Source organism: Nocardiopsis flavescens (assembly GCF_900141985.1).
Classification (GTDB): Bacteria; Actinomycetota; Actinomycetes; order Streptosporangiales; family Streptosporangiaceae; genus Nocardiopsis; species Nocardiopsis flavescens.
On the sequence record NZ_FQZK01000006.1, the window covers coordinates 1 to 115,343 of the forward strand.

A 115,343-nucleotide genomic window follows, 5' to 3' on the forward strand; every position below is an offset into this window, starting at 1 on the left:
CCGCCTCCACGACCTCGCCCGACAAGGCGTCACCCACACCGCACTCACCCACGCCCTCACCGGCTGGGAACACACCACCCGCCCCTACGCCGCACTCAACGCACGCCTCACCACCCCCGACACCCTCCACGCCTGGAACACCCACAACCTCCACCACACACCGGTCGAACCCGCAGCCGACCAGCACGCACCCGACCACCCCACAACATTCACCCTCGACACACACGGCAAAGCCACCCACACCTGCCCCCACCACCCCACACTCCGCAACACCCCCGGCGGCACCTGCACCATCTGCGGCCACCCCTGCCGCACCCACCCCGACCACACCCCACCACCCACCAAACCCGCAACACCCCACCCCACCCGCACCCTCGACCGCCTCCTCGGCCCACCCCGCCCCGACACCCGCTTCACCACCCCCAAATGCGACAACGAACACTGCAACCCCGACCCCCACTCACCCCGCTACCGCACCATCCTCCGCCGCACACCCGACGACCGCACCATCACCGCCACCCCCTGCCCCACCTGCGGAGACAGGAGGGGCCGCGCAGCGCTCACACGCGTCCCCGCGGAGCCCTCCCCGTCAGCCTCAAGCGCGACAGGTCGAATGAATTAGCCTTCACGGCAACAAAAAAGACGAGACGAGGCCACTCGCCCCTCATGCGGGGAGCAGTCGGAGCTGGCCCGGTACTTCATCTCGAACGTGGGACCATCCCCGCGTGCGCGGGGAGCAGGGCGGGCGGGGTCGCGTCCAGCAGGATCGCGAGGGTCCATCCCCGCATGCGCGGGGAGCAGGAGCCCGTGGACAGGACCGGCTCCCGCCGTACGGCCCGGCGGGAGCCGATTCCTATCGACCCCGAAGCCGACGGAAACCGCCCTCTCGCTCTCGCCAGCATGATCCGGGCATGCAGTCAGTTACCCGTCGCCATCTCAGGCGGCTTCAGCGCGGCTGACGACGCCTTCGCCGGCAGTGGCGACCGGGATATCGTCATCGTCGGCCGTAGCGTCGCGGACTCCGCCACTTCTTCCGACATGGCACACCGGCTGTCCACCATCGTCAGCAAAATCAATAGATAGGAACCTCTGTGATCGTCGCCCCCCTTCGGCTTGAACATATCGGCGAGGTTCGGCGGCTCATGGAACTCGGTGCGCCCTACCTCCACGCGCGCACCCTTTCCGATTACTGGCTTTACGCCACGCTGTTCTCCTCGACCTGCCCTCTCGCCATCGACGACGACGGAACCGTCATCGGAGCGGTCATGGCGTTCCGAAGCCAGGACGATCCCGCTGACGTCTATGTCCAGGACGTCATCACGCATCCGCGACACCGCCGCCGGGGTGTCACGCGAGCCCTCCTGCAAAGCGTGCGCTCCCAAGCACGGTCGTGGGGCTGCCAGCGTCTCTATCTCACCTCCGAACCCGACAACGAAACGGCACACGCCGCCTGGGAGTCCCTCGGCTTCGTGAACGTGGCCGGTGATCACCACATCAACGGAGTCTCCGTCGTCACCGATTTCAAAGGCCCGGGCCGTAGCCGCGCCGTGTACGAATCGCCGCTGAGTTGAATCTCGCCGGGCAAGGGCCAGCGGGGGGAGTCCTGCTGGGCGTCGAAGCGTGCACTATCGCGCCTCCGCCCAAAAGGGGGCCGTGGCGGGGCCCACCGGGGCTTTTCCCCGTACCCGGGCACCGGTAGGGCGGGCCCCGGTGCTCCGCGTGGTCACGGGCCGCCCGGCGACGATGTCGATCGCCGCGGTGCGCCGCTACCGCCCAGGTCGCGCGCCTCGGATGCTGTTCCGCACCCGCCCGGGGGGTACCGCGACCGTGACCTGAGCGCCTTCCTGAACGGCGTCCACCGGCCCTCGGACGCGCCGGTGATCCTGGCGTGGGATGCCCCGGCCGCCCACCGCGGCGTGTGGACGCGCGCGGCGGCCGAGGCCCCGGAGTGGCCGGAGGTGGAGTACCGGCGAGCCGCGCAATGCCGAGCCCGGGGAGGCCGCCAAGCCGGTGTGGGAGGACCCGCGGCTGCTCCCGTCGAACACGATCCCCTATCCGGCAGCCGGCGTGCGGGCCTGGCTGGACGGCGCCGGGTTCGCCCCGCACGGATGGTGACCCCTCACGCCGAGGTCGGGCGCACCAGGGCGTCGTAGGTGTCGGTGGTGCGCTCCAGGTCGACACCGAGGCCGCGGGCCCAGGCGTCGAGTTCGGCCTGAGCCGCCCGGCCGTCGCGGTCGTCGTCGACCACCAGCTCCAGTTCCAGGAACACGCCGGCGTCCTCGACGTCGTCGACGCACACTCCGATCGGGCCCGCGGTGCCGGTGCGGCGGGTCTTGGCGATGCGCACACTGGGGACGTGGCCCAGGGCGGTGAGGACGCCGTGCATCGAGCCGCGGTCGGCGACGGCCGTCTCGTGTTCGACGCACTCCATGGCGTTGGCCAGCGGCGTCTTCGTCGTGACGACGTGTCGGCCGTCCTGGGTGCGCAGGCGGGCGAAGGTGAAGCCGACCTTGCCCTGGGAGGGGTCCCAGCCGGAGGGGGCGTAGGCCTGGTCGTCCTGGCGGGAGGGGTCGCCCAGGGCCACCCCTGCGGCCTTGAGCGCGAGCAGCAGCCCTTCCAGGTCGCCCACCCGGTACTTCGTCTCGATCTCCCGCATCATGCGCCCCTGCCGTCTCGGTTGCACCGTCGGGGCGAGCGTAGCGAGGACGGGACCGGCCGGGAGGGGGATCAAGGCAACGGCCCTCCCCGCGCCCCGACCGGCTTCCCACGTCCTGTCCCTACGCTCCCCACGCGCGGGGCACCGACCGGAGGGGCGACCGCACATTCGGCCGGGCCCTGTGGGCACAGGGCCGAAGCGGCTCGGCGCCGGCCCTCCCGGGAGGGGACCGCTCCGGGACGGCCGGGGCTCCACCGGCGGGCCCGCCGTGCCCGGTGAACACCGGGCAGGCGAGACCTGCTCCTCGGACCTGCGGGGGGCCGCGGCCTAGGACGTCCGGCCGCGTTCGGCGGCTTCCCGTGCGCGGTGCCGTGCGTACCCTCCCCGCGTGACGCGGTAGAGCACGTTGGGGCGCAGGGGCCCCTCGGGGGCCTCGGGGTCGTCGAAGTCCCCGCCGGGGTCGCGGGTCATGCCGATGCGGGCCATGACGGCCTGCGAGCGGTGGTTGGCCGCCGTGGTGACGGCCAGGACCTCCGCCAGGCCCAGCGCGCCGAACCCGTGGTCCAGGGCGGCCCGCGCCGCCTCGGTGGCGTACCCGCGCCCCCAGGCGTGCCGGGCGAGCCGCCATCCGGCCTCCACCCCGGAGAAGGGGAGGTGCTCCTCCACCCGGTCCAGCCCCGCGAAGCCGACGAACTCCCCCGTCGCGCGGACCTCGACCGCCCACCAGCCGTGGCCGCGCCGGTCGAAGTCGCGCAGGAAGCGCGCGACGGAGGCGTCGCTCTGCTCCCGGGTCAGGGGAGGCCCCAGGTGCTCGCGGACGCGGGGGTCGGCGTTCATCTCAGCCCAGGGTCCGAGGTCGGAGTCGCGCCAGCGGCGCAGGACGAGGCGTTCGGTGCGGATCTCAGTCACGGGGTCCAGTCAAGGGGAGGGCCCGCGGGCCCGGCAACCGCGCCCCGCCCGCGAACCGGGAGGAGGCGTCGGGTGCAGGGCCCGGCCGGAGAGGGCCGACCGCCCCTCCCCGGTGGCGGGCCCGGCCCGGACCCCGGACGCCGGCAGGCGCACCGGCGCCCGGCCTACTCGTCGTCCTCCTCCTCGTGGTGGTCGAGGTTGGAGGTGCCGCGCCGCCAGTACCCGTCCACCTCGCAGGTGGTGTTGCGGACGAACCCGCGCTCCTTGAGCAGGCGGCGGATCGGCTTGAGCGAGGTCGCCTCCCCGGCCGCGTACACCATCCCCTCTCCCCCGGGCAGCTCCAGGTCCCGGAACGCCTCCAGCAGCAGGTCGGTGGTCCCGGCCTCGGCGGCGCCGCGGTGCAGCCAGGTGATCCGCGCGCCCTCGGGCGCCTCGATCTCCTGCTCCTCGGCGGCGTCCACCACCTCGAAGAACGCGAACACGCGGGCGTCGGCGGGCAGCTCCTCCACGTAGCGGGCGGCGGCGGGCAGCGCCGTCTCGTCCACCATCAGCACGTGGTAGTCGAACTCCCCGGTGATCCAGGCGGTCCCGCGCGGGCCCAGCACGCCCAGCCGGTCGCCGGGCCGGGCGGCCTGCGCCCAGCGCCCGGCGGGGCCGTGGTCGTGGGAGACGAAGTCGACGGTCAGGCGCTCGGCGTCCAGGGCGCGCACGGTGTAGTCGCGAAAGACCACCCCCGGGGCGCGGAAGTTGAGGCAGCGGTCGTCCTCCACCACGGGCAGGACGTGTCCGCCGTCCCCGTTGGGGAACCACAGCTTGACGTGGTCGGCGAAGTTGTCGCTGCGCATCCCCTCCAGGTCGGGGCCGGACAGGTGGACGCGGATCATGCGCGGGGTGACGCGCTCGACCTCGGCGACCTCCAGCACGCGCGGGCGCAGCGGGTACATCCGGACGCGGCGCTCGTGGGCCGGGGTGGTCGGGGTGGTCATGGTCGTACTCCTAGCGGTCGGGCTCCGTTACGGGACGGAGGGGTCTTGGGGCCGGGCGGTCCGCACCCGGCCGGTGCGCAGGCCCGCGCAGGTCAGGGCGACCAGGGCGGCGCCGGCGACGGTGAGGGCCCCGCCCGCCATGAGGGCGCCCGCGGCGCCGACGAGGGGGGCGAGTGCGCCCAGGGTGAGGGCTCCGGTGCTGTCGCCGACGGTGGCCTGGGCGGTCCACACGGCGTTGACGCGCCCGCGCAGCCGGTCGGGGGTGTGCGACTGCAGCAGCGCGTAGCGCAGGATCTCCTCCACGACCTGGCCGAATCCGAGCAGGACGAGGAAGGCGAACGCGAGCGGCGCCCAGGGGGAGGCCCCCAGGGCCAGCACGGCGGCCCCGCACAGCGCGACGGCCGCCAGCAGCAGACCGCCGGTGCGGTGGGCGCGTCCGGCCCAGCCGCTGGTCAGCGAGCCGATCAGCGCTCCCAGGGCGGGCGCGGTGTACAGCAGGCCCACCAGGGCCTCTCCCCCGCCCAGGACCTTGTCGGTGAACTCGGGGACGAGCACGGCCGGGGTGGCGAAGAGCATCTGCACGAGGCCGAGCAGCAGCAGCGGGCCCACCACGCGGTGGCGGAGGGCGAACCGTGCCCCCTCGCGCAGGTCGGCCGCCGCCGAGGGGCGCGGCCCGGTCGCGGCGGGCGCGTCCAGGCGGGGCAGCCGCCACACCAGGGCGGTGGTGACCAGGGACAGGGCGGCGGTGACGGCGTAGTTGGCGCCGATCCCCCAGGCGGCGATCAGCACGCCGCCCAGGGCCGGGGCGAGCACCGAGCCGAGTTCGGCGTTCAGGGCCAGCAGGGCCCCGGCGGCGGGCAGCCGGTCGGGGGCGACGAACCCGGGGGCGGCGGCCTGGAGGGCGACGGCGCTGAAGGACCCGAACAGGCCGTTGCCGACGGCCGCGGCGTAGATCACCCACAGCCAGGGGGTCTCGGGGAGCAGGGTGTTGGCGGCCAGGGCGCCGAAGCCCAGGACGGCGGAGGCGCGGCCGATGACGATGAGGCGGCGCCGGTCCCCCCGGTCGGCGAGCAGGCCGCCGATGAGCGTCCCCGCCAGGACGCTGACGGCCGTGGCGGCGTGCACGGTGGCCACCATCAGGGAGGATCCGGTGAGCTGGTACACCTGGAGCGGCAGGGCGACGGCGGCGAAGCCCAGGCCGAACACGGAGACGAGCCGGGCGGTGAAGACGATCCTGAATTCACGGCTCTGGCGCAGGGGGCCGGTGTCGACCATCAGCCGGGAGAGCTTCACGGGTTCCTTCGCGGGTTCGTCGGGCGGCGGTGCGGTGCGCGGGCGGCGGGGGTCCGGGGGACGGGGCCCCCGCCGCGTCCGCGGCGGTCAGGCCGTGGCCTCCCGCAGGCTGCGGGGGCGCAGGTCGGTCCAGTGCGTGTCGACGTACTCCAGGGACTCGTCCCTGGTGGCGGGGCCGTACACGGTGGTCCAGCCCGCGGGGACCGGGGCGAACTCCGGCCACAGGGAGTGCTGGTCCTCGTCGTTGACCACCACGAGGTAGGTGCCGTCGGGGTCGTCGAACGGGTTGGTCATGGCCTTGTTCCCTTCGGGTGCGGTGGTGTGCCGGGGCGGGTCACAGGTCCTGGAGGACGGCCTCGACCTGGTCGAGGACGTCGTCGGCCTGTCCGTAGGTGCGGGAGAAGCTGTAGCGCAGCGGGAAGACCCGGTCCTCGCGGGCGGCGGGCAGGGTGGCCCACAGCTCGTTGCCCAGGAGCTCCTCGGTGACGGGGTCGGCCTCCAGGGTCACGTCGGTCTCGTAGAAGACGACGTCGGCGTCGTTGAGCACGTCGATCTCCTCCAGGGAGTACCAGGCGGCGAACTCGTCGCCGGCGGGCTCCACGGCCGAGGTGAGGCCGGCCCCGAGGCTGTCGAGCGTGTAGGCGCCCCAGGCGTTGGAGTTGACGACGGCGAGCTGTCCCTCGACCGCGAAGACGACCGCGAAGGTGGTGTCCTCCAGCTGCTCGGCGTAGGTCCGGGCGATCTCCGCGGAGCGCTCCTCGAACGCGGCCTTGTCCTGCGCGGCGCGTTCGCCGTCGCCGACGACGCCGGCGAGTTCGAGCGACATCTCGCGGAGCCCGTCGCCGGCGCCCTCGAAGTCGAACAGGACGGTGGGGGCGATCTCCTCCAGGTCGGCCTTGTGGGCCTCGAAGTCGGCGTGGCTCTGCTCGCGGACGCCGCCGATGATGAGGTCGGGCTCGGCGGTGGCGACGGCCTCCAGGTTGATGGTGAGGTCGGTGGCCTGGACGACGGGGACCTGTTCGAGGATGCCGAGCTGCTCCTCGGTGTACAGGCCCGGACCGGGCTCGATGGCGCCGGCGGGGGCGATCCCGGCTTCGAGCAGGACCTCGTTGCCGAACTCCAGGGCGACGACGGACCGGGGCTCGGCGGGGATCTCGACGGGCCCGTAGTCGGTCTCGACGGTGACGGTCTCACCCGTGGCCGCGGCGTCGTCGGTGTCCTCTGCGGCTCCGCCGCTCCCGCAGGCGGTGAGGGCCGTGAGGAGGGCGAGGCCGGCGGCGGTCAGGGCTCCGCCGCGCAGGTGGGTGGTCCGGTGTGTCACTGTGGTGGCTTCCTGTGCGTGGTGGGTGTGGGGGAAGGGGGCGGGCCGGGGTGCGGGCGGCCCGACGCACCCGGGGCACCCGATCGGGATAAGGATAGCCTAACCTAATCTTCTGCGGGTGCCGAGGGTGGCTTTGCGGCGCGCGGACCCTCATCCGCCCCGGTGGGGGCGGGCGGGGCGCAGGGCCGCGTCCAGGACCGGGCCGATGACGGCGAGCGCCGCCGGTCCGGTGAGGTCGTTGTGGTGGTGGTCCACGGGGGTCTCGACGATCCGGCCGTCCACGTGGTCCTTCCACAGCTCGGCCGTGATCCCGGAGGCGGGGTCGCGCCCGGCGGTGGCCGTGAAGAAGTGCACATCGCCCCGGAAGACCCGGTAGCGGGGGTCCCGCGCGACCTCGGTGGTGTACATGCGGGCCCGCACGACGCGGTCGATGGTGGCGGCGTCGAAGTCGGCCCACACGCCGTCGCTCTCGCGCAGGAACTCCACCACGTCGGCGCGCCGGTAGGGCGCGGTCAGCCGCTCGGGCAGGTCGCGCCGGCCGCTGGCGAGCAGGAACTCCAGCGCCTCCTGCTCCGCCTCGGCCGCGTCCATGGGGCCGCCGGCGGCCCGGACCGGCGCGGCGTCCATGGGGTAGGTGTCCAGCAGGGCCAGGAACGCGACCTCCTCGCCCTCCTCCTGGAGGCGGGTGGCCAGGGCGTGGGCGATCTGCCCGCCGAAGGACCAGCCCAGCAGGTGGTAGGGCCCGTCGGGCTGGACGGCGCGGATGCGGCGCAGGTAGAGGTCGGCCAGGCCGTCCAGGTCCGGCGGCACCTCCTCGCCGCGCAGGCCCGGGAACTGGAGCCCGACGAGGGGCCGCTCCCGGTCCAGGTGCGGGGCCAGCCCGGCGTACCCCCAGGAGAAGCCGCTGGCGGGGTGCAGGCAGAACAGGGGCCGCCGGCGCCCGCCCTCGCGCAGGCGCAGGACGGTGGCGAGCAGGTCCTCCCGGCGCGGCGCCTCCAGGTAGTCGCGCAGGCGGGCCACGGTGGGGGCGGCGATGAGGTCCCCGGCGCGCAGCCGCTGCCCGGTGCGCTTGCGGATGCGGCCCACCAGCCGCATGGCCAGCAGGGAGTGTCCGCCCAGGTCGAAGAAGTCGTCGTCCACGCCCACCCCGGGCACGCCCAGGACGGCGGCGAAGTCGGCGCACAGGGCGCGGTCGGCGTCGTCGCGGGGCGGGCGCCCGGCGGGGCCGCGGTCGGCCGGGGCGGGCAGGGCGGCGCGGTCGAGCTTGCCGTTGACGGTGAGCGGGAGCCGGTCCAGGGCGACCAGGGCGGAGGGCACCAGGGCGTCGGGCAGGACCGACCGCAGGTCGCGGCGGACGGCGTCGGTGTCCGGGTTTTCGCCCGCGGGAACGAGGTAGCCGACGAGCCGCTTCGCGCCGGGGGCGTCCTCGCGGACCACCACGGCGGCCTGCGCCACCGCGGGGTGGTCCTCCAGGGCGGCGACGACCTCGGCGGGCTCGATGCGCACGCCGCGGATCTTGACCTGGTCGTCGGCCCGGCCCAGGTAGTCGATGAGGCCGTCGGCGGTCCACCGCACCAGGTCGCCGGTGCGGTACATGCGCGCCCCGGGCCCGGCGTGGGGGTCGGCGACGAACCGCTCGGCGGTCAGGTCCGGGCGCCCGGCGTAGCCGCGGGCCAGGCCCACGCCCGTCACGTACAGCTCTCCCGGGACGCCGGCCCCGACGGGGCGCAGCGCGGTATCCAGGACGTGCACGTCGGTGCCGGAGATGGGCCGTCCGACGGTGGGGGCGTCGCTGTCGGCGGTGCCGCCCCCCAGGGTGTTGATGGTGTACTCGGTCGGCCCGTACAGGTTGTAGCCGAGCACGCCGGGGGTGTCGCGCAGCGTGTCCCAGACGGTGGTACCCACGGCCTCCCCGCCGAGCAGGACCAGCGGGGGCCGGTGGCGGCCGGGGTCGAGCAGCCCGTCCTCCAGCAGCTGGCCGCAGTAGGAGGGGGTGACGTTGACGACGTCGACGGCGTGCTCGGCGCAGTAGGCGACCAGGCCCGCGGAGTCGCGGCGCAGCTCCTCGTCCATGAGGTGCACCTCGTGGCCGTCGATCAGCCACAGCAGCTCCTCCCAGGACATGTCGAAGGAGAACGAGACGGTGTGGGCCACCCGCAGCACCCGGCCGCCCTGTTCGGCCACCACCGGGCCGAAGATCTCGGCGCGGTGGTTGACCAGCATGTTCACCAGTCCCAGGTAGGGGATCTGCACGCCCTTGGGGCGGCCGGTGGAGCCGGAGGTGTAGATGACGTACGCCAGGTGGCCGGGCCGGTGCGCGAACCGGGGCGCGGGCTCGTCGGAGGCGGCCAGGGCGGCGAGGGTGTCCGGGTGGTCCAGCAGCAGCCGGTGCCCGCCGGGGCCTTCCGGCAGGCCGGCGGCGGCCCCGGCGGTGGTGACGGTGACGGCGGGACCGGCGTCGTCGAGCATGCGGCCCAGGCGCTCGGCGGGGTGCTCCAGGTCCAGGGGGACGTAGGCCGCGCCGAGCTTGAGCACGGCGAAGAGGACGGCCACCCAGTCCGCGGAGCGGGGCAGGGCGATGGCGACCCGCGTCTCGGGGCGGACCCCGTGTTCGGCGAGCAGCCGGGCCAGGCGCTCGGCGCGCCCGTCCAGCTCGGCGAAGGTGAGCGTCTCGTCCCGGGTGACCAGGGCGGTGCGCCCGGGGTGGCGCAGGGCGGTCTCCTCGAACAGCTCGGCCAGGGTGGACCCGGGCAGGTCGCGCTCGCGGCCCCGTCCGGGGGCGAGGGCGGCGCGCTCCCCGGCCTCGGTGAGCGGGCGCAGGGCGCCCACGGGGGCGCCGGGGGCGGCGGTGATCTGCTCCAGCAGCCGCACCACCCGGTCGAACAGGGCCCGCGCGGCCCCGGCCGTGACCGCGTCGGTGCGGTAGGCCAGGCTGAGCCGGAACTCCTCGCCGGGCTGGGCGACGAAGGTGAGCGGGTAGTGGGTGGCGTCGGAGCCGGTCACCGACTCCAGGCCGGTGGCCTCGCGGACCCGCCGGTAGCCCTCGTCGTCGCGGGGGATGTTGCGCTGCACGTAGAGGGTGTCGAACAGGCGGCGCCCGCCCACCGCGGCCTGGACGTCGGCCAGGCCGACGTGGTGGTGGGGCAGCAGCTCGGCCTGCTCCCCCTGGACGCGGACCAGGAGGTCGCGGACGGTCTCGGCGGGGTTCAGCCGGACCCGCACCGGGATGGTGTTGAAGAAGACGCCGATGATGGAGTCCACGCCGTCGATCTCGGGCGGGCGGCCGGCGACGGTGCTGCCGAACACGATGTCGTCGCGGCCGGTGTGGGAGCGCAGGGCCAGCCCCCAGGCGGCCAGGAGCACGGTGTTGACGGTGACGCCGAGTTCGCGGGCCAGCCCCGACACGCGCCCGACCAGGGCGGGGGCGAGCACGCCGTCGACGGTGCGGGGCATCAGGGTGGCGTCGCCGCCCTCGCCGGGGCTGACCAGGGTGCCCTCGTCCACCCCGTCCAGGGCGGCGCGCCAGGCGGCCAGGGAGCGGTCCCGGTCCTGGCGGGACAGCCACACCAGGTAGTCGCGGTAGGGGCGGGGCTCGGGCAGCCCGCCCGGGTCGCCGCCGCGCAGGTACAGCTCCATCAGCTCGGCGTTGTACAGCTCGCCGGACCAGCCGTCCATGACGATGTGGTGGAAGGTGAGGACCAGGACGTCGCGGTCGGGGCCCAGGCGCACCAGGACGTGCCGGACCAGGGGCGGCCGGGACAGGTCGAAGCGGCGTTCGCGCTGGGCGACGCGCACCAGGTCGAACCGGCGCCGGGCCTCCCCCTCGGGCAGGCCGGACAGGTCGACCTCCTGCCAGGCGGCGGCGACCGACCGGGGGATGAACTGGACGGGGCGCTCCACACCCTCGTGCAGGAACCCGGCGCGCAGCGCGGGGTGGCGGTCCAGGACCGCCTGGGCGGCGGCCCGCAGGGCCGCGGCGTCCACGCGGCGGCCGAACTCGAAGACGTTCTGGACGGTGTACACGTCCAGGGGCTGCTCGTCCTTGACGGAGTGGAACAGCAGCCCCTCCTGGAGCGTGGCCAGGGGGAGCACGTCCTGGATGTCGCCGGGGGCCCCGGGGGTGGTGGACATGGCGCCCTCTCCTTGCTGGGTGGGTGGGGTGGGTCGGGGGCTCACGCGTCGCCCTCCCGGAGCCGGTGGAGCGCGTCGGCGCCCTCGGCGTCGAGCAGGCCGGCGAAGGGGTCCTCCCCGTCGCGCACGGGGTCCGGCTCGGGGGCGGCGGGCACCGCGCGGGCGGCGAGCCGCTCGGGGGTGCGGTGGTCGAAGACGTCGCGGACGGTGAACTCCAGCCCGGCGCCGCGGGCGCGGGAGACCAGGCGGATGGCGGTGATGCTGTCGCCGCCCAGGGCAAAGAAGTCGGTGTCGGCGCCGACCCGGTCCAGGCCCAGGACGTCGGCGACGGCCGCGCACAGGGTCTCCTCCCCGGAGGTGCGCGGCGGGCGGCCCCCTCCCCCGGCGGGGACGGCGGGGCCGGGGTCGGGCAGGGCCCGGCGGTCGAGCTTGCCGTTGGCGTTGAGGGGGAGCGCGTCCAGGAGCAGGACCGCGGCGGGGACCATGGCGGCGGGCAGGACGCGGGCCAGCGCACCGCGCAGGGCGGCGGGGTCGGGGTCCGCTCCGGCGGCGGGGACGGCGTAGGCGGTGACGCGGGGGGCTCCGCCGGGGCCGGCGGCCACGGTGGCGGCGGCGGAGGCGACCCCGTCCAGGCGGGCCAGGGCGGCCTCGATCTCGCCGGGCTCGACGCGCACGCCGTTGATCTTGACCTGGTCGTCGGTACGGCCGAGGTGGACGACGGTGCCGTCGGGCAGGCGCCGGGCGAGGTCGCCGGTGCGGTAGAGGCGCCCGCCGTCGCCGAAGGGGTCGGCGACGAACCGCTCGGCGGTCAGGCCGGGGCGGCCCAGGTAGCCGCGGGCCAGCTGGACGCCGCCCAGGTACAGCTCTCCGGGCACGCCGGGGGGCGCGGGGCGCAGCCAGGGGTCCAGGACGTGCAGGACGGTGTTGTGGACGGGGGCGCCGATGGGCACGGTCGCGCCGCAGGCGTCGGGGCCGGCGGTGTGGGAGGTGACGTCGATGGCGGCCTCGGTGGGGCCGTAGAGGTTCTCCAGCCCCGCCCCGGGCAGGACCCGGCCGAAGTCGCGCGCCAGGTCGGCGGGCAGGCCCTCGCCGCTGGCGATGACCAGGCGCAGGTCGCGGGCGCGGGCGGCGGCGGGTTCGGCCAGGAAGGGCCGCAGCAGGGACGGCACGAAGTGGCAGACGGTGACGCCGCGGTCGGCGAACAGGTCCGCGAGCAGGGCGGGGTCGCGGTGGCCGCCGGGCGGCACGGTGACGATGGCCGCGCCTGCCGCCAGGGGCCAGAAGAACTCCCACACGGCGACGTCGAAGCCGATCGGGGTCTTCTGCGCGACGCGGTCGGCGGGGGTGAGCCGGTACCGGTCCTGGGTCCACTCCAGGCGGTTGGCCAGGGCGCGGTGGGTGACGCCGACGCCCTTGGGGCGACCGGTGGAGCCGGAGGTGAAGACGGTGTAGGCGAGGCCGTCCGGGTGGGGGTCGGCCCAGGGCAGCGGGTCGGCGGCGGCCAGGCGCTCCCGTGTCGCCGCCGCGTCCACCTCCACCACCGGAATGCGGCCGCCCGTGGCGCCGGCGGGCCCGGGGTCCCCGGGCACGCCGGCGCCACGGGCGCCGCCGGGCACGACGGTGCCACGGGCGCCCTCGGGCGCACCGGACCCGCCGCCGGCACCGGGCACGACGGTGTCCCCGGCCGGGGCACCTCCGGCAGCGGGGTCCCCGGCGTCCGGGCCTGCGGGGCGCACCCCGGGGGGCGCCCCCGGCACCGCGGGGCCGCCGGCCAGGGCGGCGGCCAGCACGGGGGCCGTGGCGGTGTCGGTGACCAGGGCCAGCGCCCCGGCGCGAGCGGCCGTGTCCGCCAGGCGGGCGGGCGGGTGGTCGGTGTCCAGCGGCAGGTACGCGGCGCCGGTGCGGACCACGGCCAGGAGCGCGGTGACCAGGTCGGCGCCGCGCGGCAGGGCCACGGCCACGACCTTCTCAGGACCGGCGCCGTGCCCGGCGAGCAGGGCGGCCAGCCGCCCGGCGTCGTCGTGCAGGCGGGCGTGGGTCAGGGTGCGCCCGCCGTCGACGACGGCGGTGCGGTCGGCGTGGACGGCCGCCGCGGGGGCCAGCAGGGCGGTGAGGGTGGTGCGCAGGCCGGGGGCGGCGGTGTCGTTGTGGCGGCGCAGGGCGGCGTGCTGGTCCGCGGTGAGCGGGTCCAGGGCGCGCAGCGGCCGGTCCGGCGCGTCCAGGACGCGTGCGAGCAGGTGGGCGAACAGGTCGAAAACCTGGTGGGCGTCCTCCTCGGGCACGCCGCGGTGGTCCAGGCGGAGCAGGCCCTCGTCGGGCAGCGCGGTCAGGACCACCGGGTAGTGGGTGGCGTCGCGCACGCGGACCCGCCCCGGGCGCGGCCCGCCCGTATCGGCCCCGGCGGGGACGAGGGGGTAGTTCTCGACGACGAGGAGGGTGTCGAAGAGGGTGCCGTGCCCGGCGGCCCGCTGGATCTCCGCGAGCCCCGCCCCGTGGTGGTCCAGGAGGTCGGCCTGGGCCAGGTGCAGGCGGCGCAGCAGGTCGAGGGCGGTCTCGCCCGGGCGGGTGCGTACCCGGACCGGCAGGGTGTTGGTGAACAGGCCGACCATGTCCCCCGCGCCGGGCAGGTCGGCGGGCCGCCCGGAGAAGGGCTGTCCGAAGACCGTGTCGGTGCGGCCGGTGGCGGCGCCCAGGGTGAGGCCCCAGACCGCCTGGAGGACGGTGTTGACGCCGGTCCCGGCCGCGGCGGCCAGGGCGCGCAGCCGCTTCGCGGTCCCCGCGTCCAGGGTGCGCTCGATCCGCCGGGGCGTCCCGGCCGGGCCGGCGCCGGGGGCGAGCAGGGTGGGGCCGTCCAGTCCGGCCAGGGCGGCGGACCAGGCGGCCCGGTCGGCGTCGCGGTCGCGGTGCGCCAGCCGGGCCAGGTGGTCCCGGTAGCGGGGCGCGGGCCCGGGCGGGGGCCCGCCGGCGTGGAGCCGCAGCAGGTCGCGGACCAGCAGCGGCAGCGACCAGCCGTCCAGCAGGATGTGGTGGGCGGTGACCACCAGGACGGTGCGGTCGGGCCCGTCGGTGAGCGCGTGGAAGCGCAGCAGCGGCGGGGCGGCCAGGTCGAACCGGTGCGCGAACTCGGCGTCGGCGATCCGGTCCTCGGCCGCCTGCGCGCCCTCGGCGGGCAGGGCGGTGAGGTGCCAGTCCACGTCCGTGTCGGCGGGGACGAACTGCACGGGCTCGTCGAGGTCCTCGTGCCAGAACCCGGCGCCGAGGTGGGGGTGGCGCTCCAGGAGCGCCGCGGCGGCACGGCGCAGCCGGCGGGGGTCGGCGGGCCCGAGCAGCTCCAGGCGGACCTGGAGGTTGTAGACGTCCCCGGTGCCGTCGCCGCCGGCCAGGACGTGGTGGAAGAGCAGCCCTTCCTGGAGGGGGCCCAGCGGCAGGACGTCGGCGATCGCCCCGGTGTTCTCCTGCGCGGTCATCGCCGCCTCCTCCACATCGATGCGAGCCGGTCCATCTGGTCGGGGGCCAGTGAGATCAGGGGTTCCTCCGGTGCCGCGGGTTCGGGCGGAGTGTCGGGGGCGGGGACGGCGACGGCGGCCAGGTCGGCGACCAGGGGGTGGCGGAAGACCTGGCGTCCGGTGACCTGCCAGCCCGCCTTGCGGGCGGCGCCGACCAGGCGCAGGGTCAGGACGCTGTCGCCGCCCAGGGCGAAGAAGTCCTCGTCGGCGCCGACCCGGTCCAGGCCCAGGACATGGGCGTAGACCGCGCACAGGGCGCGTTCGGCGTCGGTGGCGGGCGCGCGGCCGACGGTGCGGCCGGTGTGCGGGTCCGGGTCGGGCAGGGCGTTGCGGTCGATCTTGCCGTTGGCGGTGAGGGGGAACGCGTCCACCGGGACGAACGCCGACGGGATCATGTAGTCGGGCAGGGAGGCCGCCAGGGCGGCACGCAGCCCGGTGTCGTCGGCGGTGCCGTCGGACAGCACGTGGGCGATGAGCCGGTGGTGCCCGGCGTCGTCCGCGCGGGCGGAGACGACGGCCTGGGCGACGCCCTCGACCGCGCCCAGGGCCGCCTCGATCTCGCCGGGTTCGATGCGAAAGCCCCGCACCTTGACCTGGAAGTCGGCCCGGCCGAGGAAGTCCAGGGTGCCGTCCGGGTTGCGCCGGGCCAGGTCGCCGGTGCGGTACATCCGCGTCCCGGGCGGACCGAAGGGGTCGGCGACGAACCGCTCCGCGGTCAGCGGCAGGCGACCGTGGTAGCCCGGCGCCACCCCCTCCCCCGCGATGTACAGGTCGCCGGGCACCCCGGTGGGGACGGGGGCCAGTCCGGCGTCCAGGACGTGCACCCGGGTGTTGGCGATGGGGCGGCCGATGGTGACGGGGCTTTCGGGGCACACGGGCGCGGTGGTGGACCAGATCGTGGTCTCGGTGGGCCCGTACACGTTGGTGACGGAGGCGGCGCGCGAGGCCAGCGCCTCGGCCAGGTCCGGGGGCAGCGCCTCGCCGCCGACCAGGATCCGCAGCCCGTCCAGCGCCTCCGGGCGGGTCTCCAGGAGCATCCGCCACAGGGTGGGGGTGGCCTGGACGGTGCCGATGCCGCCGGTGGCGAGCACCTCGCCCAGGGCGGCGCCGTCGCGGACGGTGTCCTTGTCGGCCAGCACCACGGTGGCGCCGGAGAGCAGCGGCAGGTACAGCTCCAGGGCGGAGATGTCGAACCCCACCGTGGTCACCGCCAGCCAGCGCTCCCCCGGCTCCAGCGGGAACCGCTCCCCCATATCGGTCAGGAAGTTCGCCAGGTTGCGGTGCGAGACCACCACACCCTTGGGACGCCCCGTGGACCCGGACGTGTAGAGGATGTACGCGGCGCGGTCGGGGCCGGTCCGCGCGTCCCACGCCTCGGGGTCCTCCCCGGCGCCCGTGACGGGCCCGGCGGTGTCCAGGTCCAGGACGGGGACGGCGGTCCCCGGGGGCGGGGCGGTCCCGCCGCCGGTCACCAGCAGCACGGCCGCGGAGTCGTCGAGCATGTACGCGGTCCGGTCGGCCGGGAACTCCGGGTCCAGCGGCAGGTACACGCCGCCGACCCGCTGCACGGCCAGCAGGGCGGCGACCAGGTCGGCGGTGCGCGGCAGCGCGACCGCCACCACCTGGCCGGGGCGCACCCCGCGGGCGCGCAGCAGCGCGGCGACCTCGCACGTCCGGGCCTGCACCGCGGCGTAGGCGTGCTCTCCGGCGGCGTCGCGCACGGCGGTCCCGCCGGGGGTGCGCGCGGCCCAGGCGGCGAGGGCGTCGCAGGGCCGGGGCGCGGTGATCGGGGCGCCGGTGGCGTGGGACGCGGCCAACCGCTCCCGCTCGCCGTCCTCCAGCACCCCGATGTCCGCGACCGGCAGGTCCGGGTCGGCGGCGGCAGCGGCGAGCACCCGCACCAGGCGGCGGACGATCCGCTCGGCGCTGCCGGGGTCGAACAGGTCGGCGGAGAAGTTGAGCGCCAGCCGGCTCCCGCGCCCGGGGTCCTCGATGTAGGCGAACTCCAGGTCGAACCGGGCGGTGTCCAGCGGGGTCTCCAGCAGGTGCGTGGCCGACCCGAACAGGGCGCCGGCCCCGGCAGGGCGCCGCTGGTGGGACACCATGGTCTGGAACAGCGGGTGGCGGCTGACCGACCGCCCGGGGGCCAGCGCCTCCACGACCGCGTCGAAGGGGGCGTCGGCGTGGGCGAACCCGGCCAGGTCCACGGCCCGCACCCGCTCCAGGAGTTCGGCGAAGGTGGGGCGTCCGCCCAGGTCCAGGCGGAGGACCAGGGTGTTGAGGAAGAACCCGACGGCGTCCTGGGTGCCCTCGTCGGCGCGGTCGGCGACGGGGCTGCCCAGCGGGATGTCGTCCCCGGCGCCGAGCCGGTGCAGCAGCACCGCCACGGCGGCCTGCACGACCATGAACACGGTGACGCCGTGCTTCACGGCCAGCCCGCGCAGGGCCGCGTCCAGGTCGGGGTCCACGGGCACCCCGGCCAGGCCGCCGCGGTGGGAGGCCACGGCGGGGCGGGGCCGGTCGGTGGGCAGGGACAGCTCGTCGGGCAGGCCCTGGAGGGCCCGCCTCCAGTGCTCCAGGAGGGCGGCGAGCGGGCTGTCGGGGTCGGCGGCCCCGCCCAGCAGGTCGGCGCGGGCGGCGGCGTAGTCGGAGTAGCGCACCGGCAGCGGGGCCCACCCCGGGGCCCGGCCGTCCAGGCGGGCCCGGTAGGCGGTGTCCAGGTCGGCCAGCAGCGGGCCGAAGGACCACTCGTCGGCGGCCAGGTGGTGCAGCACCAGGAGCAGCACGCACCCGTCCCCGACACCGGGGCCGGTGAGCAGGCGCATCCGCAGCGGCGGGCGGGCGGCCAGGTCGAACGGCAGGGCGGTGATCCGGGCGAGTGCGGCGTCCAGGTCCCCCTCCACGCGTTCGGCGCGCACGTGCGCGGCGACGGCGCCGGCGTCCAGCAGGACGGGTTCGGGCTCGTCGGCGACGGCGCGCACGACGGTGCGCAGCACCTCGTGGCGTTCGGCCAGGTCCACGGCGGCGGCGCGCAGCGCGTCCTCGTCGAGCGGGTCGGCGACGCGCACGGCCAGCGGGACGTTGTAGGCGCCGCCGGGTTCGTGGACCCGGTCGATGAGCCAGAGCCTGCGCTGGGCGTGGGACAGGCGGGGGCGCCCGTCGCGGAGCGGCACCACCGGCGGGCGGCCGGGCCCGGCCTGCCGGATGCGGCGGGCCAGGGCGGCCGGGGTGGGCGCCTCGAAGAGGTCGCGCACCCCCGCCTCGGCGCCGAGCAGGGTGCGGGCGCGGGCGGCGACGCGGGTGGCCAGCAGGGAGTGCCCACCCAGGGCGAAGAAGTCGTCGTCGGGTCCGACGCCGTCGCGGCCCAGGACGTCGCCGAACAGGTGGCAGAGGATCTCCTCGCCGGGGGTGGCGGGGGCGCGGCGCCCGCCGCGGCCGTCTCCGCCGCCGTCCGGGGAGCCCGGGTCGGGCAGGGCGTTGCGGTCGATCTTGCCGTTGGCGGTGAGGGGGAACGCGTCGACCGGGACGAACGCCGACGGGACCATGTAGTCGGGCAGGCTCCGCGCCAGGTGGGCCCGCAGGGCGGCCGGAGCGGGTGCGGGCGCGTCGGGGTCGGGCACGAGGTGGGCGACGAGCCGGGCGTTCCCGTCCGGGTCTGCGGGGGCGGTGACCACGGCCTGGGCGACGCCCTCGACCGCGCCCAGGGCGGCCTCGATCTCGCCGGGTTCGATGCGAAAGCCCCGCACCTTGACCTGGAAGTCGGCCCGGCCGAGGAAGTCCAGGGTGCCGTCGGTGTTGCGTCTGGCCAGGTCACCGGTGCGGTACATCCGGCTCCCGGGCGGGCCGAAGGGGTCGGCGACGAACCGCTCCGCGGTCAGCGGCAGCCGGCCGTGGTAGCCCGGCGCCACCCCCTCCCCGGCGATGTACAGGTCGCCGGGGACGCCGGCCGGGGCCGGGCGCAGCGCCGCGTCCAGGACGTGGACCCGGGTGTTGGCGACGGGGCGGCCGATGGTGACCGGGCCGTCCGCGGTGAGCGGGGCGGTGGTGGACCAGATCGTGGTCTCGGTGGGCCCGTACACGTTGTGGGCGGCCTCCGCGCGGGTGGCGAGTACCGCGGCCAGGTCGGCCGGGACCGCCTCGCCGCCGACCAGGACGCGCAGGCCGTCCAGGACGGCGGGGTCGTGCTCGGTCAGGGAGCGCCACAGCGACGGGGTGGCCTGGGCGATGGTGGCCCCGCTGCGTTCGAGCAGCCCGGCCAGGAGCCGGGGGTCGCGGACGGTGTCCTTGTCGGCCAGGACGACCGTCGCCCCGAACCGCAGCGGCAGGTACAGCTCCAGGGCGGAGATGTCGAACCCCACCGTGGTCACCGCCAGCCAGCGCTCCCCCGGCTCCAGCGGGAACCGCTCCCCCATGTCGGTCAGGAAGTTCGCCAGGTTGCGGTGCGAGACCACCACGCCCTTGGGACGCCCCGTGGACCCGGACGTGTAGAGGATGTAGGCGAGGGGGCCGTGCGCGTCGGCGTCGGCGGGCACGGCGACCGGGCCGGAGGCGTCCAGGTCCAGGACGGAGACCGGGGAACCGGCGGGGGCCTTGGTGCCGCCCCCGGTGACGATCAGGGTCGCCCCGGAGTCGGCGAGCATGTACGCGGTCCGGTCGGCCGGGAACTCCGGGTCCAGCGGCAGGTAGGTGCAGCCCAGGCGCTGGACGGCCAGCAGGGCGGCCACCAGGTCGACGGTGCGCGGCAGCGCGACCGCGATCACCTCGCCGGGGCGGACCCCGTGGGCGCGCAGCAGGGCGAGGACGCGCTCGACCCGGGCGGCGAGCCGGGCGTAGGTGTGCTCTCCCCCGGCGTCGACCACGGCGACCGCGTCGGGGGTGCGCACGGCCCAGGCGGTGAGGGAGTCGCAGGGCCGGTCCGTGTCGATGGGGCGTGCGGTGGCGTTGGGCGCCTGGGCGAGGGCGCGTTCGGCGCCGGTGGTGACCGGGGTGGCGGCGACGGTGCGCCCGGGGTCGGCGGCGATCGCGGCCAGGGTGGTGCGCAGCCGCTCCAGCAGGGTGCGGGCGGTGGCGGCGTCCACGGCGTCGGGGCGGTGGCACAGCCGCAGGCCCAGCCGCTCGCCCGGGAACACGTTGAGGGACACCGGGTAGTGGGTGGCGTCCTGCACCCGCACGTCGGTGAGCCGCACCCCGGCGTGGTCGCGGTCGGCCAGGGCGTCGCGGGCCGGGAAGTTCTCGAACACCAGGAGGGTGTCGAACAGGGGCGAGGTCCCGGCCAGCTCCTGGGTGCGGGTGAGCGCGGTGTGGTGGTGCTCGGCCAGGGCGACCTGGCGGCGCTGGAGGTCGCGGGCCAGGTCGGCGACCGGGGTGCCGGGGGCGGTGCGCAGCCGGACCGGGACGGTGTTGATGAACAGCCCGAGGATGGACTCCACCCCGGGCAGGTCGGCGGGCCGTCCGGAGACGGTCGCGCCGAAGACCACGTCGGTGCGGCCGGTGGCGCCGCCCAGCACCAGCCCCCAGGCCGTCTGGACCAGGGTGTTGACGGTGACGCCCAGGTCGCGGGCGGCGGCGGTGAGCGCCCCGGTGGACTCCTGGGCCAGGGCGCCGGTGAGGACCTCCTGTCCGGCGCCGCCGTGGGCGGGGGCGCCGGGGGCGAGCAGGGTGGGGCCGTCCAGTCCGCCCAGTTCGGCCCGCCAGGCGGCGTCGGCCGCGTCGGCGTCGCGGGTGGCGAGCCGGGCCAGGTGGTCGCGGAACCCGAGGGCGGGGGCGGGGGTGGCCGGGTCGGCGTAGCGGTCGAACAGCGCCCGCAGGAACAGCGGGGTGGACCAGCCGTCGAGCAGGGTGTGGTGGTCGGTGGCGACCAGGGTGTGGTCGTCGTCGGCGCGGCGCACCAGGGTGAACCGGATCAGCGGCGGGTGGGCGAGGTCGAAGGGGGTGGCCAGCTCGCGGGCGCACAGGGCGTCCAGCTCCGCCTCCGGGTCGTCGGCGCCGGACAGGTCGGTCCCGCTCCAGCGGGCGGACACGGCGGCGGGCACGAACTGGACCAGGTCCCCGCCGTCGGCGAGGAATCCGGCGCGCAGGCCGGGGTGGTCGCGCAGCAGGGCGTCGGCGGCGGCGCGCAGCCGCTCCGGGTCCAGCGGGCCGCGGACCCGGGTGACGGACTGGGCGGTGTAGGCGTCGTGGCCGCCGCCGTACAGGCCGTGGAAGACCAGCCCGGCCTGGAGCGGGGTGGGCGGCCACAGGTCGGCGAGGCGGGCCCCGGGGTCGCCGGAGCGGTCGGCCCAGGCGCGTTCGATGCGTTCGACGCGCTCCTGGTCCAGGTCGACGAGGGGGACGTCGGAGGGGGTGAGGGCGTGCGGGCCGGGGGCGTCGGCGGCCTCGGCCAGGGCGCGCAGCGCCTCGGTGAAGGCGTCGGCCAGGGCGTGCACCCCGGCGGTGTCCCAGAGGCCGGGGGCCCAGCGCCAGGACAGGTGCAGGCGGGGGCCGTCGGGTCCCTCGTGGACGGACGATCCGAGCTCCAGGCCGTGGGTGAGGGGCTGGCCGGGGTCCTCCCCCAGCATCACGCGGGCGGTGACGGGGGCGGCCTCGAAGGGGCGCGTGCCGGGGGCCCCGAACCGGCCCAGGTGGTTGAAGAGCACGTCGGGACGGGCGCGGCCGGCCAGGAGGGGGGCGGTGTCGGGGTTGAGGCGGGACAGCAGCCCGTGGCCGAGGCCGTGGCCGGGGACGGCGCGCAGCATCTCCTTGGTGCGCTTGAGGGCGCGGACCGGGTCGGTTCCGAGGGGGTCGAGGGCGACCGGGTGGGCGCTGGTGAGCCAGCCGACGGTGCGCGCGGGGTCGGCGTCGGCGTGCAGGTCGCGGCGGCCGTGGCCCTCGACCTCGACCAGCAGGCGGCCCTGGTCCGTCCCGGCCAGGGTGAGGGCGGTGAGGAGCACGTCCTCGGCGTTGACGCGGTGGCGGGCGCCCGGTCCGGTGAGGACGGCGCGGGTGAGGTCGGGGTCCAGGACCAGGTCGAGGACGCGGCGGCCGGCGACGGTGTCGCGGGCCGGGTCCAGCGGCCGGGAGCCCCGGGGGCGGTGGGCGGCGGGATCGGTGACGGCCAGCCAGTAGTCGAGTTCGGCGACCCGTTCGGGGCGGCGGGCCTCCTGCGCGAGCAGGGCGGTCCAGCGGCGCAGCGAGGTCCCGGCGGCGGGCAGGTCGACGGCGCGGCCGGCGTCCAGGGCGGTGACGGCGGCGGCCAGGTCGGGGCCGATGACCCGCCAGGAGACGCCGTCGACGGCGAGGTGGTGCACGCGCAGGAGCAGCAGCCCGGGGCGGTCGGGCCCGGCGTCGAACCACGCGGCGGCCAGGGTGCGGCCCGCCTCCGGGTCGATGTGCGCGCGCAGGCGGGCGGCGGCCGTGGCGACGGCGTCGTCGTCGGGCTCGGCGGCGACGCGTTCGAGGTGGACGGCGGGGGCGTCGGCGGCGGGCGGGACCTCCAGGGCGGTGCCCCCGGCGGTGGTGCGGGTGCGCAGGCGCAGGGCGCCGTGGTGGGCGACGACCGCGGCCAGCGCCCGCTCCAGGGTGCCGGCGGTGAGGCCGGCCGGGGTCCACAGCGCCTGGGCCTGGGTGAACCCGGCCGGGGGCGGGCCCTGGTCCAGCAGGGCGGCGGCCACGGGGGTGGGGGTGATCGGGCCCACGGGGTCGTCGTCCCCGGGGGCGGCGGCCTCCCCGGTGCGGGCGCGGGCGGCCAGGGCGGCGGGGGTGGGCGCCTCGAACACGTCGCGGACGGTGATCTCCAGGCCGGCGGCGCGGGCCCGGTTGACGGCCTGGATGGCGAGGATGCTGTCGCCGCCCAGGCGGAAGAAGTCGTCGTGCGCGCCGACGGCGGAGCCCAGGACCTCGCCGAGCAGGGCGGCGAGGGTGCGCGCCACGGGGTCGGCGGCCTCGGCCGCGGGTACGGGCCCGGGGGCGTCGGGCAGCGCGTCGCGGTCGACCTTGCCGCTGGAGTTGAGCGGGAGCCGGTCCAGGACGACGATGCGCGCGGGCACCATGTGGTCGGGCAGCCGGGCGGCCAGGTGGGCGCGCAGGGCCTCCTCGGTGAGGGCGGCGGAGCCCATGGCGTAGGCGACGAGGCGGACCGCGCCGGAGGGGCCGGTGCGCGCGACGGTGGCGCAGCGGGCGACGCCGGGGTGGGTCTGGGCGGCGGCGTCGACCTCGCCGGGCTCGACCCGGTGGCCGCGGACCTGCACCTGGTCGTCGGCCCGGCCCAGGTAGCGGACGGCGCCGTCGGGGGCGACGGCCACGCGGTCGCCGGTGCGGTACATGCGGGCGCCGGGCGGGCCGAGGGGGGAGGCGACGAAGCGCTCGGCGGTCAGGCCGGGGCGGCCCAGGTAGCCGCGGGCCAGCCGGTCGCCGTCCAGGTACAGCTCGCCCGGGACGCCGGGCGGGACGGGGCGCAGGGCGGCGTCCAGGACGAGGGCGCCGACCCCGGCCACGGGGTGGCCGATGGCGGTGTCGGGGGTGTCGGCGACGTCGCCGACCAGGGCGTCGACGGTGTTCTCGGTGGGGCCGTAGAAGTTGAGCGCGCGCACGCCGGGCAGGGCGCACAGCCGGTCCCAGAGCGGTTGCGGGCAGGCCTCGCCGCCGAAGGTGAGCAGGCGGGGGACGTGCCGGGGCCGCCCGCTCTCCAGCAGGGTCCACAGGTAGGCGGGGGTGGTATCGAGATGGTCGATGCGGTGTTCGGCGAGGTAGTCGCCGAGCCGGGCGTGGTCGAAGACCAGGTCGGTGTCGACGAGGTGGAACTCGTGGCCGTGCACGAGGCCGAGCAGGGTGTCCCAGGAGGCGTCGAAGGTGAAGGCCCCGATGTGCCCGACCCGGGAGTGCGGGGGCAGGGCGAGCTGCTCGCGCTGGGCCCCGGCCAGGGCGGCGAGCGCGCGGTGCTCCACCACGACGCCCTTGGGCCGCCCCGTGGACCCGGAGGTGTGGATGACGTAGGCGGCGTCCCCGGGCCGCGGCCACGGGAGGTCCCCGTCGTGCTCCCCCGTGCCGGTGGTCCCGACGGTCCCGGAAACGGCCACGGCGTCCGCGCCCTCGCGCACGCCCGCGGCACGCGCCCCCACCGCGCCGGCACCACCGGCACCGGGCGGCACACCCGTACCGGAAACGGTCACGGCGTCCCCGGGTACCCGTGCGGTCCCACCGGTGTCCTGGGCTGGCGCGGCGTTTTCGGGCGTCTCTCCGCCCCCACGGGCTTCGGGGGCGTCCGGGGCGTCCAGGAGCACGACGCGGGCGGTGCCGGTGTCGGGGAGCGCGGCGGCGGTGTCGGTGCGGGTGAGCACCAGCACCGGCCGGGTGTCCTCCAGCACGTGCGCGGTGCGCCGGGCGGGGTGCCCGGGGTCCAGCGGCACGTAGGCGGCGCCGGAGCGCAGCACGGCGAACAGGGCGACGACCAGGTCGGCCGAGCGCGGCAGCGCCAGGGCGACGAACCGCTCCGGGCCCGCGCCCAGCGCGCGCAGGCGGCGGGCCAGCGCGTCCACCCGGGCCAGGAACTCCTCCCGGGTCAGGCGCTCGCGGCCGTGCACGAGCGCGGTGCGCCCGGGGTCCTCGGCCAGCGCCCGCGCCAGCATCGCGGTGACCGGGGTGAAGGGGGTACCGGCCGGGCGGGCGGGGCCGGACCCGCCCGCCGCCGGCCGGTCGCCGGTGGTGGCCGCGCCGTTGCGGCCGGTCCCGGCGGGTTCGGGGGCGCCGGGCGCGGTCAGGCGCGCCGCGGCGGGGTCGACGGTGTCCAGCGCGGCCGTCGGGGTGTCCGGGCCGGCGGCGGCGAACCCCTCCAGCAGGCGGGCGAACCCGGCCAGCCGGGCGCGGACCCCGGCCCGGTCGTGGCGTTCGGCGTTGGCGTTGGCCTCCAGCACCAGCCCGCCGCCCGCGGGCCGGTAGACCGACAGCGCCAGGTCGTCCACCGGCCCCTCGGACAGGGTGGTGGAGGCGGCCCGGTGCCCGTCGAACTCCAGCGCGTAGTCGAACAGCTTGATGTTGAGCTCGGGCCCGAACAGCCCGAACCGCTCCCCCACCGCCGACAGGTCCCGGCGCAGCCACTCGGCCCGGTAGCGGTGGTGGGCGCGCAGCGCGCGGCCGGCCGCCCCGGCGGCGGCGGTGGCCCGCAGGACCGTGTCGGCGGGGTGCACGCCCAGCCGCAGCGGCAGCACGTTGACGACCATGGCGGGGGTGCGCAGGGCCGGGGTGCCCAGCCGCCCCATGACGGGGACGCCCAGCAGCAGGTCGCGCTCCCCGGTCAGCCGGTGCACGTACGCCGCGAACGCCCCGGTGAGGGCGTCCACCCAGGTCGCGCCGGCGCCCGCGCCGCCGGCCCGGGCGAGGGCGTCAAGCCCGGCCGCGACCGGGGCCGCCGTCTCCAGGCGTTCGCGCAGGAAGCCCGCGTGGGGCGCGGGCGGCGCGCAGGACAGCAGCGCCGGGGCGGGCCGGCCGGCGAGCACGCGCGCCCAGTGCGCGCGGTCGGCCCCGCGCCGGGGTCCGGCGGCGTAGGCCTGCTCGTCGGCGACCACGTCGGCCAGCCGCCCGAACCCGGAGGGCGCGATCTCCCGGCCCTCGCCCAGGCGCGTGTACACGTCCGCGACGCGGCGGGCGATCATCGTGATCGCGTAGGCGTCCACCGCCAGGTGGTGGTAGCGCTGGTACCACAGCCACCGGCGGGGGCCCACCCGCAGCAGCGCGTACCGGTACAGCGGTCCGGCGGTCACGTCGACCGGCCGGGCCAGGTCCGCGTCGGCCCAGGCCCGGGCGCGGGCCCGCGCACCGTCCTCGCCGCCGTCCCCGGTCAGGTCCACGACCTCGACGTCCCCCGGCACGTGCGGTCCGACCTCCTGGAGGGGCTCGGGGCCGTCGCCGACGACCACGGCGCGCAGGGCGTCGGTGTCGGCGACGACGGAGCGCACGGCGGCGGCGAACCGCGCGGTGTCCAGGTCGGCCGGGATGTCGGTGTACTGGCCGACGTTGAACACCGGGCTCTCCGGTGCCGCCTGCTGGGCGTAGCGGACACCGGCCTGGGCACCGGTCAGGCGCATCCGGGTGACGTCGTTGGCGGCCATGGTTCGGGGGCTCCTCACGGAAGGCGGAAGGACGGCGGGTCTGGGGCAGCGGGTCCGGGGCGGCGGGTCAGCCCCGGAGCAGGCGGGCCCAGGAGGCGGCGGTGGGCTGTTCGGCCAGGTCCGCGAAGTCGGCCCCGCGGGCCCCGGCGGCGCGCCAGGTCTCGATGAGGCCCATCAGCCGCACCGAGTCCAGGCCGCGGTCGAAGAGGTCCTCGTCGGGGTGCAGGTCGGTGACGGGTTCGCCCAGGGCGTCGGCGATGTCGGCGAGCAGGCGCTCGGCGGTGAGGTCGGCGGCCACGCGGGGCCTCCTGTTCGTGCGGCGGGCGGGCGGTTCAGGGGGTGCGGGCGGCGATGGAGTCGATGATCTCGGCGGCGCGGGTGGCCACGTTGGACAGCAGTGAGGAGGACACCCCGTGGGTGTGCTCGGTGCCGCCCTGGAGGTAGAGCCCGCAGGTGAGGTCGTCTCCGGTGACCACCCGGTGGTCGCGTTCGACGGCGGGGAGGCCGTCGTCGGTGGAGACCAGCAGCCCGGCCAGGTCGCCGAGCAGGGGCCGGGGGTCGGCGGGGTGGTAGCCGGTGGCGAACACGACGTGGTCGGCGGCCACGGGGGTCTGCTTGCCGGTGACCAGGTCCTCGACGGCGACGGCGACGCCCTCGGGTCCCTCGACGAGCCCGGCGACCCGCGCGGTGTTGTGCAGGTGCAGGCGCTGGACTCCCTCGACCTTCTCCGCGTAGTGGCGCCGGTAGAGGGCGTCGATGAGGTCGGGGTCGACCACGGAGTAGTTGGTGTTGCGGTGGTAGCCGTTGAGCCGGCGCTTGACGTCGGGGGGCGCGGTGTGGAAGGCGTCGACGGCCTCGGGGTCGAAGATCCGGTTGGCGAAGGGGCTGTCGTCGGAGGGGCTGTACCCGTAGCGGGAGAACACCGCGTGCACGTGGGAGGCGGGGAAGCGCCGGTGCAGGTGCTCGACGACCTCGGCCGCGCTCTGCCCGGCGCCGACCACGACGAACGCGTGCGGGGACGCCTCGGGGCCCAGTTCCGCCAGCCGGTCCAGGAGGTACTCGTTGTGCCACACCCGGTCGGACATCCCGGTGCCCTCGGGCATGCGCGGGCGCAGGCCGGGGGCGAACACCACGTTGCGGGCGCGCAGCACGACCTCCCCGCCGTCCGCGTCGCGGGCCACCACGTCCAGGTGGGCGACGCGGTCCCCGGCGCCGCGCACCGGAAGCACGCGCACCACCTCGTGGCCGTAGCGGACCCGGTCGGCGACGCGGTCGGCGCACCAGGACAGGTAGTCGTGGAACTCGCGGCGCAGCGGGAACAGGGTCTTGTGGTTGATGAAGTCGTGCAGCCGCCCCGCGTGGTGCAGGAACGACAGGAAGCCGTAGTCGCTGGCGGGGTTGCGGGGGGTCACCAGGTCCTTGAGGAACGACACCTGCATGGTGGCGTCCTCCAGGAGCATGCCCCGGTGCCAGCCGAAGGCCTCCTGGCGCTCCAGGAAGACGCCGTCGAGCGCGGGTCCGGAGCCGTCGGCCCCGCGTTCGGCCAGGGCGATGGCCAGGCCCAGGTTGGCGGGGCCGAAGCCCACGCCGACCAGGTCGTGGACGGGTCGGTCTGTTGCGGGCACCGTGGTCCCTTCGTCGTGGCGGGTCTCGTGCGGGGTCACGGTCACGCCCCGGTGCGGGCGGCGGTGGCGCCCAGTTCGGCCAGGGCGTCCGCGGTGGGCAGGACGCGGGCGCAGCGCCCGGCGGCGTAGAGCAGGGCGGAGCGGTGGTGGTCGGCGCTGAAGTCGGCGACGGCGTCGGCCACCAGGAACGGGCGGATGTCGCGCATGAACGCGTCGGCGGCGGTGAGCTGGCAGCCGATGTGGGCGTAGACCCCGGTGACGACGACCTGGTCGCGGCCCCGGGCGGCCATGCGCTCGGCCAGGTCGGTCTGGGCGAACGCGCTGTAGCGCCACTTGGTGAGCAGGACGTCGTCCCCGGCGGGGGCGAGCGCGGGGTCGATGTCGGTGTGCTCGGCGACGGCCTCCATGCCGGCGCCCCAGAAGTCGCTTTCGAGGCCGCGCTGGCGGGGGGTCATGCCGCCGGGCTTGGCGGTGTAGACGACGGGCACCCCGGCGTCGCGGCAGGCCCGGCACAGGTCGGCGATGTTGGCGCGGACCCGGGACAGGGGCTCGGCGTCGGACCGGTAGGGGCTGAGGAAGTAGCGCTGCATGTCGTGGACGAGCAGGACGGCGCGGTCGGGCTCCAGGGGCCAGTCGGCCCTGTTGGCGGGAAGCTCGCCGGGGGCGGGCAGCGGGTAGGGGTCGATGGTGGGCAGTGCCATCAGCGGTCCTGGTGGTGGTCGGTGGCGGTGCCGCGCAGGTCCCGGGTGGAGACCTTGCCGACGGCGGTGGACGGGAAGGCCTCCACGAACTCGATCCGGTCGGGGATCTTGTACGCGGCGAGGCCGCGTTCGCGCAGGAAGGCCGGGAGGGCGCCGCGGGCGGGGGGCTCGCCGCGGGCGATGACGTAGGCGTGCACGCGTTCGCCGAGGTAGCGGTCGGGGACGGCCACGACGGCGGCGTCGCGGACGGCGGGGTGGGCCAGGAGGTGGTTCTCGACCTCCTGGGCGCCGACCTTCTCCCCGCCGCGGTTGATCTGGTCCTTGGCGCGCCCGGAGACGGTCAGGGAGCCGGTGGGGTGGCGGCGGACGATGTCCCCGGTGCGGTAGAACCCGTCGGGGGTGAAGGCCTCCCGGTCGTGGTCGGGGGCCCGGAAGTAGCCGCGGATGGTGTAGGGGCCGCGGGTGAGGAGGTGGCCGGGCTCGCCGTCGGGGACGGGGTCGCCGCGGTCGTCGACGATGAGGATCTCGTCGTCGGGGCTGATGGGGCGGCCCTGGGTGGTGGTGACCACCTCGTCGGGGTCGTCGTGGCGGGTGTAGTTGACCAGGCCCTCGGCCATGCCGAACACCTGCTGGAGGGCGCAGCCCAGGACGGGCGTGATCCGCCGGGCGGCCTCGGGGGCGAAGGGCGCGCCGCCGACCTGGAGCACCCGGAGCGAGGACAGGTCGCGCTCCCGCTGGGAGCCGTGTTCGACGGCGTCGGCCCAGAGCAGGGCCAGGGGCGGGACGACGGCGGTGTGAGTGACGCGTTCGGCCTCGACCAGGCCCAGGGCGGTGGCGGGCGAGGGGTCGGGGGCCAGGACGACGGTGCCGCCGGCGTGGAGCACGCCCAGGAACCCGGGCGAGCTCATGGGGAAGTTGTGGACCAGGGGCAGGACGCCGAGGTAGACGGTATCGGTGTCCAGGCGGCAGATGTCGGCGCTGGCCCGGACCGAGTACAGGTAGTCGTCGTGGGTGCGGGCGATGAGCTTGGGCAGGCCGGTGGTGCCGCCGGAGAGCTGGAGGAAGGCCACCCCCTCGGGGTGGGGGTCGGCCAGGGCGGCGGGGTCGGGCTCCGCGCGCAGGGCGTCCAGGGCGGTGAGGGCGGGGTCCCCTCCCGGGTCCCCGGCGATGACCAGGTGTTCCACGGCGGGCTCGGCCGCCCGGACCTCGCGGGCCAGCGTCCGGTGGTCGGGGCCGGTGTGCGGGCCCGAGGTGACCAGGGCGCGCGCCCCGGAGACCGCGGCCATGTGGACGAGTTCGCTGCGCCGGTGGGCGGGCAGCGCGTAGACGGGGACGGCGCCCAGCCGGAACAGGCCGAAGACGACTTCCAGCAGCTCGGCGGTGTTGGGCAGGTGGACGACGGCGCGGTCGCCCTCGGCCAGGCCCAGCCGCGCCAGCCCGGCGGCCAGGGAGTCGGCGCGGGCGTCCAGCTCGGCGTAGGTCAGGCGGGTGTCCCCGGCGACGACGGCGGTGCGGCCGGCGAAGCGCCGGGCGCGCTCGCGCAGGAACGCGCCGAAGTTCTCGCCGGTCCAGTACCCGGCGGCCCGGTAGCGGGCTGCGGCCTCCTCGGGGTGGGGGACCCAGCCCCGGGGGGCGAAGCGGCGGCGCGGGTCGGCGGCGCCGGCGGTGGTGTGGGGCATGTCAGGCCGTCCGGTCGATGCCGAGGGCGAGCAGGAGGGTGCGCAGCTTGGCGGAGGTCTCGGCCAGCTCGGCCTCGGGGTCGGACTCGGGCATGATGCCGCCCCCGGCGAACAGGTCCAGGTCGGGGCCGGTGACGTCGGCGCAGCGGATGGTGACGACCCAGGTGCCGTCGCCGCGGGCGTCGCTGTGGCCGACGGCGCCGGTGTAGAAGCCGCGGTCGAAGGGTTCGAGGGCGCCGATGGTGTCGAAGGCGCGGCCGGTGGGGGTGCCGCAGACGGCGGGGGTGGGGTGCAGGGCGGCGGCCAGGGCGTGGGCGGGGGTGTCGGGGTCGCGCAGGCGGCCGGTGATCCGGGTGGACAGGTGCCACAGGGCGGCGGTCCGGGCGAGTTCGGGTTCGGCCGGCACCGCGAGGTCGGAGCAGTGGGGGGCGAGCGCGTCGGCGACGGCCTCGACCACGACCGCGTGCTCGTGGCGGTCCTTGGCGGAGGTGAGCAGCCCGACGGCGTTGACCTGGTCCTTGGTGGGGTCGGCGCTGCGGGGGGCGGAGCCGGCCAGGGGGTTGGACAGCACGTCGCGTCCGCGGCGCGAGACGAGGAGTTCGGGGCTGGCGCCGATGAGGGTGCGCGGTCCGGCGCCGCGTTCGGGGAGGCCGACGGCGAACACGTGGGCGTCGGGGTCGCGGCGCAGCAGGTTGCCCAGGACGGTGGGGATGTCGATGTCGCGGTCGCCCTGGAGGCGCAGGCGGCGGGCGAGGACGACCTTGCGCAGGTCGGGCTGCTCGGCCATGAGCTTGACGGCGCGCCCGACGGCGGCGGTGTGCTCGTCCGGGGCCGGGTCGGGGGTCAGGGTCCAGGCGCCGCGCAGGGCCCGCCAGGCGAGGTCCGCGGCGCCCTCGCGCAGCGGCGGCGCGGTGCGCACGGTGCGGGGGACGACCAGGTGGGCGGGGCGGGTGGCGTCGAAGGGGACGGCCCCCAGGGCGAGGGCGCCGGGCCCGGCGTCGGCGAGGGCGTCGGAGAGGGCGTCCGCGCGGTCCAGGACGGCGAGCGCGCCGCTGCCGTGCAGGACTCCGTCGGGCGAGGAGAGGAAGGAGTCTCCGGGCCGGTAGGCCGCGAGGAGGTCGCCCGCGTTCGCGGCGGGGGTCTCGGCGCGTTGGGGCATGGGTCGGGGGCCTTTCCGTGTCGGGCGCGCAGGGGTGGGGGTGGTCAGCGGAGGGTCGCTCCGCCGTCCACGTAGAGCTCGTGCATGGTGATGTGGCGGGCGGCGGCGGAGGCGAGGAACCGCACGGCGGCGGCGACGTCCTGCGGGGTTGCGACCCGGCCCAGGGGGATGCCGACCTTGAAGGCGGCGGGGTCGCCGGCCACGAGGGGCGCGTAGCCGGTGGCGGCGGTCATGGCGCGCAGCATGGGCGTGTCGGTGGAGCCGGGCGAGACGACGTTGCAGCGGACCCCGAGCGGGGCCAGCTCCAGGCCCAGGCTCTTGGTGAGGGCGGTGGCCGCGGCCTTGGAGGCGGCGTAGGCGGCCATGCCGGCCCGGGGGACGCCGCCCGCGTTGGAGGAGACGGTGACCAGGCTGCCGTGTCCGCGCGGGCCCAGGCGGCGGGCGGCGGCGCGGCCGACGGCGAAGACACCGGTGGTGTTGACGGCGAGCATCCGGTGCCAGTCCTCGTCGGAGCAGTCGGCGACCGGTCCGGTGGCCAGGGTCCCGGCGGCCGGGACGACGGTGTCGACGGGGCCCAGGAGGGTTTCGGCGTGGTCGAAGAACTCCTCGACCCGGGCGGGGTCGGCGACGTCCAGGGTGCGGGTGAGGGGTTCGTGGCCCCGCCCCCGCAGGAGGTCGGCGGTGGCGGCCAGGCCCGCCGGGTCGATGTCGGCGGCGGCGACGCGGGCGCCGTGCTCGGCCAGGTCCAGCGCGATGGCGCGGCCGATGCCGCCGCCGGCGCCGGTGACGACGGCGACGCTGCCGTGCATGCCCTTCTCGCTCACCTGCGGTTTCTCCTCTCATCGAGCCCTCGACCCGCACTTAGGTAATGCTTACCTAAGAAGTCCGCGGCAAGTCTCCGACCGACCGCGCCCCGGTGTCAACAGCCGCCGATCGGTGACGCGGACCACAGGCCGCGGAGCCGCACGGAGTCCGGAGTCAGGCTCACCTCACTCGCAACGACCCGGCCCGACCCTCGGTCGCCGCAGGTCACGGCGTCTCTCGGAGTCCGAGGGACCGCACGGTGCCGCCGCCGCGCTCCACCGCGAAGCGCAGCGGAAACGTCATCGAAACGTGGCGGAGGTGAGGCGGTTGTCACTTTCCGGGAGCGTTCCCGGGACGGACGGCACCGGAGAGGGGGACCTGTGCCCCCCGGAATCGGATGTCCGGAACCGTGCCCTAGCCTGGGACCGATCCCGGCACCCCCGTGGCGGGAGCACTCCTGACCGCACCACCGTGACCAGAGGGAATCCGTGAACATCCGCGCCCTGAACGCGCTCGCCTTCCGCGTCATCGCCGTCGTCGAGGCCCTGACCTGGGTCGGCCTCCTGTCCGGCATGTACGTCAAATACCTCGGCAGCGGGAACGAGATCGGCGTGCAGGTCTTCGGCATGCTGCACGGGATCGCCTTCATGGCCTACGTGGCCGCCTGCCTGGTCACGGCCGTGCACCTGCGCTGGGGCGTGTGGCCCACCCTGCTGGCCCTGGCCGCCTCCGTCCCGCCCCTGTTCACGCTGGTCGCGGACTGGTGGCTGCACCGCAGCGGGCGGCTGCCGCGCCTGCGCGCCGAACGCGTCCCCGAGACCGTGGGCTGAGCCGCGGCGCGCCGCCGGGCGCCCGCCCCCTTTCGCGAGGGGGCGGGCGCCTTTTTCATTTTCCGATACACGGGGAAATACGCGGGGGAATGGCGTGCGAAACGGCGTGGAAACACCCGGGAACGGCGGACGATAAAGACCTGTGCGATACACCCCGGAGCGCCGTCGTGCCACCACTGCACGGGTGGGAATCGCTGACCGGATCCGGTCAGAAATGGTACCGGGTCACCCTTTGACCATCTTTCGCCCGCCGTGTTGCAGTGGTGCGTGTTCCGATTCCGCAGTGGAACGGACACGAACCGTGAGAAGTGAGAGGACCCCCATGTCACATCCCCGCGGACCCGACCGGCGCACCGTCCTGCGCGGCGCCGCCCTCACCACCGGCGCCACCCTGCTGGGAGGAGCCGCCCTGCTGGGTCCGGCCTCCCCCGCCGCGGCGGCGCCCACGGTGCACGCGCGCGCCGCCTGGGGCGCCCGTCCCCCGTCGAGCCCCATCCAGGTCCTGGCGAACCCGCCGCTGCACATCGTGGTGCACCACACGGCGACCGCCAACAGCACCGACCACTCGCTGGAGCACGCCCTGGCCCTGTCCAGGTCGATCCAGAACCACCACATGGACTCCAACGGCTGGTCGGACGCCGGACAGCAGCTCACCATCAGCCGCGGCGGGCACGTGATGGAGGGCCGCGACCGCACGCTGCCCGCCGTCGCGGCCGGCCAGCACGTGGTGGGCGCCCACGTCGCCAACAACAACAGCACCTGTATCGGCATCGAGAACGAGGGCACCTACACCGCGCAGGGGCCGACCCAGCCGCTGCGCGACTCGCTGGTGGAGACGCTGGCGTGGCTGTGCGCGGCCTACGGGCTGAACCCGCAGACCGCGATCTTGGGACACCGCGACTTCAACGCGACCGCCTGCCCGGGCGACGTGCTGTACGCGATGCTCCCCGAGCTGCGCAACGCGGTGTCCGGCGTGCTCCGGGCCCGGGGCGTGGAAGTCTCGGGCCGCCCGGTCCCGGAGGACCTGCGGCCCTCCTACCCGGACGTCCCGGACGCGCCCTGGCGGGAGTTCGACCACGGGCCCGCGCACGGCCCGGACGACATCACCCGCTGACCGCGGGGACGGCTCCCCGTTCGCCGTCCCCGTCCCCCGCGTCCGCGCGCGCAGCGATGCGCGCGCGGGCGCGGTCCACGTCCCACCGCTCGACCCCGGTCAGGGGCGCGCCGGCGCTCTCGCGCAGCGCGGCGGCCCGCTCCAGCAGCTCCGCGGCGGCCGTGTGCTCCCCGGCCAGGGAGCGCGCCCCCGCCTCGCCCTCCAGGGACAGGGCCAGCGCCCGCGGGTCGCCGCTGAGCAGGGCCTGCTCCCGACCCCGGGCGTGCAGTTCCAGGGCCCGTTCCGGGTCGCCGCGCTGCTCGGCCGCGTATCCCAGCTGGGTGTGGATGAACGCCGCGCCGATGTGGCCGTCGGTGCGGCGGTTCCACTCCAGCCACCGGGTCAGGGAGGCCTCCGCCCGGTCCAGGTCTCCGCGCCGGCGCGCGGTGAGGGAGATGCCCGCGTCCGCGTACTGGGCGGCGACGGTGTCGCCCTGCTCCTCGGCGAGCCGCAGCGCACGCCCGTGCAGGGCGTCGGCGCGGTCCAGGTCGCCGGAGAGCAGCGCGGCGCGGCCCAGCCCGGCCGCGTGCCGGGACACGGCGCGCCACAGGCGCAGGTCCTCGGCGATCCGCAGGCCCTCGGCGTGCCGCCGGGCGGCCTCGTCCAGGTCGCCCAGCGCCTCGGCGGTCTGGGCCAGGGCGTCGGAGGCCAGCAGGAGCCCCCAGGGGTCGCCCAGCACGCGCAGGTCGGCCTCGGCGGCGCGGCCCTCGGCCAGGGAGGCCGCCAGGTCGCCGCGGCCGAACGCGGCCACGGCCAGGTCGACGCGGGCCAGGGCCGCGGTCCAGCGGTCCCCCGCGGCCCGGGCGGCGTCGCGCACGGCGGCGGTGCGGCGCTCCGCGGCGGCCGGATCGCCCAGGCCGCGCCGGGTGAACCCGGTGAACCAGGACAGCCGGGCCCGCTCCGCGGGGTCGGTGATGCGGGCCGGGAGGCCGTCCGCGTCCCGGCGCCACCGCTCGTCGTCGGTGGCGTGTTCGGCCAGGGCCGCCCGCAGCACGGCCGCCCGCGCCCGCCGCTCCGGCGGTCCGCCGCCCTCGCCGTCCCCGTCACCGTTGCCGGGCAGGGCCAGGGCGGCGTCGAGTTCGGTGCGGGCGAGGGCGGTGCGCCCGCGCAGGAACCGGTACCAGGTGAGGTCGGCGGCCAGGCGCAGCGCGGTGGCGGCGTCGCCGGTCCGGACGGCGTGCGCCGAGGCGGCGCGCAGGTTGGCGTCCTCGCGGTCCAGCAGGGCGAGCGCGGCGGCCTGTCCGGGGCCGCGCAGGCGGGCGTCGGCCTGCGCGGCGAGGCCGGCGAAGTACGTGGCGTGGCGGGCGCACGCCCGGTCCTGTTCGCCGGAGGCGGCCAGGCGCTCCAGGGCGTAGGCGGCAACGGACTCCAGCAGCCGGTAGCGGGTCCCCCCGGGCCCGGTGGAGGCGACGACCAGGGACCGGTCGACCAGGGCGCCGAGCACGTCCAGGGAGGCCCCGCCGACCTCCTCCGCCGCGGCGGGCCCGCAGCCGTCGGCGAAGACGGCCAGCCGGGACAGCAGGGAGCGCTCGGGGCCGGTGAGGGGCTCCCAGCTCCAGTCGATGGCGGCGCGCAGGGTGCGCTGGCGGGCGGGCGCGTCCCGGCGGCCCGCGCCCAGGACGGCGAACCGGTCGTCCAGGCGGGCGGCCAGGTCGGCGGCGCGCAGGTGGCGCAGGCGGGTGGCGGCCAGTTCCAGGGCCAGGGGGATGCCGTCGAGGCGGCGGCAGATCGCCGCGACGGCGGCGGTGGTGTCCGGGTCGGTCCCGGGTCGGGCGCCCGCGGCCTCGGCGCGGGCGAGGAAGAGCCGGGCCGCGGGGGAGGCGGCCAGCGCGGCCGGGGTGTCGTCGGCCGGCGCCTCCAGGGGCGCCAGCGGGAACACGTACTCCCCCGCCACGGCCAGGGGCGTCTGGGAGGTGGCCAGGACGCGCAGGTCGGGCAGGGCGGCGAGCAGGCGGGCGGTCAGCTCGGCGACCTCGTCCACGAGGTGCTCGCAGTTGTCCAGGAGCAGCAGGGCGGGGCGTCCGCGCAGCAGGGCGGCGATCCGGTCGGTGAGGCCGCCCCCGCCGTCGCGCACGCCCAGCACGGTGGCCAGGGCGGTGCACGGGTCGCGGTCCAGGGCCGCCAGGTCCACCGGGAGCGCGGGATCGGCGGCGGTGCCGCGGGCCGCCGCCAGGGCCAGGCTGGTCTTGCCGACCCCGCCGGGGCCGGTGACGGTGACCAGGCGGTGCCGGTCCAGGAGGCCGCGCACGGCGGCGACCTCGGTGTCGCGGCCGACCAGGGCGGTAGCGGGGGCGGGCAGGTTCCCGGCGGGCGCGGCAGGCGCCCCGGGCGCGGGGGCCAGGGCGGGGTCCTGGGCCAGGACGGCCCGGTGCAGGGCGGTGAGCCCGGGCCCGGGGTCGACCCCCAGGTCGTCGGCCAGGCGGGCGCGGACGTCCTCGTAGCGGGCGAGGGCCTCGCCCTGGCGTCCGGCGGCGTAGAGGGCGCGGACCAGGGCGGCGTGCAGCCGCTCCCGGTAGGGGTGCTCGCCGGCCGGGCCCGCGAGGGCCTCGGCGAGGCCGGCGTGGTCGCCCAGGTCCAGGCGGGTCTGGGCGAGGTCCTCCAGCGCGGTGAGCCGGTGCTCCTCCAGGCGGGCGGCGTCCTCGCGGACGCCTTCGAGGTCGGCGAACCCGGAGGCGGCGGGCCCCCGCCACAGGTCCAGGGCCCGGGCGAGCAGGTCGGCGCGCAGGGGCGGGGCGGCGGTGCGGGCCCGGTGCAGCAGGTCCCCGAACCGGTCCAGGTCGAGGTCGGCGCCGTCCAGCAGGTAGCCGGGCGGCCGGTGGCGGACCAGGGCCCGCCCGCCCGGTTCGGCGCGTTCGAGGGCGCCGCGCAGCTGGGAGACGCGGGCCTGGAGCACGGCGGCGGGCCGGGCGGGCGGCCGGTCGCCCCACAGCGCGGCGACGAGCCGCTCGGCGGGCACCAGCCGGCCCCGGGCCAGCGCCAGGAGCACCAGCAGGGCGCGCACCCGGGTGTCGGGGACCGCGACGGGGTCCCCGCCCCCGGTCCGGACCTCCAGCGGACCCAACACCCCCACGCGCATCCGCCCACCGTAGCGTTCCCGTGGGACACCCGTGGCGGCCCCGGGCACCGTGGTCCCACCGAGGGCGGCGACCGGCCGCCCCATGGAGGAACGGGGACGGCATGGGCGTCTACGAGGGCCGCCGGGCCGTGGTCGTCGGCGGTACGCACGGCATCGGGCTGGGCGTGGTCGAGGACCTGCTGGCCGGCGGTGCGCGGGTGCTGCTGACGGGCAACAACGGGAAGAACCTGGAGGCGGTGCGCGAAAGGCTGGGCCCGGCCGCACACGCGCTGCGCGCGGACGCGGCGCGGGTGGCCGACGCCGACCTGCTGGCCGGGGCGGTGCGCGAGCACCTGGGCGGGATCGACCTGCTGCACGTCAACGTGGGGGTGTCGGACTTCGCCCCGGTGGCGGAGGCGGCCGAGGAGTCCTTCGACCGGATGTTCGCCGTCAACACCAAGGGGGCGTTCTTCTCCGTGCAGCGGCTGCTGCCGCTGATGGCCGACGGCGGCGCGATCGTGTTCACGACGTCGGTCACCAACCTGACGGGCAGCGCGGGCATGGGCGTGTACAGCGGCACCAAGGCGGCGGTGGGGGCGTTCTCCCGGGTGCTGGCCTCGGAGCTGCTGCCGCGCGGGATCCGGGTGAACTCGGTGGCGCCGGGGTTCGTGCACACGCCCTCGGGCGGGTTCACCGGCGCCACGGAGGCCGAGAGGGAGGAGATGGGGCGGATGGGCGACGAGATCACCCCGATGAAGCGGCACGGCACCATCGCCGAGGTGGCGCGGGCGGTGCTGTTCCTGGGGTTCGACGCGACCTTCACGACGGGCGCGGAGCTGCCGGTGGACGGCGGCCTGGGTCAGGGGTTGCAGTGACCCCGCGGGCGGCGGCCGCACCCGGCCGCCGTCCCGGCGGGCCCGGGATCAGGCGAGGAAGAGCTCGCCGACGGTCTCGCCGTCGTCGACGCGGTCGGTGAGGGCGAAACCGAGCTTGAGGTAGAAGCCCTCGGGGGAGCCCTCCCCCGGAACCCAGGACACCGTCACCTTGTCCTCGCCGCGGCGGCGGGCCTCGGCCAGGACGGCCTCCACGGCGAAGCGGCCGTAGCCCTTGCCCTGTTCGCCCTCGGCGACATTGAGGCGCCAGATGCCGCAGCGGTGGTCGGGGTTCTCGGCCCCGGGGTCGAACCCGGCCATGACGAACGCGACCGGCCGGTCCCCGTCCAGGACCAGCCGGGGCCAGGCGGTGTCCCGCGAGGCGTAGGCCTCGGCCAGGGAGTACATGACGGGGGCGACGAAGGTGTCCTGGTCCTCGCGGACCCGGACCTTGATCGCGTCGTTGACGTTGGCGGGCGTGATCTCCGCGAGGCGGAGGGGGGAGGAGTCGTTCATGGGGAACGACTGTAGGCCCTGGCCCCTCCCCCGCGACACGCATTTTCCGCCCGCGGGCCCGGGTGGGACCCCGTCCCGCCCCACCGGGAAGGCCGTGCGGGGCGGAGCGCCGGCCCGCCCTACCCCGCCCCGCGCCGCCTGTGGGCGGCGCGGGGCGGGGCCGCGGTCAGGCCGGGGGCGCCTCCGCGGCGGCCCAGTACAGGGCCTGGGCCACCTGGGCGAACAGGCCCTTGGGGTGGTGTCGGAACAGCGGCTCGGTGCCGAAGAGCACCACCGGGGCGCCGTTCGCGGTGCCGCTGACCACCGCGGCCCGCCCGGCCGCCGCGTCAGGGCCGCCCGAGCCGTCGGCACCGGCCCTCCAGTGGCCCGCGACCAGCGGGTCGTCGGCGTAGGCCTGCTCGACCGCCACGCCCTCGCCCAGACCGGTGAACCACCCCGGCGAGTACACGAACGTGTGCCCGCCGGTGCCGGTGAGCACGCCCTCGCCCGCCGCCGCGGCCACCACGCCGTTGGCGTCGGCGCGGCCCGCGACCCGGGTCGCCTCCAGCAGCCCGGCCTGGTCGTTGAGCCGGGCGCCGGTCGCCCCGCGGCCCACCAGGCCGCCGCCGTCGGCGAGGAACCCGTCCAGGGCTGCCCGGGCGTCGGCGTCCAGGTCGGCGTACACCAGGCCCGAGCCCGCGTACAGCACGTCGACGGACGACCAGTCGAACCCGCCGTTGAGCACCGCCGTGGACACCGGCACCAGCTCGAACCCGAGCGCGTCCAGGGTGAACACCTCGTCGGCGGCGCCCGCCACGGCCACCGTGACCGGTTCCAGCGGCGCGTCCCCGGGGTCGTCTGCGGCGGTGAACACCGCTCCGTGGCGGTCGGACGCCTCCGCGACGGCGCCGGCCGCCGCCGGCGCGACCACGGCGCCGCCCCGGGTCCAGGCCACCTCGGCGCCCGCGGCCAGCAGGTCGTTGAGCGCCGCCGCGTCGGAGCCGTCGGCCACCTCCAGCAGCCACCCCGCCGTACCGGGCTGCTCGACCCGCCCGGTGGGCGCGGCGGCGGCCACCGGCGCGACCGGCACCGCCACCGCCTCCCGCACGGGGTCGGTCCGGGCGCCCCAGAGCAGGCCGTGGCTCCATCCGGAGATGTCGTACATGGCCTCGACGTCCTCGCTGATGTCGCGTCCGGCCTCCAGCAGCACGTTGGCCATGCCGCGCTTGGGCTGGTGCATGTCCACCACGTAGGACCCCGCCGGGTAGGCGTCGCCCCCGACGGTGAACGCCTCCTCGGCGCGGCCCACCCGCACGTCGTTGGCGATGAGGAAGTCGACCAGCCGGGCGGTGGCGCGGTCCTGCCCGGGCAGCACGTAGGCGCGCGGGAACTCGGTCGTGTACACGTCCTCGGGCCCGAACCCGGGCACCCACCCCTCGGGCGGGACCACCTGCTCCTCGCCGGCGGCGCCGCGGCGGAACACCTCGATCTGGTCGGCGACCAGCTCCTCCCGGTTCTCCCGGGCGAACTCGACGGTGGCCCCGATGGTGGCGGCGGAGATGTCGGTGTTGATGGCCGAGCGCCGCCGCAGCTCCTCCTCCGGGAGGTTCGTGTAGTCGGCGTTGTTGACCCGCATCGGGAACTCGACCGTGGCCGAGGCGACCGCGCCCTGGTAGGGGGCGTACATGGGCGTGAAGATCGGCGGCCAGTCGTCCCAGCCGTCGGCGCTGTCCCGGAACGGGATCTGCGGCGGCAGCACCCCGTCGTCCTCGGGCGTGTAGCCCAGCTCCAGCACGGCCTCCTCCATGGCCAAAGCGTTCGCGTACGTGTTCTTGATGAAGAGGTCGTACTCGTAGTTCTGCCCGTGCGGCGGCGTGCACGGCTCGATCAGAGTGCCGTTGACGTAGCCGTGCTGGTCCACCATGACCGCCGGCTGGGTGTCGATCATCACCTGGCGCACCGCCGCCGTCTCCGGCTGGGACACGGTCACGAAGTCGCGGTTGAGGTCGAACCCGGCCGCGTTGGCGCGGGTCCCGGCGACCCGCCCGTCGGGGTTGGCGGTGAGCACGAAGTACAGCCGCGCCCCCTCCAGCAGCTCCTCGGTCTCGGGCTCCGCGCTGTGCGCCAGCTCCTCGATGACCCGCAGCGAGGCGTCGGTGCCCTCCCACTCGTTGCCGTGGATGTTGGCGTTGACCAGGACCGGCGTCTTGTAGCGGTCGGCCAGGGTGCGGTCGCGGGCGGCCCGCTCGGGGTCGTCGGCGATGAGTTCGCGCATCCGCCGCTGCGCGTCGGCGCGGGCGCGGTTCTCCGGTTCGGTGACGGTGACCAGGTACAGGTCGCGGCCCCGGGTGCTGGTGCCGACGACCTCGGCGCTGACCCGGTCGGAGTCGTCCATGAGGTCGTTGAGGGCCGGGGCGAGGTCGTGGTACGGGGTCAGGCCGAGCTTGACGGAGTGGTCGGCGGGGTCCTCGGGGTGCACGGGGAGTTCCGCGCGGCGGGGGTAGGGGGCATCGGTGTCCACCCCGGGCGCCGGGTGCGGGACGGGCGCGGCGAGGGGGCGGGCGGTGTCGTGGAAGGGGGCGGCGACGTCGTTGCGCTCGGGGCCGTTGCCGTACTCCCGCTGGGCGGGGTCGGCCTGGGCGGGGGCGGGGGCGGCGAGCACGCCGACGGCGACGGCCGCGGCGACCGCCGTCAGCACGGCCCGGCGGCGCGGGGGGTGTGGGGGCACGGGTGTCCTTCCTGGGGGCGTCCCCTGTTTCCTACCGGGGGCCGCCCGCGGGGACAAGACCGCCTGGGGCGGAAACCGCGCCGCGCGGCGCCCGGCCGCGCCTACACGCCGCCGGGGACCGGACGGGCCGCGTCCGCCCGTGGCGGTCGCCACCGTGCCGCGCAAAGCCCGCCCCGCGGGGGTTTCACGCGGACGTAATCCGGATCACGGGACTCCGTCGGAGAAGCCGGGATTTTCCCGGACCCCGGCCCTTGTTGGAGCCGGGAGTGCGGCCCTTCGGGGCCGGTCCACGGCGCCCCGCCCGAAGGCGGTTCACGGCGCCCGCGCACCGCGCGTTCCGCGCACCCCTGACCATCCCGCTCCCGGTAATGGAGATTCCCCGGTGACCCTTGCCTCCGTGCGCCCCGACCGCCGCCACGCGGCGACCCCGACAACGACGGCCGTTCCGGCGGCCCCGGCCCCCCGGGCACCCCGGCCGGCACCGGCCGGCCGGGCCCGCGCCCTGCTGCTCGTCATCGTGCTGGGCGTGCTGTCCGCGATCGGCCCCCTGGCCACCGACCTGTACCTGCCCGCCCTGCCCGACATCGCCGCCGACCTGGGCGCGACCGAGTCGGCGGTCAAGTTCACCCTGACCTCGGTGATGGCCGGGATGGCCCTGGGCCAGCTGGTGGTGGGCCCGCTCAGCGACCGGTGGGGGCGGCGGGCGCCGCTGCTGACCGGCACGGCCGTGTTCACCGCGACGACGGCCGCGATCGCCCTCGCGCCCAACGTGGAGGTGTTCTCCGTCCTGCGGTTCCTCCAGGGGCTGTCCGCCGCGGCGGGGCTGGTGGTCTCGCGCGCGATCGTGCGCGACCTCTACGACGGGGACGCCGCCGCCGTCTTCTTCTCCCGGCTGGTGCTGCTGTCGGGGCTGGCCCCGATGCTGGGGCCGATCATCGGCGGGCAGCTGCTGCTGGCGGGCCCGTGGCCGGTGCTGTTCGGCGCGCTGGGCGCGGTCGGCCTGCTCACCACCGCGCTGGTCTGGTGGGCGCTGCCCGAGAGCCTGCCCCGGGAGCTGCGCACGGCGGTGGACCCGCGGGGCCAGCTGCGGGTGTTCGGCTCGCTGCTGCGGGACACCCGTTTCCTGGTGCCCACCCTCACCCTGACGCTGGGCTTCGGGATGTCGTTCACGTACATCTCGGCGTTCTCGTTCGTGTCCCACAACGAACTGGGGGCCGACGCGCAGGCGTTCGCCCTGGTGTTCGCGGTGACGACGCTCGGCATGGTCCTGGGCAACCAGGTCAACGCCCTGCTGGTGCGGCACGTGGAGATCCACCGCCGCCTGCTGCTGGGGCTGGCCGGGTCCGTGCTGTCGGTGGGGGCGCTGGCCGTGCTGGACCTCGCGGGTGCGGCGTCGCTGGTGTCGGTGACCGCGGCCCTGTTCGTGATGATGCTGTTCACCGGCCTGGTGTCGCCCAACGCCACGGCGCTGGCGCTGTCCCACCTGCCCGCGGACCGGGCGGGGAGCGGGTCGGCTCTGCTGGGGACCCTCCAGTTCGGCCTGGGGTCGGCGGTGGCCGCGCTGGCCGGCTGGGGCGGCGCGGTGACCCTGACGGGGATGACCGCGGTGATGTTCGCCGCGGCGGCCGGCGCGGCCGGGGTGTTCGCGCTAGCGGCGGTGCCGGCGCGACGCGCCCGGGTGCGAACCGCGTGATCGCCGGGCGAATGTCGCCCGGGACGGTTAACCTGGGCGGTTCGTGCAAGGCGACCAGGAGGGGACTCGGTATGTCCACTTTTCCGAACCCGCAGGCGCATCCGCTGACCGCGCAGGCCCCGGGCGAGTGGGAGGAGACCCTGGCCCGGCTGTCCCGGATGGAGGGGACGGCGTGGCTGACGGCGGTGCGGTCGGAGGGCGCCCCGCACACCCGCCCGGTGCTGGCGGTGTGGGTGGACGGCCAGCCGTTCTTCGCCTCGGGGGCGGGGACCGCCAAGTCCCGGCTGCTGGAGGGCGCCTCCCAGGTGAGCCTGGCGTTCTCGACGGCGGGGATGGACGCGGTGGTCGAGGGGGCGGTCGAACGGGTCGTGGACCGCGACCGCCTGGCCTGGGTGGCGGCGGCCTACGCCGAGCGGTACGGCTGGGCGCCGACGGCGGGCGAGGGCGCGCTGACCGGGGAGGACGGCGCCCCGACGGCGGGTCCGCCGCCGTACCTGGTGTACACGGTGGTGCCCTCGACGGTGTACGCGTTCCCCACGGACGACGAGGGCCCGGCCCCCACGCGGTGGAGGTTCGACGTGTGGCCGTGACCACGGGGATGTGAAACGTCGCGTCCGGGGGGTAAGGGTCCGCTGTGCACAAAGATTGATACAGCCTCGACCCCCCTTACGGAGGCGGACGAATGAGAACGAAGATCGTGATCCCCATCCTCGTCGTGCTGTGGCTGGCGATCGGTGTGGTCGCCGTGTTCCAGCGCGGACTGTTCAGTGACGAGCCCTCGTGCTCCAATGTCGGCTACACCCTCGGGACCGTTTTCGTGGGCCCGTTGAACTACATGGGTGTGAACCCGACCATCGAGTGCCCGCCGCTGCCCGAGCCCTCGGAGTGATCCGGTCCCCCTCCCCCGGTGCCGCGCGCGGCGCCGGGGGTGAGGCGGGGGCCCTCAGGGGCCCAGCAGGCGTTCGATGAGGACCTGCCAGCCGTGTGCGAGCGGGTGGCAGCCGCCGGGGTCCACGGGTGCGGCCGCCCTCCCCCCGGAGGTCAGGTGGAGGATGAGCGGCCCCTCCAGCGCCCCGGTGAGCAGGACCGCCATGCCGTCCGGGTCGGGCGGGGGCTCGGGAACCGCGGCCAGCAGCATGCGCAGGTGCGGGACGGTCATGCTCACCGTGCCGCCGGGCGCGGGCCGGGTGAAGTCCATCGCGGCCCGGGCGATGACCAGGTGCTCCTCCAGGAACTCGGTGCGCAGGCGCCCGTAGGCGATGATCCGCTCCCGGGGCGGGGCTCCAGGGCCCAGCGGGGGCGGCCCGGACAGGACCCTCTCCTGGAACCGGAACTCGCTGTCGTCGAGCAGGGCGCGGAAGATGCCGGCCCGGCTGCCGAAGCGGCGGAAGACCGTCCCCTTGCCCACCCCGGCGCGCTCGGCGAGGGCGTCCATGGTCACGTTCTCGACGCCGTCCTCGGCGATCATCGCGCGGGCCGCCGCCAGCAGGAGCTCGCGGTTGCGGGCGGCGTCCGCCCGTTCGGCTCGCGGTTTTCCGAGGGGGATCACAGGCAGGTTCACGGCTTCAATGTACCCCGGGAACACTAAGCGGGGTAAAGTCCGTTTATGATGGCGGGTGTTCGCACGACCGGGGTCCCCCGGCGCGCGGCCGCTCCGCGCGCCGTCCGCGGCGCCTCCTGTACCGGCTGAGAAGAAGTGAGTTCCGTGAACCTGTTCCGTCTGGACGCCAGCATCCTGCCCGCCGCCTCGGCGAGTGCCGAGATCGCCGACCTGACCGAGGCCGAGTGGGTCGCCGCGCACCCCGGCGGCAGCGTGGTCCGCCGCCACCTGGGCGCCGACCCGCTCCCCTCCGACGCCTGGGCCCTGGCCACGACCGCCGGCTTCACCCCCGAGGAGGACCTCTCCGCGGGGCAGCGGGAGGCCCTGGCGCTGGCCGCGGAGCTGGCCGGGGAGCTGGAGGCGGCCGACGCCGTCATCCTGGCCGTGCCGCTGTACAACTACGGGGTCTCGCAGCACTTCAAGGCCTGGGCCGACCTGGTGATCACCGGGTGCGGGGCGGGCAACCCGCTGCTCAAGGGCACCCCGACCGTGCTGGTCACCACCCTGGGCGGCGGCTACGGCCCCGGCACCCCGCGCGAGGGCTGGGACCACTCCACTCCCTACCTCCGGCGCGTGGTCGCCGACATGTGGGGCGCCGACCTCACGCTCATCAAGCGCGAGCTGACCCTGGCGGCCACCACGCCCGCCATGGAGCCGCTGCGCGGCCTGGCCGACGAGCAGCGGGAGCTGGCGCTGGGCGAAGCCCGGGACGCGGGCCGGGCGCTGGCCGGAAAGTAGCGCGCCGGCGGCGCGGCCCCGGCCCGCCGCCGCTGCCGGAGGGCCCGCCGGCGGCGGGCCCTCCGGTGTCCGGGGTACGCCCCCGGTCACCGGAGGGCCCCGGTCACGACCCCGCGTCGGGCGCGGCACGGCCCAGGGCACAGCCCACCCGGGCCCCGCACGCCCGGGGCGCGATGGGGCCCGAGCACGCTGCCGCCCCGGACACGACACATCCCGGGCAAGGTGCGCCTCCGGACACGGCGCGGCCCCGGGCCCGCGGGGACGGGGACCGGGGCCGGGGCGGCGGGGCGCGCACGCCCCGCCGCGCGCTCAGGCGCGGACGGTGAAGGAGGCCGCGATCAGGTCCTCCTCGCGGGAGGACGGTCCGACCCGCAGCTCGAAGCCGCCCGGTTCCACCCGCCGCACCCCGGCGGCGTCCACCAGGGTGCAGTCGGCCACCGGCACCTCCAGGGACACCCGGCGGGTCTCCCCCGGCGCCAGCTCCACCCGCCGGTAGGCCTTCAGCTCCCGGTCGGCCCAGGTGACCGAGGTGACGGTGTCGGAGACGTAGGCCTGCACGGTCTCCACGGCGGGACGGTCCCCGGTGTTGGCGAGGGTGACCTCGGCGCGCACGGTGTCGTCGACGCCCAGCTCGGGCCGGGCGATCTCCAGGTCCGAGTACTCCACGCGGGAGTAGGTGAGCCCCTCGCCGAACACGAACGCGGGCCGCTGGGTGAGGTCGGCGTACCGGTCCCCGTGCTGGCCGCGCACCTGGTTGTAGAACGTGGGCTGCTGCCCGGCGTGGCGGGCGTAGGAGACGGGCAGCCGCCCGGAGGGCTCGATGAGCCCGAGCAGGAGTTCGGCGACGGCCCTCCCGCCCTGCATGCCGGGGTTGGCGGCGTGCACCAGCGCGGCGGCGCCCAGCGCCGACTCCGGGAGCACCAGCGGCTTGGAGGAGATGACGACGACCGTCATCGGGGTACCGGTGGCGGCGAGGGCGTCCAGCAGGGCGGTCTGGGCGCCGACCAGCTCCAGGGTGGCGGTGGAGCGGCCCTCCCCGACCAGCTCGATGCGGTCGCCGACGACGGCGACGACGTGGTCGGCGGCCTCGGCGGCGGCGACCGCCTCGGCGATCATGGTCTCGTCGGGTGCGGCGGGGTGGACCACGGACGGGCGGGGCTGGCCGTCGGGGAAGGTGTCCCCGGCGGGGTCGGGCCCCAGGCGGCAGATGTCGGCGCCGCGGGCGTGCACGACCTTCCAGTCCCGGGGGGCGTGGTCGCGCAGGCCGTCCAGGACGGTGCGGACCATGGCGCGCGGGTGGCCGTCGGGCATCCAGTCCACCTGGCCGGAGTTCCCGGCCCAGTCGCCGAGCTGGGTGTGCGGGTCGTCGGCGTTGGGGCCCACGACCGCGATGGTGCGGGCCGCCTCGCCGCCGCGGGCGACGGCCCGGCCCTCGCCGTCGGGGAGGCGCTCGTCGGTGAGGGGCAGCGTGCCGTCGTTGGCCAGCAGCACCAGGGAGCGGCGGGCGACCTCCAGGTTGAGCGCGGTGTGCTCGCGCGAGCCGATGACGGCGCGCTGGCGCTCGGGGTCGGGGTGGCGGGGGTCCTCGAACAGGCCGAGCTCGAACTTGAGGGTGAGGATGCGCGCGACGGCGGCGTCGATCTCCTCCTCCGCGAGCATGCCGCGGGCGACGGCGTCCTGGGCGCCCTCGAAGAAGCCCGGGGTGGTCATGACCATGTCGTTGCCGGACCTGACGGCCGCGGCGGCGGCGTGGGTGTGGTCCGGCTGGATCTTCTGCTCCCAGACCATGCGGCCGACGTTGTCCCAGTCGGTGACGAGGGTGCCGGTGTAGCCCCACTCGCCGCGCAGGACCTCGTCGAGCAGCCAGGAGTTGACCGTGATCGGCACCCCGTCCATGGACTGGTAGCCGAGCATGAAGGTGCGGCAGCCCTCGCGGGCGACCCGCTCGAACGGGGGCAGGAACCACGAGCGGAGCTTGCGCCGGGAGATGTCGGCCTCGGTGGCGTCGCGCCCGCCCTGGGTCTCGGAGTATCCGGCGAAGTGCTTGGCGCAGGCGAGGATCGCGGTGGGGTCGTCCAGACCGGAGCCCTGGTAGCCGCGGACCATGGCCGAGGCGAACTCGCCGAGGAGGTGGGGGTCCTCGCCGAAGGTCTCGCCGACCCGGCCCCAGCGCAGGTCGCGGGTGATGCACAGGACCGGGGAGAAGGTCCAGTGGATGCCGGTGGCGGCGACCTCGACGGCGGTGGCGCGGGCGGCGCGCTCGATGAGGTCCGGGTCCCAGGTGGCGGCCATGCCGAGCTGGGTGGGGAAAATGGTGGCGCCCTCCCAGAAGGAGTGGCCGTGGATGCAGTCCTCGGCGACCAGGAGGGGGATGCGCAGCCGAGTGCGGGCGGTGAGGGCGGCGGCCTCCAGGACGAGTTCGGGGGAGGTGTGCAGCAGGGAGCCGGCGTGCATGTCCTCGACCAGGGGGCGCACCCCGCCCCGGGCGTCCAGCTGGAGCATCTGGCCGACCTTCTCCGGCAGGGTCATCCGGGAGATCAGGTCGGCGACCCGGTCGGCCACGCTCCGGGAGGGGTCGAGGTAGGGGTGCGGGGCGTTCACCAGGGGTTCCTCCTGTGGTGACAGTGCGTTGCGGGGGGTGACTCATAGGCATGGGAGCGATCCCATGGAGATCTACGCTACGTCATGGGGTTCCGCTCCGGAGGGCCGGGGACCCGACATTTTCATACCGATCGAGCGGTTCGTCCCTGATGACGGGATGGTGGGGCGGGGCCGCCGGGACCGCTGCCCGGGTCGTCCCCGGGCCTGCCGCGGCCGCGGTCCCGGTGGAGGCGTCGCGCCGGACGCGGACAACGGCTGCCGCCACGCGCCGGCCCCGCCTCGTCCGCGGAGGCGGGTCCCACCGCACCTGGGCAACGCCTGTCATCGCGCTCCGCCGGCGGGCCTGCCCCGGCCACGGCACCGGCACCGGAGGGGGCGTTCCACCGCACCCGGACGCTACTCCCCCGCCCTCTCGCGCTCCCAGCGGGCGAACGCCGGGCCGGCCGCCGCGACCACCAGCGCCGCACCCGCGAACAGCGCCGCCGCCACCCCGAACGGCGCCGACATCCCCAGCCACCCGGCCAGCAGCCCGCCCAGCACCGACCCCAGGGCCAGTCCCAGCAGCCCCGCCATCCGGGTCACCGAGCCCACCCGGCCCAGCAGCGCGGCGGGCACCGCGCGCTGGCGCACCGACACCGCCAGCACGTTCCACACCAGGGTGTGCGCGAAGTACACCGCCAGCGCGGCGGCCACGACCGCCGGGTGCCCGGCGGCGGCGACCACCGCGAACGCCGCCGCCCCGGTCAGCAGCGCCGCGGCCATCGACCTCCGGTACCCCGCGCGGGCCGCCAGGCGCGGCGCCGCCCACGCCCCGGCCAGGGCGCCCGCCGCCGTGCAGGAGAGCAGCAGCCCGTACCCGGCGGGGCCCAGCCCGAGCACCTCGCGCGCGTACAGCACCAGGTAGGAGAACGGGATCATGTAGGCGGTGCTCGCGATCGCCGACACCGCCACCAGGACGCGCACCACCGGGTGGCGCGCCGTCCAGCGCAGCCCCTCGCCGATCTCCCGCAGGGGCCCGGGCCGCTCCGCCGGAGCCGGCCGCCGGCCGCCCGGGGCGGCGCGGAACCCCAGGGCGGCGCCCAGGTAGGCCAGCGCGGCGGCGGCCACGGGCGCCGCCGCGGCCCAGCCGAACAGCAGGCCGCCCAGCGGCGGCCCGGCGAACCCGTCCAGGACGGTCTGCGTCCCGGCGATCCGGGAGTTGGCCCGGTCCAGGTCGCGGGCGGGCACCGCGCGCGGCAGCACCGCCACGGCCGCCCCGTCGGAGACCAGCTCCAGTACCCCGGCCAGCGCCGAGGCCGCGTACAGGGCGGCGAGGGCGAGGCCGTCCAGGGCGAGCAGGGCGGCCAGGCCGGCGAACAGCGCCGCCCGGAGCAGGTTGGCCAGAACCAGCAGGCGCCGCCGGTCGGCCCGGTCGACGAGCAGTCCCGTGCCCAGCACGGCCGCGACCCGGGTGAGGGCGTGCACGGCGGTCAGCCCGGCGACGGCCAGGGGGTCGGAGGTGAGGGAGGCCGCCAGCAGCGGCAGGGCGACGAACCCGATCCCGTCGGCGAGGTTGGAGCAGGCGCTGCCCGCCCAGATCCCCCGGAACCCGGGGCCCGTCCCCGGGCCGCGCGCCGCCTCCGCCATGTCCGCCCCCTCCGTTCCCGGCCGTGGTCCCGGACCAGGGTGGCCGAGCCGCACGGGGCGCGCCAGGGGTTTTCCGCCGCGGGGCGCCCGCGGTTCAGGCCAGGGGGCCCAGGAGGTCGGTGCGGTCCAGGTCCCCGGCGTCGAGGGCGTCCAGGGCGGGTCCGAGCCTGCGCTCCTCGTACCCGAAGTGGGTCTCCATGACCGCCTCGATGCCGTCGAGGTGGCGGTGCAGCTCCTCGGGGTCCGCACCGCGGTCCAGGGCCTTCTCCAGGGCACCGATGAGGTGGTCCAGCATGGAGTGGTCCTGCTTGAGCTGCGACACCACGGGCGCCAGGGCGGGGTCGGCGGCCACCAGCAGGGGGAAGAGGGCGGTGTCCTCGCCGCGGTGGTGTCCGGTGAGGGCCTGGCAGAACCCGTGGCAGTACAGCAGCAGGTCCCGGGACGGGGGCCCGGCGTCCCCGCCGCGGTCGATGGCGGCCCGGGCGACGCCGATGGCGTCCCGCAGCCTGCGGTGCACCGCTTCCAGCTCCCGCCGCCACGCCGCGGCCCGCGCCTCGCCCATCGTCCCCCTCGTGTCGGAGCCCTCGAAAACCCCCGGAAGGCTAGCAGCCGCCGCGCCCGCCCCGCGGGGAGGGCGGAGCGGGCGCGGCGGCGCCGGCGGGGGTCAGCGCACGGGGGCGCCGGGGCCCAGCGGGATGCCCAGGGCCCACCAGGCGAGGAACAGGGCGGTCCACACCACCGTCATGCCCACGGCCAGCGGGAGGGTGTAGGAGGCCAGGGTGCCGATCCCGGCGCTCTTGCGGTACTGCTGGAGGAAGCCGAGCGCCATCACGAAGTAGGGGCTCATCGGGGTGACGGCGGTGGACCCGGAGTCGGCGATGCGGAACAGCGCCTGGGTGGTCTCGGCGGGGACGTCGATGAGCATGAGCATCGGCACCAGCACCGGTGCGCAGATCGACCACATCGCCGAGCCGCTGGTGACGATGACGTTGATGACCGTCAGCAGGGCCAGGATGAGCAGGAACAGCACCACCACGGGGATGCCGCTGGTCTCCAGCGCCTCGGCCGAGCGCACCGCGATGACGTCGCCGATGTGGGTCCAGTCGAAGTAGGCCAGGAACTGGGCGATGGCGAAGAACAGCACCAGCACCGGCGCCATCTGCCTGATGCCCTGCACCATGAGCGCGGGCACGTCGGCGGGCTTGGCGATGGTGCCGACCCGGTGTCCGTGGACGATGCCCACCAGGCCGAAGAGCAGGGCCACGATGGCGCCGATGCCGTCCAGCAGCGGGGACTCCGCCAGGCTCCCGCCCTCGCCGCGCAGCGGCGACCCGGCGGGGACGACGAGGGCGGCGAGCACGGCCAGGGCCAGGACCAGGGCGGTCAGGGCGCGGCGCAGCCCGGAGCGCTCCGCGTCGGTGAGGGTGAGGGTGCCGATGTTCTCCAGGTCCGCGTCGGGGTCGGGGTCCAGGTCGGGGCGCTTCTCCAGGACGAGCTTGGTGATGAGGGTGATGACCCCGGCCAGCACGACCGAGGAGGCGATGTTGAAGAACCAGTTGCTCAGCGGCGACACGTAGGCCGCGGGGTCGATGATCTGGGCGGCGGCGGTGGTGATGCCCGCGAAGATGGCGTCGTTGGGGGTGGGGATCGGGCTGGCGTCGTACCCGGAGGCGATGGCGGTGTAGGCCACGACGACGCCGAGGATGGGCGACTTGCCGACGGCGCGGAAGGCGAGGCCGCCCAGGGGCACCAGGATGATGTAGGCGGCGGCCGAGGCGACGTGGGCGACGGTCCCGGCGAAGGCGACCGCGAAGATCACCCAGCCGGTGGGCACGCGGGAGACGCTGACCCGCATGAGGGCGGCCAGGAAGCCGCTGCGCTCGGCGACGGCGACGCCCATGATGACGGCGACGATGGTGGCCATGGGCGGGAACGAGGCGAAGTTGCCGATCATCGTGGAGACGGCCATGGCCAGGCCCTCCCCACTGAGGAGGTTGCGGACCACGACGGTCTCGCCGTCGCTCGGTGAGACCACCGAGACGCCGAGCCCGGCCATGACCGCGCTGGCGGCGCCGAGGATCGCGGCCAGGATCCAGAACAGCCAGAACGGGTGGGGCAGGGCGTTGCCGACGCGCTCGACGACGGCCATGGCGCGGACGATGCGCGGGAGCGGGACGTCCCCGGTGGCGGCGGTCGCGCGGTCGGGGCCACCGGGTGCGGGCTGGGACATGCGGGTCTCCTGTGGCTGGGCGGGTCAGGCGGCGGGCAGGTGGTACCGGCTGACGAAGCGCCACAGTTCCTCGTGGGCCTCGATGGTCGGTGTCGTGTACCCGCCGCCGCTGTAGGAGTCGGCGCCGGGCCAGGTGTGCCCGCCGCCGTCGACGGCGACGTGGCGGACGCGGGCGCCGCGGTCGCAGCCGCGCCACTCCCGGACGGTGATGTCGGGCTCGGTCCGGCGGACGCGCGGGCCGGGGCGGCAGCCGTGGGCGTCGGCCCGGGCGGCGTTCCAGGCGGCGATGTCGGGCAGGCCGCGGTCGGCGTCGCCGGTGTAGGGGATGGTGGCGTCGTCGGTGCCGTGGAAGGAGATCACCGGCACGGGCCGGACGGGGTCGCAGTCCACGCCGTGGGGGTAGAGGGCGGCGGCCACGGGGGCGATGGCGGCCACCCGCTCGGAGGCGGCGCAGGCCAGGAGCGCGGTGAACGCGCCGCCGTTGGACTTGCCGGTGGCGTAGACCCGGGCGGGGTCGGTGCACAGGGCGGCCTCGACCGCGTCGAGGAGGTCGTGGGTGAAGGCGACGTCGTCGACGCCGGGGGCGGAGTAGGGGGCGCCCTGCCAGGCCTGGCGGTCGCCGTCCCCCTGGCCGACGACGCCCTCGGGGTAGACGACGACGGCGGGGAGTTCGGACAGGCCGGAGAAGGCCTCGGTCCCGGCCCCGGTGTTGCCTCGGCCGTGGTAGGCGAGGACGACCGGCCAGGCGCGCCGTCCGTCGTAGCGGTCGGGCAGGTGGAGGCGGTAGGAGCGCTCCAGGCCCCCGCTGGTCAGGGAGTGCGGCGCGCTCGTGCCGGGCTCCTGGGGCGGGGCGGTGCCGCAGCCCGCGGAGCGGTGGGGGTGCGGGGCGGCCTGGGCGGGGGCGGGGACGGCGGTGAGCAGCAGGGCGGGCACGGCGAGAGCGGCGGCGAGCCGGGCCAGGGGCCGGGCGGTGCGGCGCATGTCGGTGGTCCTCTCCGTCGGTGGTGTGCGGGGGTGCGGGCGCCCGGTCGGGCGTGGCGCGGGTACGGCTGACGGGCCCTCGGCGGTCGCGGCGCGGGTGCCGGGGCGGCGGGTGTTCTCGGGTGCGGTCGGGGCCGGGTCCGCGGTGCGCGGACCCGGCGGCGGTGCCTCGGGCGGCGGTGCGCGCCCCGGGAGGCGGGCCGTGCCCCCCGGGCTCCGGGCCCGGGAGGGCGGGCCCTACTCCTGGAGCCACTCCCGGGCGAAATCGGTGATGCGGTCGACGACGGCGGTGACGATGGCCGCGCCGTCGGACCCGGTGGCCCGGGTCGGGTCGCCCAGGACCCCGTCGGGGCTGAGGCGGTCGTAGCGGACCTGGAGGGCGGGGTGGCCGCGGCGGCGGGCGAGCCGGGACAGGCGGTCGAGGCCGGCCAGGGCGGTGGTGCCCGGGCGCAGGCGGCCGGCGCGGACGAGGTCGGGGGCCAGGTGGAGCATCTGTGCGGTCTCGGCCTCGCCGCTGTGGCCGCTGACCTCGCTCACGTCCATGGCGGCCACGGCCTCGGCGGCCAGGGCGGTGAGCGGGGTCCAGGCGAATTCCAGGTCGGGGCGGTCGGCCAGCAGGTCCTGGGCGACGGTGGTGAGAGCGGCGTTGTTGCCGCCGTGCCCGGTGATGACGAGGACCTTGCGCCAGCCGTGGCGGTACAGGCCCCCGACGTACTCGTGGACCACGGCGCGGAAGGTGTCGACACTGAGGCTGAGCGTCCCGGCGAAGGCCAGGTGGTGCGGGGAGACGCCCACGGGCAGCGAGGGGCCGATGACGGCGCGCCCGTCCAGGCGGGCGGCGACGCGTTCGGCGACCCGTTCGGCGCGGACCAGGTCGGTGCCCAGCGGCAGGCCGGGGCCGTGCTGTTCCAGGGCGCCGGCCGGGAGCAGGACGAGCGGGCTGTCGGCGACGGCCCGCTCCGCCTCCTCGGTGGTGAGGTCGGCCAGGTACGGCGCGGGTCCGGGACGGGCGCTCACCGGGCCCCTCCGGCGACGGCGTCGCGGATGGCGCGCAGGTGGTCGCGGGTGAGGCGCTCGGCGGCGCCGGCGTCGCCGTCGCGGACGGCCTCCAGGATGAGGAGATGCTCGGCGTGGTCGCGTTCGCGGTCGTGGTAGCGGTGCCGGATCTCGACCTGTTCGCGGGCGCGGACGTGCAGCAGGGCCTCGACGGTCTCCCTGAGGAGGGGGTTTCCGGTGGCGGCGGCCAGGGCGACGTGGAAGTGGACGGGGCCGGCCGGGCCGAACCGGGGCGGGTGCAGGGCGTTCTGCGCCGACTGCCCGAGCCGGGCCAGGTCGTCGTCGGTGCGGGCGCCGGCGGCCCGGGCGGCGATGGCGGGCTCGACGACGAGGCGGGCCTCGGCGAGTTCGAGGACGGTGTCCCCCTCCCTGCGGGGCAGGTGGGGGTTGACCATGAGCGTGCGGGCGAAGCCGGGGCCGACGTAGGTGCCCGACCCGTGCCGGAACTCGACGACCCCGGTGGCCTCCAGGCGGCGCAGCGCCTCGCGGACCGTGGGGGTGGTGACGTCGAAGCGCCGGGCCAGCTCGCGGGAGGACGCCAGGAGGTCTCCGGCGCCCAGGCGCTGCTCGCGGATGATCTCAACGATGTCGTCGGCCAGGCGCTCGGAGAGGGACGGCTCGGTTCTACTCATAAAGTGACTAAATCACTTAGTCGGTGAGTGCGTCAAGTCACACACGCGTCCCGTCCGCGGCGACCGCGCAGGTGGGGCGGGTGCGGACCGGGCGGGAGCCGCCGCGGTGCGAAGCGGCGCAAGGCGAAGCGGCGCGGTGCGGTGCGGTGCGGTGCGGTGCAAGGCGAAGCGGCGCGGCGCGGCGCGGGGGCAGGGAGAGGCGAAGCGGCGCGGCGCGGGGGCAGGGAGAGGCGAAGCGGCGCGGCGCGGGGGCAGGGAGAGGCGAAGCGGCGCGGCGCGGGGGCGGGGTCAGGGCAGGGGCAGGCGGTACCGGGAGACGAACCGCCACAGCTCCCGGTACGCCTCCACCGTGGCGGTGGTGCGCCCCGGGCCGGAGGAGGCGGGCGCCCCGGGCCAGGTGTGGCCGCCGCCCTCGACGACCACGTGCCGCACGCCGGCGCCCCGGTCGCAGCCCGACCACTCCAGGGCGGTCGCGTCCGGGCCCGGCCGCTCCGCCTCCGGGCCCGCGCGGCAGCCGTGGGCGGCGGCGCGGTCGGCGTTCCAGGCGGCGATGTCGGGCAGGCCGCGGCCGGGGTCGCCGACGTAGGGGATGGTGGCGTCGTCGGTGCCGTGGAAGGAGACCACCGGGACCGGGCGGGAGGTGTCGCACTCCAGGCCGTGGGGGTAGAAGGCGGCCGCCACCGCGGCGACCGCGGTGATCCGCCCCGGAGCGGCGCAGGCCAGGACCTCGGCGAACCCGCCGCCGTTGGACATGCCCGCGGCGTAGACCCGGGTCCGGTCCACGCACGTCCGCGACTCCACCGTGTCCAGGAGCGCGTGGGTGAAGGCCACGTCGTCGACCCCGGGGTCGGAGTAGGGGGCGCCCTGCCAGGCCTGGCGGCCCTCGTCCCCCTCCACTCCGTCGGGCAGCACGACCACGGCGGGCAGCGCGGCCACCCCCGAGTAGCCCGCCATGCCCTCGGCGCTGCCGCCGCGCCCGTGGTAGGCCAGCAGCACCGGCCAGGCGCGGCCCGGCGTGTACCCCTCGGGCAGGTGCAACAGGTAGGAGCGCTCCCGGTCGCCGTCGACCAGGGCGTACCGCCGCGCCTGCCCCGGCTCCTGGGGCGGCGCCTGCCCGCAGCCGGTGGAGCGCAGGCCCCGGTCGGGGTCGTGCGGGACGGCCGCGCCGGGGACGCCCACCGCCAGGGCGGCCAGGGCGAGCACCAGGATCGGGCGGACGAGCATGCGCCGGGGCACGCGGCGCTCCTTCCCGGGGCGGCAAACGGACATCGACGACGTTATCGGCTTCCGGCCCATAAAACGGTTCTGCGGTCGGCCGCCGTTTTGCTACCTTCGGCGGGCGGGCCGTGGGACTTCGGCCGCGACTTCCGAGAACTGCCTTGTACGCACCATTCACGCCGGTCGCGCCTTCACTCCCCGGCCCGCGCACCCCCACCCCGGAGCGGACGCGGACGATGACCGACACCTACACCGACCTGCTGGCCTGCGAGGACCTGCTGCTGTTCGCCTCCGCCGCCGTCGCATCCACGGGGCAGCGCGAGTTCCACACCGCGTCCGGGGAGCAGGGCCCCTCCCTGGACTTCCTGCACGACTACGTCCACGGCACCCTGCCCGACCTGTACGGGCTGATGCTCGCCCTGCACGTCAACGACCACAACGCCGCGCGGATCGTGCACACCCTGCTCTCGCGCCCCGCGCCCGGGGCCGACCCCGCGCTGCGCCCCCGGGAGAACGGGCTGATCCGCCTGCGCCTGGCCCGCATGCCCCCGCAGCGGGTCTACCGGCTGTTCCGGCGTCTGGCGGCCGAGCGCGTGAACAACCGCCGCACCCGCGCGGCCATGCGCGACTGGATCGCCCGCCGCCCCCTGGAGCTCGACGCGCTGAAGTACCGCGCGGGTCTGCGCGCCGCCGCCCGGCACGCCCGGGTCCCGCTGCCCGGCGAGGTGGCCCGGTTCCTGTTCTCGCGCCCGGCCGACCGGCGCCGCGCCCCCTACACCGCGCCCCTGCTGGAGTCCCACCGCCGTGCGCACTACGCGGCCCGGGAGCTGTACGGCCTGCCCCTCACCGTCGCCGAGGGGTTCGCCGCCCACCACCGGGTGCCGCGCCGGGCCTTCCTGGAGGGCATCGCCGGGCGCACGACGGCCGCCGAGCGGCTGCGCCTGGACCGCACCGCGCGCTGCCACGGCCTGGAGGCGCCGCTGTCCGACCTGGGCACGGCCCCGCTGCTGCGCCTGTGCGCGTACGTGGTGGGGCTGGCGGTGTCCGAGCGCCGCGAGCGGCGCGCGGAGCTGGAGGCGGCGCTGGAGCGGGCGGCCCGGCGCACGGCGGGGCCGCTGGCCGGGACCTGGCCGCGCACCGCCGCCGTGCTGGACGACAGCTACTCCTCCACCGGGTCGCGCGAGCGCCGCAACCGCCCGCTGGCGCTGGCGCTGGCCTGCCACCACCTGCTGCGGGTGCTGGCCCCGGGAGGGACCTCGCACTGGGTGTCGGGGCACCGCGACGCGCTCACCGTCCGTCCGCAGGGCCCCACCCGGCTCGCCGAGCCGATCCTGGACGCCCTGGACACCGGGCCCGCCCGGGTGGTCGTGGTCTCCGACGGCTACGACGACACCCCGCCGCTGCTGTCGGACGCCCTGCTGCTGTGGCGGCGCCGCGTGGACCCGGAGCGCTCGGTGGCGCTGGTGCACCTGGCCCCGGTGCTGGACGCGGGGGTCCTGGCCCCGCACCGGCTGTCCCCGGCGGTGCCCACCCTCGGGCTGCACGACCCCGCGGTCCTGCCGTCGCTGGTGGAGCTGGCCCGGTTCGGCGAGGGGCGGCTGGGCCTGGCCGACCTGCGGGCGCACCTGCTCGCCACCGCCGACACCGTCCTGGACGGCGAACGCGCCGGGGAGGCGGCGTGAGCGGCCCGCGGGGGATCGTCCTGGAGGGGGTGGCCACCGGCACCGCCCAGCAGTGGGGCGGGGTGCGGCTGGTGCCGCTGCTGCGCTCCGCGCCGGTGCCGGGGCTGCGGCTGCACCCGATGGCCGCCGAGGACCTGCGCGACAACCCGGGGATCGCCCGCGGGTACGAGGACGCGGGGGTGTGCTGCTACGTGCCGCACGCCTATGTGCTGACCTGGGACGGCGACCCCTCCCCCGGGGCCGCCTACGGCACCCGCCTGGTGGCGCCGGGCCGCTCGTCCGCGCCCCGGCGGATGCACCTGTCCCCGGGCGGGGCGCGCGGGGCCGACCGCGGCCGGAGCCGGTTCCTGCCGATGCGGCTGGCGGTGGAGGGCCTGCTGTCGCTGTTCTCCGGCGGACCCGAGACCGCCTGGGCGGAGTGGTCGCGCGACCTGGTCCGCCGGGGCGTGCCCTCCCCCGGGGCCGACACCCGCCCCGGCCGGGAGATCGGGGGGCTGGCGGAGGCGCTGCGGGTGTTCGAGATCCACCGGGACCAGTGCGGGGCGGCGGTGTACGTGGCCGACGTCCTGGCTTCGGTCCACCTGTACCCGCACCCGGACGACTACCGGGCGCTGCACACGAGCATGCTGCTGGACCTGTTCGGCGAGGCCCTGTACACCTACGGGCTGCTGCGGTACGCGGTCCCCCCGCTGTACACGCCGCTGCGGGAGGAGCGGGTGCGCTCTCTGGCCGACCTGCGCCGGGAGGTGGCGCACAGCCGCGAGCGGACGCGCCGGGGCCACGACTCCCTGATGCTCGCCTCGCTCACCGGGGGCCTCTACCGGAGCGGGCACGGGGAGGGCTTCGGCGGACGGCCGCAGGAGGGGGCCGGCGGGGGGCACCGGACGCGGTTCCGCACGGGGTGGCTGGCCCCGGAGCCGACTCGCGGGGAGGACCTGCACGTGGGCGAGGTCGTCGAGGACACGGACGGGCGGACCGCCTACCTCAAGACGCTGCGGCTCTCGTCCTCCCAGGTGCGCCAGGCACGCCTGCTGGCCGCGCTGAACGGGGCGGGGTGGCGGCTGGAGGGGGCCGCGCTGGACCTGGGGGTGAGCGTGTCCGCGCTCACCGAGCGGCTGGACCGGGCGGGGCTGGGGCACCTGCTGGCCCCGGGCCTGCTGGAGGCGCACCGCGCCGAGCGGCGCCGCGCCGCCCGCCGCCGCTGACCCGACGCACGGGAACCGGAGCGGAGCCGTGGGCGCCGGCCCCGGCCTGCGGACCGCCCGGCCGAACGCACGAACACCGGAGCGGACGCGCGGGGCACCGGCCCCGGTACACGGTCCACCCGGTCGGGCGCGCGGAACACCGGGCCCGGATGCGCAGGTCACCGACCCGGTCATGTGGGGGACACCGGCCCCGGTGCGCAGGGCACCGGAGCGGACGTGCAGGCACCGGGCAGTACGTGTGGGCCGCCGGTCCCGAACCGTGGAGCACCGGCCCCGGCACGCCGGCCGCCGGGGCGGGCGGGCAGGACACCGCGGCAGGCACGCGGGCACCCGGGGGCTCCCCGCCGCGCGGGCTCAGCGGAGGTCGCGGATGCGGCGCTCCACGCCGTCGAGCAGCCAGGACAGGCCCTCGTCGAAGACCTCCACCGGGCCGGGTCCCTCCCCGGTCAGCCGCTCGACCGCCGGGAACCTCCCGGGCTCCAGCCGACCGGACAGGTACTCCATCTGGGCGTCCGGGCGGGCGGCGCCGTCCGGGCCGGTCCGGCGGGCGGAGCGGTCGGCGTCCACCACCGGCACGGCGTGCCCGCGCACGTAGCCGTCCACGGCCTCGATGACGGCCAGGACGTCGCGCTCGGGCAGGCCGGTGTCCTCGAAGACCCGCAGCGCCGAGTCGGTCCAGGCCAGCACGCCGGGGCCGACGAAGCGCTCCGTCCCCATCAGCTCCACCAGCCACGGGTGGGAGCGGTAGCCGTCCAGGTCCTCGCGCGCCCAGCCGGCGACCTTGTCCCGCCAGGTGCCGGGGCGGGTGTGCGGGAGGGGCGCCCGGGAGACCATCGTGTCGACCATCAGGGCCAGCAGGGCGGACTTGTCGGGGATATAGGTGTAGAGGGTGGCGGCGCCCACGCCCAGGCGGGCGGCGACGCGGCGCATGGAGAGGGCGGCCAGGCCCTCCTCCTCCGCGATCCCGGTGGCGGCCTCCACCACGGCCTCGACGGTGAGCCGGTGGCGGGGGCCGCGGCGCGGGGCCTCGATCCCGTTCCACAGCAGGTCGAGGACCGGTTTCGGGTCGTTCGCCGCGTCCTCCATTGGATTCTCCCCGCTCCTTGCCGTATCTTGAAACTCCGAACGTTGTACGGAGTATAGCTTGGAGACACCGTGACCGCACGGACCACACCCGCCCCCGCCCCGGGCCGCGCCCTCGCCGGGGCGGTGCTCGCGGCCGCGGGGTTCGCGCTCACGGCCGCCTTCGGGCCGCCGCTCGCGGTCCCGCCGGTCACGGCGCTGCTGCTGTGGGCCGTGCTGCGCGCCACCCGGACCCCGTTCTCCGCCCTGGGCCTGTCCACCGGCCCGCGGGCCGCGCTGCTCGGCGCGGGGGCCGGGCTGGCCGCCGTGCTGGCGGGCGCGGGCCTGGTCGCGGGGGCCGCCGCGGCCCTCGGGGCGCTCGACCCCGCCGTGCCGACCGCCGCGGCCTGGGGCGGGGCGGCGCTGACGCTGGTCGCCGTGGTGCTGCCCGAGGAGACGGTGTTCCGGGGGTACGCCCAGCACGCCCTGGGCACCCGCTGGGCCGGGCTCACCCCCGTGGCGCTCCAGGCCGTGCTGTTCGCCCTGGCCTGCGCCCCCGTCCGGGGCGACCTGGACAACCTGGCCTCCGACCTGGCGTTCGGGTTCCTGCTGGGGTACCTGCGATTGCGCTCGCGGGGGCTGTGGGTCGTGCTGGGGATGCGCACCGGGGTCGTCCTGGCCTCGACCCTGGTCTCCGTGGAGCCGGGCGTGTGGGCGGCGGCGCTGGCCATCGTCCCGGGCCTGGCCGCCTTGGCCGCCGCCCACCTCATCGCCCCCTCCGGGCCCGCCTCCGACCGGGAGCCGCTGCCCCGCCGCCCGCTGGTCCAGCGCGGGGTGCTCTACGACGTCGGCAGCTCCTACATGCCGGGGCAGAACTCGCGCGAGGTCTGGCGGTCCGACGTGGTGGCCGAGGAGATGCGCGTCATCGCCGAGGACCTGCACTGCACGGCGGTCACCGTGTTCGGCCACGACCCGGACCGGCTGGAGGAGGCGGCCCGGCTCGCCCTGGACCGGGGCATGTTCGTGTGGGTGCAGCCGCGGCTGGTGGACGGCGACCAGGACGCGATCGCGCAGCGGCTGGAGCACGCGGCGGGTTTCTGCGAGCGGCTGCGCGCCGAGCACCCGGACCGGGTGGGGCTCAACGTCGGGTGCGAGCTGACGGCCTTCGCCCGGGGTGTGCTGCCCGGGCGCGGGTTCGAGCTGCGCACCGCGCTGCTGAGCTGGCTGTTCCCGCTCATGCCCCTGTTCGACCTGCGGCTGAACCGGCTGCTGGCGCGGCTGGTGGACACCGCCCGCGGGGCGGGGTTCGGCGGCCCGCTGACCTACGGGTCCGGCGCCTGGGAGAGCGTGGACTGGTCCCGGTTCGACATGGTCGGCGTGGACTACTACCTCGACGCCGGGACCCGGGACGACTACCGGGGCGGGCTGCGGGCGCTGCGGCGCTGGGGCAAGCCGGTGCTGGTCACCGAGTTCGGCTGCTGCGCCTACGAGGGCGCCCGCGAGGCCGGCGGCTCCGGCGCCGACATCCTGGACTGGAGCGACCCCGACGACCGCAGGGTGCGGCCGGGCCACCCCAGGAACGAGACGGTGCAGGCCGACGTACTCGGGGAGCTGCTGGACGTGTACGAGACGGAGGAGGTGCACGGGGCGTTCGTGTGCGTGTTCATCGAGGGCGACTGCCGCTACTCCGAGGACCCCGAGCGCGACCAGGACAAGGCGTCCTTCGGGATCGTGCGCGCGCCGAGCCTGGAGTCGGGGCTGTCCCCCGACGACGGGCACTGGGAGCCCAAGGAGGCCTTCCACCTCCTGGCCCGCCGCTTCGCGGCCCCCTGACGGCCGGTCCGGTGGCGGGCGGATGGCAGACTGCACCCATGCTCGGCATCACCGACCTGCCCACCTACCTGGCGGGACTCGTCCTCATCGTCCTCCTGCCCGGCCCGAACTCGCTGTACGTGCTGTCCGTGGCGGCGCGCGGCGGGACCCGGGCCGGGTACACGGCCGCCGCCGGGGTGTTCACCGGCGACGCCGTCCTGATGCTGCTCGCGGCGGCCGGGGCGGCGACGCTGCTCCAGACCAACCCCGTGGTGTTCGCGGCCGTGAAGATCGCGGGCGCCGCCTACCTGGTGTGGATGGCGGTGGGGATGCTGCGCTCCGCCTACACCCTGTGGACGACCCGGCACGAGCGGGTCCGGGAGCAGCGGGCCGCGGACACCTCCGGGACGGCGGGGACCGCCGGCGAGCGGCCCTTCCGGCGGGCCCTGGTGGTGTCGCTCTTCAACCCCAAGGTGATCGTCTTCCTCATTTCCTTCTTCGTCCAGTTCGTGGACCCCGCCTACGCCTACCCGGCGGTGTCGTTCCTGGTGCTGGGCCTGCTGCTGCAACTGGTCAGCTTCCTGTACCTGTCCGCGCTGATCTTCAGCGGCACCCGGCTGGCCGCCGCCTTCGGGCGCCGGCGGCGGCTGTCGGCCGGGGCGACCTCGCTGGCGGGCGCCCTGTTCCTGGGCTTCGCCGTGAAGCTGTCCGTCAGCTCCCCCTGACCCGCCCGGCGCGGCTCAGGAGTCGCGCAGCTCGCGCTTGAGGATCTTGCCCGAGGCGTTGCGCGGCAGGTCCGCGACCAGCCGCACCTCCTTGGGCACCTTGAAGGGGGCCGACCGCTCCCGGACGTGGGCGATGAGGGCCTCCTCCAGCCCCTCGGTGGCGGCACCGGCCGCGGGCACCACGAACGCCGTCACCGCCTCGATCCACCTGTCGTCGGGCACCCCCACCACGGCGGCCTCCGCGACCGCCGGGTGGGCGAAGAGCACGTCCTCCACCTCGCGCGAGGCCACCAGCACCCCGCCGGTGTTGATCACGTCCTTGATCCGGTCCACCACCTCGATGTAGCCCTCGGCGTCGGCGCGCACCAGGTCGCCGGAGTGGAACCACCCGCCGCGGAAGGCCTCCTCGGTCTCCTGCGGCTTGTCCCAGTACCCCTCGCACAGCTGCGGCGACCGGTAGACGACCTCGCCCGGCTCCCCGGGCGCGACGTCCCGCCCCGCGTCGTCGACGACCCGCAGCTCCACGAACAGGGCGGCCCGCCCCGCCGAGGAGGGCCGGGCGGCGTGCTCCTCGGGCCGCAGCACGGTGGCCAGCGGGCCGATCTCGCTCTGCCCGAAGCAGTTGTAGAAGCCCAGGTCGGGCAGGGCACCGCGGAGCCGGTCCAGGACCGGACCGGGCATGACGGACGCCCCGTAGTAGGCCTTGCGCAGGCTGGTGAGGTCCTGTCCGCCGAAGTCCGCGTGGTTGGCCATCGCCACCCACAGGGTGGGCGCGGCGAAGAACGCCCCGTGCCGGCCGGCCTCGATCCGGCGGAGCAGGTCGGCGGGGTCGGGCGCCTCCACGAGGGTGTTGACGGCTCCCACCGCCAGCCACGGCATGAGGAAGACGTGCATCTGGGCCGAGTGGTAGAGCGGCATGGCGTGCAGCGGCGCGTCGTCGGCGCGCAGGTCCAGGCCGGCCACGCAGGACAGGTACTCGTGCACCAGGGCCCGGTGGGTCATCATCGCGCCCTTGGGGCGGGAGGTGGTGCCGGAGGTGTACAGCAGCTGCACGAGGTCGGTGTCGGCCACCTCCGCGTCCAGCTCCGGAACCGGCCCCTCGGAGGCGGCGGCGAGCAGGCTCGCGGGGGTGTCGCGCAGCTCCACGACCTGTTCGACCCCGGCCGCCTCGCGGACGGCGTCGACGGCGGAGCGCAGGGCGGGGTCGGCCAGGACCACGGTGCTGCCGGACTGGTCGAGCAGGTAGAGGAGTTCCTCGCCCCGCAGGGCGTGGTTGACGGGGACGTGGACCAGTCCGGCGCGGGCGCAGGCCAGGAAGCCGATGAGGTAGGCGTCGGAGTTGCGGCCGTAGGCGGCGATCCGGTCGCCGCGCGCGGCGCCCAGCGCGAGCAGCCGGGCGGCGGCGCGGGTGACGGCCGCGTCGAGGCCGGCGTAGGTCCACGTGCGGTCGGCGAAGACCAGTGCGGTGCGGCCGGGGGTGCGGGCAGCGCTGCGGCGCAGGACCCCGTCGACGGTGCTGGAGGTGAGAGGACCCATGGCGCCGCTCCTGTTCGGTCGGTGCACCCCGGCCCGGGGCGCGGACACCCCCATCCTGGTGTGACCGCGGCCACAGGGACAAGGGGCGCGGGCACCGGCGGGTGCGTGCGCGTTCGGCACGCGGGGAAGGGGGCGCCCCGGCGGTCCGCTCCCGCACGGCGGGCATCACCCCGCCCGGGCGCGGTCGGAGGCCGTCCGACGCGTGTGCGCGGAACCGGTCGCCCGCGGCGCCGGTCAGCCCGTCCGGTGCTCCGACGGCGTCCGCGCCGGGGCCGCGCCGCCGGCGTCCCCCGTCCCGGCGGTTGCGCCGCCCGGACCGCCGTCGTGCGTGAGCGTCTCCAGCAGGGTCATCGCGTCGGCGGACCCCTGGTCGGTCGGGGTGTAGACCTCCAGGCGGTGGTCGGGGCTGTCGGCCTGCAACCAGATCTGGAACTCCATGCCCAGCTCGCCCACCAGGGGGTGCCGGAAGCGCTTGGTGCCCCCGACACAGTCCGCCACGCACCCCGACGCCCAGAGGCGGGCGAACTCGGGGTCCTTCATGCTCAGCTCGCCCACGAGTTCGGCCAGGCGGGTGTCATCGAGGTACCTGCCGCTGATCCGCCGCAGGTGGGCCACGTGCGTGCACGCCTCGGTCCGCCAGTCCGCGTAGGAGCCCCGCACCTGCGGGTCCAGGAACAGCAGCCTCGGCAGGGACGGCCGCGTCGCCGGGTCCGCGGTGCCGTCGAACGGCAGGTGCGGGGCGAGCAGGGCGTGGCCCGTCCGGGTCCAGGCCAGCACGTCGTTGCGCCGCCCCAGGAGCACGGCGGGCTGGTCGGATATGGCCTCCAGCATCGCCAGCGCCCGGGGGTGCGGCCGTTCGGGCCGGGTGCGGGGCGCGGGGCGCAGCGGCGCGGGCCTGGCCAGGTCGATCAGGTGTTCCAGCTCGGTCGGCGTCAGTTGCAGCGCTCGTGCCAGGGCGAGGAGCACCTCGGTCGAGGCGTTGCGCGCCTGCCCCTGCTCCAGGCGCGTGTAGTAGGCGACGCTGACGCCGGCCAGCTGGGCGACCTCCTCACGCCGCAGCCCGGGAACCCTGCGCCGCCGGCCCCAGCCGACGACATCGGCCCGTTCGGGGGTCAGGGCTGCGCGGCGGGAGCGCAGGAACTCGCCCAGGTTCCCCCGTGGTGTGCTCGCCGAAGGTGTCATACCGACCAGGGTAGGCATCCCCGCCCCCGCGAGCCTGACCCTGTCAGTGGTAGGAACCCCGGGCGCACGCCCGACGGGTGTCTGGCCGCCGCGACCGGGGCCGTTCAGGCTGGTGGGCATGCTCTCCCACGACAACGCCCCGCGTACCCGGCTGGTGCTGCTGACCCTGGCCGCCGGCACCTTCGGCATCGGCACCACGGAGTTCGCGATCTCCGGCCTGCTGCCCGGGATCGCCACCGAGTTCGGCGTCTCGGTGACCACCGCGGGCTGGGCCGCGACGGCCTACGCCCTCGGCGTCTTCCTCGGCGCCCCGGTCCTGGTCCTGGTCGGGCGGCGGTTCGAGAGGAAGAGGTTCCTGCTCGCCCTCATGGCCCTGTTCGTCATCGGGAACCTGCTGACCGCCTTCGCCCCGTCCTTCTCGCTGACCCTCGCGGGCAGGGTGGTCGCCTCGCTGACCCACGCGGCCTTCATCGGCACCGGCTCGATCATCGCCTCGCGCGCGGTTCCCGGGCACAGGAGGACCAGCGCGATCGCCTTCATGTTCTCCGGGCTGACCCTGGCGACGCTCATCGGCACCCCGGTCGCCACCTGGGTCTCCACCGAGTTCTCCTGGCGGGTCTCGTTCCTGGGCATCTCGGCGATCGGCCTGGCCGTCCTGGCCGGCATCCTGGCCTGCGTCCCGTCGAGCAGGACCGACGAGTCGTTCGACCTCGCGGCCGAGGTCCGCGCCCTGGCCAACCCGCAGCTGCTGCTCGCGATGCTGGTCACCGTCCTGGGGCCGGCGGGGTTCTTCACCTCGATCACCTACATCGCCCCCATCACCATGAACGCGACCGGCACCCCGGAGAGCTGGATCCCGGTCTACATGCTGGTCTTCGGACTCGGGCTGTTCATCGGCAACATCCTGGGGGGACGGCTCGCGGACAGGAACCTCATGGGCCTGCTGCTGGGAAGCCTCGCCGTGCTCACGGTCACGCTGCTCGTGTTCTGGCTCGCCGCGGGCAGCGTCGTGGTCACGTTCGCCGCGGTGTTCCTCATGGCCGCCGCCGGGTTCGCCACCGTCTCCCCGATCCAGCGCCTGGTGATGGAACGGGCCGAGGCCGCCGGCGCCCCCAACCTCGCGTCCTCGATGAACATCGGCATGTTCAACCTCGGCAACGCCGTCGGCGCCTGGCTGGGCGGCCACATGATCGGCACGGGGTTCGGCGACTCCGGTCCCAACCTCGCCGGGGGCCTGCTCGCCGCCGGCGCGCTCGCGGTCGGCGTCCTCATCCGGCTGCGGTCCGGGAGGCCCGCCGCCGGCCGGCCGCCCGCCGGGGCGGATCCGGCCCGGTCGGCCCGCGGATAGGAGCACGGCCCGCACGGGAGGAGGACACCGGCGCGCCGCCCCGGCGGTCCGCTCCCGCACGGGGAGCGGGCCGCCGGGGCGTCCGGCGCGGTCAGCCCTTGAGCGCCCCCGCCATCAGGCCGCGCATGAAGTAGCGGCCCAGCAGCAGGTAGACGACCAGGGTGGGCAGCGACGCCAGCACCGCCGCCGCCATCTGCTGGTTGTAGGGCACCACCATCGACCCGGCGACGTTGTTCAGCTGCACCGTCACCGGCCAGCTGTTGGGGCCGGTGAGGAACACCGCGAACAGGAAGTCGTTCCACGCCGAGGTGAACTGCCAGATCAGCGTGACCGCGAACGCGGGCGCCGACACCGGCAGCACCACCGAGGCGTAGGTGCGCAGCATCCCCGCGCCGTCCACCCGGGCCGCCTCGATCAGGGTCTGCGGGATGCTCGCATAGTAGTTGCGGAAGATGAGCGTGCAGATCGGGATGCCGTACACGGTGTGCGCCAGGATCAGCGGGAAGAGCCCGCCCATGAGCCCGGCGCCCACCAGCATCTGCTGGAGCGGGATCATCACCGCCTGGTAGGGGATGAACATCCCGAACAGGAACAGCGTGAACACCGTGTCGGCCCCGGGGAAGCGCCAGCGCGCCATCACGAAGCCGTTCATCGACCCCAGCACCGCGGAGACCACGGCGCTGGGCACCGCCACCATGAGGCTGTTGCGCAGCCCCGAGGACAGCGCCTCCCACGCCGCGGCCCAGCCCTCGCCGCTCCAGGTCTGCGGCAGCGACCACGCGCGGGCCGCGGTGGCCTCGGCGAAGGGCTTGAACCCGGTCACCAGCAGCACGTACATCGGCAGCAGGAACAGCACCGCCAGGGCCAGCAGGACGACGAACTTGACCGTCTGCCCGCGGCGGGTGGTGCCCGCCGCCCGGCCGCCGGGCGCGGTCACCCGGCCCGATGCGCTCTGAACACTCAACGGCCCTCGCTCCGTTCCTTGCGCACGGTCCACACCAGGTACGGGATGACGAACAGCGCCACCGCGAAGAGCAGGTAGGAGGCGATCGTCGCGCCCTTGGCGGGGTCGCGGACCTCGAACACCATCGCCCACATGTACACCGCGGGCACGTCCGCGATGATCTGCTGTCCGGCGATGGCGATGATCAGGTCGAACACCTTCAGCGACATGTGGCCCAGGATGATCACCGCGCTGAGCAGCACCGGCCGCAGCTGGGGCATGACCACGTGGCGGTACACGCCCCACTCCGAGCAGCCGTCCACCCGGGCGGCCTCGCGCAGCTCCTCGGGGACCCCGCGGAACCCGGCCAGGAACAGCGCCATGATGTACCCGGCGAGCTGCCAGATCGCGGGCAGCGCCATGGCCGCCATGCCGAAGTCGGGCGCGGTCCACCAGTCGTTGACCAGGAAGTCCAGGTTGAACCGGACGAACAGGGCGTTGAGGCCGGTGGCGCGTTCGGCGGGGGCCGGGTTCATCAGCCACCGCCACACCACGCCGGTCGCGATGAAGGACACCGCCATCGGCGCCAGGAACAGGGTGCGAAAGACCGGCTCGCCGCGGATGCCCTTGTCCAGCAGCAGGCCCAGGAGCCAGCCCAGGAACAGGGCGCCGCCGACGAACACCACCGTGAACACGACCGCGTTGCCCACCGCGGCCGGCCAGCGGGCCTCCTGCCACAGGGCGATGAAGTTGGCGAGGCCGACGAACTCCCCCTCCTGGATGGGGGCGTGCTTGTCGCTGAGCGCCAGATTGGTGTTCCAGCCGATCATGCCGTAGACGAAGACCCCGATGAGCAGGATCGACGGGGAGACCAGCAGCAGGCCGGGCAGCCAGGTGCGGGCCCGGCGCAGCGCGCGCCGCGCCGGGGTCGGCGCTGGGCGCGCGGCGCGCGCGGGGGCGCGGCCGGGGCCGCCGTCGGCGACGGCCCCGGTCCGGTTCGGAGCCGTGCTCATTCGGCGCGCGCGGCCGTGACCAGAGCGTCCTGGAGGGCTTCGAGGTCGCCGTCGCCCAGGTAGAGGCCCACGGCGGTGTCCACGTCGTTCTTCCAGCGGTTGCCGACGGTGACGCCGTGCCAGAACGAGCCCGCCAGCTGCGGCCCGGCCTGCCACTCGGCCAGGGCCGACTCCAGGTAGGGGCTGTCCGCGTAGTTGGCGGGGTCGGCGTCCTCGCGGGCGGGGATGGAGCCCTTGAGCGGGTTGAAGATGTCCTGGCCCTCCTGGCTGCCGACCAGCTCCAGCCAGGTCAGCGCTGCCTCCTCGTTGGGCGCGCCCACGGGGAGGGTGAAGCTGTCGGAGAGCCACATGTAGGTGCCCTCGGTGCCGGGCGAGGCGGCCCAGTCGTAGTCCTCGCCGGCGACCGCGCCCAGTTCGTCGAAGTACCCGGCGGCCCAGTCGCCCATGATGTTGAAGGCGGCCTCGCCGTCGGCCACCCGGCGGGCGGCCTCCTGCCAGTCCTCGGCGGCCGACTCCTCCTGGGTGTGCTCCATGATCTGCTCGAACGTGGTGAGGGCCTCGGTGACCTCGGGGGTGTCCCAGTCGGCGCCGGGCTCCCACAGGGCGTTGTAGGCGTCGGTGCCCAGCGAGCCGAGCAGGACCGACTCCAGCAGGTGGTCGACGGTCCACTGGGCGCCCACGGCCATGGGGATGGCGTCGGTCTCCTCGGCGACGGTCTCCAGCGCGGCGACCAGGTCCTCGGGGGTCTCGGGCGGGGCGTCGATCCCGGCCTCCTCCAGCACGGAGGGGTTGTACCACATCACGTTGGAGCGGTGGATGTTCACCGGGACGGAGTAGACGCTGCCGTCGTAGGTGATCTGCTCGACGAGCTGGTCGGGCAGAGCCTCGTGCAGGCCCTGCTCGGTGAAGAAGTCGTCCAGCGGGCTGAGGTAGCCCGCCTCGATGTAGTCCTGGAGCTCGGCCCCGGCGTGCCCCTGGAAGGAGTCCGGCGGGTCCTGGCTCTGGAGGCGGCCCTCCAGGACCGCCTGGGCGTTGCTCCCCGACCCGCCGGCGACGGCGGCGTTGACGAACCCGATCTCGGGGTTGTCGGTCTCGAACCGCTCGATGAGCGCGTTCAGCCCGGCCTCCTCGCCGCCGCCGGTCCACCAGGAGAACACCTCGACCTGCGCGTTGTCCCCACCACCGCCCCCGCCGCCCCCGCATCCCGAGGCCACGAGCACCAATCCGAGCGCCCCCGCTGCGACCGACCACCGCCGTGCACGCATGTTCTCTCCTCCCGGAGCGGCGGGCCCGTCGCACGACGGCGCCCGCCCATCGTGTCTTGGATCACAAAAGCCGTCTGCGGTGCCATCTTTCGCACTCTGCACATTCGAGGTCAAGGGATGCGGGAATCCGACGCCGAGGCGTGACCTGGCCGTCGCTGCGCGGCATGGGAGCGCGACCATTCCCTTGCACCGCAGGCGGTCCGGGGCCGGTGTCCGCCCGGCCGGGCACGCGCGGGAAGGCCGACCCGCGCCCCCCGTGCGCGCCCCGGGCCCCGCCGGGGCGGCGGTGGCGGCGGAGCCGCCCAGCGCGGCGCGGCCCCCGCCTGGGCCGTGCGACGCGGCCCCCGGCAGCGGCCGGGCCCCGGAACGAGGTCGCCGCCGACTCCTCCCCCGCTGCGGATCGGCCGCCCTCCACCGGCCGTCCCCGGGAGCGGCCCCGCGCGCGGGCCGGGGCATCGCCCCCGGCCTTGCCGGAAGCCGTCCCATGGCCCTACGTTGTTCGATGTCCAGCGAACCACCGGGTGGGGGCCACAGTGAGAATCCTTGTCGTGGGCGCGGGGGCGGTCGGCGGCTACTTCGGTGCCCGCCTGGTCCAGGCGGGCCGGGACGTCGACTTCCTCGTCCGCCCGGCCCGCGCCGCCCTGCTGCGCGAGCACGGCCTGCGGCTGCGCGGTCTGGACGGCTCCGTCGAGGCGGTCCCCGTCACCGCGGTCACGGCCGACGCCCTCACCCCCGGCTACGACCTGGTGGTCCTGGCGGTGAAGTCCTACGGGTTCGACTCCGCCGTCGCGGACGCCGCCCCCGCCGTGGGCCCGGGCACCGCCGTGCTGCCGTTCCTCAACGGCATGCGGCACATGGACGCCCTCGTCGACCGGTTCGGCGCCGACCGCGTGTACGGGGGCGTGGCCATGGTGCAGACCAGCCTGGGCGAGGAGGGGGAGATCGTCGAGGTCAGCCCGATGTCCGAGCTCATCTACGGCCCGGTCTCGGACTCCCCCGTCGTGCCCCTGTCCGCCGTGCACGCGGCCCTGGACACCGGGACGTTCACGGCGACCGCCGCGAAGGACGCGGTGCAGGAGCTGTGGGACAAGTGGGTGTTCCTGGCGACCCTGGGCGCCTGCACCTGCCTCATGCGCTCTCCCGTAGGCCGGATCAACTCCGCGCGGGGCGGGCGGGACTTCTCCCGGGCGGTGTTCGAGGAGGCCGCCGCGGTCGCCGCCGCCTCGGGCCACCCGATCCGGTCCGAGGTGCGCGAGCGCTCCGACCGGGTCGTGGGCAGCGCCGACTCCGCGGCCACCACCTCCCTGTACCGGGACATGACCGGTGGGAACCCGGTGGAGGCGGACCACGTCATCGGCGACCTAATCGTGCGCGGCCGCTCCCTGGGCGTTCCCACCCCGCTGTTCGCCCTGGCCGACCTGCACCTGCGGGTGTACGAGGCCGGACGGCCCTGAGACGGCCCCCGGCGGGCGGGGCGGCGGGGGTATCCTCCCCGCACGCCCCGCCGATCGGAGTCCCATGGCCCCCCGCCCCCTCGCCCTCCCCCTGCTCCTGTGCGCCCTGCTCGCCACCGCGTGCGGGAACGGGCCCGACGCTCCCCCCGACGCGGGGGCGGGCGGCCCCGAGGGGGTGCGCGAGCACCCGGCCTCGCCCGCCCCCGCCGGGACCGGGTCGCGGGAGGCGCGGGACGTGAACGGCGACGGATACCCCGACCTGGTCTTCGCCGCCCACCGGTCCACGGACGACGCCACCGGGGAGGCCGACCACGTCGTCGTCGTGTACGGCTCGGCGCGGGGCCTGGACCCGTCCGCCCGCACCCTGCTGGAGACGGGGCCGACCGTGGCCCTGCCCTCCTCCGGGGGCGTGACGGCCGACCTGGACGGGGACGGCTTCGCCGACATCCCCTTCGCCCTCCGGGGGGACGCCGTGGCCGGTGGGATCGAGCACGCGGTGTACTGGGGCGGCCCCGACGGGCCCGGGACCGACGCGGTACCGCTGGCCCTGCCGCGGGAGGAGGGGAGGTCTGCGACGTGGCCCCCGGCCGCGGCCGGGGACTTCGACGGCGACGGCGCGGCCGACCTGGCCCTGGTCCTGGGCTCGCAGGCCTCCGTGTCCGACGACGCGGTCACCGTCCTGTACGGCCCGTTCGCCCGGGACGGCGCCGCGGCCCGCACCGCCTCCCGCCCGTTCCCGTCCTGGATCGACTCCCTGGTCGCCGGTCCCCCCGGCCCCGACGGCTCCCCCCTGCTGGTCCACCACTCCAGCGACGGCGAGCAGCACCGCAACACCCTGTTCCTCACCGGCCCCGGCGACCCGGCCGGCTGGGCGCAGGCCGACCCGGTGGGCGGCTCCATGGCCGCCTTCGGCGACGTGGACGGGGACGGCACCGCCGACCTCGTCGTGGGCGACGACGGCAACCGCAACAACGAGCCCGGGTACGAGACCGAGGCCCCCGAGGTCCACCACCGGCTGAACCTGTACCCCGGCCCCCTGGCCGCCGGGCTCGGCGAACCGGTCGCCGTGGACCTGCCCGGGGAGGAGACCGCCTCCACGTGGGGGACGCGCGTCCTGGCCCTGTGCGACACCGACGGCGACGGCGTCCGGGAGGCCGCGGTGGGCCGTCGCGGGCACGGCGTGGACACCGTGCGGTGGGCCGACGGGGCCCTGGAGGTCGTCGACGCCCCGCCGCTGGTACGGCGCGGGCCCGAGGACGGGCCGCTGGGCGGCGGCTCCGCGCAGGAGCGGACCGCGGTGCTGTCCGGGTGCGCCGACCACGACGCGGACGGCTCCGACGAACTCCTGCTCTCCTACTCCCGCGGGAACGCCGGGGCATCCCCGGACCGCTGGTGGGTCACCGACGGCACGGAGGACCTCCTCGGCTTCGACAGCGCCGGTTTCGGCGACTGATCCCGGACGGGGGTTCGGCCGCCCCGCGGCGGGGAGGACTCCGGGGGCGCGCCGCGTGCACCGCGCCCCGTCCGGTGGGGGCCGGTCGCGGGGCCCGGGGACCGCGCCGGTTAAGTTACCCGTGCAAACGCGCGGGGCGTGCACGCGTACCCGGGGTGCGTCCACCGTCGACGGGGCCGGTGGCGCACCCGCGCGGCGCGACCTCCGCCGTTCCCACCGACACGAAGGACACCATGTTCCGCACTGTGCTTGTGGCCAACCGGGGCGAGATCGCCATCCGGGCCCTGCGCGCCGCCTACGAACTGGGCGCCCGGACCATCGCGGTCTTCCCCCACGAGGACCGCAACTCGCTGCACCGGCTCAAGGCCGACGAGGCCTACCAGATCGGCGAACCGGGGCACCCGGTCCGCGCCTACCTGTCCGTCGACGAGATCGTCCGCGCCGCCCGGGAGTCCGGGGCCGACGCCGTCTACCCCGGCTACGGGTTCCTGTCGGAGAACCCCGGGCTGGCCCGCGCCTGCGAGGAGGCCGGGATCACGTTCGTCGGCCCGCCCGCCGACGTCCTGGAGCTGACCGGCAACAAGGCCACCGCGGTGGCCGCCGCCCGCGAGGCGGGCGTTCCGGTGCTGGAGTCCTCCGAGCCCTCCGCCGACGCCGACACCCTGGTGGCGGCGGCCGAGGCGATCGGGTTCCCGCTGTTCGTCAAGGCGGTCGCCGGGGGCGGCGGCCGGGGGATGCGGCGGGTGGACCGCGCCGACCGGCTGCCCGAGGCGCTGGCCGCGGCCATGCGCGAGGCGGAGTCGGCGTTCGGCGACGCCACCGTGTTCCTGGAGCGCGCGGTCGTCGACCCCCGCCACATCGAGGTGCAGATCCTCGCCGACGGCGAGGGGAACGTGGTGCACCTGTACGAGCGGGACTGCTCGGTGCAGCGCCGCCACCAGAAGGTCGTCGAACTGGCCCCGGCCCCCAACCTGGACCCCGACCTGCGGGCGAGGATGTGCGACGACGCGGTGCGGTTCGCCCGCCGCATCGGCTACCGCAACGCGGGCACCGTGGAGTTCCTGGTGGGCGCGGACGGCTCGCACGTGTTCATCGAGATGAACCCGCGCATCCAGGTCGAGCACACGGTGACCGAGGAGGTCACCGACATCGACCTGGTGCAGTCCCAGATGCGCATCGCCTCCGGTGAGACCCTCGCCGACCTGGGCATCTCCCAGGACACGGTCCGCGTGCACGGGGCCGCCCTGCAGTGCCGCATCACCACGGAGGACCCGGCCAACGGCTTCCGCCCCGACACCGGCATCATCAGCGCCTACCGCTCCCCCGGCGGCTCGGGCATCCGCCTGGACGGCGGCACCGCGGCGGCGGGCACGGAGATCAGCCCGCACTTCGACTCGCTGCTGGTCAAGCTCACCTGCCGGGGCCGGGACCTGGCCACGGCGGTCGCCCGGGCCCGCCGGGCGGTGGCCGAGTTCCGCATCCGCAGCGTGGCCACGAACATCCCGTTCCTCCAGGCGGTGCTGGACGACCCCGACTTCCAGGCGGGGCGGGTCACCACGTCCTTCATCGAGGAGCGGCCGCACCTGATGACGGCGCGGCCCTCCGCGGACCGCGGCACCCGCCTGTTGACGTACCTGGCGGACGTGACCGTCAACAAGCCGCACGGCGAGCGCCCGCACCTCATCGACCCGGCGGCCAAGCTGCCGCGGGTCCCGGAGGGGACCCCGCCCCCCGGGTCGCGCCAGCGGCTGGCCGAGCTGGGCCCGGAGGGGTTCGCCCGGTGGCTGCGCGAGTCGCCGAACCTGGGCGTCACCGACACGACGTTCCGCGACGCCCACCAGTCGCTGCTGGCCACCCGGGTGCGCACCAGGGACCTGCTGGCGGTCGCCCCGGCGGTGGCGCGCACCCTCCCGGAGCTGCTGTCCCTGGAGGCGTGGGGCGGGGCCACCTACGACGTGGCGCTGCGGTTCCTGGCGGAGGACCCGTGGGAGCGGCTGGCGGCGCTGCGCGAGGCGGTGCCCAACATCTGCCTCCAGATGCTGCTGCGCGGGCGCAACACCGTCGGCTACACCCCCTATCCGGCGGAGGTCACCTCGGCCTTCGTGGAGGAGGCGGCGGCCACCGGCATCGACATCTTCCGGATCTTCGACGCCCTCAACGACGTCGACCAGATGCGCCCGGCCATCGACGCGGTGCGCGCCACCGGCACCTCCGTGGCGGAGGTCGCCCTGTGCTACACCGGCGACCTGTCCGACCCGGCCGAGGAGTTGTACACCCTCGACTACTACCTGCGGCTGGCCGAGCGGATCGTGGCGGCGGGCGCGCACGTGATCGCCGTCAAGGACATGGCGGGCCTGCTGCGCGCCCCGGCCGCGGCGACCCTGGTGTCGGCGCTGCGCCGGGAGTTCGACCTGCCGGTGCACGTCCACACCCACGACACCCCGGGCGGGCAGCTGGCCTCGTACCTGGCCGCCGCCGGGGCGGGCGCCGACGCGGTGGACGCGGCGGTGGCCTCGATGGCGGGGACCACCTCCCAGCCGTCGCTGTCGGCGGTCGTCGCCGCCTTCGACCACACGGAGCGGAGCACGGGGCTGAGCCTGGCCGCCGCCAACGACATGGAGCCGTACTGGGAGGCGGTGCGGCGCGTCTACGCCCCGTTCGAGGCGGGCCTGTCCTCGCCGACGGGCCGGGTGTACCGGCACGAGATCCCCGGCGGGCAGCTGTCCAACCTGCGCACGCAGGCGATCGCGCTGGGGCTGGGCGACCACTTCGAGGAGATCGAGGCGATGTACGCCGCGGCCGACCGGATGCTGGGGCGGCTGGTCAAGGTGACCCCCTCCTCCAAGGTCGTCGGCGACCTGGCGCTGCACCTGGTCGGCGCGGGGGTGTCCCCGGCGGACTTCGAGGCGGAGCCGTCGCGGTTCGACATCCCCGACTCGGTGGTGGGGTTCCTGCGCGGCGAGCTGGGGGTGCCGCCCGGCGGCTGGCCCGAGCCGTTCCGCACCCGTGCCCTCCAGGGGCGCGCCGGGGCCCGCCCGGTGGTGGAGCTGGACGCGGAGCAGCGCGAGGGGCTGGAGAAGGACCGGCGCGCCACGCTCAACCGGCTGCTGTTCCCGGCGCCGACGGAGGAGTTCCAGAAGCACCGGTCGGCCTACGGCGACACGAGCGTGGTCTCCAGCGCGGACTTCTTCTACGGCCTGCGCTCGGGCCAGGAGTGCACGGTGGACCTGGACCCGGGGGTGCGGCTGCTGATCGAGCTGGAGGCGGTGGGCGAGCCCGACGAGCGCGGCGTGCGCACCGTGCTGGCCCGGCTCAACGACCAGCTGCGGCCGCTGCAGATCCAGGACCGGTCGCTGGCCTCGCCCGAGCGCGAGGCCGAGAAGGCCGACAAGAACACGCCCGGACACGTGGCCGCGCCGTTCGCGGGCGTGGTGACGCTGGTGGTGGGCGCCGGCGAGGCGGTGGAGGCCGGTGCCACGGTCGCCACGATCGAGGCGATGAAGATGGAGGCGGCGATCACCGCCCCGGTCGCGGGCACCGTGGCCCGGGCCGCGGTCGACCGCGTCCAGCGCGTGGACGGCGGCGACCTGCTGGTCGTGCTGGAGTAGGCGCTCCCGTGCGCGGACGCCCCCGCCGGTGCGGCGGGGGCGTTCGCCCGAGGGGCCGGGGAGGGGCGCTCCGGCGCGGTGAAGGGACACCGTCCCGCCCCGCCCGGGGAGGGCGCGCGGCGCCGTGCCCCGGCCTGGCGGGCCCCCTCGCCGGACGACCGGATCCGTCGCCTTCATCCCATGTTACGACCGTCTCCGCGATCGAGGGCAAAATCCGGTCGGCTTTCAGTTGTCACCCCTTGACCGGGGGCGCCCCGGGGGCGGGTGCCCGAGGGGCTCCGCGCCCCCCGGGCGGTCGCACGGCGTCCCTCAGGGGGCGGCGCGGCGGCGGGCCCGGGCCGCCAGCGCCAGGTCCACCAGGACGAACGCCGCCAGCGACGCCGCGAACAGCGGCAGCAGCCACCCCAGGGCCAGGGCGGCGGCCACGACCGCGGCCCGCCCCCACCAGGGCAGCGCCCACCAGGCCCCCCGTACCGCGGGGCGGCCCACCGCCCAGGCTCCCGCGCGGGCCGGGCGGCGCAGCCACCACATCCGGTACCCCCACACCACCAGGCCCAGGACCGCGAGCGCGACCACCGTCAGCAGCACCTGGTTGGCGACCCCGAACAGCAGCCCCATGTGGAAGGCGATGCCCCAGGTGGCGAACTTGGCGGGGAGGGGCTGGTCGGTGAACCGCAGCTCCTCCACCACCTCCCCGGTGGCGGCGTCCACCGCCACCGCGTCCTTGTGCGCGGGCCAGCGGTCGTCGGTGCCCCGCACGGTGTAGGCGGCGCCCTCCTCCACCGGCAGGGTCACCTCCACCGGGCCCGAGATCCCGGCGTCGCGGGCCGCGGCCAGCACCGCGTCCGCGTCCACCCCGTGGCCCGCGTGGTCTCCGTGCCCGGCGTGGCCGCCGTGGTCCCCGTGGTCGGAGGGCGCGGGCGTGGCCAGGGTCGGCGAGGTCCACCCCCACGCCTGGCGCAGCTCCCCGATGTTCTCACCGGCGAACCGCGACCAGGTCAGCCCGGTGGCGGACAGCAGCAGCACCCCGGCCAGGGCCCACACGCCCACCGCGCCGTGCCAGGACAGGGTGCGCGCCCGGCCCGACGCCGAGGGGTCGGGCAGCAGCACCCGGCGCACCGCCCGGGCGCGGCGCCGCCGCCCGATCCACAGGGCGGCCCCGCCCAGGGCGACCACCCAGACCCAGGTGGCGGCCAGCTCGCTGTAGAGGCGCCCGGCCTCCCCCAGGTGCAGGGTGCGGTGGAACGTGGCGAGCCAGGACCGCACCGGCAGGGAGGCGCTGCTGCCGTAGGAGGTGCTCTCGCCCACCACCTCGCCGGTGTGCGGGTCCACGAACGCGGCGAGCCGGTGGCTGGCGGCCAACCCCTCGGCCTCGGCCAGCACGCGGGTGGTGTCGCCGGGTCCGTGGGCGGGGCGCACGGCGACGACGGTGGCGCCGGGGAGGGCGTCGGCGGCGGTCGCCACCTGGTCGGCGAGCGGCACGGCGGCCGGCCCCGGTTCGACGGTGAGCAGGTCGGCGTACAGGGCCCGCTCGATCTGCGGGGTCCAGACGTACACCAGGCCGGTGAGGGCGGCCACGGCGATGAAGGGGGCGACGAGCACCCCGGCGTAGAAGTGCAGGCGCAGCAGCAGCGGCCGCACCGCGGCCCAGGCCCCGGCGCGGGGCGGGTCGGCGGGTTCGAGGTTCTCGGGCGCGGCGGTGGAGGTGTCGTCCGACACGAGGGGTTCCTTCTGGTCTGCGCGGCGGGGGCCGCGGGCACGTCGGGGGACGGTGCGGGCGCACCGGGGGCGGACCCGGCGCGGGGTGCGCGGGGTCCGGGGAGGGACGCGGGATCAGAAGGGGGCGGGCGGGCCGCGCCGCACGTGGACGTGGCGCAGCAGGGCGGTCCGCGGGCGCGGGGCCCGCGCGGGGGCGCCCGGCCCGGCCGGGCCGGGCGGCAGGGGTGCCGCCGGGGCCGGGCGCAGGGGGGCCGACGCGGCGGCCAGCAGGGTGAGGACGAACCCGAGCAGGAGGAAGAAGCCGCGTTCGCCCTGGCGCAGCCACCAGGCGCAGACGCACCCGGCGGCGGCGTGCGCGGCGACCATCGACGCGCTGAGGCCGCCGTCGAGCCCGGCGGTGCCGGCGGCGTGCCCCGCGGCGTGCCCGGCGCCCGGGGAGGTGAGGGTGAACAGCAGGTGCAGGGCGCCCTGCCCCCACAGCGTCCAGCCGGTGAGCGCGCCCAGGCGCCGCTCGGCCCCGGCCATCGCCCAGGCCGCCGCGAAGACCAGGGCGGCCCCGGCGGCCAGCGCCGCCGGGGAGATCGCGTGGGCCGAGCTCAGGGCGTGCCCGCCCGCCGACACGGCGGTGCACACCGCGGCGAACGCGGCGGCGCGCGCGGTGCGCGGCGGGGGCGGGGGCTCGTTCACGGGGCCGACCCTAGCGCCGACTCACGGGGGGTGACCATCCCCCTACCGGGCCCGGTCCGTACCGGTCCCGGACGCGCGCGGGGCGCGGCCGGGACCGGCGGCCTCAGTCCCGGACGTGGACGGCGCGGGCCGGGGCGGGGGCGCGGCCCCACTCCATGCGCGACCAGGGCGGCGTCAGCCCGCCGGTGTCGCGGACCGCCGCCGGCTCCAGCGCGTCGGCGTCCGGCGCCTCGCCGTGGCGGGCGAACACCGACTCCACGTACCGGTGCCCGGTGTCGGCGGCCACGAACACCACCCGCCGCTCCGGTGCCCGGCGCGCCTCCCAGCGGGCCACCAGGTGGGCCGCCCCGGTGGAGAGCCCGGCGAACACGGCGTGCTCGCGCAGCAGGGCCACGCTCCCCGCCAGGGCGGCGTCGAACCCGACCCAGTGGACCGCGTCGTACAGCGTGTGGTCCACGTTGCCGAAGGGGATGGAGCTGCCGATCCCGGCGATGATGATCTCCTTGTCGCGCACCGCCTCCCCGCCGAAGGTGACGCTGCCGAAGGGCTGCACCCCCACCAGCGCCGTGTCCGGGGCCCGCTCGCGCAGGAACGTCGCCAGCGCCCCGGTGGAGGCGCCCGACCCCACCCCGCCGACCACGGTGAGCGGTGCGGGGTCCAGCTCCTTGGCGATCTGGTCGGCGACGGCCCGATACCCCAGGTAGTGCACGGAGTCGTGGTACTGGCGCATCCAGTGGTAGTCGGGGTGCTCGGCCAGCAGCTCGCGGACCCGGGCGACCCGGCGGTTCTGGTCGAACCGCAGGTCGTCCGAGGGCGGCACCTGCTCCAGGGTGGCGCCCAGGACCTCCAGCTGGACGCGGGTGGTCCGGTCGATGGTGGTGGACCCCACGATGTGGCAGCGGAGCCCGTAGCGGTGGCAGGCCAGGGCCAGCCCGTAGGCGTAGATGCCGCTGGAGCTGTCCATCAGGGTGTCCCCCGGGCGCACGGTCCCGGTGTCCAGGAGGTGGCGCACGGCCGCGGCGGCGGAGGCCACCTTCATGGATTCGAACCGCAGGCACACCAGCCCGCCGCCGAGGTCGATCAGGTCCGGTCTGCCAAGGGTCTCGCACACGTGGTCGTCCACGTCGTCTCTCCAGGGTTCGGGGGGCTGGTGGGAAAGACCCGGGTGGGGGTGAGCCCCGCCCCGCGCAACCGTTCCAGGGCGGTGTCGATCCGGGCTCCCAGGTCGTCGGCGCGGGCGTCGAAGAGCACACCGGCGACGTTGCCGCTGTGCGCGACCTGGACGCCGACCGCCCCGCACAGGCGGGCGACGCCTTGGAGCGTCCCCAGTTCGGGCTTGGGGAGAACCCGTTGGTTGAGGACGGCGCTCTCGGTGCTGATCCGCCCCACCTCGGCGGCGTCCCCGGCGGCGACCGCGGCGCGCAGGCCGGCGCGCAGCCGCTCGTGGACGGCGGCCTCGGCGCGGTCCACCCTGGCCCGCAGCGCCAGGGTGTTGACGGGCGCCCCGCCGCCGGTGAGGCAGCCCACGACGGCCAGCGGCGGCAGCGGCGCGCCCAGGTCCTCCAGCACCCGGCCCTCGCGCTGGGCGAAGAGCAGCGCCCGGCCGCCCTCCCACATGAGGGGGTCGCTGGCCCCCTCGGCGGAGACGGCGATGCGGGCCACGGTGGCGGGGCCGGGGTCGACCCCGAACGCGGCGCACACCGCCCGCACCGCGGCGGTGACGTCGCTGGTGGAGGAGCCCAGGCCGAGCCCGGCCGGGGCGCCGCCGCGCAGCCGCAGCGTCCCGCCGCACACGGGGACGCGGCGGGCGGCGCACTCGGTGGCGGCCAGGGCCGCGGCGCGGGCCGCCTTGACCCGGCCGGGCGGGTGCACCTCCATCCGGTGGGCCGGGGTGCCGGGCCGGGGGGTGAAGACCGCCTCGGTGACGGGGTCGGCCATCGGCAGGGTGACCAGGCCCCGGCGGGGCCGGCCGCGCCGGTCCAGGAAGACCCCCTGGACGATCTCCCCGTGGTGGCAGGCGGCGCGGCCGGTGCCGGTGATCACTGACCGGCCCCCGCCCCGTCGGCGTGGTACCGGTACAGGGCGGTGGGGACCGCGCTGAACTGGGAGAAGGGGAAGGGTTCGGCGGACAGGGCGGTGACGCCCTCGCCGAGCAGGGCGCGGGCGACGGCGGCGCCGCTCTGGGCGTAGACCACGAGGGGGACGCCGCGCTCGCGGCAGCGGGTCAGGATGGTGTCGAAGCTGCCGTTGCCCAGGGTCATGCCGGTGGCCACGACGGCGTCGGCCTCCTCCAGGACCCCGTCCATGGACGCGGCGACCTCGTCGCCCCACCGGGTGCGGCGGAGGTTGAGGTCGCAGGGCAGGCACTCGCCGCCGCGCTCGCGGATGGCGGCCACCAGCGGGTCGACCACCCCGATCAGCCCGACTCTGCGGCCCCGCGGGTCGGGGAGCAGCCCGGCGATGGCGGCGTCCCGGGCGACGGCGCGCTGCTCGGGGGTGCCCTCGGGCAGGGTGACGGCCTCGGCGCGCGGGTCCCGGTGGTGGGGCAGGGCGGCGGCCAGGTGGGCGTCCAGGGCGGCCAGGCGCAGCGGCCCGGGCCGGTCCTCGGCGAGCAGTTCCCCCAGGGGCAGCCCGGAGGCCTCGGCGCACACCGCCGGGTCGAGTTCGCCGTCCTCGAACGCGCAGGCGCCGAAGGCGGGTCCGACCCGGACGAGGACGTACCGGTTGAGGTAGGTGACCTCGCCCCCGGCCAGGCGGGTGCCGTGGTGGACCCAGAACACGCTGGTGGCCACCGGCAGCGGCGCCGGGGAGGTGCGGGCCGCCTCGAACAGGTCGCTCAGGGTCTTCACGCGTCCCCTTCCCGGGTCAGGCGGAACAGGTAGGTGAGCACGCCGTCCTCCCAGTCGTGCAGGTGGGCGACCTCGGGGGTGAAGCCGAGGTCGGCGGCGCGGCCGATGATGGTGCGCAGGTCGGCGGTGTTGGAGGCGATGAGGTGGACCTCCCCGCCGGGGGCGAGCAGGCCGCGTCCGGCGATCTGTGTGAAGAAGGCGTCGGTGGCGGGGGCGCCGACGCAGACGTTGCGCACGACGTCGGGGTCCTCGCTCACGGTCTGGCTGACGGCGGGCGGGTTGAAGGTGATCACGTCGAAGACAGTGCCCTCGGGCACGGCGGAGAACTGGTCGGACACCAGGGAGGCGAAGTCCGTGCCGGGGGCGGACCCGCCGACGACGGTGCGGTAGACGGCCCCGGCCGCGGCGACGCTGGCGGGGTGCACGTCCAGGGCGCGGACGGTGCGGGCGCCGCGCAGGCCGGCGACGGCGGCCTCGACGCCCAGGCCGCAGCCCATGGCGGCGTAGCGCCGGCCGCGGACGTCGATGGCGTCGTCGAGGATGCCCTGGTGGATCATGCGGCTGGTGGCGCCGGGCAGGAAGACGCCGGGGGGCACGTCCAGGGTCCAGCCGTTCCACTCGTAGCGGCGGTGGGTCGCCAGGTCGGCGCGGGGGCGGTTGAGGTCGATGATCTGCGCGGCCGGGAGCGGGGGCGGCAGCGTGGCGATGAGGGAACGGTCCACTCGGTTCCTTTCGGGAAGGGGGTCGTCCTGAGCGGCACTATAGGGGAAATGAAAATCGTTGTCATCGAATCACGAGAACACGGTACGCGACGCGCCCGGCGCCCGCGGGGGCGGGGTCCGCGCCCGGAACGGACATTCCCACTTATCCCCCCGCGAAAGCGGGCCACTTTCGCCCCGCCCGCCTCCCCGCCCGCATCCCGGGCGCACGGATATCGGCTTCCCGGTCGCTACTGATAATCGTTTTCACTAGAGTGGACGGGCAGCCTTCACCGACTCCCGGAGAGTGAGAAACACCGCGTGTCCTCGACAACGGCGCCGAACACCGATCCCTCCGCCCGCCCGGGCGGCCCGCTGCGCGACCCCGCCTTCCTGCGCCTGTGGAGCGCCACCACGGCCTCCGGCATGGCGACCTGGGCGCTCCCCTTCATCCTGGGCCTGGCCGTGCTCGACGGCTCGCTCACCGCGGTCGGGCTGGGCGTGGTCCTGGCCCTGCGCACCGCGGGCTTCCTGGTGGCCGTCCCGGTGGGCGGCCTGCTCGCCGACCGGTACTCCCGCCGGGCGGTCGTGCTGTGGTCGGGCCTGGCCGCCGCCGCGGCCACCCCCGTCATCGTGCTGGGCCTGGGCTCCTCCACCGCCCTGATGGCGGCGGCCGCCGTCGTGGTGGGCGCCGGCCAGGGCGCCTGCCGGCCCGCGTTCCAGGCGCTGACCGCCGAGGTCGTGGCCGAGGAGGACCGCCAGCAGGCCAACGCCGCCCTGACCTTCTCCACCCGGGTCAGCACCCTGCTGGCCCCGGGCCTGACCGCCCTGCTGGCCCTGGTCGCCGGCCTGTGGGTGCTGCTGCTGGGCACCGCGGCGCTGTGGCTGGTGGCCGCCCTGGCCCCCGCCCGCGGCGCCGGCGCGCCGCCCGCCCGCGCCCGGGCCCCGTTCCACGTGGAGTTCGCGGACGGCCTGGCCGAGGCGCGCCGCCACCCGTGGTTCCTGGCGGGGCTGGGCGCGCTGACCGTGGTCATCGCCACCGGCTACTCCGCCACCGGCGTCCTGCTGCCGCTGGCCGGCCGGGACCACTACGGCAGCGAGGCCGTGCTGGCCGGGGCGCTGACCGCCTACACGGCGGGGGCGCTGCTGGGCGCGGTGCTCGTCTCGCGCTGGCGCCCGCGCGCCCGGGGGTGGGTGGCTCTGGCGGGGCTGGGGCTGTACGCCCTGGCGCCCCTGAGCCTGGTCGCCCCCGTGGGGCCGGTCGTGGTCATGGCCGCCTACGCGGTGGTGGGCGTGGGCATCGAGCTGTTCAACGTGCCGTGGTTCACGGCGGTGCAGCGCGAGGTGGCCCCGGACAAGCTGGCCCGGGTGTCCTCGCTCGACTTCCTGTTCTCCTACGGGCTGGCCCCGGTGGGCCTGGCCTTCATCGGCCCGGCCGCCGCCGCCTGGGGCTCGGGGCCGGTGCTGGTCGCCTGCGCCCTGGCCTGCGTAGCCGCCCCGGCCCTGGCCGCGCTGGCCCCGGGTGCGCGCGCCTTCTCCACCCCCCGCCCGGCCCCGGCACCGCACCAGGCGGCCGACCGGGCGGCCCAGCCCGCCGCCGGCTGAGCCGGGACCGCGAACGCCGCCCGGGAGCGCCCCGCGCCGGGCGGCGTTCGCGTGCGCCGGGCCGGGAGACGCGGATCACACCCCGGACGTGCGGAGCGCGGACGACCTCGTGTATGTTTTGAAAATGGTTTTCATTTTCAATGAGAGGAGGCGGCCATGCGCGTGGCCGTGATCACCGGCCTGCACCGCCGGGCGCGCGAGCGCGCCGTCGGCGCCGCCCTGGGCGTTCCGCGCACCCTCGTCGTCCACCACGACCTCGCCGGGATCGGCGAGGGGGAGGTCCTGCGCGTCACCCGCGACCACCGCGGCGAGCTGTCCCGCGACCCCGTCCACCTCGTCCACGCCTGTGCCTCGTGCACGCTGCGCGAGGACCTCGTGCCCTTCCTGCTGGCCACCGCCGCCATCGGCGAGTACGACCTGTGCGTCGTGGACGCCTGGGACGGCGTCGAGCCGCGCATGGTCGCCGAGGCGGTGGCCGCCCGGTCCGAGCTGACCCTGACCGCGGTGGTCACCGCCGTCGACGCCGACCGGCTGCTGCCCGACCTGGCCTGCCACGACGACCTCGTCGACCGCGGCCTGGACATCGCCGACAACGACGAGCGCGCCGTCAGCGAGGTGCTCACCGCCCAGATCGAGTACCCGACCGCGATCGCCCTGCACGGCCGCCACCACCTGGCCGAGGCCCGCGCGCTGGTCGAGCACCTCAACCCGGCCGCCGCCCTGCTGGACCCCGACGACACCTCCGCGCTGACCGCGGGCCGGTTCGACACCGGGGCCGCGCACCACCGGTCCGACCCGCTGGGCTCCCACCACGGCGAGCGCGCCACCGGCCGGGTGCGCACCGTCGTGTGGTCGCGCCGCCGCCCGCTGCACCCGGGCCGGCTGCACGAGGCCATGGACGACCTGGTCTCCATGACCCTCCGCGGGCGCGGGCGCCTGTGGCTGGGCAGCCGCCCCGACACCGTCCTGGTGTGGGACTCCCACCGCGACCTGGCCACCGTCGCCGCCGCCGGGCCCTGGCTGGCGGCGCTGCCCGAGGCCGCCCTGGAGCTGGTGTCCGAGGCGCGGCGCACCGCCGCCCTCCTGGACTGGGACCCGGCGGTGGGCGACCGGGGCCAGCACCTGGCGTTCACCGGCGTGGACCTGGACGCTGACCGGCTCACCGCCCTGCTCGACTCCTGCCTGACCACCGACGACGAGACCGCCTTCGCCGACGACCCGTTCGCCGCCGCCGAGGGCTGAGAGGAGACCCCGATGCCGTCCGAGCGCCGCACCCGGGACAGGAAGCCGCCCCGCAGGTTCGCCAACCCCCTGGGCGAGGCGGACCACGTCGACTACAAGGACGTGGACCTGCTGCGCCGGTTCCTCTCCGAGAAGGGCAAGATCCGCAGCCGCCGGGTCACCCGCATCACCGCCCGCCAGCAGCGGCTCGTCGCGGCCGCCGTCAAGAACGCGCGCGAGATGGCCCTGCTCCCCTACCCCGGTCCGCACTCCGGCCGCTGACCCCCCGCACCCGAGCACCCGAGCACACCAGAGAGAGGAAGGACCCGACCGTGTCCCGCGTCTGCCAGGTCACCGGCAAGGCCCCCGCCTTCGGCCACACGATCTCCCACTCCCACCGGCGCACCAAGCGCCGCTTCGACCCCAACATCCAGACCAAGCGGTACTGGCTGGCCGGCGAGCGGAGGTTCGTCAAGCTCAGGGTCAGCGCCAAGGGGATGAAGGTCATCGACGCCCGCGGCATCGAACGCGTCGTCGCCGACATCCGCGCCCGCGGGGAGAAGGTCTGACATGGCCAAGAAGAGCAAGATCGCCCGCAACGAGCAGCGCAAGGCCGTCGTCGCCCGCCACGCCGAGCGCCGCGCCGAACTCAAGCGCCTCATCAAGAGCCCGCACACCGACCCGGACGCCCGCGACGCCGCGGCGGCCGAGCTGCGCCGCCAGCCGCGCGACGCCAGCGCCACCCGGGTGCGCAACCGCGACGCCGTCGACGGCCGCCCCCGCGGGCACCTGCGCAGGTTCGGGCTCTCGCGCATCCGCTTCCGCGAGATGGCCCACCGCGGTGAGCTGCCGGGCGTCACCAAGTCCAGCTGGTAGCCCGCCCGGACGGCGCCGGTGCGCGCCGTCCCCTCCGGTCCGGGCGTCCCCGCCGAGACCCCCTCCTCCCCCGCGCGGCGGGGGCGCCCCCGGCCGTATGCCCCGTTCCCCTCCCACCGGGTGCATCCGCCCTCTACTATGACAACCGTTGTCATTTCCATCCGTGGCGCGTCCACGGACCGACCCTCAGGAGCAACGGGTGTCCCCGACCCCAGCACCCCCGCTGACCGCGTCACCCCCCGCGGCCCCACCCGCCGCACCCCGGCCCCGGTGGCTCACGACCCCCGCCGGGACCGCCGTCACCGCCGCCGCGCTGGCCCTGCTCCTGGCCGCCTCCACCCTGCCCGCCATCGGCCTGGGCACCGCGCTGGTCCCGCCCGCCGAGACCCTGCGCTACCTCTGGGCCGCCCTGACCGGCGGGTCCATCGCCTCCGACGAGGTCACCCGGTACCAGATCATCTGGAACATCCGCACCCCCCGCGTCCTGCTGGCCGCCCTGGTCGGGGCCGGCCTGGGCGCGGTCGGCGTCGCCGTCCAGGCCCTGGTGCGCAACCCCCTCGCCGACCCCTACATCCTGGGCGTCTCCTCCGGGGCCTCCGTGGGCGCGGTGACCGTCGGCGTGCTGGGCGCCCTGGCCGCGCTGGGGCCCTACGCCGTCTCGGCCGGCGCCTTCGCCGGGGCACTGGCCGCGACCCTGCTGGTGCACCTCATCTCCCGCTCCGCCGCCGGGACCACCCCGCTGCGGCTGGTCCTGACCGGCGTCGCCCTCTCGTTCGGGTTCCAGGCGATCATGAGCGTCATCGTCTACCTGGTCCCGGGCAACGAGGCCACCTCCACCGTCCTGTTCTGGACCATGGGCGGGTTCGGCGCCGCCACCTGGGGGTCGCTGCCGGCGGTCGCCGCCCTGGTGCTGGCGGGCCTGGCCGTCCTGCACACGCTGGCCCGACGCCTGGACGCCACCGCCCTGGGCGACGAGACCGCCGCGAGCCTGGGCGTGGACACCGAGCGGCTGCGCCGGGTGCTGTTCCTGGTCACGGCGCTGATGACCGGGGCGATGGTCGCCGTCAGCGGCGCGATCGGGTTCGTCGGCCTGGTGGTCCCGCACGTGGTGCGCATCCTCGTCGGCGCCGCCCACCGGCGTGTGCTCACCGTCGCCCCGCTGGCCGGGGCGGTGCTCATGGTCTGGGTGGACCTGGCCTCGCGCACCGTCGCCGCCCCCCGCGAACTCCCGCTGGGCGTGCTCACCGCGCTCATCGGCGTCCCGGTGTTCCTGCTGCTGATGCGCCGCCGCGGCTACCTGTTCGGAGGCCGCTGATGCACCTGAGCCTGGACGGCCTCACCGTCGCCATCGACGGCGCCACCCTCGTGCACTCCCTGTCCCTGGACGTCCCCGACGGGTCCGTGGTGGGCCTGGTCGGCCCCAACGGGTCGGGCAAGTCCACCGCCCTGCGCTGCGTGTACCGGGCGCTGCGCCCCACCGGCGGCACGGTCCGCGTGGGCGGCGACGACCTGGCCTCCCTCAAGCCCCGCGAGGGCGCCCGCCGGGTGGCCGCCCTCACCCAGGAGAGCAGCAGCGACCTCGACTTCACCGTCGCCGAGGTCGTGGCCCTGGGACGGGTCCCCCACCAGCGCGGCAACGGGCCGCTGACCGCCCGCGAACGGGAGCTGTGCGCGAGCGCCATGGAGTCCATGGACGTCGCCCACCTCGCGCACCGCGGCGTGCTGACCCTGTCGGGCGGCGAGCGCCAGCGGGTGCTCATGGCGCGCGCCCTGGTGCAGGAGCCCCGGGTGCTGGTGCTGGACGAGCCCACCAACCACCTGGACGTGCGCCACCAGATCCACCTGCTGTCGCTGCTGCGCGAGGTCGGCGTCACCACCCTGGTCGTCCTGCACGACCTCAACCTGGCGGCGGCGGCCTGCGACCGCCTCGGCGTCCTGAGCGGCGGACGGCTGGTGGCCGCCGGGCCGCCCGCCGACGTGCTCACCCCCGCCCTGGTGCGCGAGGCGTTCGGCGTGGAGGCCACCGTGGTCCCCCACCCGCTCACCGGCGCGCCCCAGCTCCTCTACCGGCTCACCCATCAGGAAGGCACCCCGTGAACCACCGCCCCCTCCCCCTGCGGCCGCTGGCCGCCGCGTCCCTGGCGCTGGCGGCGCTGGCCGCCACCGGCTGCGGCGCCCGGGTCGAACAGGACCCCGAGCAGGCCGGCGCCGGCGCCGGGTCCGCGACCGCCACCGTCGACCGCTGCGGCGAGCCCGTGGAGTACACCACCCCCGAGCGGGCCGTGGTGTACGAGGGCGGCAGCGCCGACAAGATGTTCGCGCTGGGCCTGGCCGACCACGTGCACGGCTACGTGATGCCCCCGGCCAACCCGCCCGTCTCGGAGTCCCCGTGGGCCGACGACTACGCGGCGGTGGAGTTCCTCAGCGACGACCTGCTCAACCGCGAGCTGGTCGTGGACGCCGAGGCCGACTTCGTCGTCGCCGGGTGGAACTCCGGGTTCAGCGACCAGCGCGGCATCACCCCGGAGATCCTCGACGGGCTCGGCATCCAGAGCTTCATGCACACCGAGTCGTGCTACAACTACCCCGGCTTCCCCGAGCGGGTCGAGCCGTTCGAGGGGCTGTACACCGACCTGGAGCGGCTGGGGGCGATCTTCGGCGTCCAGGACCGCGCCGCCGAGGTGGTCGCCGACTACCGCGCCCGGGTCGAGGCGGTCCAGGAGCAGGCCCCCGGGGGCGACCCGGTTCCGGTGTTCCTGTACGACTCGGGCACCGACCAGGCGTTCACGGCCGGCTCCCAGGTGCCGCCCAACGACATCATCCGGTTCGCGGGGGGCCGCAACGTCTTCGACGGCCTCGACGAGCGCTGGACCCAGGTGGGCTGGGAGGCCGTCGTGGAGGCCGAACCGGAGGTGATCGTCATCCTGGACTACGGGGACCAGCCCGCCGAGGACAAGATCGCCTACCTGGAGGGGCTGCCCGCGCTGGCCGACGTCCCGGCGGTGCGCGCGGACGACTACTTCGTCCTGGACTACAACGAGGGCATCTCCGGCCCGCGCAACATCGACGGCGTGGAGAAGTTCGCCGAGTACCTGCGCGAGCGCGCCGCCTGACGCGCCAGCCGGGGCGGTGGACCCGGTTCCGCGGCCTGTGGCGGGCTCCCCCGCCGCAGGCCGCCGACGGGCCGGTGCGCCCGTCCGGGCCGGGGCCCGCCCGCGGGCGGGCCCCGGCCCCGCGGATAATGAACGCCGTGGAACTACGCCAGGTCGAGTACTTCATCGCCGTCGCCGAGGAGCGCAGCTTCACCCGCGCCGCCGAACGCACCCACGTGTCCCAGTCGGGGCTGTCCGCGGCCATCCGCACCCTGGAGCGCGAACTCGGCTCGCCGCTGTTCCACCGCACCACCCGCAGCGTGGAGCTGTCCCCGGCGGGGTTCGCCCTGCTGCCCAAGGCCCGCGCCATGCTCGACCTGGCCGCCGCGGGCCGCGACGCCGTCGCGGCCACCACCACCCACCTCCGGGGGTCGCTGCGGCTGGGCAGCGAGCAGTGCCTGGGCGTCATCGACATCACCGAGCTGCTGGCCCGCTTCCACCGCCGCCACCCGCACGTGGACATCGTGTTCGACCAGGCCGGCAGCACGACCCTGCTGGAGCGGATGCGCCAGGGCTCCCTGGACGTGGCGTTCGTCGCCGCGGGCGGCGCCGGGCGCCCCACGGACGGACTGCGCTGGCTGCCCCTGGCCGCGGAGCCCCTGCTGCTGCTCTGCCCGCCCGACCACCCCCTGTCCGAGCGCGAGTCCGTGCGCTGGACCGACCTGGACGGGCACGGGTTCGTGGACCTGGCGCACGGCTGGGCCGCCCGCGAGATCAACGAGGACGCCCTCGCCGCCCAGGGGGTGCAGCGCCGGGTCCGGTACACGGTCAACGACATCCACACCCTCATCGACCTGGTCCGGCGCGGCCTGGCCCTGGCGCTGGTCCCGGCACCGGTGGCGCGCAAGACCCACGCCGCGGGCCTGCCCGCCCTGCCGCTGGCCGAGGCCGCCGACCGGCCCTGGCGGGTCAGCGCGGTCGTCCGCACCACCGACCAGGTCGTCTCCGCGTTCCTGCGCGCCCTCCCCGAACCCCTGGAGCCCCGGGACCCGGTGTTTTCCGCGGGGGCGCCCGGGTAGTGGCCCGCCCACGACGGACCGACACGCTTCCCACCACGGAGGAGGGGCCATGAAGGCGGTCGTGTGGCACGGCACCCGCGACGTACGCACCGAGGAGGTGCCCGATCCGCGGATCGAGGAGCCCGGGGACGTGGTCCTGCGGGTGGACGCCTCCGGCCTGTGCGGGTCGGACCTGCACCTGTACGAGGTCCTGGGGCCCTTCATGAACGAGGGCGACATCCTGGGCCACGAGCCCCTGGGCACGGTCGAGGAGGTCGGCCCGGGCGTGAGCGCCCTGGCCCCGGGCGACCGGGTGGTGGTCCCCTTCCAGATCTCCTGCGGCCACTGCGCGACGTGCGGGAGCGGGCTCCAGACCCAGTGCGAGAACACCCGCGACGACGAGCAGGGCACCGGGGCGGCCATCTACGGCTACAGCTCCCTGTACGGGTCGGTCCCCGGCGCCCAGGCCGAGTACCTGCGGGTGCCCCGGGCCGAGGCCAACGCCATCCCGGTGCCCTCCCACGGGACCGACGACCGCTACGTCCTGCTGTCGGACGTGCTGCCCACGGCCTGGCAGGCCGTGAAGTACGCGGACGTCCCCGAGGGCGGGTCGGTCGCCGTGCTGGGGCTGGGCCCCATCGGCGACATGTGCTGCCGGGTGGCCCGCCACCTGGGCGCGGGCCAGGTGTTCGGGGTGGACCCGGTGCCGGAGCGGCGCGGGCGCGCCGCCTCCCGGGGCGTGGACGTGTTCGACCCCTCCGGCGGCACCGACGACCTCATCGGGACGATCCGCGAGCGCACCCGCGGGCAGGGGCCCGACGCCGTCATCGACGCGGTGGGCCTGGAGGCGCAGGGGCACGGGTCGGCCCGCCTCGCCCAGCGGATCACCTCGTTCCTGCCCAAGGGCGCCGCGGCCAGGCTCATGGAGACCGCGGGCGTGGACCGGCTCTCGGCGCTGCAGACCGCCATCGAGCTGGTGCGGCGGGGCGGCACCATCTCGGTCATCGGCGTGTACGGCGGCACCGCCGACCCGCTGCCGATGCTGACCCTCTTCGACAAGCAGATCCAGCTCCGCATGGGCCAGGCCAACGTGCGCCGGTGGGCGCCCGACATCCTGCCCCTGCTGGACGAGCGCGACGTGCTGGGGGTGGAGGACTTCGCCACCCACCACGTCGGCCTGGACGGGGCGGCCGACGCCTACGCGATGTTCCAGGCCAAGCGGGACGGCGCCGTCAAGGTCCTCTTCCGGCCCTGACCCCGCCCCCGCGCGCCCCGCACGCAGAGCACGACACCGGATGAAGGAGGTGGGTCCCATGCCCGGGACCCGGGAACTGCCCGACACCCTGCGCCGGTCCTCCAAGAAGGCCCAGCGCACCTGGATCAAGGCCCACGACTCCGCCGTGGAGCAGTACGGCGAGGGCGAACGCGCCCACCGGGTGGCCATGGCCGCCGTCAAGCACACCTTCGAGAAGGTCGGCGACCACTGGGAGGCCAAGGACGGCAAGGGGCCCTCCGACGCCCGGGCCGCCGACCCGGACGCCAAGAAGCGCAAGGGCTCGAAGGGCACCGCCGGGGGCGTGGACGCCAACGCGACCAAGGACCACCTGTACGCGCAGGCCCGCCGCCTGGGCGTGGAGGGGCGGTCGAGGATGACCAAGTCCGAGCTCGTCGAGGCCCTGCGCAAGGAGAGCGGCGAGCGCACCTCGCGCGCCCGGCGCTGACCGGCACAGGCCCGCGGGCGCGGAGCCGCCCGGGAGGGCGCCCCGCGCCGGGCCGGACCGAACCGATCCGCGGGGGCCGCGCCCGTGCGCGGCCCCCGCACCCGAGGGGGAGAGATGACGCAGAGCGTCGCCGACCACCTGCTGCGCCGACTGTCGCAATGGGGGGTGACCAAGGTCTTCGGATATCCGGGGGACGGCATCAACGGGCTCGTCGCCCAGATGGGGCGGCTGCCCGACGGGCCCCGGTTCGTGCAGAGCCGCCACGAGGAGATGTCGGCCTTCGAGGCCGTCGGGTACGCGAAGTTCAGCGGGGAGCCGGGCGTGTGCCTGGCCACCGGGGGCCCGGGGGCGATCCACCTGCTCAACGGCCTCTACGACGCCAAGCTGGACCGGGTCCCGGTGGTGGCGGTCGTGGGGCAGGCGGACCGCACCGCGATGGGCGGGTCCTACCAGCAGGAGGTGGACCTGCACTCCCTGTTCAAGGACGTCGCCGCCTACCTGGCCACCGTCACCGTGCCCGAGCAGCTGCCCAACGTGCTGGACCGGGCGGTGCGCACCGCGGTGGGGCGGTCCGCGCCCGTCGTGGTGATCGTCCCCGGCGACGTCCAGGAGCTGGACTACTCCCCGCCCGAGCACGCCTTCAAGCACGTGCCCTCCAGCGCGCCCGACCCGCTCTCGGAGGAGAGCCGGACCCTGCCGCCGGTGGCCGCGCTGGACCGCGCGGCGGAGGTGGTCGACGCCGGCGAGCGGGTGGCCCTGCTCATCGGCCAGGGCGCCCGCGGCGCCGCCGAGGAGGTCCTGGAGCTGGCCGAGGCCACCGGCGCGGGCATCGCCAAGGCCCTGCTGGGCAAGGACGTGCTCCCCGACGACCTGCCGCATGTCACCGGGAGCATCGGCCTCCTGGGCACCCGGCCCTCCTGGGAGCTGATGCGCGACTGCGACACGCTGGTCATCATCGGCTCCAACATGCCCTACTCCCAGTTCCTGCCGCCGTTCGGGCGCCGGGCCGTGCAGATCGACGCCGACCCCGGCTCGATCGGCATGCGCTACCCCACCGAGGTCAACCTGGTGGGCGACGCCAAGGCGACCCTGCGGGCGCTGCTGGAGCGGCTGGACCCGGCCCAGGGGCTGGCGGAGCCGCGCCGGCGCTGGCGGGAGACCGTCGAGGAGGGCGTGGCCCACTGGTGGGAGGTGCTGGACGCCCAGGCGCGGGTGCCCGCCGACCCGGTCAACCCGATGCTGGTGGTGCACGAGCTGTCCCTGCGCGTGCCGGACGACGCGGTGGTCACCGCCGACTCCGGCTCGGTCACCAACTGGTACGCGCGGCTGCTGCGGATGCGGCCGGGCATGCGCGGCTCGCTCTCGGGGACGCTGGCGACCATGGGGTGCGCGGTGCCGTACGCCATCGGCGCCAAGTTCGCGGCACCGGACCGGCCGGCCGTGGCGCTGGTCGGCGACGGCGCCATGCAGATGAACGGCCTGATGGAGCTGCTCACCGCCCGCCGGTACCACGAGCTGTGGGACGACCCCCGGCTGGTGGTGTGCGTGCTGCACAACAACGACCTCAACCAGGTGACCTGGGAGCTGCGCGCCATGGGCGGGTCCCCCAAGACCCCGTTCTCCCAGGACCTGCCGGAGCTGTCCTACGCGGCCTTCGCCGAGCAGGCGGGGCTGGTCGGCATCACCGTGGACCGGCCCGAGGACGTGGGCCCGGCCTGGGACCGGGCGCTGAGCGCCGACCGCCCGGCGCTGATCGACGTGCGCTGCGACGCGGACGTGCCGCCGATCCCGCCCCAGGTGGACCGCGAGCAGCTGGTGGACACCGTCAAGGCCCTGCTGTCGGGGGACCCCGACCGGCGCGGCGTCATCGCCCGCGGCCTGGCCGCCAAGGCGCAGGAGTTCCTGCCCCGGCGGGACTGACGCACGCGCGCGGGGCGGGCTCACCGCGTACCGCGTACGCTGTCCGTCCCCACGACTGACGCACACGCGCCGGGGAGGGGCGGGCCCGCCCCTCCCCGGGCATCCCGAACACCTCGGCCGACGCACACGCGCGGGGGCGGGGCGATGAACGGCCGCGACGAGCCGGTGCGCGACGACTGACGCACACGAGCGGGGGGCCGTGGCCGCGCCTGCCACGCCCACCGGAAGCGGCGCACCGGCCGACGCACGCGGGGGCGGGACGGACTTGGTCCGCCCCGCCCCCGCCGCGGTGCCCGCGTGCGCGGTCAGCCCGCCTGGATCTCCCCGCCGGTCGGCGCCAGGGTCTCCCCCGTGTAGTACGACGACAATCGGTCGCTCGCGAAGAACACGTACGAGGGCGCGATCTCGTCGGGGTCGGCCGCCCGGCCCATGGGCGCCTGCTTCCCGAACCCCTCGGCCCCCTCCGCCCCCAGGGTGGAGGGGATCAGGGGCGTCCACACCGGCCCGGGCGCCACGCAGTTCACCCGGATGCCGCGGTCCATGAGGGACTGCGAGAGCGACAGCGACAGGTTCATGACCGCGGACTTGCTCGCCGCGTAGTCGATGAGCGTGTCGTTGCCGCGCAGCCCGTTGATCGACCCGGTGATGATGATCGACCCGCCCTCGGGCAGGTGCGGCACGGCCTCGCGCACCGTCCAGAACACCCCCATGACGTTGACGTCGAAGGTGCGGCGCAGCTGCTCGGTGGTCAGCTCCGTGACGTCGTCCACCGGGGACTGGGTGGCGGCGTGCTCGACCAGGATGTCGATCCCGCCCAGCTCCTCCACCGCCCGGCGCACCAGGTGCGCGCAGTAGGACTCGTCGGCGAGGTCGCCGCGCACCCCCACGGCGCGCCGCCCCTGCTCCTGGACCAGGCCCACGGTGTGCTGGGCCTCGGCGTCCTCGCTGAGGTAGCCGAACACCACGTCGGCGCCCTCCTTGGCGAAGGCCACCGCCACGGCCCGGCCGATGCCCGAGTCGGCGCCGGTGATCAGGGCCCGCTTGCCCTCCAGAAGCCCGGTGCCCCGGTAGCCGCGCATCTCGTCGCGCGGTCGGGGCTCCATGGGTTCGGTGCGCCCCGGATAGGGCTGGCTCTGTGCCGGGGGCTGCTTCTCCGTCATCTTGTGCTCCCTCCCTCGCCGTCGCGCGTGCCACTGCCCCGTTCCCCGTCGCCCACACATGGCGGCGGCGGGGCGCTGGCCCCGTGTTTCGTCCCGGGCGGACCGGTCAGTGGCATCCGAGGAGTGCAGGGGGAACCGAGGGGGAGCAGCATGAACAACGACAGGCGCGATGCCAAGGACCGGGCGCTCGACGAGGCGCGCACCGACTCCGAGGGGCCGCTGACCACCGAGACCGGGGTGCGGGTGGACGACACCGACAACTCGCTCACCGCGGGGGGGCGCGGGCCCACGCTGCTGGAGGACTTCCACGCCCGGGAGAAGATCACCCACTTCGACCACGAGCGCATCCCCGAGCGGGTGGTGCACGCCCGCGGCGCGGCGGCCTACGGGAGCTTCCGCCCGTACGAGGGGCTGTCGGACCTGACCGCGGCGCACTTCCTGAGCGGTCCGGACGTGGTCACGCCGGTGTTCGTGCGCTTCTCGACCGTGGCCGGTTCGCGCGGCTCGGCGGACACGGTGCGCGACGTGCGCGGCTTCGCGGTGAAGTTCTACACCGAGCAGGGCAACTACGACCTGGTCGGCAACAACATGCCGGTCTTCTTCATCCAGGACGGGATCAAGTTCCCGGACTTCGTGCACGCCGTCAAACCCGAGCCGCACAACGAGATCCCGCAGGCCCAGTCGGCGCACGACACCCTGTGGGACTTCGCGGGGCTCCAGCCCGAGACCACGCACATGATGATGTGGCTGATGTCGGACCGGGCCGTGCCGCGCAGCTACCGGACCATGCAGGGGTTCGGGGTGCACACTTTCCGGTTCGTCAACGCGCAGGGCCGGGGGACGTTCGTCAAGTTCCACTGGAAGCCGCTGCTGGGCACCCACTCCCTGGTCTGGGACGAGGCGCAGCGCATCCAGGGCAAGGACCCCGACTTCAACCGGCGCGACCTGTGGGACTCCATCGAGCGCGGGCAGTTCCCCGAGTGGGAGCTGGGCGTGCAGCTGGTGCCGGAGGAGGACGAGCACGCGTTCGACTTCGACCTGCTGGACGCCACCAAGATCATCCCGGAGGAGGAGGTGCCGGTGCGGCCGGTGGGCAGGCTGACCCTGAACCGCAACCCGGACAACTTCTTCGCCGAGACCGAGCAGGTGGCCTTCCACACGGCCAACGTGGTACCGGGCATCGACTTCACCAACGACCCGCTGCTCCAGGCCCGCAACTTCTCCTACCTGGACACCCAGCTGCTCCGGCTGGGCGGGCCCAACTTCCAGCACATCCCGGTGAACCGGCCGGTGGCGCCGGTGGACCACAACCAGCGGGACGGGTTCTCCCAGCACCGGGTGCACCGGGGCCGGACGGCCTACTACCCGAACTCGGTGGGCGGGGGCTGCCCGGCCCTGGCCGACGAGGGGGTGTACCGCCACTACACGGAGAAGGTGGAGGGGCACAAGGTCCGCGAGCGGGCCGAGAGCTTCAAGGACCACTACTCCCAGGCGACCCTGTTCTACAACAGCCTGGCCTCCTGGGAGCGCGAGCACCTCGTGGCGGCGTTCCGGTTCGAGCTGGGCAAGTGCGAGGACGTCGGGGTGCGCCGCCGGATGGTCGCCAACCTCGTCAACGTGGACGCCGGCCTGGCCCGGGCGGTGGCCGAGGGCGTGGGGGTGGAGCCGCCCGAGGAGGGTTCGGCGCGCAACCACGGGCGGTCCTCGCCCGCGCTGAGCCAGGCCCGCACGACCTTCGGGTCGGTGGTGGGCCGCCAGGTCGCGCTGCTGGTCGCGGACGGCGTGGACGCGGCGAGCGTGGAGGGGCTGCGCGAACCGCTGGCCCGCGACGGCGCGGTGGTGGAGCTGCTGGCCCCGGCCGACGGCACGGTGCGCACCTCCGACGGCGGCGAGCTGGCGGTGGACCGGGCGCTGCCCACGGTGTCCTCGGTGCTCTACGACGCGGTGGCGGTGCCCGACGGGGCCGACTCGGTGGCGGTGCTGTCCGGTGACGGCCTGGCCCGCCACTTCGTGCTGGAGGCGTACAAGCACCACAAGCCGGTGGCGCTGGTGGGCGCGGGGGCGGAGCTGGGGGTGGCGCCGCCGCTGCCCGAGCGCGCGGTGACCCCGGCGCAGCGGACCCGGGAGGAGCTGGGCGTGGTGGTCGCCCCGGAGGCCGACGGCACCTGCGCCGCCGAGTTCGCCCGGCTGATCGGCCTGCACCGCGTCTGGGACCGCCCCACCGGGGCGATCCCGGCCTGACCGGCACGGACGAGGGGCGCGCCGCCGTCGGCGGCGCGCCCTCCCCTCGTTCGCGCGTCACAGGTCCTGCGCCCCCGGCGGGCCCCGGCCCTGTTCGGGGCGGCGGGTCCGTTCGGCCCGACGGCCGCCGCGCACCCGCACCCCGCGAGACCCCCCGCCGAACGACACACCCGACCGCCCGGCGGAACACACCCCGCCCTCTGCGGGCCGCCGCCCGAGGGGATCGCGCACCCGTATCCCACGAGGCCCCGCCACACCGGCCGACCGAGCACACCCCACCCCCGCGAACCACGGCCCGAAAAGAGCCGTACACCGGCGCCCCGCGAAGCAGTCACCACGCCGCCCGACACACCCGACCGGCCTACGAAGGGCACGCGCCCCGCGGTCGCCGCCCGCCCGGACTCAGCCGGCGCCCTCCCCGCGGCGGCGCACCAGGAACGGGCCGATGGCCAGCACGTCCACGGGCGCGGAACCGAAGAACTCCAGGGCGTCGCGCGGGGAGTCCACCCTGGGGCGGCCCGCCGTGTCGAGGCCGGTGTTGACCAGGACCGGCAGCCCGGTGCGCGCCTCGAACTCCGAGAGCAGGCGCGCCGTGAGCGGGTCGTCCTCGGCCGAGACGGTCTGCGCGCGGGCCGTGCCGTCGACGTGGACGACGGCGGGGATGCGCTCGCTCCACCCCCGGGCCACCTGGTGGAGGAAGAGCATGTACGGGCTGGGCAGGGGCCCGCCGAAGAAGATCTCCGGCGCACGGTCCTGCGCCACCATCGGGGCCACCGGTCGGAAGGACTCGCGGCCCTTGACCCGGTTGAGGCGTTCGGGGTTGCCGGGGTCGGCCGGGTGGGCCAGCAGGGAGCGGTGCCCGAGGGCGCGGGGGCCGTACTCCGAGCGTCCCTGGAACCAGGCCACCAGCGCGTTGCCGGCCAGGGCCTCGGCGACGGCGGCGGCCAGGTCGCCGGGACGCTCGACGGCGACGTCGGCCTCGTCCAGCAGGCCGGCGAGCTCCTCCTCGCCCCAGGAGCGCCCCAGGTCGGCCCCGGGCATCGGCCGCGGGTCGTCCCCCGCCTTGGCCGCCGCGTACAGGGCGCCGCCCAGGGCGGTGCCCGCGTCCCCGGCGGCGGGCTGCACCCACACGTCGTCGAAGGGCCCCTCGCGGAGGACGCGGCTGTTGGCCGCGCAGTTGAGGGCGACCCCGCCCGCCATCACCAGCCGCCGCAGCCGGGTCCGCTCGTAGGCCCAGCCCAGGACGCCCAGGATCGCCTCCTCCGTCGCCTCCTGGACGCTCGCGGCCAGGTCGGCGTGCTCCCGCCCGGGGGCGCTCCCGGGATCGCGGCGGGGCGCCAGGGACTCCCAGGGGACACCGCGGGCGCGGACGCGCCCCCCGCCCTCGTACCGCAGGTGGCCGCGCACCTCGTCGAGCATCGAGGGCTCCCCGTAGGAGGCCAGGGCCATGACCTCGTGCTCGTCGCCGGAGCGGTGGAAGCCCAGGTGCTCGGTGAGCTCCTCGTACACCAGCCCCAGGGAGTCGGGCAGCGGCTGGCGGGCCAGGACCTCCAGCCCCCCGGACGTGTAGGCGCCGACCAGGTGCGAGGTGGACTCGCCCCGCCCGTCCGCGGCGAAGACCAGCGTGTCGCGCCCGCCCTCGAAGGGCGGCGCCGCGTACACCGCCGAGGCGGCGTGGGCCAGGTGGTGGGGCACGTACACCACCCGGCTCCGGTCCAGCCCGGGCAGCGCCTCCTCCAAAAAGAGCGGCGCCCGCTCGACGTAGAAGAGGCGCAGGTGCTCCCAGGTCGCGTCCTGCCCGGGGCCGTCGGGGTCGGCCAGGTCGGGGTGGTAGGAGTACGTGACGGCGTCCAGGTCCGACGGCTCCAGGCCGCCCTGCTCCAGGCACCAGCGCATCGCCTCCACCGGAAGCTCCCAGGTGGAGAAGGGGACCGGCTCCTTGCCGTGCCTGCGCCGTGAAAAGCGCTCCTCCTCGGCGGCCGCGACCGTACGGCCGTCGACCACCAGGGCCGCGGCCGGGTCGTGGAAGACCGCGTTGACTCCGAGGACGCGCATGGGTTCGGCCACCTCCCGTTGTGGACGGACGAGCCGGTGCTCGACGCCACCCCCCGACTACCTGTGGGAACGGCCGCTAAACATGGCCGCCGCCCGCCCCGGGGCCTGCGGGGCGCGGGTGTTTACCCCGCGCCCGCAGGGCTAGTGGCCCCGTGCATCCCCAAATCCCGGATCCGAGGAGAGGTGCCGAGAATGTCCGTGAACAGCATTTCCGACGTGATGACCGCACCGGTGCGCACGGTCGCGCCCGACACGCCCCTGCGGGAGGTCGCGCAGATCATGCGCGACTCCGACCTGGGCGACGTCCTGGTGGCGGAGGGCGACCACCTCCTGGGCATCGTCACCGACCGCGACATCGTGGTCCGGTGCGTGGCGGCGGGAGCCGACCCCGCGGAGCACACCGCGGGCGACGCCTGCAGCTCCGAGGTGGCCACGGTGCCCCCGCAGAGCGGCATCCGCGACGCCGTCCACACGATGCGCGAGGGGGCCGTGCGCCGCCTGCCGGTGGTCGACGGCGACCGGATCGTGGGCGTGGTGACCATGGGGGACCTGGCCCGGGTGGTCGACGGCGACTCGGCGCTGGCCCGCGTGAGCTCCGCGGCGCCCAACCGGTGAGGCGCCGGCCCCGCACCGCGGGCCCGCCGCCCGGTCACGGGGGACCGGGCGGCGCGCCGTCCGCGGGCGGCGCGCCGTGTGCGGTCCCGGTGAGCCGGTCCCCGGCTCCGTCGGCCGCAGCCGCCGCCGCACCCGCGCCGCGGGCCCTGGAGTGCGCCCCGCCCGGGCGGCGCCGCGCGACGGCGGGCCCCGCGCGGTACCGCCGCCCACCCCGCCCGGCCGAACCCGACCGCAAGACCCCGCCCGCCCGGCCCCCGAGAATCCCCGGCACACGCCCCGGACCCGCCGCCGACCCGCCCGGCCGCGGCCCGCGGAGCACCAGGCGCCGGATCGCGCCCTCGCCCCCGGCACCGGGGGACCCGCGAACACCCCGCGACGCCCGAGCCCCCGCCGGGCCCACCGGCCCGCCCCCGCACGGACCGGAGGAGGTCCCGACCACCCGCCGCCGCCCCCTCGGCGCGACGCACCGGGGGGACGCGACACACCACGCACCGGTCAACTTTCACGAAAACAACGCGGCGGGACGTTAAGCGCCCGCCGAACGGGCAGGAAGATGCCCGAGGTCACTCTTCGGAACCGCGCTCGCGGCTCCGAGTGACCGGGGCCACGATCCCCCGCCTCCGCGACGAGGCGAGAAGCAGGACGACCGGCCCGCACAAGTCCACGGCGCGGACCCCCGGGTCCTTCCCGGCACCGGACCGCGTCGCGCGTTCACTCCCGTTCACGTGGAGGGAAACATGCCAGCTGCCACGACCGAAACGTCCCCCGCCACCGGATCCGCCGTCGAAGTGGACGGCGAGGGCCGCTCGGCGGAGGAGCTTCTGCGCAACCTCAAGGGCCTGCCCGAGGACGACCCCGGGGCCGACCGCATCCAGGAACTCGTCCTGGAGCTGTACCGGCCCCTGCTGTACCGGATCGCCCGCCACTACAGCGGACGCGGCGAACCCTACGAGGACCTGCGCCAGACGGCGCACCTGGGCCTGGTCAAGGCCGTCCGGGGCTATGACCCCGACCGGGGGAAGAAGTTCATCTCCTACCTGCTGCCCACGGTCACCGGCGAGATCAAGCGGCACTTTCGCGACCACACCTGGGCGGTGCGCGTTCCCCGCCGCCACCAGGAGCGCCGGGGGCGGCTGCACCGGGCGAGCCTGGAGTTCCAGCAGCGCAACGCCCGCGAGCCCCGCCCCCAGGAGCTGGCGCAGGAGATGAACCTGCCCCGCGCGGAGGTCGACGAGCTGCTCCAGGCCTCGGAGGCCTACAGCGCGCTGTCCCTGGACCTGCCCGACCACAAGGGCGAGGAGGGGGGCTCCACCCTGGAGGAGCGGATCGGCGGCGAGGACGACTCCTACGACCTGGTCCTGGAGCGCGAGTCCCTGCGCCCGGCGATGTGCTGCCTGGACGAGCGCGAGCGCGCCCTGCTGCGGCTGCGGTTCTTCGACGACCTCACCCAGTCGCAGATCGCCGAGGAGATCGGCTGCTCGCAGATGCACGTGTCCCGGCTGCTATCCGCCACCCTGGACAAGCTCCGGGAGCGGGTGGACCGCCACGACCGCGCGGGCGGCGACGGGGACACCGGGGAGGCGGAGGGCGGCCGGGACCGGGGAGCCCGGTGAGCGGTGAACCCGGCGGATCCGCCTCGCTCCCGGCCCGGGTCCGGCGCTGGTGCCACCGCGCCGCGGCCTACGAGGGGCAGGAGCGGGAGACCGCGGTCCTGGTCCTGAAAGCGGCGCTGGCCGCCACCCTGTCCTGGCTGGTCGCCCACGGCCTCATGGGGGCCGCCACCCCGGCGTTCGCCCCCTTCGCCGCCCTGCTGATGGTGGAGGTCACCCTCTACCGCTCGATGCTGCGGTCGCTGCGCATGGTCGGCGCGGTGCTGCTGGGCATCGCCCTGGTCACAGCGCTGGCGGTCCTGGCGGGCACGGGTCCGGCGGTCTTCGCCCTGGCGGCGCTGGCCGCCCTGGTCCTGGGACGCTGGCGCCGCCTGGGCGACCAGGGGAACCAGGTCGCCACGGCGGCGTTCTTCGCCTTCGCGACCTTCGTGTCCCTGACCGGCCCGGGCGAGCTGCTCCCACAGGCGGCGGAGATCCTGGCGGTCGTCCTGGTCGGATCCGCGATCGGGGTGGCGGTCAATCTCGTCGTGCTGCCGCCGCTGCGCCTGCGCGGCGCGGCACGGGCGGTGTCCTCGCTGGCGGGCGGACTGCGCCGCCTGTGCGAGGACATCGGGAACGCGCTGCGCGAGGGGCGGCCCGAGCCGGAGACGGCGCGGGAGTGGCGTTCGCGGGCCGACGGCCTGCTGGGAACCGCCCGCCAGGCCCGGGAGGCCACCGGGACGGCCCGGGAGAGCGTCCTGTACAACCCCCGCCGCCTGCTCCACCGGCGGCGGGTCGACGTGCGCGACCACGACCGGCTGGTCGACGCCCTGGAGAGGTCGGCCCACCAGCTCTCCTCGGTCGCCCGCAGCCTGGAGCGGGGGCGCGGGGAGGGCGGGGACGGGGAGCAGCCGCCCACCCGGTCCACCACCGCGCGCTGCGGCGACCTGCTGCTGGGAGCCGCCGCCGCCTGGCGGGTCCTGGAGGACTGGGAGGCCTCGGACGGAGACGGCTGGGACCCGCCGGTGGAGGAGTTCCACGCGGCCGTCGAGGCGGCCGAGCGCTCCGAACGCGACCTGGAGTCGGCCTGCCGGGAGGACGGCGGCCCGCCGCTGCACGACCCCTCCCTCCCCTACGGCGTCCTCCTGGTGGAATCCGCGCGCCTGGTCGATGAGCTGGGCGGGGTGGACGAGGTGCTCAAGGCCTCCGCGGACCCCGGCGGGACGCGGCAGGACCGGGAGCCGCCCCGGGGGCGCGCCGGGGCGTAGCATGTGCCTGCTCCGCGCGCCCGGACACGAGACCCCAGGAGAAGCATGACCTCCGACCGCCCGCTCACCCGGCTGGGCTTCCTCACCATCGGCCTGTTCGACGAACACGATCCGGCCGGCGGCCACGAGAACACCCTGCGCATGATCGAGCTCGGCGAACAGCTGGGCTTCGACAGCGCCTGGGTGCGCCAGCGCCACCTCCAGCACGGCATCTCCTCCCCGGTCGCCGTCCTGGCCGCCGCCACCCAGCGCACCCGGCGCATCGCCCTGGGCACGGCCGTGATCCCCCTGGGGTTGGAGAACCCGTTCCGGCTGGCCGAGGACCTGGCCACCGTGGACGTGCTCTCCGGCGGACGCCTCAACCCGGGGATCAGCGTGGGGCGGCCGACCCACTTCAAGCACATCGGCCCCAGCCTGTACCCGGACACCGCCGACCGGGAGGACTTCACCCACGCGCGGGTGGACCGCCTGCTGCACCTGTTGCGCGGCGGGACGGCGTCCACGTTCACCGGGACCGAGGGGATCGAGACCTACTCCGAGCGGATCCAGCCGTACTCCCCCGGCCTGGCCGGGCGGGTGTGGTACGGGGCGGCGGGGCTGTCCTCGGTGGCCCGCGCCGCCGGGCAGGGGCTGAACCTGCTCACCAGCAGCGTGGTGCGCGCGGAGGAGGACGACGACTTCGCCCGGGTGCAGGCCTCGCACATCCGCCGGTTCCGCGAGCTCCACCCGCTGGGCGAGCGGGCCCGGGTGTCCCAGGGGCTGGTCGTGGTCCCCACCGACACGGCCACCGCGGAGCAGCGCGCCAGATACGCGGCCTACGCCGAGGCACGGCTGCCGCGCACCCGCGAGCCGCAGGGCCCGGGGCGCATCCTGTTCTCCCCGGACCTGGTGGGCCCGGCCGCGGAGATCGCCGACCGGCTGCACGGCGACCCGGCGTTCCGCCAGGTGGACGAGGTGGCCTTCGCGCTGCCGTTCACGTTCGGATACGAGGACTACGTGCAGATCCTCACCGACATCGCCGAGCGGCTGGCGCCCCTGCTGGGCTGGACGGGCCCCGCCCCGGCCTGACCCGGCTCCGGGGCCCGTCCCCGGGCCCTGCCCGGACGTGAGAGCGTGTCCTGCGGGGGGTCCTCGCCCCTCGCGGGACACCGCACCACCCGTCCGGAAAGGCGACCATGCCCACTCTCTTCACCCGCATCATCGACCGCGAGCTGCCGGGCCGCTTCGTCTGGGAGGACCCGGTGGCGGTGGCCTTCCTGACCATCGCCCCGCTCAAGCCGGGACACACCCTGGTCGTCCCCCGCGAGGAGGTGGACGACTGGACGACCGCCGACCCGGAGCTGCTGGCGCACTGCGTCCGGGTGGCCCAGGCGGTCGGGCAGGGGATCCGCACGGCGTTCGACGCCCCGCGCGCCGGACTCCTCATCGCCGGGCTGGAGGTCCCCCACCTGCACATCCACGTGTCCCCGCTGTCGGAGCTGGAGGACCTGGACGTCACGGCCGCCCAGGTCGAGCAGGACCAGGACGCCCTGGACGACGCGGCGCGGCGGCTGCGGACGGCGCTGACCGGGCTGGGCTTCTCCGAGGCGGTCGCCCCCGACTGAGAAGCGCGGCTTCTCAATCCGATCGCGATCACCTGTTGGACAGCGGGGCGCCGGTCGGAGCAGAGTGTCATCCGTCGTCACCGACGACGGCGCACCGCACACCGGCCACACGAGGAAGACCGCACGATGACCTACGTCGCCGCACCCGAACGCTACGACGGATCCATGCTCTACCGGCGCACCGGCGACTCCGGCCTGGACCTGCCGGTGCTGTCCCTGGGGTACTGGCACAACTTCGGCGACGACCGGCCCTTCGAGACGCAGCGGGCCATCGCCCGCCGTGCGTTCGACCTGGGTATCACCCACCACGACCTGGCCAACAACTACGGTCCCCCCTACGGCGCCGCCGAGGTCAACTTCGGCCGCCTCATGCGCGAGGACTTCGCCCCCTACCGGGACGAGCTGGTGGTCTCCACCAAGGCGGGCTGGGACATGTGGCCGGGCCCGTACGGCCAGGGCGGGGGCTCGCGCAAGTACGTGCTGGCCTCGCTCGACCAGTCGCTGAAGCGGATGGGCCTCGACTACGTCGACATCTTCTACTCGCACCGGCTGGACGCCTCCACTCCCCTGGAGGAGACCATGGGGGCGCTGGACACCGCCGTGCGCCAGGGCAAGGCGCTGTACGTGGGGATCTCCTCCTACGACGCCGAGCGGACCCGGCGGGCGCACGAGATCCTGCGGGACCTGGGGACGCCGCTGCTCATCCACCAGCCGTCGTACTCGATGCTGAACCGGTGGATCGAGAACGAGGGGCTGCTCGACACCGTCGGGGAGCTGGGCGTGGGGGTCATCGGGTTCACCGCCCTGGCGCAGGGCCTGCTCACCGACCGGTACCTCCAGGGCGTTCCCGAGGGGTCGCGGGCCACGCAGGACAAGTCGTTCGACACGGGGTGGCTGTCCCGGGAGACGCTGGGCCACCTGCGGGCGCTCGACGCCATCGCCGGCGCGCGCGGGCAGACGCTGGCCCAGCTGGCGCTGGCGTGGGCGCTGCGGGACCCGCGGGTGACGTCGCTGGTGATCGGCGCGTCGTCGGTGGGCCAGCTGGAGCAGAACGTGGGCGCGCTGGGCAACCTGGAGTTCACGGACCGGGAGCTGGCCGCGATCGAGGAGCACGCGGTCGACGGCGGGGTCGACATGTGGCGGGACGCCCGCAGCGGCGCCCTGTAGCGGTCCCGGCACGGGGGCGGCCCCGCCCGCCGGTCACGGACCGGCGAGCGCGGCCGCCCCGAGCAGTGCCCCCACCCCGGCGACGACGCTGAGCAGCACGTTCGCCGCCGCCGTGCGGCGGCGGCCGGACTCGGCGAGCATCAGCGTCTCGTAGGAGAAGGTGGAGTAGGTGGTCAGGGCTCCACAGAAGCCGGTGCCCAGGGTGAGCCGGACCGCCTCGGGGACGCCGCCGTGGGCGGTCAGCCCGGTGAGGACGCCCAGGACGGCGCTGCCCAGGACGTTCACGGCCAGGGTCCCCCAGGGGAAGGGCGTCCGGGCGCGGGCCCTGACCGCGGTGTCCAGCAGGTAGCGGGCGGCGGCGCCGGCCGCGCCGCCGGCGAAGACGAGGAGCCAGCTCACGGGCGCTCCCGCCCGCCGGGGCGGGGACCGGGGAGCACCCGCCGGGCCAGGGCCGTGCCGGCCCACACCGCCGCCAGGGCGGCGGCCACCGTCCCGGCCAGGTAGAGGGCGGCCACGGCGGGCCGCCCCTGGCCGAGCAGGGTGTGCACGTCGGCGGCGTAGGCGGAGAAGGTCGTGAAGCCGCCCAGGACGCCGACGCCCAGGAAGGGCCGCAGGAGGGGGTGGGCGTCCCAGGTCTCGGTGACGGCGACCATGAGGACGCCGATGAGCGCGCAGCCCAGGGTGTTGACGGCCAGGACCGTCCAGGGGAGGGCGCCGGTCTGCTGTGGGAGGGTGGCGGCGTGGCGGGCGAGGGCGCCGAGGCCGCCGCCGAGGGCGACCACGGCGGCGACGGACGCCCTCCGGGGCGCGGACGCGGGGCGCGGGGATGCGGGCAACGGGGTCTCCTCCCCACACGGTTCCGGTACGCGGGCGCGGCCGGGGAGGGGCGCCGGCGGCGCGGAGGGACCCGCCGCGGTCACATCCAGGCTAGCGCCTGGCGGTCCGGACCAGCGCGGCCCATTCGGCGCGGGAGAAGGAGAGGTGCCCGGCTCCGCGGTGCCGCGTGTCCCGCACGTCCGTGGCACGGCGGCCGTCGCGCACCTCGACGCAGTTGCCCCCGGGATTGCTGTAGGTGCTCTTGCGCCATGCGTTCATGGGCGTCCCCTTCGCGGTCTTTGACAGTAGGAGCCGTGCTGTACACCTTATTTCCCGTTAAGTAATAAAAAATCCCCGCGCACGCGCGGAAAGGGACGCGGTGCCGTCCCGGGTCCCGGGGGTCCGGCGCCGCGCCGTCGGCGGCGCCCGCCCCTCCCGGGACGGCGTCCGGGCTCCTACGGGGCCGCCGGCGGGGGTGTCCCCGGGCCGTCCGCCGTGTCCTCAGGACCGCCCCGGGGATCGGCCTCCCCGGCCTCGGCGCCGTCCAGGCGCACGGTGACGGTCACCCTCCCGGAGCCGTCCTCCTCCGCGGTCGCATGACCGGTGCGGACGCCCTCGGGCAGTTCCAGCGAGAGCGGCCCGCCCTCTCCCGTGAAATTGCGCCACCACTTCTTGCGCTCGGGGATCGCGACGGTGATGGCCACCGTCGAGCCCCTGTGCGTATAGGCGACGGGCGTGGAGAACTCCCGCCCCGAGCGCCGTCCCCGGTAGGTGACCACGGTCAGGCGTCTGCGCACGGCGGCTCCCCACCGGGGCGAGGCCCGCAGGGCCAGTACCCGGGAGTTGACGGCGTCGACCAGCCGGTGGGGCAGGGGGCCCTTGTAGCGCATACGGATTCCTCCGGTCGGGAGAGTGGAGAGCGGGGGGCCGGGGCGGACGCCCCCGAGCGGCCACCCTAGGCGGCCCGGACCCGGCCCCGCCCGTGCCGACCGGCAAGTGAGAGGTTCCGGCGCGCGATCCTCTCGGATCACGGGTTCTCCGGAACCGGCCCGGGCGGGCCCGCCGGTCCGGCGTCGGGGGGCCGCACAGCAAGGACGGGCCTCTCCGCCGCCGCAGCGGGGCCCGCCCGAAGTCGGCGGGGGTTCCCGAGGCGGCGGAGAGGCCCGCCGGATCCGAGGAGTGCGGCCACGCCCGGCCGGGCGTGGCCGCGCGGTTCTCAGCCGGAGGACTCGGCGATGAGCCTGTCCAGTTCCTCCAGCCTCTCCGGGCACACGTGCTCGACGTTGACCCTGCGCAGCGCGATCGCCTGCTCGTCGCCGGCACTCATGGTCGTGGCCAGCGCGAAGACGCCGTCGTCCTCGTCGCAGGTCTCCTGCGCGGAGCTCTGGACATCGGACCAGGAGTTGTCCGTGAGCCTGTCCCTGCCCAGCGCTTCGGCCGCCGCGGCCCGGTGCGCGGACTCGCCGGACTCGGAACCGCATCCGGCGAGCAGGAGCACGACCGCGGCCGCAACGGGGTAGAGGATTCGCGACATCATGGGGGATGCCTCTCAAAAGGGCGCCGGAGCGGGCAGCGCGGGTATCGGGTGCCCATCAGTGTGCAGCACCCCACCCGGAGATCAAAGCCGCACCCCCCATGACCTGCACCTCATCCCCGGTTCCCCTCCCCCGGCACCTCCCGCGGAGCACACGGCCGGCCACGGACGGTGCCGATCGGCCGCGGGTCCGTCCCCGCCCGCGCCGTGACCCTACGGGGCGGGGGCGCGGACGGGAGCGGGACTGAGCACGGAGGTCCGGGGACGACCGTCCCGACCGGTGGCCCGCACAGACCGGGAGCGGGCGGGCTTCCCCCTGGTCATCACGCCGCCGACCTGCACGTCTGCGGATTCGGGGGACGCCGGGGCCACCTCGGCGGGCGGGCAGGGCGGCTCCGGGGCCGGTGTCCCGGGCCGATCCGTCAGTGCGGCCCGGAGCCGTGGCGGTGTCGCTCCGCTGCCCGCCGGCCCCGGGTTCTCGCGGTCTGCCCGCAGCAGAAAGGGCACCGGCGCCCGGTAGGTCTCCCCTACGGTTGGCGGCGTGACCACGAACCCCCTGGGAGTGCGTATGGATGCGATCACCGGTACGGCCGCAGGCGTGCCGTTCACAGCCCTCCCGCCGTCCGGGACGGACGACGGCCCCGCGCCGTTGATCGTCACCTGGCACATGCTGGACGCGCCCCGCACGGACGCGGCCTTCGCCGCTGCGCTGCCCATGGCCGGTGTTCCCGCCTGGCGGGTCCACCTGGGTATGCCGCTGTGCGGTCCGCGTATGGTCGAGGGCCGTCTCGACAGGCACCTCGAACTCGCCCGCGAGGACATCCTGCTGGCGTACTTCGGTCCGATCATCCGCCAGGCCGTGGAGGAGTTCCCGGCCGCGCTGGCCGAGCTGCGCCGTCGGCTGCCGGTCGACGACCGGCCGATCGGCCTCCTCGGCGCGTCGCTCGGCGGGGCGGTGGCCCTCCAGGTGCTCACCGACCCGCCCACGGCGGTCGGAGCGGTGGCGCTCGTCAATCCGGCCGTACGGGTGAGCGCGGGCGTCGAGCTGCTCGCGGCCGGGCTGGGCCGACCCTATGAATGGACCGCTGAATCCCGCAGGGCGGCAGACGACCTGGATTTCGTGGGCCGTGCCGGGGAGCTGACCGGAGAGCCCCCGCTGCTACTGGTCAGCGGCGAGCACGACCACCCGGCGTTGCGCGAGGACGCGGCTTCCCTGGTCAAGGCGCTGCGTGGGCGGTACGCACACCCGGAGGAGGTCGAACTGACCACCGTGCCGGGCCTCGCCCACGCGCTGGCCGACGAGCCCGGCTTGGAACCGGCCCCCCAATCGCCCTCGGCGGTGGCGGTCGACGGAGTCCTCACCCAGTGGTTCGCCCGGCGGTTCGCACCCCGGTGAGCAGCGGTACGCCAGCGCTTTCAGGGCGGTGACGCCACCGCCCTGAGCCGCGTTGACGCCGTCCCGGGCCCCTCCCCGCATGCGCGGGGAGCACTCACCGTCCCGACGCACGTTGGGCCATGTGACGGGTCCATCCCCGCGTGCGCGGGGAGCACGAGCGGCACCTGCTGTACACCACCGCCCAGGGGGGTCCACCCCCGCGTGCGCGGGGAGCACAGTAAATGACCTGCGCGAACACCCCGAAGAACCACCCGTTTTCATGAGTTCTCAAGAAACGGACAAAACACCCGGGGCTTCACGACTGGCTTCAAATCTTCCCACCGGATCACTCACGAGCGGCACAACGGGCACCCGCGACGAATACGCCTGCCGCCCACCTTCGCACAAAGCGGACACGGCCCGGTGCGGACCACCGCCATCAAAACGGCCCCCGCCGAACCCACTCGACGGCGAGGCGGGCGGAAGACCGTCCCCGCGTGTGCGCGGCAGACCCGGTACCGAGCCGCTCCCGCACCTCGGACCGGCACGCCCCCGCGCACGAAGCCCACAGGTCCGGCGCACGGACGGCTCCCCACCCCTCGCCCTCCTCAGCGTTCCAGAGCCGCCAGGCGTTCCGCCAGACCATCGGCCCTCGGATCGTCGCGGTCCCTCAGGTACTCCAGCGCCGCCCGCCACATCTCACCGGCACGTGCGGGTTCGCCCAACGCCAGATGGGCCTCGCCCCAGCCGATCAGGGCCACCGCCCGGCTGTCCGGGTCCTCCCGCACCTCGAACTCGCGCACGGCCGCCGCGTACTCGGCCACCGCACGGTCGGCCCGGCCCGTCGCGGTGAGGATGCGCCCCAGTGTGCACCGCGCCCAGGCCGTGCTCCAGGCGGCACCGATCTCCTCGAAGACCGCGATGGCCGAACGGCAGTGGTCGAAGGCCTCATCCCAGTACTCCAGGTCGGCACCGATCTCCGCGAGGCCGAGCAGCCCCATGGCCGCGCCCCGCTCCTCTCCCGCCTCCCGGAAGACCGCGACGGCCCGCTTGATGTACCGGACCGCCGTACCGTCTTCCCGTTCCCCGCGCTGCCACAGGACTGTTCCCAGCTGCCGCAGGGAGAACCCCTCCACCCACGGGTCCTCCACCTCCCGGCCGGCCGACAGTGCCGCCCGGTAGTGACGGACGGCCGCGTCGAGATTCCCCGACAGCCATCGGGCGTCACCCATCCCCAGGTGGTTGCGGGCCGCCCCGAACACGCTTCCCGCGTTCTCGGCGGCCCGGAGCCCGATGCCGTGCAGATCGCACCACTGCTCCCAGTGCCGATGCAGTTCGAACAGCGGATAGACGCTCACCGGCAGCCGCCATGCGATTTCGAGATGACCGAGGTCGAAAGCCGCCCCGGTGGCGGCGAGCAGATTGGTGCGTTCCTGCTCGAACCAGACCAGGGCTTCTCCGAGGGAGGAGAAGCTGGGCAGGTCGTCCGGGGGCTCATAGCCGGGGACGACCGGGAAGTGCGGGTGCTCTGCGGTTTGGGCGCGGGCGGCAGCGTGTGTGTACCACCGGGCGACCCGGCCGACGGCCTCGCTCCGTTCCTGCGGACCGCCCTCGGCCTCGACGCGTTCGACCGCGTACAAACGCACCAGGTCGTGCAGGCGGTAGCGATCCTCCCGAACGCGCTCCACCAGATGCGCGCGGGTGAGCCGGTCCAGGAACCGCCGGGCCGCGGCCTGCCGGGTCCCGGTGAGGGCCGAGGCGGCCCCGGAGGAGAGCTCGGCTCCCGGGTGCACGCCCAGAACACGGAAGAACCGCGCGGTCTCGTCGTCCAGGGCGAGGTAGGAGGCGCTCATCACCGCGCGCAGGTCGCTCAATTCGTCCTCCTCGGAGAGAGTGTCCAGGCGTGACTCCTCGGCGGCCAGTTCGGTCACCAGGTCGCTCAGGGAGGCGCCGGGACGGTCGATGAGCCGCTCGGCCGCCACCCGCAGGGCCAGTGGAAGACGTGCGCAGTGTTCGGCCAGGTCATGTGCCGCACCGGACTCGGCGTCCACACGCGGGCCCACCGTGTTCCGGAGCAGCGCCACGGAGTCGGCCATCGGCAGCACGTCCAGAGAAAGGCGGTGGGCCCCCTCGCGGGCGACGAGGCCGGGCAGGGAGCCGCGACTGGTCACCACCACCATGCAACCGGGAGAGGCGGGTAGCAGCGGACGCACCTGGGCGGGGGCGAGGACGTCGTCGATGACGATCAGCAGACGCCTGCCATCGGTCTCGGTGCGGTACAGGGCCGAACGGCCGTCCAGGCTTAAAGGGATGCGGTCGGGAGGGACACCGAGCGCCCGGAGCAGGGAGTCCAGGGCTTGGGAAGCCTCTGCACGCGGACCCGGGGCGTGTGCATGGACGCCGACGTAGAGGCAGCCGCCGGGGAAGCGCGTCCGGGCGCTGTGCGCCCAGTGAACGGCCAGCGCGGTTTTGCCGACACCGGGAGGGCCGGACAGCACCGCGACCGGGACGCGGACCTGCGCCTCCTCCGCCAGGGCGTCCAGGCGCCGCAGGTGCGTGGCGCGGTCCACGAACCCGGTGGCCGACAGCGGGAGCTGGCGGGGAACCGGAGCGGACAGGCCGGCGGAGGAGGCGATGTGGATGCCGCCGTGTACGGTGCCTGCTTGGACCACGGCCCTGGGGCTACCGTACGCGGTGTTCTCGGTGCGGTCGTCGCGGGAGTTCGTCACAGGGGTTTCATGTCAGCGTCGAAACGCTTCTCGTACTCGCTGAAAGGGATCGACAGGTGCAGGGCCCGGTCGCGTACCGCATTGGCCAGGACGACCTGGGCGGGGTCGGTCACCAGCTCGGGGGTGAGCATGGTTCCGTCCGGCGCGTAGTTCATCCTCACCAGGCAGCGGGAGTCGAAAAGCCAGTAGTCGGAGTGGGGGATGCCCTCGGGCCAGGTGTTCTCGTCGACGGGGAGGATGTTGACGTCCTCGCCGGCCTCGACGTTGGACCGGTATGCCCACACGCATTCGAACCGCAGGTAGTCGGTGAGGGGCTCGACGACCACGTGCACACGGCGGAAGTGGCGCCCGCTGCCGACGATGTGCGCCCATTCCGCGTGGGAGTCGGTGGTGAAGATCTGTCCGTCGGCCAGAAAACGCCGGAACGCTTCCTCCTCGTAGCCGACGTCGTAAACCTGGAGGGTTTCGAGCCGGAACGCGGTGTAGCGGCATTCGGCGAAGAAACGGTCGAATTCCTCAGTGCCGACAGGGCGGGCACCTCCCTCGACAGAGGTCACGCGCTCCTCCGCCGGTAGGCCTCCACCGCGGCCAGGACGATCTCGGGGGAGATGCATACGGCGGCCTCACCGGGCAGGGGATCGGCCAGCTCCCTGAAGTCGGCGTCGTTCAACCCGGCGCCCTGGACGACGAACTCGCCCGTGTCGCTGAGATACACGGAGGGGCAGCCTCCGTGTCCGGACTTGTCGTCCTTGGCCAGCAGCTCCAGTTCCATGGGGGCTCCGATCAGGGCGGGCGGGAACATGAACCTGGCCACGAAAGTAACACGAAAGCCTTGTCCCGCAAGGCTTGTGGCCGAGGTCGGCCTACTTCTTCGCATACCTTCTGCGGATCTGTTCCGCTTTGTCTCCGTCGTCCTCGCGTGACGCACGCACCAGCCGTTTGATATCGGCCGCCGCGAGAGCGTCGACCAGCGTTCTGCCTCGCGGAGGCTCCTCCGGGTCACCTCGGTTCTCTTCGTGTTCCATGCCTTACAGCACACCACACGGACCATCGCTTTCCGAGGCATTCCGGCCTCGATCCAGCAGCAGCCATGAGTACATTTCGACCTTGTGCGTCCGGAGTGGCTTTTGGTTACACGCGTGGCTGGACACATCAACCACCGAAACCGGAACCATTCATATACGGAGGGCCAGGCCCCAATCCCCGCATGTGCGAGGAGCACTGGTGGACGGTTTGGCCGGTGTGGGGGCCGCAGGGGCCATCCCGGCGTGCGCGGGGAGCACGAGTGCAGCCAGCTCGCCGGTCAGACCGACGTGGGTCCATCCCCGCGTGCGCGGGGAGCACCCGGCCGGGATCGACGTGCCGGACAGGAGCCCGGGGCCATCCCCGCGTGCGCGGGGAGCACGGTAAATGACCTGCGCGAATACCCCGAAGAACCACCCGTTTTCATGAGTTCTCAAGAAACGGACAAAACGCCCGGGGCTTCCCGACTGACTTCAGATCTTCCCACCGGATCACTCAAGAACAGGACGCCGGACACCCGCGACGAACACGCGTGCCGCCCGCCCACAAGACGGACACAGTCCGGCGCGGACCACCGCCATCAAAACGGCCCCCGGCCGGACCCGCCCGACGCCCTCCGCTCCGGCTTCACCCCTCCTCACCTCGCCCGGTCGACGCCAGGACGCGATCGACCAGGTCCGCCACGAACTCCTCCGTCGCCGGCCGCCCCTGGAACGCGCCCCGGGTGAGCACGCCGCCCACCAGCAGCGCCAACGACGGCTCCACGTCCACCTCCGGCAGGTGCGACCGCAATACCCCCTCCAACGACCGGGTCCCGGCCTCGTAGAGCCGCCGGCGCAGCTCGTCCACCACCGGATCGCTCCCCGACCGCTCCAGCAGCCCCCCGAGCACCCGGTCCAGGTGGCCGCCCGCCAGGTCTTCGGCGAAGTCGACCAGCCCCCGCACCAGATCGGCCCGCAGGTCGCCCGTGGGCTCCGGGTGGTCGGCCTCGTCGCAGATCTTGCCGATCGACGCCCGCATCAGGTCCAGGCGCGTCGGCCAGTGCGCGTAGACGGTCGCCTTGGAGTAGCCCGCCCTCCTGGCGACCTCCGCGTGGGTGACCACGCTCCACCCCTCGGTCACGAAGAGTTCCGTGGCCGCGTCGACGACGTCGCGCCGGGTCCGCAGGACCCGCGGGTCCACGCCGTCCGATTCCTTCGTTCCCATGACGACCGATCCTATCCACGCTCCCACACACCTCGACGAGTTCTGAACGACTTGTACAGTAGATGCCCACCGGTGTAGTTTCCAAACCAGGCGTTCACCATTCCGTGTCGCCACCCCTATCGCCTCCCCCCTCACCCCCACCCCCGCGAAAGGCCGCCATGACGACCGCACCCCGGCCGCACCGGACCCCCGCCGCCGCTCCCCGCCCCCTCACCCTCGGCCTCTGGACCGCCCAGGTCCTCCTCTTCCTGGTCTTCGTGGGCGGCGGCGTCTGGAAGCTCGCCACCCCCGCCGCCGAACTCGCCCAGGTCTTCCCCTGGGTCGGGCAGACCCCTCCCGCGCTGCTCCACATCACCTCGGTGCTGGACATCCTGGGCGGCCTCGGCGTCCTCCTCCCCGCCCTCACCCGCATCCGGCCCGGCCTGACCGTTGCGGCCGCCCTGGGCTGCACCGCCCTCCAGGCGTCCGCCATCGTCTTCCACCTCTCCCGCGGCGAGACGGACGTGGCGTTCAACGCCGTGCTCCTCGCCCTCGCGGCCTTCGTCGCCTGGGGCCGCCACACCGGGGCGCCCCTCGCCCCACGCGTCTGACACCGCCGTTTGGCAGACTGCGAGCGTCCGCCCCCCGCCCCCGCCACCGATCACCAGCCACCACCGGGAGCCCGACCATGCCGAGCATGACCGCACTGCTCACACCCCGCCTGCCCGCCGGGGTCACCCTCCCCGAGCCCCTGACCCGGGCCTGGGCGTGGATGGAGACGCAGGGCTTCGGCCTCACCAACGAGCACGGCTACTTCCTCACGCCTTACCCCGGCACGCGCCAGCTCGGAGTCGTGTTCAGCCCGGGCGGGAGCCTCACCGGGTGGTTCGAACCCGGCGAGCCGGGCCACGACGACCTGGTCCCGCTGTGCGAGATCGCCGGAGACGGCAGCTGGTGCGCGCTGTGGAACGACGCGGGCACGACCCGGTTCGCCGCCTTGGGCTCGGACGGCGACACGTTCCTGCTGGCCGACTCCGCGGTCGACTTCCTGCGGCTGATCGCCATCGGCTACGACGAGATCGGCTTCGCGGACGCGGTGACGGAACCGCCCTACGAGGAGGAGGCCGTGGAGGCCCACGCGCCCTTCCGCGCCTGGGTCGAGCAGGAGTTCGGCGTCGAGGTCCCCGAGCACTGGCGGACGTTCGAACCCGACCCCTTCAAGGCCTGGGTCGCCGAACGCAAGGGCTGGTGACCGGAGCCGGCCCCGGCGGCCCCGCGGCGCGTGGGCGGAACCGTCCGGGGCCTGGCCCGGGCCGCACGCCCGCCCCGCGGCCCCGCCACCCCCTCCGGTCCGGCCTGCACGGCACTGTCCCCCGCCCCGGTTAGAGTCCTGCCATGTCGGACCGCAGCCTGATCCTCGACACCCTGCGCCGCGCCCCGGGTGTCCTCCTCGTCGAGCCCGGCCCCGACCTGGTCATGCAGGACGAGCTGCACGACCGGGCCCGGGCCGAGCGCGAGCGGCGGGGCCTGCCCGGCACCCACCCCTACCTCGGCTGGCACGCCCAGGCCGACGGCTTCGACCGCTCCGGCGCCCTGGCCGGCCCCCAGCGCGTCTACTTCGGCGGCGACCGCGCCGCCGTCGCCCGCGCCCTGTCCTTGTTGGAACCGCACGGCTTCGCCGTCCTGGGCGGGCGCAGCGACACGGAGGTCTTCGTGCTCCGCCGCGACGCGGCGCCCGACCGCGCGGAGCCCGCGCTCGCCGACGCGTGGCGCGTGCGCCTGGAGGTCCTCGGCGACGAGCGGTCCGGCCCGGTCCCCCTGCGCGACGGGGAGGAGCCGCTCCTGCACGAACTGCTCACCCGCCCCGCCCTGCGCGGACTCCTGGCCCC

90 protein-coding genes (1 of these 90 running past the window's edge) are annotated in these 115,343 nt (G+C 75.7%); 40 read left to right on the forward strand and 50 right to left on the reverse strand.

Annotated elements, in window-relative coordinates; all coding sequences use genetic code 11:
• Positions 1-807: 807 nt before the first annotated feature.
• Together BUE45_RS12225 and BUE45_RS12230 are read left to right on the forward strand one after the other, a co-directional pair.
• Entirely contained in the window at positions 808-1,083 is a 276-nt protein-coding gene (locus BUE45_RS12225) for a hypothetical protein (protein WP_143173339.1), read from the forward strand.
• 8 nt (positions 1,084-1,091) lie between these two features.
• The gene (locus BUE45_RS12230) at positions 1,092-1,571 is read left to right on the forward strand and encodes a GNAT family N-acetyltransferase (protein WP_073379004.1); all 480 of its coding nucleotides are present in this window, start codon (positions 1,092-1,094) and stop codon (positions 1,569-1,571) included.
• Positions 1,572-2,119: 548 nt separating this feature from the next.
• Here BUE45_RS12230 and BUE45_RS12235 read toward each other — a convergent pair.
• The 15 genes from BUE45_RS12235 to BUE45_RS12305 all read right to left on the reverse strand — a co-directional run bounded on the left by BUE45_RS12235 (position 2,120) and on the right by BUE45_RS12305 (position 31,871).
• A complete protein-coding gene (locus BUE45_RS12235) occupies positions 2,120-2,656 on the reverse strand; it encodes a class IV adenylate cyclase (protein WP_073379548.1) in 537 nt (178 codons plus the stop codon).
• Positions 2,657-2,983: 327 nt separating this feature from the next.
• The gene (locus BUE45_RS12240; RefSeq protein ID WP_073379008.1) at positions 2,984-3,565 is read right to left on the reverse strand and encodes a GNAT family N-acetyltransferase; all 582 of its coding nucleotides are present in this window, start codon (positions 3,563-3,565) and stop codon (positions 2,984-2,986) included.
• A gap of 164 nt (positions 3,566-3,729) precedes the next feature.
• Positions 3,730-4,551, reverse strand: coding sequence for a siderophore-interacting protein (locus tag BUE45_RS12245; protein ID WP_073379012.1), 822 nt, complete (start codon positions 4,549-4,551; stop codon positions 3,730-3,732).
• A gap of 27 nt (positions 4,552-4,578) precedes the next feature.
• On the reverse strand, positions 4,579-5,826 hold the full coding sequence (gene entS / locus BUE45_RS12250) for an enterobactin transporter EntS (RefSeq protein WP_073379550.1): 1,248 nt from the start codon (positions 5,824-5,826) through the stop codon (positions 4,579-4,581).
• 105 nt (positions 5,827-5,931) lie between these two features.
• Positions 5,932-6,138: an MbtH family protein gene (locus BUE45_RS12255; RefSeq protein ID WP_073379015.1), complete on the reverse strand. Its 207-nt coding sequence runs from the start codon at positions 6,136-6,138 to the stop codon at positions 5,932-5,934.
• Positions 6,139-6,178: 40 nt separating this feature from the next.
• Entirely contained in the window at positions 6,179-7,165 is a 987-nt protein-coding gene (locus BUE45_RS12260) for an ABC transporter substrate-binding protein (protein ID WP_245833057.1), read from the reverse strand.
• A gap of 150 nt (positions 7,166-7,315) precedes the next feature.
• Complete coding sequence (locus BUE45_RS12265) at positions 7,316-11,296, reverse strand: amino acid adenylation domain-containing protein (protein WP_073379018.1); 3,981 nt, start codon at positions 11,294-11,296, stop codon at positions 7,316-7,318.
• 41 nt (positions 11,297-11,337) lie between these two features.
• Entirely contained in the window at positions 11,338-14,763 is a 3,426-nt protein-coding gene (locus tag BUE45_RS12270; protein ID WP_143173340.1) for a non-ribosomal peptide synthetase, read from the reverse strand.
• Positions 14,760-25,883: a non-ribosomal peptide synthetase gene (locus BUE45_RS12275; protein ID WP_073379025.1), complete on the reverse strand. Its 11,124-nt coding sequence runs from the start codon at positions 25,881-25,883 to the stop codon at positions 14,760-14,762. The genes BUE45_RS12270 and BUE45_RS12275 overlap by 4 nt, the downstream gene beginning before the upstream one ends.
• Before the next feature lie 67 nt (positions 25,884-25,950).
• Entirely contained in the window at positions 25,951-26,181 is a 231-nt protein-coding gene (locus tag BUE45_RS12280; protein ID WP_073379029.1) for a phosphopantetheine-binding protein, read from the reverse strand.
• Between the two features lie 34 nt (positions 26,182-26,215).
• On the reverse strand, positions 26,216-27,508 hold the full coding sequence (locus BUE45_RS12285; protein WP_073379554.1) for a lysine N(6)-hydroxylase/L-ornithine N(5)-oxygenase family protein: 1,293 nt from the start codon (positions 27,506-27,508) through the stop codon (positions 26,216-26,218).
• 41 nt (positions 27,509-27,549) lie between these two features.
• Complete coding sequence (locus tag BUE45_RS12290; RefSeq protein ID WP_073379033.1) at positions 27,550-28,209, reverse strand: isochorismatase family protein; 660 nt, start codon at positions 28,207-28,209, stop codon at positions 27,550-27,552.
• Positions 28,209-29,888, reverse strand: a complete 1,680-nt coding sequence (locus tag BUE45_RS12295; protein ID WP_073379037.1) for a (2,3-dihydroxybenzoyl)adenylate synthase — start codon at positions 29,886-29,888, stop codon at positions 28,209-28,211. The genes BUE45_RS12290 and BUE45_RS12295 overlap by 1 nt, the downstream gene beginning before the upstream one ends.
• Before the next feature lies 1 nt (position 29,889).
• Positions 29,890-31,047 carry an isochorismate synthase gene (locus BUE45_RS12300; protein WP_073379042.1) on the reverse strand — a complete coding sequence of 386 codons (1,158 nt, stop codon included), beginning with the start codon at positions 31,045-31,047 and terminating at the stop codon, positions 29,890-29,892.
• A gap of 44 nt (positions 31,048-31,091) precedes the next feature.
• A complete protein-coding gene (locus BUE45_RS12305; protein ID WP_073379047.1) occupies positions 31,092-31,871 on the reverse strand; it encodes an SDR family oxidoreductase in 780 nt (259 codons plus the stop codon).
• Positions 31,872-32,339: 468 nt separating this feature from the next.
• On the opposite strand from BUE45_RS12305, the gene BUE45_RS12310 reads away from it, so the two are divergent.
• Positions 32,340-32,681: a DUF3817 domain-containing protein gene (locus BUE45_RS12310; RefSeq protein WP_073379050.1), complete on the forward strand. Its 342-nt coding sequence runs from the start codon at positions 32,340-32,342 to the stop codon at positions 32,679-32,681.
• Between the two features lie 322 nt (positions 32,682-33,003).
• On the forward strand, positions 33,004-33,795 hold the full coding sequence (locus tag BUE45_RS12315) for a peptidoglycan recognition protein family protein (RefSeq protein ID WP_073379054.1): 792 nt from the start codon (positions 33,004-33,006) through the stop codon (positions 33,793-33,795).
• Here the strand turns inward: BUE45_RS12315 and BUE45_RS33810 are convergent.
• On the reverse strand, positions 33,785-36,910 hold the full coding sequence (locus BUE45_RS33810; protein ID WP_073379058.1) for an ATP-binding protein: 3,126 nt from the start codon (positions 36,908-36,910) through the stop codon (positions 33,785-33,787). The two genes, BUE45_RS12315 and BUE45_RS33810, sit on opposite strands and share 11 nt — an antisense overlap.
• Positions 36,911-37,011: 101 nt before the next feature.
• On the opposite strand from BUE45_RS33810, the gene BUE45_RS12325 reads away from it, so the two are divergent.
• Positions 37,012-37,764 (forward strand): SDR family oxidoreductase, encoded by a 753-nt coding sequence (locus BUE45_RS12325; protein ID WP_073379062.1) that lies wholly within the window; start codon positions 37,012-37,014, stop codon positions 37,762-37,764.
• A 48-nt stretch (positions 37,765-37,812) separates the two neighbouring features.
• On the opposite strand, the gene BUE45_RS12330 is transcribed toward BUE45_RS12325, so the two are convergent.
• Together BUE45_RS12330 and BUE45_RS12335 are read right to left on the reverse strand one after the other, a co-directional pair.
• Positions 37,813-38,277 carry a GNAT family N-acetyltransferase gene (locus BUE45_RS12330; RefSeq protein ID WP_073379066.1) on the reverse strand — a complete coding sequence of 155 codons (465 nt, stop codon included), beginning with the start codon at positions 38,275-38,277 and terminating at the stop codon, positions 37,813-37,815.
• Between the two features lie 166 nt (positions 38,278-38,443).
• Positions 38,444-40,984 carry a M14 family zinc carboxypeptidase gene (locus tag BUE45_RS12335; protein WP_218619532.1) on the reverse strand — a complete coding sequence of 847 codons (2,541 nt, stop codon included), beginning with the start codon at positions 40,982-40,984 and terminating at the stop codon, positions 38,444-38,446.
• 382 nt (positions 40,985-41,366) lie between these two features.
• On the opposite strand from BUE45_RS12335, the gene BUE45_RS12340 reads away from it, so the two are divergent.
• From BUE45_RS12340 to BUE45_RS12350, 3 genes are all read left to right on the forward strand, one after another.
• Positions 41,367-42,677 carry a multidrug effflux MFS transporter gene (locus BUE45_RS12340; RefSeq protein WP_073379074.1) on the forward strand — a complete coding sequence of 437 codons (1,311 nt, stop codon included), beginning with the start codon at positions 41,367-41,369 and terminating at the stop codon, positions 42,675-42,677.
• 71 nt (positions 42,678-42,748) lie between these two features.
• Positions 42,749-43,267: a pyridoxamine 5'-phosphate oxidase family protein gene (locus BUE45_RS12345; RefSeq protein ID WP_073379078.1), complete on the forward strand. Its 519-nt coding sequence runs from the start codon at positions 42,749-42,751 to the stop codon at positions 43,265-43,267.
• A 92-nt stretch (positions 43,268-43,359) separates the two neighbouring features.
• A complete protein-coding gene (locus BUE45_RS12350) occupies positions 43,360-43,566 on the forward strand; it encodes a hypothetical protein (RefSeq protein ID WP_073379083.1) in 207 nt (68 codons plus the stop codon).
• Between the two features lie 54 nt (positions 43,567-43,620).
• Here BUE45_RS12350 and BUE45_RS12355 read toward each other — a convergent pair whose 3' ends face one another.
• Entirely contained in the window at positions 43,621-44,238 is a 618-nt protein-coding gene (locus BUE45_RS12355) for a TetR/AcrR family transcriptional regulator (protein ID WP_143173341.1), read from the reverse strand.
• A gap of 144 nt (positions 44,239-44,382) precedes the next feature.
• Here BUE45_RS12355 and BUE45_RS12360 point away from each other — a divergent pair, with 144 nt between their 5' ends.
• A complete protein-coding gene (locus BUE45_RS12360) occupies positions 44,383-45,015 on the forward strand; it encodes an FMN-dependent NADH-azoreductase (protein ID WP_073379090.1) in 633 nt (210 codons plus the stop codon).
• A gap of 309 nt (positions 45,016-45,324) precedes the next feature.
• Here the strand turns inward: BUE45_RS12360 and BUE45_RS12365 are convergent, their stop codons facing one another.
• The 8 genes from BUE45_RS12365 to BUE45_RS12400 form a co-directional block, all read right to left on the reverse strand.
• Entirely contained in the window at positions 45,325-47,616 is a 2,292-nt protein-coding gene (locus BUE45_RS12365; RefSeq protein ID WP_073379094.1) for an exo-beta-d-1,3/1,6-glucosidase, read from the reverse strand.
• A 396-nt stretch (positions 47,617-48,012) separates the two neighbouring features.
• Entirely contained in the window at positions 48,013-49,242 is a 1,230-nt protein-coding gene (locus BUE45_RS12370; RefSeq protein ID WP_073379098.1) for an MFS transporter, read from the reverse strand.
• 94 nt (positions 49,243-49,336) lie between these two features.
• Positions 49,337-49,804, reverse strand: a complete 468-nt coding sequence (locus BUE45_RS12375; protein WP_073379102.1) for a hemerythrin domain-containing protein — start codon at positions 49,802-49,804, stop codon at positions 49,337-49,339.
• A 102-nt stretch (positions 49,805-49,906) separates the two neighbouring features.
• Positions 49,907-51,472, reverse strand: a complete 1,566-nt coding sequence (locus BUE45_RS12380; protein ID WP_073379104.1) for an AbgT family transporter — start codon at positions 51,470-51,472, stop codon at positions 49,907-49,909.
• Between the two features lie 24 nt (positions 51,473-51,496).
• Positions 51,497-52,453: a CE1 family esterase gene (locus BUE45_RS12385; RefSeq protein WP_073379108.1), complete on the reverse strand. Its 957-nt coding sequence runs from the start codon at positions 52,451-52,453 to the stop codon at positions 51,497-51,499.
• A 237-nt stretch (positions 52,454-52,690) separates the two neighbouring features.
• A complete protein-coding gene (locus BUE45_RS12390) occupies positions 52,691-53,470 on the reverse strand; it encodes a creatininase family protein (protein ID WP_073379113.1) in 780 nt (259 codons plus the stop codon).
• Positions 53,467-54,141 (reverse strand): FadR/GntR family transcriptional regulator, encoded by a 675-nt coding sequence (locus BUE45_RS12395; protein ID WP_073379118.1) that lies wholly within the window; start codon positions 54,139-54,141, stop codon positions 53,467-53,469. The genes BUE45_RS12390 and BUE45_RS12395 overlap by 4 nt, the downstream gene beginning before the upstream one ends.
• A 288-nt stretch (positions 54,142-54,429) precedes the next feature.
• Positions 54,430-55,377 (reverse strand): CE1 family esterase, encoded by a 948-nt coding sequence (locus BUE45_RS12400; protein WP_245833075.1) that lies wholly within the window; start codon positions 55,375-55,377, stop codon positions 54,430-54,432.
• Positions 55,378-55,595: 218 nt separating this feature from the next.
• On the opposite strand from BUE45_RS12400, the gene BUE45_RS12405 reads away from it, so the two are divergent.
• Positions 55,596-57,041 carry a hypothetical protein gene (locus BUE45_RS12405; RefSeq protein WP_073379121.1) on the forward strand — a complete coding sequence of 482 codons (1,446 nt, stop codon included), beginning with the start codon at positions 55,596-55,598 and terminating at the stop codon, positions 57,039-57,041.
• The gene (locus tag BUE45_RS12410) at positions 57,038-58,246 is read left to right on the forward strand and encodes an ARPP-2 domain-containing protein (protein ID WP_084737167.1); all 1,209 of its coding nucleotides are present in this window, start codon (positions 57,038-57,040) and stop codon (positions 58,244-58,246) included. Before BUE45_RS12405 ends, BUE45_RS12410 begins: the two co-directional genes overlap by 4 nt.
• 354 nt (positions 58,247-58,600) lie before the next feature.
• Here the strand turns inward: BUE45_RS12410 and BUE45_RS12415 are convergent, their stop codons facing one another.
• Positions 58,601-59,332, reverse strand: coding sequence for a TetR/AcrR family transcriptional regulator (locus tag BUE45_RS12415; RefSeq protein WP_073379125.1), 732 nt, complete (start codon positions 59,330-59,332; stop codon positions 58,601-58,603).
• Between the two features lie 69 nt (positions 59,333-59,401).
• On the opposite strand from BUE45_RS12415, the gene BUE45_RS31245 reads away from it, so the two are divergent.
• Together BUE45_RS31245 and leuE are read left to right on the forward strand one after the other, a co-directional pair.
• The gene (locus BUE45_RS31245) at positions 59,402-61,141 is read left to right on the forward strand and encodes a CPBP family glutamic-type intramembrane protease (RefSeq protein ID WP_084737169.1); all 1,740 of its coding nucleotides are present in this window, start codon (positions 59,402-59,404) and stop codon (positions 61,139-61,141) included.
• Positions 61,142-61,179: 38 nt separating this feature from the next.
• On the forward strand, positions 61,180-61,845 hold the full coding sequence (gene leuE, locus BUE45_RS12430) for a leucine efflux protein LeuE (RefSeq protein WP_073379129.1): 666 nt from the start codon (positions 61,180-61,182) through the stop codon (positions 61,843-61,845).
• A 15-nt stretch (positions 61,846-61,860) separates the two neighbouring features.
• Here the strand turns inward: leuE and BUE45_RS12435 are convergent, their stop codons facing one another.
• Positions 61,861-63,381: a fatty acyl-CoA synthetase gene (locus BUE45_RS12435; protein WP_073379133.1), complete on the reverse strand. Its 1,521-nt coding sequence runs from the start codon at positions 63,379-63,381 to the stop codon at positions 61,861-61,863.
• A gap of 234 nt (positions 63,382-63,615) precedes the next feature.
• Complete coding sequence (locus tag BUE45_RS12440) at positions 63,616-64,563, reverse strand: MmyB family transcriptional regulator (RefSeq protein ID WP_084737170.1); 948 nt, start codon at positions 64,561-64,563, stop codon at positions 63,616-63,618.
• Positions 64,564-64,681: 118 nt separating this feature from the next.
• Here BUE45_RS12440 and BUE45_RS12445 point away from each other — a divergent pair, with 118 nt between their 5' ends.
• Positions 64,682-65,911, forward strand: coding sequence for an MFS transporter (locus BUE45_RS12445; RefSeq protein WP_073379137.1), 1,230 nt, complete (start codon positions 64,682-64,684; stop codon positions 65,909-65,911).
• A 91-nt stretch (positions 65,912-66,002) separates the two neighbouring features.
• Here BUE45_RS12445 and BUE45_RS12450 read toward each other — a convergent pair whose 3' ends face one another.
• Genes BUE45_RS12450 through BUE45_RS12460 form a run of 3 tightly spaced genes read right to left on the reverse strand, consistent with a single transcriptional unit; the run spans position 66,003 to position 69,132 of the window.
• Positions 66,003-66,875, reverse strand: coding sequence for a carbohydrate ABC transporter permease (locus BUE45_RS12450; protein WP_073379142.1), 873 nt, complete (start codon positions 66,873-66,875; stop codon positions 66,003-66,005).
• Complete coding sequence (locus BUE45_RS12455) at positions 66,872-67,867, reverse strand: carbohydrate ABC transporter permease (RefSeq protein ID WP_073379145.1); 996 nt, start codon at positions 67,865-67,867, stop codon at positions 66,872-66,874. The genes BUE45_RS12450 and BUE45_RS12455 overlap by 4 nt, the downstream gene beginning before the upstream one ends.
• Positions 67,864-69,132: an ABC transporter substrate-binding protein gene (locus tag BUE45_RS12460; protein ID WP_073379149.1), complete on the reverse strand. Its 1,269-nt coding sequence runs from the start codon at positions 69,130-69,132 to the stop codon at positions 67,864-67,866. Before BUE45_RS12460 ends, BUE45_RS12455 begins: the two co-directional genes overlap by 4 nt.
• Before the next feature lie 533 nt (positions 69,133-69,665).
• Here BUE45_RS12460 and BUE45_RS12465 point away from each other — a divergent pair.
• From BUE45_RS12465 to BUE45_RS12475, 3 genes are all read left to right on the forward strand, one after another.
• A complete protein-coding gene (locus BUE45_RS12465) occupies positions 69,666-70,586 on the forward strand; it encodes a ketopantoate reductase family protein (RefSeq protein ID WP_178378517.1) in 921 nt (306 codons plus the stop codon).
• Between the two features lie 64 nt (positions 70,587-70,650).
• Complete coding sequence (locus BUE45_RS12470) at positions 70,651-72,039, forward strand: FG-GAP-like repeat-containing protein (protein WP_073379159.1); 1,389 nt, start codon at positions 70,651-70,653, stop codon at positions 72,037-72,039.
• Positions 72,040-72,272: 233 nt separating this feature from the next.
• Positions 72,273-75,647, forward strand: coding sequence for a pyruvate carboxylase (locus tag BUE45_RS12475; protein ID WP_073379562.1), 3,375 nt, complete (start codon positions 72,273-72,275; stop codon positions 75,645-75,647).
• Positions 75,648-75,956: 309 nt separating this feature from the next.
• Here the strand turns inward: BUE45_RS12475 and BUE45_RS12480 are convergent, their stop codons facing one another.
• From BUE45_RS12480 to BUE45_RS12505, 6 genes are all read right to left on the reverse strand, one after another.
• Complete coding sequence (locus tag BUE45_RS12480; protein WP_073379162.1) at positions 75,957-77,366, reverse strand: PepSY-associated TM helix domain-containing protein; 1,410 nt, start codon at positions 77,364-77,366, stop codon at positions 75,957-75,959.
• 114 nt (positions 77,367-77,480) lie between these two features.
• Positions 77,481-78,053: a hypothetical protein gene (locus tag BUE45_RS12485; RefSeq protein ID WP_073379166.1), complete on the reverse strand. Its 573-nt coding sequence runs from the start codon at positions 78,051-78,053 to the stop codon at positions 77,481-77,483.
• Positions 78,054-78,156: 103 nt separating this feature from the next.
• Positions 78,157-79,176, reverse strand: coding sequence for a pyridoxal-phosphate dependent enzyme (locus BUE45_RS12490; RefSeq protein ID WP_073379170.1), 1,020 nt, complete (start codon positions 79,174-79,176; stop codon positions 78,157-78,159).
• On the reverse strand, positions 79,134-80,096 hold the full coding sequence (locus BUE45_RS12495) for a GHMP family kinase ATP-binding protein (protein WP_073379174.1): 963 nt from the start codon (positions 80,094-80,096) through the stop codon (positions 79,134-79,136). Before BUE45_RS12495 ends, BUE45_RS12490 begins: the two co-directional genes overlap by 43 nt.
• Positions 80,093-80,893 (reverse strand): Rossmann-like domain-containing protein, encoded by an 801-nt coding sequence (locus BUE45_RS12500; protein WP_143173345.1) that lies wholly within the window; start codon positions 80,891-80,893, stop codon positions 80,093-80,095. Before BUE45_RS12500 ends, BUE45_RS12495 begins: the two co-directional genes overlap by 4 nt.
• A 5-nt stretch (positions 80,894-80,898) precedes the next feature.
• Entirely contained in the window at positions 80,899-81,624 is a 726-nt protein-coding gene (locus tag BUE45_RS12505; RefSeq protein ID WP_073379181.1) for a class I SAM-dependent methyltransferase, read from the reverse strand.
• 297 nt (positions 81,625-81,921) lie between these two features.
• On the opposite strand from BUE45_RS12505, the gene BUE45_RS12510 reads away from it, so the two are divergent.
• The 12 genes from BUE45_RS12510 to BUE45_RS12565 all read left to right on the forward strand — a co-directional run bounded on the left by BUE45_RS12510 (position 81,922) and on the right by BUE45_RS12565 (position 93,093).
• A complete protein-coding gene (locus BUE45_RS12510; RefSeq protein WP_073379185.1) occupies positions 81,922-83,205 on the forward strand; it encodes an MFS transporter in 1,284 nt (427 codons plus the stop codon).
• A gap of 156 nt (positions 83,206-83,361) precedes the next feature.
• Entirely contained in the window at positions 83,362-84,447 is a 1,086-nt protein-coding gene (locus BUE45_RS12515; RefSeq protein ID WP_073379188.1) for a CobW family GTP-binding protein, read from the forward strand.
• 12 nt (positions 84,448-84,459) lie between these two features.
• Positions 84,460-84,708, forward strand: coding sequence for a 30S ribosomal protein S18 (gene rpsR / locus BUE45_RS12520; protein ID WP_073379192.1), 249 nt, complete (start codon positions 84,460-84,462; stop codon positions 84,706-84,708).
• A 50-nt stretch (positions 84,709-84,758) separates the two neighbouring features.
• Entirely contained in the window at positions 84,759-84,995 is a 237-nt protein-coding gene (gene rpmB, locus BUE45_RS12525) for a 50S ribosomal protein L28 (RefSeq protein ID WP_073379195.1), read from the forward strand.
• 1 nt (position 84,996) lies between these two features.
• A complete protein-coding gene (gene rpsN, locus BUE45_RS12530; RefSeq protein WP_073379199.1) occupies positions 84,997-85,302 on the forward strand; it encodes a 30S ribosomal protein S14 in 306 nt (101 codons plus the stop codon).
• Positions 85,303-85,525: 223 nt separating this feature from the next.
• On the forward strand, positions 85,526-86,617 hold the full coding sequence (locus tag BUE45_RS12535; RefSeq protein WP_073379564.1) for a FecCD family ABC transporter permease: 1,092 nt from the start codon (positions 85,526-85,528) through the stop codon (positions 86,615-86,617).
• A complete protein-coding gene (locus tag BUE45_RS12540) occupies positions 86,617-87,399 on the forward strand; it encodes an ABC transporter ATP-binding protein (RefSeq protein WP_073379202.1) in 783 nt (260 codons plus the stop codon). The genes BUE45_RS12535 and BUE45_RS12540 overlap by 1 nt, the downstream gene beginning before the upstream one ends.
• Positions 87,396-88,415, forward strand: coding sequence for an ABC transporter substrate-binding protein (locus tag BUE45_RS12545; protein WP_073379205.1), 1,020 nt, complete (start codon positions 87,396-87,398; stop codon positions 88,413-88,415). Before BUE45_RS12540 ends, BUE45_RS12545 begins: the two co-directional genes overlap by 4 nt.
• A gap of 137 nt (positions 88,416-88,552) precedes the next feature.
• Positions 88,553-89,473, forward strand: coding sequence for a LysR family transcriptional regulator (locus tag BUE45_RS12550; protein WP_073379210.1), 921 nt, complete (start codon positions 88,553-88,555; stop codon positions 89,471-89,473).
• 49 nt (positions 89,474-89,522) lie between these two features.
• Entirely contained in the window at positions 89,523-90,707 is a 1,185-nt protein-coding gene (locus tag BUE45_RS12555) for an alcohol dehydrogenase catalytic domain-containing protein (RefSeq protein ID WP_073379214.1), read from the forward strand.
• A gap of 58 nt (positions 90,708-90,765) precedes the next feature.
• A complete protein-coding gene (locus BUE45_RS12560) occupies positions 90,766-91,173 on the forward strand; it encodes a ChaB family protein (protein WP_073379218.1) in 408 nt (135 codons plus the stop codon).
• Positions 91,174-91,287: 114 nt separating this feature from the next.
• The gene (locus tag BUE45_RS12565) at positions 91,288-93,093 is read left to right on the forward strand and encodes a thiamine pyrophosphate-requiring protein (RefSeq protein WP_073379221.1); all 1,806 of its coding nucleotides are present in this window, start codon (positions 91,288-91,290) and stop codon (positions 93,091-93,093) included.
• A gap of 305 nt (positions 93,094-93,398) precedes the next feature.
• Here the strand turns inward: BUE45_RS12565 and BUE45_RS12570 are convergent, their stop codons facing one another.
• Positions 93,399-94,253 (reverse strand): SDR family oxidoreductase, encoded by an 855-nt coding sequence (locus BUE45_RS12570; RefSeq protein ID WP_073379225.1) that lies wholly within the window; start codon positions 94,251-94,253, stop codon positions 93,399-93,401.
• 150 nt (positions 94,254-94,403) lie between these two features.
• On the opposite strand from BUE45_RS12570, the gene BUE45_RS12575 reads away from it, so the two are divergent.
• Complete coding sequence (locus tag BUE45_RS12575; RefSeq protein WP_073379228.1) at positions 94,404-96,494, forward strand: catalase; 2,091 nt, start codon at positions 94,404-94,406, stop codon at positions 96,492-96,494.
• Positions 96,495-96,896: 402 nt separating this feature from the next.
• On the opposite strand, the gene BUE45_RS12580 is transcribed toward BUE45_RS12575, so the two are convergent.
• Entirely contained in the window at positions 96,897-98,549 is a 1,653-nt protein-coding gene (locus tag BUE45_RS12580; protein WP_073379232.1) for a carbamoyltransferase family protein, read from the reverse strand.
• A gap of 192 nt (positions 98,550-98,741) precedes the next feature.
• On the opposite strand from BUE45_RS12580, the gene BUE45_RS12585 reads away from it, so the two are divergent.
• The 6 genes from BUE45_RS12585 to mgrA all read left to right on the forward strand — a co-directional run bounded on the left by BUE45_RS12585 (position 98,742) and on the right by mgrA (position 104,792).
• The gene (locus BUE45_RS12585; RefSeq protein WP_073379235.1) at positions 98,742-99,164 is read left to right on the forward strand and encodes a CBS domain-containing protein; all 423 of its coding nucleotides are present in this window, start codon (positions 98,742-98,744) and stop codon (positions 99,162-99,164) included.
• Between the two features lie 737 nt (positions 99,165-99,901).
• Positions 99,902-100,777: a SigB/SigF/SigG family RNA polymerase sigma factor gene (locus tag BUE45_RS12590; protein ID WP_073379239.1), complete on the forward strand. Its 876-nt coding sequence runs from the start codon at positions 99,902-99,904 to the stop codon at positions 100,775-100,777.
• Positions 100,774-102,021 (forward strand): aromatic acid exporter family protein, encoded by a 1,248-nt coding sequence (locus tag BUE45_RS12595; RefSeq protein ID WP_073379243.1) that lies wholly within the window; start codon positions 100,774-100,776, stop codon positions 102,019-102,021. Before BUE45_RS12590 ends, BUE45_RS12595 begins: the two co-directional genes overlap by 4 nt.
• 45 nt (positions 102,022-102,066) lie before the next feature.
• The gene (locus tag BUE45_RS12600) at positions 102,067-103,089 is read left to right on the forward strand and encodes an LLM class flavin-dependent oxidoreductase (protein ID WP_073379247.1); all 1,023 of its coding nucleotides are present in this window, start codon (positions 102,067-102,069) and stop codon (positions 103,087-103,089) included.
• A 107-nt stretch (positions 103,090-103,196) separates the two neighbouring features.
• A complete protein-coding gene (locus tag BUE45_RS12605) occupies positions 103,197-103,625 on the forward strand; it encodes an HIT family protein (protein ID WP_073379250.1) in 429 nt (142 codons plus the stop codon).
• 126 nt (positions 103,626-103,751) lie between these two features.
• Entirely contained in the window at positions 103,752-104,792 is a 1,041-nt protein-coding gene (gene mgrA / locus BUE45_RS12610; RefSeq protein ID WP_073379254.1) for an L-glyceraldehyde 3-phosphate reductase, read from the forward strand.
• Positions 104,793-104,825: 33 nt separating this feature from the next.
• Here mgrA and crcB read toward each other — a convergent pair whose 3' ends face one another.
• The 5 genes from crcB to BUE45_RS12635 all read right to left on the reverse strand — a co-directional run bounded on the left by crcB (position 104,826) and on the right by BUE45_RS12635 (position 107,145).
• On the reverse strand, positions 104,826-105,191 hold the full coding sequence (gene crcB, locus BUE45_RS12615; RefSeq protein WP_073379259.1) for a fluoride efflux transporter CrcB: 366 nt from the start codon (positions 105,189-105,191) through the stop codon (positions 104,826-104,828).
• Positions 105,188-105,628, reverse strand: coding sequence for a fluoride efflux transporter FluC (locus BUE45_RS12620; RefSeq protein WP_073379262.1), 441 nt, complete (start codon positions 105,626-105,628; stop codon positions 105,188-105,190). Before BUE45_RS12620 ends, crcB begins: the two co-directional genes overlap by 4 nt.
• Before the next feature lie 91 nt (positions 105,629-105,719).
• The gene (locus BUE45_RS12625; RefSeq protein WP_073379266.1) at positions 105,720-105,887 is read right to left on the reverse strand and encodes a DUF397 domain-containing protein; all 168 of its coding nucleotides are present in this window, start codon (positions 105,885-105,887) and stop codon (positions 105,720-105,722) included.
• Between the two features lie 176 nt (positions 105,888-106,063).
• Positions 106,064-106,498, reverse strand: coding sequence for a hypothetical protein (locus BUE45_RS12630; RefSeq protein ID WP_084737178.1), 435 nt, complete (start codon positions 106,496-106,498; stop codon positions 106,064-106,066).
• 326 nt (positions 106,499-106,824) lie between these two features.
• Positions 106,825-107,145, reverse strand: a complete 321-nt coding sequence (locus BUE45_RS12635) for a hypothetical protein (RefSeq protein ID WP_073379270.1) — start codon at positions 107,143-107,145, stop codon at positions 106,825-106,827.
• Positions 107,146-107,683: 538 nt separating this feature from the next.
• Here BUE45_RS12635 and BUE45_RS12640 point away from each other — a divergent pair.
• Positions 107,684-108,538 carry an alpha/beta hydrolase family protein gene (locus BUE45_RS12640; RefSeq protein WP_245833078.1) on the forward strand — a complete coding sequence of 285 codons (855 nt, stop codon included), beginning with the start codon at positions 107,684-107,686 and terminating at the stop codon, positions 108,536-108,538.
• A gap of 587 nt (positions 108,539-109,125) precedes the next feature.
• On the opposite strand, the gene BUE45_RS12645 is transcribed toward BUE45_RS12640, so the two are convergent.
• The 4 genes from BUE45_RS12645 to BUE45_RS12660 all read right to left on the reverse strand — a co-directional run bounded on the left by BUE45_RS12645 (position 109,126) and on the right by BUE45_RS12660 (position 113,475).
• Positions 109,126-111,246, reverse strand: a complete 2,121-nt coding sequence (locus tag BUE45_RS12645; protein WP_073379278.1) for an ATP-binding protein — start codon at positions 111,244-111,246, stop codon at positions 109,126-109,128.
• Positions 111,243-111,803: a DUF6879 family protein gene (locus BUE45_RS12650; protein WP_073379282.1), complete on the reverse strand. Its 561-nt coding sequence runs from the start codon at positions 111,801-111,803 to the stop codon at positions 111,243-111,245. The genes BUE45_RS12645 and BUE45_RS12650 overlap by 4 nt, the downstream gene beginning before the upstream one ends.
• Positions 111,800-112,018, reverse strand: a complete 219-nt coding sequence (locus tag BUE45_RS12655) for a hypothetical protein (RefSeq protein WP_073379566.1) — start codon at positions 112,016-112,018, stop codon at positions 111,800-111,802. The genes BUE45_RS12650 and BUE45_RS12655 overlap by 4 nt, the downstream gene beginning before the upstream one ends.
• Positions 112,019-112,896: 878 nt before the next feature.
• Positions 112,897-113,475 carry a TetR/AcrR family transcriptional regulator gene (locus BUE45_RS12660; RefSeq protein ID WP_073379285.1) on the reverse strand — a complete coding sequence of 193 codons (579 nt, stop codon included), beginning with the start codon at positions 113,473-113,475 and terminating at the stop codon, positions 112,897-112,899.
• Positions 113,476-113,633: 158 nt separating this feature from the next.
• On the opposite strand from BUE45_RS12660, the gene BUE45_RS12665 reads away from it, so the two are divergent.
• The 3 genes from BUE45_RS12665 to BUE45_RS12675 form a co-directional block, all read left to right on the forward strand.
• Positions 113,634-114,065, forward strand: a complete 432-nt coding sequence (locus tag BUE45_RS12665; protein ID WP_073379288.1) for a DoxX family protein — start codon at positions 113,634-113,636, stop codon at positions 114,063-114,065.
• An 86-nt stretch (positions 114,066-114,151) separates the two neighbouring features.
• Entirely contained in the window at positions 114,152-114,706 is a 555-nt protein-coding gene (locus tag BUE45_RS12670; RefSeq protein ID WP_245833080.1) for a hypothetical protein, read from the forward strand.
• 143 nt (positions 114,707-114,849) lie between these two features.
• On the forward strand, positions 114,850-115,343 hold the start of the coding sequence (locus tag BUE45_RS12675) for a hypothetical protein (RefSeq protein WP_073379295.1). 1,513 nt of this gene lie beyond the right edge of the window; only the first 494 of its 2,007 coding nucleotides appear in the window; its start codon is at positions 114,850-114,852; the stop codon falls past the right edge of the window.

Coding starts and splice junctions, on each gene's coding strand:
- BUE45_RS12470 (WP_073379159.1), top strand. CDS start 70,651: ATGGCCCCCCGCCCCCTCGCCCTCCCCCTGCTCCTGTGCGCCCTGCTC.
- BUE45_RS12575 (WP_073379228.1), top strand. CDS start 94,404: ATGAACAACGACAGGCGCGATGCCAAGGACCGGGCGCTCGACGAGGCG.
- BUE45_RS12655 (WP_073379566.1), bottom strand. CDS start 112,018: ATGGAACTGGAGCTGCTGGCCAAGGACGACAAGTCCGGACACGGAGGC.
- entS (WP_073379550.1), bottom strand. CDS start 5,826: ATGGTCGACACCGGCCCCCTGCGCCAGAGCCGTGAATTCAGGATCGTC.
- BUE45_RS12275 (WP_073379025.1), bottom strand. CDS start 25,883: ATGGCCGCCAACGACGTCACCCGGATGCGCCTGACCGGTGCCCAGGCC.
- BUE45_RS12515 (WP_073379188.1), top strand. CDS start 83,362: ATGCGCGTGGCCGTGATCACCGGCCTGCACCGCCGGGCGCGCGAGCGC.
- BUE45_RS12435 (WP_073379133.1), bottom strand. CDS start 63,381: ATGGGTCCTCTCACCTCCAGCACCGTCGACGGGGTCCTGCGCCGCAGC.
- BUE45_RS12290 (WP_073379033.1), bottom strand. CDS start 28,209: ATGGCACTGCCCACCATCGACCCCTACCCGCTGCCCGCCCCCGGCGAG.
- BUE45_RS12660 (WP_073379285.1), bottom strand. CDS start 113,475: ATGGGAACGAAGGAATCGGACGGCGTGGACCCGCGGGTCCTGCGGACC.
- BUE45_RS12460 (WP_073379149.1), bottom strand. CDS start 69,132: ATGCGTGCACGGCGGTGGTCGGTCGCAGCGGGGGCGCTCGGATTGGTG.
- BUE45_RS12670 (WP_245833080.1), top strand. CDS start 114,152: ATGACCGCACTGCTCACACCCCGCCTGCCCGCCGGGGTCACCCTCCCC.
- mgrA (WP_073379254.1), top strand. CDS start 103,752: ATGACCTACGTCGCCGCACCCGAACGCTACGACGGATCCATGCTCTAC.
- BUE45_RS12630 (WP_084737178.1), bottom strand. CDS start 106,498: ATGCGCTACAAGGGCCCCCTGCCCCACCGGCTGGTCGACGCCGTCAAC.
- BUE45_RS12440 (WP_084737170.1), bottom strand. CDS start 64,563: ATGACACCTTCGGCGAGCACACCACGGGGGAACCTGGGCGAGTTCCTG.
- BUE45_RS12475 (WP_073379562.1), top strand. CDS start 72,273: ATGTTCCGCACTGTGCTTGTGGCCAACCGGGGCGAGATCGCCATCCGG.
- BUE45_RS12590 (WP_073379239.1), top strand. CDS start 99,902: ATGCCAGCTGCCACGACCGAAACGTCCCCCGCCACCGGATCCGCCGTC.
- BUE45_RS12600 (WP_073379247.1), top strand. CDS start 102,067: ATGACCTCCGACCGCCCGCTCACCCGGCTGGGCTTCCTCACCATCGGC.
- BUE45_RS12315 (WP_073379054.1), top strand. CDS start 33,004: ATGTCACATCCCCGCGGACCCGACCGGCGCACCGTCCTGCGCGGCGCC.
- BUE45_RS12415 (WP_073379125.1), bottom strand. CDS start 59,332: ATGGAGGACGCGGCGAACGACCCGAAACCGGTCCTCGACCTGCTGTGG.
- leuE (WP_073379129.1), top strand. CDS start 61,180: ATGCTCGGCATCACCGACCTGCCCACCTACCTGGCGGGACTCGTCCTC.
- BUE45_RS12570 (WP_073379225.1), bottom strand. CDS start 94,253: ATGACGGAGAAGCAGCCCCCGGCACAGAGCCAGCCCTATCCGGGGCGC.
- BUE45_RS33810 (WP_073379058.1), bottom strand. CDS start 36,910: ATGCGCGTGGGGGTGTTGGGTCCGCTGGAGGTCCGGACCGGGGGCGGG.
- BUE45_RS12585 (WP_073379235.1), top strand. CDS start 98,742: ATGTCCGTGAACAGCATTTCCGACGTGATGACCGCACCGGTGCGCACG.
- BUE45_RS12555 (WP_073379214.1), top strand. CDS start 89,523: ATGAAGGCGGTCGTGTGGCACGGCACCCGCGACGTACGCACCGAGGAG.
- BUE45_RS12370 (WP_073379098.1), bottom strand. CDS start 49,242: ATGGCGGAGGCGGCGCGCGGCCCGGGGACGGGCCCCGGGTTCCGGGGG.
- BUE45_RS12625 (WP_073379266.1), bottom strand. CDS start 105,887: ATGAACGCATGGCGCAAGAGCACCTACAGCAATCCCGGGGGCAACTGC.
- BUE45_RS12445 (WP_073379137.1), top strand. CDS start 64,682: ATGCTCTCCCACGACAACGCCCCGCGTACCCGGCTGGTGCTGCTGACC.
- BUE45_RS12300 (WP_073379042.1), bottom strand. CDS start 31,047: ATGCCCCAACGCGCCGAGACCCCCGCCGCGAACGCGGGCGACCTCCTC.
- BUE45_RS12295 (WP_073379037.1), bottom strand. CDS start 29,888: ATGCCCCACACCACCGCCGGCGCCGCCGACCCGCGCCGCCGCTTCGCC.
- BUE45_RS12405 (WP_073379121.1), top strand. CDS start 55,596: ATGACCGACACCTACACCGACCTGCTGGCCTGCGAGGACCTGCTGCTG.
- BUE45_RS12255 (WP_073379015.1), bottom strand. CDS start 6,138: ATGACCAACCCGTTCGACGACCCCGACGGCACCTACCTCGTGGTGGTC.
- BUE45_RS12395 (WP_073379118.1), bottom strand. CDS start 54,141: ATGAGTAGAACCGAGCCGTCCCTCTCCGAGCGCCTGGCCGACGACATC.
- BUE45_RS12375 (WP_073379102.1), bottom strand. CDS start 49,804: ATGGGCGAGGCGCGGGCCGCGGCGTGGCGGCGGGAGCTGGAAGCGGTG.
- BUE45_RS12245 (WP_073379012.1), bottom strand. CDS start 4,551: ATGACCACCCCGACCACCCCGGCCCACGAGCGCCGCGTCCGGATGTAC.
- rpsR (WP_073379192.1), top strand. CDS start 84,460: ATGCCGTCCGAGCGCCGCACCCGGGACAGGAAGCCGCCCCGCAGGTTC.
- BUE45_RS12235 (WP_073379548.1), bottom strand. CDS start 2,656: ATGCGGGAGATCGAGACGAAGTACCGGGTGGGCGACCTGGAAGGGCTG.
- BUE45_RS12330 (WP_073379066.1), bottom strand. CDS start 38,277: ATGAACGACTCCTCCCCCCTCCGCCTCGCGGAGATCACGCCCGCCAAC.
- BUE45_RS12540 (WP_073379202.1), top strand. CDS start 86,617: ATGCACCTGAGCCTGGACGGCCTCACCGTCGCCATCGACGGCGCCACC.
- BUE45_RS12635 (WP_073379270.1), bottom strand. CDS start 107,145: ATGATGTCGCGAATCCTCTACCCCGTTGCGGCCGCGGTCGTGCTCCTG.
- BUE45_RS12325 (WP_073379062.1), top strand. CDS start 37,012: ATGGGCGTCTACGAGGGCCGCCGGGCCGTGGTCGTCGGCGGTACGCAC.
- BUE45_RS12345 (WP_073379078.1), top strand. CDS start 42,749: ATGTCCACTTTTCCGAACCCGCAGGCGCATCCGCTGACCGCGCAGGCC.
- BUE45_RS12380 (WP_073379104.1), bottom strand. CDS start 51,472: ATGTCCCAGCCCGCACCCGGTGGCCCCGACCGCGCGACCGCCGCCACC.
- BUE45_RS12455 (WP_073379145.1), bottom strand. CDS start 67,867: ATGAGCACGGCTCCGAACCGGACCGGGGCCGTCGCCGACGGCGGCCCC.
- BUE45_RS12265 (WP_073379018.1), bottom strand. CDS start 11,296: ATGTCCACCACCCCCGGGGCCCCCGGCGACATCCAGGACGTGCTCCCC.
- BUE45_RS12665 (WP_073379288.1), top strand. CDS start 113,634: ATGACGACCGCACCCCGGCCGCACCGGACCCCCGCCGCCGCTCCCCGC.
- BUE45_RS12565 (WP_073379221.1), top strand. CDS start 91,288: ATGACGCAGAGCGTCGCCGACCACCTGCTGCGCCGACTGTCGCAATGG.
- rpsN (WP_073379199.1), top strand. CDS start 84,997: ATGGCCAAGAAGAGCAAGATCGCCCGCAACGAGCAGCGCAAGGCCGTC.
- BUE45_RS12385 (WP_073379108.1), bottom strand. CDS start 52,453: ATGCGCCGCACCGCCCGGCCCCTGGCCCGGCTCGCCGCCGCTCTCGCC.
- BUE45_RS12605 (WP_073379250.1), top strand. CDS start 103,197: ATGCCCACTCTCTTCACCCGCATCATCGACCGCGAGCTGCCGGGCCGC.
- BUE45_RS12560 (WP_073379218.1), top strand. CDS start 90,766: ATGCCCGGGACCCGGGAACTGCCCGACACCCTGCGCCGGTCCTCCAAG.
- BUE45_RS12580 (WP_073379232.1), bottom strand. CDS start 98,549: ATGCGCGTCCTCGGAGTCAACGCGGTCTTCCACGACCCGGCCGCGGCC.
- BUE45_RS12270 (WP_143173340.1), bottom strand. CDS start 14,763: ATGACCGCGCAGGAGAACACCGGGGCGATCGCCGACGTCCTGCCGCTG.
- BUE45_RS12350 (WP_073379083.1), top strand. CDS start 43,360: ATGAGAACGAAGATCGTGATCCCCATCCTCGTCGTGCTGTGGCTGGCG.